The organism is Chitinophaga qingshengii (assembly GCF_014529935.1).
GTDB classification, from domain to species: Bacteria; Bacteroidota; Bacteroidia; order Chitinophagales; family Chitinophagaceae; genus Chitinophaga; species Chitinophaga qingshengii.
On the sequence record NZ_JACVFC010000001.1, the window covers coordinates 346028 to 461370 of the forward strand.

At 47.3% G+C, this 115343-nt stretch carries 100 protein-coding genes, 1 tRNA gene and 1 pseudogene (2 of these 102 running past the window's edge); 43 read left to right on the top strand and 59 right to left on the bottom strand.

The window, feature by feature from the left end:
• From ICL07_RS01265 to ICL07_RS01285, 5 genes are all read right to left on the bottom strand, one after another.
• Window positions 1-1873, bottom strand: partial view of a hybrid sensor histidine kinase/response regulator gene (locus ICL07_RS01265; RefSeq protein WP_188086136.1) — the start only. Its footprint begins 2198 nt before the window's first position; 1873 of the gene's 4071 nt are visible here — the first part of the coding sequence; the start codon lies at window positions 1871-1873; its stop codon lies beyond the left edge, outside the window.
• A 331-nt stretch (window positions 1874-2204) separates the two neighbouring features.
• Window positions 2205-2654 carry a T9SS type A sorting domain-containing protein gene (locus tag ICL07_RS01270; protein ID WP_188086137.1) on the bottom strand — a complete coding sequence of 150 codons (450 nt, stop codon included), beginning with the start codon at window positions 2652-2654 and terminating at the stop codon, window positions 2205-2207.
• 25 nt (window positions 2655-2679) lie between these two features.
• Entirely contained in the window at window positions 2680-3729 is a 1050-nt protein-coding gene (locus ICL07_RS01275) for a hypothetical protein (RefSeq protein ID WP_188086138.1), read from the bottom strand.
• A 21-nt stretch (window positions 3730-3750) separates the two neighbouring features.
• On the bottom strand, window positions 3751-4353 hold the full coding sequence (locus ICL07_RS01280) for a hypothetical protein (protein ID WP_188086139.1): 603 nt from the start codon (window positions 4351-4353) through the stop codon (window positions 3751-3753).
• A 9-nt stretch (window positions 4354-4362) separates the two neighbouring features.
• Window positions 4363-10617: an FG-GAP-like repeat-containing protein gene (locus ICL07_RS01285; protein WP_188086140.1), complete on the bottom strand. Its 6255-nt coding sequence runs from the start codon at window positions 10615-10617 to the stop codon at window positions 4363-4365.
• A gap of 466 nt (window positions 10618-11083) precedes the next feature.
• On the opposite strand from ICL07_RS01285, the gene ICL07_RS01290 reads away from it, so the two are divergent.
• The 4 genes from ICL07_RS01290 to ICL07_RS01305 are packed head-to-tail and all read left to right on the top strand — an operon-like array spanning window position 11084 to window position 16995.
• Window positions 11084-12598, top strand: a complete 1515-nt coding sequence (locus ICL07_RS01290; protein WP_188086141.1) for a DNA polymerase III — start codon at window positions 11084-11086, stop codon at window positions 12596-12598.
• Between the two features lie 11 nt (window positions 12599-12609).
• Window positions 12610-13800 carry an acetate/propionate family kinase gene (locus tag ICL07_RS01295; protein ID WP_188086142.1) on the top strand — a complete coding sequence of 397 codons (1191 nt, stop codon included), beginning with the start codon at window positions 12610-12612 and terminating at the stop codon, window positions 13798-13800.
• The gene (locus ICL07_RS01300; protein WP_188086143.1) at window positions 13793-16165 is read left to right on the top strand and encodes a phosphoketolase family protein; all 2373 of its coding nucleotides are present in this window, start codon (window positions 13793-13795) and stop codon (window positions 16163-16165) included. Before ICL07_RS01295 ends, ICL07_RS01300 begins: the two co-directional genes overlap by 8 nt.
• 26 nt (window positions 16166-16191) lie before the next feature.
• Window positions 16192-16995, top strand: a complete 804-nt coding sequence (locus ICL07_RS01305; protein ID WP_188086144.1) for a hypothetical protein — start codon at window positions 16192-16194, stop codon at window positions 16993-16995.
• A gap of 55 nt (window positions 16996-17050) precedes the next feature.
• On the opposite strand, the gene ICL07_RS01310 is transcribed toward ICL07_RS01305, so the two are convergent.
• The 7 genes from ICL07_RS01310 to ICL07_RS01340 form a co-directional block, all read right to left on the bottom strand.
• Window positions 17051-18235 carry a sialidase family protein gene (locus tag ICL07_RS01310; protein ID WP_188086145.1) on the bottom strand — a complete coding sequence of 395 codons (1185 nt, stop codon included), beginning with the start codon at window positions 18233-18235 and terminating at the stop codon, window positions 17051-17053.
• Between the two features lie 8 nt (window positions 18236-18243).
• On the bottom strand, window positions 18244-19497 hold the full coding sequence (locus ICL07_RS01315; RefSeq protein WP_188086146.1) for a sialidase family protein: 1254 nt from the start codon (window positions 19495-19497) through the stop codon (window positions 18244-18246).
• A gap of 31 nt (window positions 19498-19528) precedes the next feature.
• Complete coding sequence (locus ICL07_RS01320) at window positions 19529-20605, bottom strand: discoidin domain-containing protein (RefSeq protein ID WP_188086147.1); 1077 nt, start codon at window positions 20603-20605, stop codon at window positions 19529-19531.
• Between the two features lie 22 nt (window positions 20606-20627).
• Window positions 20628-22637 carry a RagB/SusD family nutrient uptake outer membrane protein gene (locus tag ICL07_RS01325; RefSeq protein ID WP_223151722.1) on the bottom strand — a complete coding sequence of 670 codons (2010 nt, stop codon included), beginning with the start codon at window positions 22635-22637 and terminating at the stop codon, window positions 20628-20630.
• Between the two features lie 13 nt (window positions 22638-22650).
• Window positions 22651-26127 (bottom strand): TonB-dependent receptor, encoded by a 3477-nt coding sequence (locus ICL07_RS01330; RefSeq protein ID WP_188086148.1) that lies wholly within the window; start codon window positions 26125-26127, stop codon window positions 22651-22653.
• 146 nt (window positions 26128-26273) lie between these two features.
• A complete protein-coding gene (locus ICL07_RS01335) occupies window positions 26274-27260 on the bottom strand; it encodes a FecR family protein (protein ID WP_188086149.1) in 987 nt (328 codons plus the stop codon).
• A 73-nt stretch (window positions 27261-27333) separates the two neighbouring features.
• On the bottom strand, window positions 27334-27906 hold the full coding sequence (locus tag ICL07_RS01340; RefSeq protein ID WP_188086150.1) for an RNA polymerase sigma factor: 573 nt from the start codon (window positions 27904-27906) through the stop codon (window positions 27334-27336).
• Window positions 27907-28098: 192 nt separating this feature from the next.
• Here ICL07_RS01340 and ICL07_RS01345 point away from each other — a divergent pair, with 192 nt between their 5' ends.
• The 4 genes from ICL07_RS01345 (at window position 28099) to ICL07_RS01360 (ending at window position 29990) form a co-directional block, all read left to right on the top strand.
• Window positions 28099-28689 carry a TetR/AcrR family transcriptional regulator gene (locus ICL07_RS01345; protein ID WP_188086151.1) on the top strand — a complete coding sequence of 197 codons (591 nt, stop codon included), beginning with the start codon at window positions 28099-28101 and terminating at the stop codon, window positions 28687-28689.
• Window positions 28690-28854: 165 nt separating this feature from the next.
• Window positions 28855-29313: a hypothetical protein gene (locus ICL07_RS01350; protein WP_188086152.1), complete on the top strand. Its 459-nt coding sequence runs from the start codon at window positions 28855-28857 to the stop codon at window positions 29311-29313.
• Between the two features lie 3 nt (window positions 29314-29316).
• Window positions 29317-29619, top strand: a complete 303-nt coding sequence (locus ICL07_RS01355) for a DUF3817 domain-containing protein (protein WP_188086153.1) — start codon at window positions 29317-29319, stop codon at window positions 29617-29619.
• Complete coding sequence (locus ICL07_RS01360) at window positions 29616-29990, top strand: rhodanese-like domain-containing protein (RefSeq protein WP_188086154.1); 375 nt, start codon at window positions 29616-29618, stop codon at window positions 29988-29990. The genes ICL07_RS01355 and ICL07_RS01360 overlap by 4 nt, the downstream gene beginning before the upstream one ends.
• A gap of 54 nt (window positions 29991-30044) precedes the next feature.
• On the opposite strand, the gene ICL07_RS01365 is transcribed toward ICL07_RS01360, so the two are convergent.
• From ICL07_RS01365 to ICL07_RS01375, 3 genes are read right to left on the bottom strand one after another with little or no spacing between them, the layout of a single operon-like run.
• The gene (locus tag ICL07_RS01365) at window positions 30045-33095 is read right to left on the bottom strand and encodes an efflux RND transporter permease subunit (protein ID WP_188086155.1); all 3051 of its coding nucleotides are present in this window, start codon (window positions 33093-33095) and stop codon (window positions 30045-30047) included.
• A 5-nt stretch (window positions 33096-33100) separates the two neighbouring features.
• Window positions 33101-34021: an efflux RND transporter periplasmic adaptor subunit gene (locus ICL07_RS01370; protein ID WP_188086156.1), complete on the bottom strand. Its 921-nt coding sequence runs from the start codon at window positions 34019-34021 to the stop codon at window positions 33101-33103.
• 8 nt (window positions 34022-34029) lie between these two features.
• Window positions 34030-35271, bottom strand: coding sequence for a TolC family protein (locus ICL07_RS01375; RefSeq protein WP_188086157.1), 1242 nt, complete (start codon window positions 35269-35271; stop codon window positions 34030-34032).
• Between the two features lie 194 nt (window positions 35272-35465).
• Between ICL07_RS01375 and ICL07_RS01380 the strand changes: the two genes are divergently transcribed.
• Genes ICL07_RS01380 through ICL07_RS01390 form a run of 3 tightly spaced genes read left to right on the top strand, consistent with a single transcriptional unit; the run spans window position 35466 to window position 39880 of the window.
• Window positions 35466-36140 (top strand): response regulator transcription factor, encoded by a 675-nt coding sequence (locus ICL07_RS01380; protein ID WP_188086158.1) that lies wholly within the window; start codon window positions 35466-35468, stop codon window positions 36138-36140.
• Window positions 36137-37420: a sensor histidine kinase gene (locus ICL07_RS01385; RefSeq protein WP_188086159.1), complete on the top strand. Its 1284-nt coding sequence runs from the start codon at window positions 36137-36139 to the stop codon at window positions 37418-37420. Before ICL07_RS01380 ends, ICL07_RS01385 begins: the two co-directional genes overlap by 4 nt.
• Before the next feature lie 57 nt (window positions 37421-37477).
• On the top strand, window positions 37478-39880 hold the full coding sequence (locus ICL07_RS01390) for a TonB-dependent receptor domain-containing protein (RefSeq protein WP_188086160.1): 2403 nt from the start codon (window positions 37478-37480) through the stop codon (window positions 39878-39880).
• Window positions 39881-39935: 55 nt separating this feature from the next.
• On the opposite strand, the gene ICL07_RS01395 is transcribed toward ICL07_RS01390, so the two are convergent.
• The 3 genes from ICL07_RS01395 to ICL07_RS01405 all read right to left on the bottom strand — a co-directional run bounded on the left by ICL07_RS01395 (window position 39936) and on the right by ICL07_RS01405 (window position 42284).
• Complete coding sequence (locus ICL07_RS01395; RefSeq protein WP_188086161.1) at window positions 39936-40565, bottom strand: carbonic anhydrase family protein; 630 nt, start codon at window positions 40563-40565, stop codon at window positions 39936-39938.
• A gap of 97 nt (window positions 40566-40662) precedes the next feature.
• Window positions 40663-41160 carry a 5-(carboxyamino)imidazole ribonucleotide mutase gene (gene purE / locus ICL07_RS01400; protein ID WP_188086162.1) on the bottom strand — a complete coding sequence of 166 codons (498 nt, stop codon included), beginning with the start codon at window positions 41158-41160 and terminating at the stop codon, window positions 40663-40665.
• 5 nt (window positions 41161-41165) lie between these two features.
• Entirely contained in the window at window positions 41166-42284 is a 1119-nt protein-coding gene (locus tag ICL07_RS01405) for a 5-(carboxyamino)imidazole ribonucleotide synthase (protein ID WP_188086163.1), read from the bottom strand.
• 130 nt (window positions 42285-42414) lie between these two features.
• Here ICL07_RS01405 and ICL07_RS01410 point away from each other — a divergent pair, with 130 nt between their 5' ends.
• The 6 genes from ICL07_RS01410 to ICL07_RS32345 all read left to right on the top strand — a co-directional run bounded on the left by ICL07_RS01410 (window position 42415) and on the right by ICL07_RS32345 (window position 46709).
• The gene (locus ICL07_RS01410; protein WP_188086164.1) at window positions 42415-43089 is read left to right on the top strand and encodes a TetR/AcrR family transcriptional regulator; all 675 of its coding nucleotides are present in this window, start codon (window positions 42415-42417) and stop codon (window positions 43087-43089) included.
• 95 nt (window positions 43090-43184) lie between these two features.
• The gene (locus tag ICL07_RS01415; protein ID WP_188086165.1) at window positions 43185-43730 is read left to right on the top strand and encodes an RNA polymerase sigma factor; all 546 of its coding nucleotides are present in this window, start codon (window positions 43185-43187) and stop codon (window positions 43728-43730) included.
• A 1-nt stretch (window position 43731) separates the two neighbouring features.
• On the top strand, window positions 43732-44520 hold the full coding sequence (locus tag ICL07_RS01420) for an anti-sigma factor domain-containing protein (RefSeq protein ID WP_188086166.1): 789 nt from the start codon (window positions 43732-43734) through the stop codon (window positions 44518-44520).
• 199 nt (window positions 44521-44719) lie between these two features.
• The gene (locus ICL07_RS01425; protein ID WP_188086167.1) at window positions 44720-45433 is read left to right on the top strand and encodes a ferritin-like domain-containing protein; all 714 of its coding nucleotides are present in this window, start codon (window positions 44720-44722) and stop codon (window positions 45431-45433) included.
• Window positions 45434-45464: 31 nt separating this feature from the next.
• Entirely contained in the window at window positions 45465-46274 is an 810-nt protein-coding gene (locus tag ICL07_RS01430; RefSeq protein ID WP_188086168.1) for a ferritin-like domain-containing protein, read from the top strand.
• 21 nt (window positions 46275-46295) lie between these two features.
• Window positions 46296-46709: a hypothetical protein gene (locus ICL07_RS32345; RefSeq protein ID WP_246484955.1), complete on the top strand. Its 414-nt coding sequence runs from the start codon at window positions 46296-46298 to the stop codon at window positions 46707-46709.
• A 61-nt stretch (window positions 46710-46770) separates the two neighbouring features.
• Here the strand turns inward: ICL07_RS32345 and ICL07_RS01440 are convergent, their stop codons facing one another.
• The 4 genes from ICL07_RS01440 to ICL07_RS01455 all read right to left on the bottom strand — a co-directional run bounded on the left by ICL07_RS01440 (window position 46771) and on the right by ICL07_RS01455 (window position 49935).
• Entirely contained in the window at window positions 46771-47163 is a 393-nt protein-coding gene (locus ICL07_RS01440) for a RidA family protein (RefSeq protein ID WP_188086169.1), read from the bottom strand.
• 80 nt (window positions 47164-47243) lie between these two features.
• On the bottom strand, window positions 47244-47936 hold the full coding sequence (locus ICL07_RS01445; RefSeq protein WP_188086170.1) for a helix-turn-helix transcriptional regulator: 693 nt from the start codon (window positions 47934-47936) through the stop codon (window positions 47244-47246).
• A 115-nt stretch (window positions 47937-48051) separates the two neighbouring features.
• Window positions 48052-49125 carry an NAD(P)H-dependent flavin oxidoreductase gene (locus tag ICL07_RS01450; RefSeq protein ID WP_188086171.1) on the bottom strand — a complete coding sequence of 358 codons (1074 nt, stop codon included), beginning with the start codon at window positions 49123-49125 and terminating at the stop codon, window positions 48052-48054.
• Between the two features lie 222 nt (window positions 49126-49347).
• On the bottom strand, window positions 49348-49935 hold the full coding sequence (locus ICL07_RS01455; RefSeq protein ID WP_188086172.1) for a Crp/Fnr family transcriptional regulator: 588 nt from the start codon (window positions 49933-49935) through the stop codon (window positions 49348-49350).
• Between the two features lie 296 nt (window positions 49936-50231).
• Between ICL07_RS01455 and ICL07_RS01460 the strand changes: the two genes are divergently transcribed.
• The 4 genes from ICL07_RS01460 to ICL07_RS01475 all read left to right on the top strand — a co-directional run bounded on the left by ICL07_RS01460 (window position 50232) and on the right by ICL07_RS01475 (window position 53286).
• Complete coding sequence (locus ICL07_RS01460) at window positions 50232-51173, top strand: toprim domain-containing protein (RefSeq protein ID WP_188086173.1); 942 nt, start codon at window positions 50232-50234, stop codon at window positions 51171-51173.
• A gap of 118 nt (window positions 51174-51291) precedes the next feature.
• Window positions 51292-51672, top strand: a complete 381-nt coding sequence (locus ICL07_RS01465) for a plasmid mobilization protein (RefSeq protein ID WP_188086174.1) — start codon at window positions 51292-51294, stop codon at window positions 51670-51672.
• A complete protein-coding gene (locus ICL07_RS01470; RefSeq protein ID WP_188086175.1) occupies window positions 51669-52709 on the top strand; it encodes a relaxase/mobilization nuclease domain-containing protein in 1041 nt (346 codons plus the stop codon). The genes ICL07_RS01465 and ICL07_RS01470 overlap by 4 nt, the downstream gene beginning before the upstream one ends.
• Window positions 52710-52734: 25 nt before the next feature.
• Window positions 52735-53286, top strand: coding sequence for a hypothetical protein (locus tag ICL07_RS01475; RefSeq protein ID WP_188086176.1), 552 nt, complete (start codon window positions 52735-52737; stop codon window positions 53284-53286).
• 167 nt (window positions 53287-53453) lie between these two features.
• Here the strand turns inward: ICL07_RS01475 and ICL07_RS01480 are convergent, their stop codons facing one another.
• The 8 genes from ICL07_RS01480 to ICL07_RS01515 all read right to left on the bottom strand — a co-directional run bounded on the left by ICL07_RS01480 (window position 53454) and on the right by ICL07_RS01515 (window position 60691).
• Complete coding sequence (locus ICL07_RS01480) at window positions 53454-54236, bottom strand: hypothetical protein (protein WP_188086177.1); 783 nt, start codon at window positions 54234-54236, stop codon at window positions 53454-53456.
• Window positions 54237-54488: 252 nt separating this feature from the next.
• The gene (locus ICL07_RS01485) at window positions 54489-54932 is read right to left on the bottom strand and encodes a nuclear transport factor 2 family protein (RefSeq protein ID WP_188086178.1); all 444 of its coding nucleotides are present in this window, start codon (window positions 54930-54932) and stop codon (window positions 54489-54491) included.
• A gap of 90 nt (window positions 54933-55022) precedes the next feature.
• Window positions 55023-57803: a multicopper oxidase domain-containing protein gene (locus ICL07_RS01490; RefSeq protein ID WP_188086179.1), complete on the bottom strand. Its 2781-nt coding sequence runs from the start codon at window positions 57801-57803 to the stop codon at window positions 55023-55025.
• 92 nt (window positions 57804-57895) lie between these two features.
• Window positions 57896-58363 carry a heme-binding domain-containing protein gene (locus tag ICL07_RS01495; protein WP_188086180.1) on the bottom strand — a complete coding sequence of 156 codons (468 nt, stop codon included), beginning with the start codon at window positions 58361-58363 and terminating at the stop codon, window positions 57896-57898.
• 10 nt (window positions 58364-58373) lie between these two features.
• A complete protein-coding gene (locus tag ICL07_RS01500; protein ID WP_188086181.1) occupies window positions 58374-58949 on the bottom strand; it encodes a DUF3347 domain-containing protein in 576 nt (191 codons plus the stop codon).
• 89 nt (window positions 58950-59038) lie between these two features.
• Window positions 59039-59542, bottom strand: a complete 504-nt coding sequence (locus tag ICL07_RS01505) for a DUF3347 domain-containing protein (RefSeq protein ID WP_188086182.1) — start codon at window positions 59540-59542, stop codon at window positions 59039-59041.
• 100 nt (window positions 59543-59642) lie between these two features.
• Window positions 59643-60098: a hypothetical protein gene (locus tag ICL07_RS01510; RefSeq protein WP_188086183.1), complete on the bottom strand. Its 456-nt coding sequence runs from the start codon at window positions 60096-60098 to the stop codon at window positions 59643-59645.
• 158 nt (window positions 60099-60256) lie between these two features.
• On the bottom strand, window positions 60257-60691 hold the full coding sequence (locus tag ICL07_RS01515; RefSeq protein ID WP_188086184.1) for a helix-turn-helix transcriptional regulator: 435 nt from the start codon (window positions 60689-60691) through the stop codon (window positions 60257-60259).
• A 166-nt stretch (window positions 60692-60857) separates the two neighbouring features.
• Here ICL07_RS01515 and ICL07_RS01520 point away from each other — a divergent pair, with 166 nt between their 5' ends.
• On the top strand, window positions 60858-61340 hold the full coding sequence (locus ICL07_RS01520; protein ID WP_188086185.1) for a hypothetical protein: 483 nt from the start codon (window positions 60858-60860) through the stop codon (window positions 61338-61340).
• Window positions 61341-61351: 11 nt separating this feature from the next.
• Window positions 61352-62032 (top strand): hypothetical protein, encoded by a 681-nt coding sequence (locus tag ICL07_RS01525; protein ID WP_188086186.1) that lies wholly within the window; start codon window positions 61352-61354, stop codon window positions 62030-62032.
• 110 nt (window positions 62033-62142) lie between these two features.
• Here ICL07_RS01525 and ICL07_RS01530 read toward each other — a convergent pair whose 3' ends face one another.
• Window positions 62143-62859 (bottom strand): hypothetical protein, encoded by a 717-nt coding sequence (locus ICL07_RS01530; protein WP_188086187.1) that lies wholly within the window; start codon window positions 62857-62859, stop codon window positions 62143-62145.
• 387 nt (window positions 62860-63246) lie between these two features.
• Between ICL07_RS01530 and ICL07_RS32765 the strand changes: the two are divergent.
• A pseudogene (locus tag ICL07_RS32765) lies at window positions 63247-64023 on the top strand (recombinase family protein); the annotation flags it as partial.
• 733 nt (window positions 64024-64756) lie between these two features.
• Here ICL07_RS32765 and ICL07_RS01540 read toward each other — a convergent pair.
• Window positions 64757-64840 (bottom strand) — tRNA-Leu (locus ICL07_RS01540).
• A 161-nt stretch (window positions 64841-65001) separates the two neighbouring features.
• Between ICL07_RS01540 and ICL07_RS01545 the strand changes: the two genes are divergently transcribed.
• Window positions 65002-66273 (top strand): hemolysin family protein, encoded by a 1272-nt coding sequence (locus tag ICL07_RS01545; RefSeq protein ID WP_188086188.1) that lies wholly within the window; start codon window positions 65002-65004, stop codon window positions 66271-66273.
• Here ICL07_RS01545 and ICL07_RS01550 read toward each other — a convergent pair.
• The 7 genes from ICL07_RS01550 to ICL07_RS01580 all read right to left on the bottom strand — a co-directional run bounded on the left by ICL07_RS01550 (window position 66260) and on the right by ICL07_RS01580 (window position 72852).
• Window positions 66260-67003: an ABC transporter permease gene (locus tag ICL07_RS01550; protein ID WP_188086189.1), complete on the bottom strand. Its 744-nt coding sequence runs from the start codon at window positions 67001-67003 to the stop codon at window positions 66260-66262. The two genes, ICL07_RS01545 and ICL07_RS01550, sit on opposite strands and share 14 nt — an antisense overlap.
• Window positions 67004-67017: 14 nt before the next feature.
• Window positions 67018-67797 carry an ABC transporter ATP-binding protein gene (locus ICL07_RS01555; RefSeq protein ID WP_188086190.1) on the bottom strand — a complete coding sequence of 260 codons (780 nt, stop codon included), beginning with the start codon at window positions 67795-67797 and terminating at the stop codon, window positions 67018-67020.
• Window positions 67798-67928: 131 nt separating this feature from the next.
• The gene (locus ICL07_RS01560) at window positions 67929-68564 is read right to left on the bottom strand and encodes a response regulator transcription factor (RefSeq protein ID WP_188086191.1); all 636 of its coding nucleotides are present in this window, start codon (window positions 68562-68564) and stop codon (window positions 67929-67931) included.
• A complete protein-coding gene (locus ICL07_RS01565) occupies window positions 68561-69352 on the bottom strand; it encodes a sensor histidine kinase (RefSeq protein ID WP_188086192.1) in 792 nt (263 codons plus the stop codon). The genes ICL07_RS01560 and ICL07_RS01565 overlap by 4 nt, the downstream gene beginning before the upstream one ends.
• Window positions 69322-69960, bottom strand: coding sequence for a hypothetical protein (locus ICL07_RS01570; protein ID WP_188086193.1), 639 nt, complete (start codon window positions 69958-69960; stop codon window positions 69322-69324). The genes ICL07_RS01565 and ICL07_RS01570 overlap by 31 nt, the downstream gene beginning before the upstream one ends.
• 18 nt (window positions 69961-69978) lie before the next feature.
• Window positions 69979-70527: a hypothetical protein gene (locus ICL07_RS01575; protein WP_188086194.1), complete on the bottom strand. Its 549-nt coding sequence runs from the start codon at window positions 70525-70527 to the stop codon at window positions 69979-69981.
• Window positions 70528-70650: 123 nt separating this feature from the next.
• Window positions 70651-72852 (bottom strand): B12-binding domain-containing radical SAM protein, encoded by a 2202-nt coding sequence (locus ICL07_RS01580; RefSeq protein WP_188086195.1) that lies wholly within the window; start codon window positions 72850-72852, stop codon window positions 70651-70653.
• Window positions 72853-73372: 520 nt separating this feature from the next.
• On the opposite strand from ICL07_RS01580, the gene ICL07_RS01585 reads away from it, so the two are divergent.
• The 5 genes from ICL07_RS01585 (at window position 73373) to ICL07_RS01605 (ending at window position 79930) form a co-directional block, all read left to right on the top strand.
• The gene (locus tag ICL07_RS01585; protein ID WP_188086196.1) at window positions 73373-74626 is read left to right on the top strand and encodes a peroxiredoxin family protein; all 1254 of its coding nucleotides are present in this window, start codon (window positions 73373-73375) and stop codon (window positions 74624-74626) included.
• Window positions 74627-74710: 84 nt separating this feature from the next.
• The gene (locus ICL07_RS01590; protein ID WP_188086197.1) at window positions 74711-75355 is read left to right on the top strand and encodes a YceI family protein; all 645 of its coding nucleotides are present in this window, start codon (window positions 74711-74713) and stop codon (window positions 75353-75355) included.
• A gap of 271 nt (window positions 75356-75626) precedes the next feature.
• The gene (locus ICL07_RS01595; RefSeq protein ID WP_188086198.1) at window positions 75627-76583 is read left to right on the top strand and encodes a cytochrome-c peroxidase; all 957 of its coding nucleotides are present in this window, start codon (window positions 75627-75629) and stop codon (window positions 76581-76583) included.
• 5 nt (window positions 76584-76588) lie between these two features.
• Window positions 76589-79138 carry a TonB-dependent receptor plug domain-containing protein gene (locus ICL07_RS01600; protein ID WP_188086199.1) on the top strand — a complete coding sequence of 850 codons (2550 nt, stop codon included), beginning with the start codon at window positions 76589-76591 and terminating at the stop codon, window positions 79136-79138.
• A gap of 24 nt (window positions 79139-79162) precedes the next feature.
• Complete coding sequence (locus ICL07_RS01605) at window positions 79163-79930, top strand: DUF4397 domain-containing protein (protein ID WP_188086200.1); 768 nt, start codon at window positions 79163-79165, stop codon at window positions 79928-79930.
• 76 nt (window positions 79931-80006) lie between these two features.
• Here the strand turns inward: ICL07_RS01605 and ICL07_RS01610 are convergent, their stop codons facing one another.
• Genes ICL07_RS01610 through ICL07_RS01620 form a run of 3 tightly spaced genes read right to left on the bottom strand, consistent with a single transcriptional unit; the run spans window position 80007 to window position 83641 of the window.
• Window positions 80007-81884, bottom strand: coding sequence for a TonB-dependent receptor plug domain-containing protein (locus ICL07_RS01610; protein ID WP_188086201.1), 1878 nt, complete (start codon window positions 81882-81884; stop codon window positions 80007-80009).
• Window positions 81885-81932: 48 nt separating this feature from the next.
• Complete coding sequence (locus ICL07_RS01615; protein WP_188086202.1) at window positions 81933-82631, bottom strand: LytR/AlgR family response regulator transcription factor; 699 nt, start codon at window positions 82629-82631, stop codon at window positions 81933-81935.
• A gap of 2 nt (window positions 82632-82633) precedes the next feature.
• Window positions 82634-83641: a sensor histidine kinase gene (locus ICL07_RS01620; RefSeq protein ID WP_188086203.1), complete on the bottom strand. Its 1008-nt coding sequence runs from the start codon at window positions 83639-83641 to the stop codon at window positions 82634-82636.
• 187 nt (window positions 83642-83828) lie between these two features.
• Here ICL07_RS01620 and ICL07_RS01625 point away from each other — a divergent pair, with 187 nt between their 5' ends.
• The 3 genes from ICL07_RS01625 (at window position 83829) to ICL07_RS01635 (ending at window position 87533) form a co-directional block, all read left to right on the top strand.
• Window positions 83829-86204 (top strand): alpha-L-rhamnosidase-related protein, encoded by a 2376-nt coding sequence (locus tag ICL07_RS01625; RefSeq protein ID WP_188086204.1) that lies wholly within the window; start codon window positions 83829-83831, stop codon window positions 86202-86204.
• A gap of 54 nt (window positions 86205-86258) precedes the next feature.
• A complete protein-coding gene (locus tag ICL07_RS01630) occupies window positions 86259-86801 on the top strand; it encodes a hypothetical protein (protein WP_188086205.1) in 543 nt (180 codons plus the stop codon).
• A gap of 114 nt (window positions 86802-86915) precedes the next feature.
• Entirely contained in the window at window positions 86916-87533 is a 618-nt protein-coding gene (locus ICL07_RS01635; protein ID WP_188086206.1) for a hypothetical protein, read from the top strand.
• Window positions 87534-87651: 118 nt separating this feature from the next.
• On the opposite strand, the gene ICL07_RS01640 is transcribed toward ICL07_RS01635, so the two are convergent.
• From ICL07_RS01640 to ICL07_RS01650, 3 genes are all read right to left on the bottom strand, one after another.
• Window positions 87652-88419: an isocitrate lyase/PEP mutase family protein gene (locus ICL07_RS01640; RefSeq protein WP_188086207.1), complete on the bottom strand. Its 768-nt coding sequence runs from the start codon at window positions 88417-88419 to the stop codon at window positions 87652-87654.
• A 10-nt stretch (window positions 88420-88429) separates the two neighbouring features.
• Entirely contained in the window at window positions 88430-89227 is a 798-nt protein-coding gene (locus ICL07_RS01645; RefSeq protein ID WP_188086208.1) for a PhzF family phenazine biosynthesis protein, read from the bottom strand.
• Between the two features lie 92 nt (window positions 89228-89319).
• A complete protein-coding gene (locus ICL07_RS01650; RefSeq protein WP_188086209.1) occupies window positions 89320-90399 on the bottom strand; it encodes a 3-oxoacyl-ACP synthase III family protein in 1080 nt (359 codons plus the stop codon).
• 247 nt (window positions 90400-90646) lie between these two features.
• Between ICL07_RS01650 and ICL07_RS01655 the strand changes: the two genes are divergently transcribed.
• Window positions 90647-91006 carry a SnoaL-like domain-containing protein gene (locus tag ICL07_RS01655; protein ID WP_188086210.1) on the top strand — a complete coding sequence of 120 codons (360 nt, stop codon included), beginning with the start codon at window positions 90647-90649 and terminating at the stop codon, window positions 91004-91006.
• 21 nt (window positions 91007-91027) lie between these two features.
• Here the strand turns inward: ICL07_RS01655 and ICL07_RS01660 are convergent, their stop codons facing one another.
• A complete protein-coding gene (locus tag ICL07_RS01660; protein WP_188086211.1) occupies window positions 91028-92026 on the bottom strand; it encodes a sterol desaturase family protein in 999 nt (332 codons plus the stop codon).
• Between the two features lie 91 nt (window positions 92027-92117).
• Between ICL07_RS01660 and ICL07_RS01665 the strand changes: the two genes are divergently transcribed.
• From ICL07_RS01665 to ICL07_RS01675, 3 genes are all read left to right on the top strand, one after another.
• A complete protein-coding gene (locus ICL07_RS01665) occupies window positions 92118-93026 on the top strand; it encodes an alpha/beta fold hydrolase (RefSeq protein ID WP_188086212.1) in 909 nt (302 codons plus the stop codon).
• A 229-nt stretch (window positions 93027-93255) separates the two neighbouring features.
• Window positions 93256-94365 carry a metallophosphoesterase gene (locus tag ICL07_RS01670; RefSeq protein ID WP_246484956.1) on the top strand — a complete coding sequence of 370 codons (1110 nt, stop codon included), beginning with the start codon at window positions 93256-93258 and terminating at the stop codon, window positions 94363-94365.
• A 127-nt stretch (window positions 94366-94492) separates the two neighbouring features.
• Complete coding sequence (locus ICL07_RS01675; RefSeq protein WP_188086213.1) at window positions 94493-95065, top strand: hypothetical protein; 573 nt, start codon at window positions 94493-94495, stop codon at window positions 95063-95065.
• Window positions 95066-95123: 58 nt separating this feature from the next.
• Here the strand turns inward: ICL07_RS01675 and ICL07_RS01680 are convergent, their stop codons facing one another.
• Window positions 95124-95507: a VOC family protein gene (locus ICL07_RS01680; protein WP_188086214.1), complete on the bottom strand. Its 384-nt coding sequence runs from the start codon at window positions 95505-95507 to the stop codon at window positions 95124-95126.
• A 94-nt stretch (window positions 95508-95601) separates the two neighbouring features.
• On the opposite strand from ICL07_RS01680, the gene ICL07_RS01685 reads away from it, so the two are divergent.
• Window positions 95602-96627 carry a serine hydrolase domain-containing protein gene (locus ICL07_RS01685; RefSeq protein WP_188086215.1) on the top strand — a complete coding sequence of 342 codons (1026 nt, stop codon included), beginning with the start codon at window positions 95602-95604 and terminating at the stop codon, window positions 96625-96627.
• A gap of 39 nt (window positions 96628-96666) precedes the next feature.
• Here ICL07_RS01685 and ICL07_RS01690 read toward each other — a convergent pair whose 3' ends face one another.
• From ICL07_RS01690 to ICL07_RS01710, 5 genes are read right to left on the bottom strand one after another with little or no spacing between them, the layout of a single operon-like run.
• The gene (locus tag ICL07_RS01690; RefSeq protein ID WP_188086216.1) at window positions 96667-97398 is read right to left on the bottom strand and encodes a glucosamine-6-phosphate deaminase; all 732 of its coding nucleotides are present in this window, start codon (window positions 97396-97398) and stop codon (window positions 96667-96669) included.
• Window positions 97399-97440: 42 nt separating this feature from the next.
• Window positions 97441-98877, bottom strand: a complete 1437-nt coding sequence (locus tag ICL07_RS01695) for a Gfo/Idh/MocA family protein (protein ID WP_188086217.1) — start codon at window positions 98875-98877, stop codon at window positions 97441-97443.
• A gap of 21 nt (window positions 98878-98898) precedes the next feature.
• The gene (locus ICL07_RS01700) at window positions 98899-100950 is read right to left on the bottom strand and encodes an alpha/beta hydrolase (protein WP_188086218.1); all 2052 of its coding nucleotides are present in this window, start codon (window positions 100948-100950) and stop codon (window positions 98899-98901) included.
• Between the two features lie 25 nt (window positions 100951-100975).
• Window positions 100976-102526 carry a SusD/RagB family nutrient-binding outer membrane lipoprotein gene (locus ICL07_RS01705; protein WP_188086219.1) on the bottom strand — a complete coding sequence of 517 codons (1551 nt, stop codon included), beginning with the start codon at window positions 102524-102526 and terminating at the stop codon, window positions 100976-100978.
• 19 nt (window positions 102527-102545) lie between these two features.
• Window positions 102546-105650 (bottom strand): SusC/RagA family TonB-linked outer membrane protein, encoded by a 3105-nt coding sequence (locus tag ICL07_RS01710; RefSeq protein ID WP_188086220.1) that lies wholly within the window; start codon window positions 105648-105650, stop codon window positions 102546-102548.
• A gap of 135 nt (window positions 105651-105785) precedes the next feature.
• On the opposite strand from ICL07_RS01710, the gene ICL07_RS01715 reads away from it, so the two are divergent.
• A complete protein-coding gene (locus ICL07_RS01715) occupies window positions 105786-106823 on the top strand; it encodes a LacI family DNA-binding transcriptional regulator (protein ID WP_188086221.1) in 1038 nt (345 codons plus the stop codon).
• 2 nt (window positions 106824-106825) lie between these two features.
• The gene (locus ICL07_RS01720; protein WP_188086222.1) at window positions 106826-107755 is read left to right on the top strand and encodes an alpha/beta fold hydrolase; all 930 of its coding nucleotides are present in this window, start codon (window positions 106826-106828) and stop codon (window positions 107753-107755) included.
• A 28-nt stretch (window positions 107756-107783) separates the two neighbouring features.
• Here the strand turns inward: ICL07_RS01720 and ICL07_RS01725 are convergent, their stop codons facing one another.
• Complete coding sequence (locus ICL07_RS01725) at window positions 107784-108134, bottom strand: iron chaperone (RefSeq protein ID WP_188086223.1); 351 nt, start codon at window positions 108132-108134, stop codon at window positions 107784-107786.
• Window positions 108135-108241: 107 nt separating this feature from the next.
• Between ICL07_RS01725 and ICL07_RS01730 the strand changes: the two genes are divergently transcribed.
• Complete coding sequence (locus tag ICL07_RS01730) at window positions 108242-108958, top strand: SDR family oxidoreductase (protein ID WP_188086224.1); 717 nt, start codon at window positions 108242-108244, stop codon at window positions 108956-108958.
• Here the strand turns inward: ICL07_RS01730 and ICL07_RS01735 are convergent.
• The 6 genes from ICL07_RS01735 to ICL07_RS01760 all read right to left on the bottom strand — a co-directional run bounded on the left by ICL07_RS01735 (window position 108949) and on the right by ICL07_RS01760 (window position 113953).
• Window positions 108949-109881: an NADP-dependent oxidoreductase gene (locus ICL07_RS01735; protein WP_188086225.1), complete on the bottom strand. Its 933-nt coding sequence runs from the start codon at window positions 109879-109881 to the stop codon at window positions 108949-108951. The two genes, ICL07_RS01730 and ICL07_RS01735, sit on opposite strands and share 10 nt — an antisense overlap.
• A gap of 144 nt (window positions 109882-110025) precedes the next feature.
• Window positions 110026-111345, bottom strand: a complete 1320-nt coding sequence (locus tag ICL07_RS01740) for an MBL fold metallo-hydrolase (protein ID WP_188086226.1) — start codon at window positions 111343-111345, stop codon at window positions 110026-110028.
• A gap of 12 nt (window positions 111346-111357) precedes the next feature.
• A complete protein-coding gene (locus ICL07_RS01745) occupies window positions 111358-111780 on the bottom strand; it encodes a DUF6691 family protein (RefSeq protein ID WP_188086227.1) in 423 nt (140 codons plus the stop codon).
• A 13-nt stretch (window positions 111781-111793) separates the two neighbouring features.
• A complete protein-coding gene (locus ICL07_RS01750; protein ID WP_223151724.1) occupies window positions 111794-112363 on the bottom strand; it encodes a YeeE/YedE family protein in 570 nt (189 codons plus the stop codon).
• 76 nt (window positions 112364-112439) lie between these two features.
• On the bottom strand, window positions 112440-113237 hold the full coding sequence (locus tag ICL07_RS01755) for a sulfite exporter TauE/SafE family protein (RefSeq protein WP_188086228.1): 798 nt from the start codon (window positions 113235-113237) through the stop codon (window positions 112440-112442).
• Between the two features lie 68 nt (window positions 113238-113305).
• Entirely contained in the window at window positions 113306-113953 is a 648-nt protein-coding gene (locus tag ICL07_RS01760) for a Crp/Fnr family transcriptional regulator (RefSeq protein WP_188086229.1), read from the bottom strand.
• Between the two features lie 136 nt (window positions 113954-114089).
• Here ICL07_RS01760 and ICL07_RS01765 point away from each other — a divergent pair, with 136 nt between their 5' ends.
• The gene (locus ICL07_RS01765) at window positions 114090-114491 is read left to right on the top strand and encodes an HYC_CC_PP family protein (protein ID WP_188086230.1); all 402 of its coding nucleotides are present in this window, start codon (window positions 114090-114092) and stop codon (window positions 114489-114491) included.
• 182 nt (window positions 114492-114673) lie between these two features.
• Window positions 114674-115343 carry the 5' portion of an efflux RND transporter permease subunit gene (locus ICL07_RS32570; RefSeq protein ID WP_188086231.1) on the top strand. The gene runs 620 nt beyond the window's last position, so only the first 670 of its 1290 coding nucleotides appear in the window; it begins with the start codon at window positions 114674-114676; its stop codon lies off the right edge, out of view.

Genomic DNA, 115343 nt, shown 5'->3' on the forward strand with positions numbered 1-115343 from the left:
CGGCTTCCTGGAAGTGTGATATCCCGGCCGTGGCAGGGTTGATGCGCGCCAATCCTTTATTGGTGCTTACCCAGATCATTCCGTTGTTGTCCTGCGTAATGGCGTGGATAGTGTTATTAGGCAGTCCGTTGCCGGTATTGTACCGGACAAATGCCGGTCTTGCCTGGCTGACGTCTGCTTCGGCAATGCAGTTCAATCCATAACTGGTACCTATCCATAGCCGTTGTTGGGTATCGCGGTATAGTGCCAGCACATCATTATGTGATAAGCCGCCGTCATAACTAAAGGCCTTAAACACCTGGAATGTCTGCCTGCGTTTGTCGAACAGGTTAAGCCCTCCGTAACGGCAGCCTACCCACAGTGAGTGTTGCGGACCAGGAGCCAGCGAATAAATGATATCATTTGCTGGCCCGCTGTCGCTGCCGTTGAAGGTATATTGCCGGAATGCCGTTACTGCTACAGCAGTGCCCTCGCGCCGGATGCGCAGCTGAATGAGCCCATACCCGCTGGTACCGAGCCACAGCGAACTATCGGCATCCGGCAGGATGGCATATACGGAGCCGAACACCGGCCATTTGCCGCTGCCGTTTACCTCCTGCCAATGAATGAACCGTTTATGCAGCTGGTCATAAATAGCGAGGCCCTTACCATCGGTACCAATAAATATCATGCTGTCCATTCCCTGGCAAAGCGCAAAAACGGAATTATTGTCCAGTTCTGCTGAGAACAGTCGCTGATGCGTACCAACGGCCTGCCGGCTGAAGTTGGGCAAACAGATAATACCATTGCCTTTGGTACCCACCCAGAGATCGTCGCCATTGGCGCAGAAAGCGCGTATAGGCTTGTTAAAAGCGGCGCCGCTGTTCCGGTTGACGGTGCCGAAATATTTTATTTGCGGGTATATTTTAATGATACCGTTGCCATCCGTTCCGCACCACAGCACCTCTTCATTACCGGTAGCCCAGGAAATGATTTTCATGTCCTGCAGTTCCCGCGCCGCTTCGGAAAACAGGTGGGCCGGGCGGAACTGTGCGTCATATTCCCCAAAGCCCTGGGTCGTCCAGGCCAGCAGGTAATGCTGATGATAGACGGTCATCGCATTGACCGGGTGCGGTAGTATCACCTGCAACTGGGCCTGGTGCGTGCCCGGCGATACCGCCATTAACTCACGGGCTGTTGTGGTGAAAAAGATCCTGCCGTTGACGGCAAACAGTGCCTGTACATCCCTGTAACGTTGCAGCAACGGCCATTGCGCCTGCCAGTCGGCGTATATTTCCAGGGTACCGTCACCACGGAGTACCCACAGGTGATTGGCGCCGTCGAATACGGCCTTGCTGATACGGTTATTACCACCCGGCAGCGGGCATGCCACAAATGAATCGGCAGCGGCATTGTAACGGGCGAGCCCTTCCTGCCGGCTCAGGCAGTACAGTTGCCCGGTGGTATCCGTCAGTAACCGGTACTCCTGTTCGCTGATACGGCTGCGTTGTTGCCGGCTGTAAAAATAATTATAGAATTTCCCACTTTGTTTATCATACCGGGATACCCCTTCAATCGTACTCATCCAGATACGCCGCTGGCCGTCTTCTGTCGCCTGCAGTACAACATTATTACCAATACTATGCTGCGGATTGTCTTTACTATAGTTAAACACATGGAAAGAGGAACCATCGTACATATTCAGCCCGTCCCAGGTAGCCGCCCACAGCAATTTGTCCGAATCCAGCAACAGTGCGTTAACGGCGCTGTTGGAAAGGCCATTGCGGTTATCCAGTTGTTGAATATAGTAAGAGGCTGTGTCACCTGCGAAAACAACCGGTGCACAGGTAAACATACCGATCAGCAGGGAACAGATCAGAGACAATCGTTTCATAACGGGCTGGTTTAAGTGGCGCTGCTGTTAGCACCCGGTAAGGTACCAAATTTTTCCACTTTTGATCGGTCCTTTTTGTATTAACGGTAATCCTTTCAGCATTCCTTACCATATGACCGAAATAGAAAAAGATGCCGGCAAGTCAAAACTCACCGGCATCTTTTTCTACTTTTATTTGCAGATATAAAGTGTCACCTTACTTTCTGTCAACACACCGCTACATATTGGTGTTTAACGAAGAACCTGCTTCCAGCGTTGTTACGCCTACGGTACGGTTACTATCATTTAACGTGTTTATACCGTTTTTTTTAATCCCTGATGCAGTTGCCTGTCAATAGGTATGATCCCCGGCAGTACCAGTCTTCACTATCTTCCTGGTATAAGGTTTACCGTCTTTGACAACATGGATAAAGTAAATACCATCAGGCTGATCACTCAGGTCTAATTGAAGCCGGGTAGATTCCTCCACCAGATAACGTATTGTTTTACCGGAAATATTTAACAGCGTGATGTTTGCTCCTTTGAGCGGCTCAGCGAAGATAACGGTAACAGGGCCTGTAGTTGGATTGGGGTACATCGCCTCTGTTTTAATGGTTGTTTCACTGGCGGGCAATGGCGCTGCGGCCATACGAGCGGTATTATTGCAGATATACTGTCTTTTTACGCGGTTACCGGCGCCGTCATAGTAGAACATAACCCCACAGCTACCGGGAGGGATGGTCTGTGCCTCTGCTACAGCAGCGGCAGTCAGGAGCATTATAAATAAAAGAAGCTGTTTCATACTGAATCAGGTTAATAGATGAAAGTTAAAAACCGGGCAGCCCATTGTCAGGGTCCAGCCGGGTGGCCAGTGCTGCACTACCGGGAACGTTGATACCTTTACGGTATACTTTATCAAAAATATCGTTGCGCAAGGTGTTGTTTTCCGGACCTGCTTTTTCAAGTATCCATCGCCAGAACCTGGCTCTGTTCTGTCTTTTATCGGGTGTTACCCAGGAGGAGAGCATAAAGGAATTATTGTTTTTCTCTATAGGGACCAGCATGTCCTGATAATAGATATACAGTTCGTTCTCAAAAGCGATACCCCAACAGGCAGGTACCATAGCGAGTGCACTGTCTTTGGTGAGCTCATACACATTAAACTTCCTGCTCAGGGGGTCCAGTTTAACCGTAATATTTTCCACGGAGGGCCTGTTATTAAGGAAGTCTTCATAACTGAGATAGGCGCCTGTTTTATATTCACGGGCCAGCATTACCGGGGTTCTTCCGTGTATGTTTACCGGTTCTGCAATCGCGAGGCGTGTAAAGGTTTTACGGCCTGCCTGTGGTGAGGCAGCAGGTTGCAATAGCAGATCTATGGCTTGTGCGATGATTGGGATACCGGAAGTTTTACTGACGGTAATAACGGTGTCGATGATATTGACCAACTGGTAGTGTTCTTCCCGTACCGGTGTGCTATAGGTAATTGCCTTCAGGCGCAGAAACCCATCGTTGCCGTCTTTTTGTTCCTGTATACGCAGGTCCTGTAATACACAAAGCAAGCGGGGTGCGGTAGGAGTATAAAGCGGCGCATATTGTGCTTTGATACAGGTTTGCAACCAGCGGTGCATATTGGTATCCGGTACCAGCCTGGCAGCCTGACTGATTTCGTCGGCAGTCACAAAACCGATAGCGGTAGAATCTTGTATAGCAGCGGTACTGATGTCTATTCCGGAGTAAGGCAATGCTGCCGGTGTTGGCATTTTTATGGAAGATAGTTTCACTTGCTGAACAGCCTGCGTTGCAGGATACTGCGCCTGTAAGGCTATACTGCAGTGTATCGTGATCAGCAGGCCACTTAAATATTTCCAGTGCATATTAATGAAAAGTTTAATGGTTTACAATGAGGCGGAATGATCCCATCTCGTGTCCAGGAATACTTGTAATGGATATACGGTATCGCCTTCCAGCTGATCACTGACCGTGATCCCTGTACCGGTAACCCTGAAAACATTAAATGATTTCAGGTTGATGATAGTACAAAGACAGGTAATACGCTCGTTTTTAATATCAGCGGCAAGCTTTTTTAATCCTTGCTGGAACTTACTGACAGTACTATTTATCCCGTAGACCTGATACCCCTGGGCATATCCGAACAATTCGCCGGTACTGTCTACCAGCAGCGCGTCCTGCTGCAGGTAGATGGTGCGCCTGCGGGGGATCTGCTGATAGGTATATTTCAGATTCGGAGGCAGCTGACCGGATGCAAAATCAGTTTTACTCAGACTGTCAGCAAATACTTTATAAATCGGAATAACGCGATAACCCGCCGGTACCTTAAACGCGTGTTGGACTTTCAGGCTCCGGGCAATCAGTTTAAGGGTATTCTCTTCACTGCTGGCGTGTATCGCTTCATTGCGGACAAAGTGGCATTGCGCGATCGCAAAAACCGGAAAGCTGATGACTGCAAGTATCCCAATAAGTATCCTGGTATATTTCATAAAAGTGTTTTATTTTAAAAAGAAGATATTACCAAATTTCCCCGCAGGCATGGTATGCCAACCTGTTGTTTTGATCAGGCTGAAACTACCTCCATGTCCGGGGTCCATGATCTTCAGGATAGATTGATATATCTGTTTACCACCTATTTTAGTGATGGTTTTAGAAATAACGCTTTTTATCACCACGGAGTGGCCAACTGTCTGTCCACCGGTTGGATTAATTCCTACTGCCACCCTATTACCTGCGTTCATTTTATCTGCGATTTCACAGAAGTTTACATTGGCAGCATTCTGACCCTGCACTTGCCTTCCTGCTTCGTTCGCGTATCCGCTCCACACATCCCTATCTCCCAATGGTACTGTTTTAGGATCTGTACCAGGTGCTACTACCTCCCTTATCCTTTCCTGTGTCATATTACCGCCCAACGATTTGTCTACTGACTCCGCAGAAGCAGGCAAGCAGTTATTGTCTCCTTTTTGACCAATCACCGGAATTGCCTGGTCAGCTTCCACAACTTTGGTAACCGTAGCGCCATCAAAGAATCTCCTTCCATGAATGGCAGCATCAATACCACCGGCAAGACCTCCGGTAACACCACCTATCAAACCGCCATAAAGCCCTCCTTTCAAACCACTGCCAAATGCCTGGCCCAGGTTCTGTCCATCTGCAAGCCCATTACCAAACCCTCCGACAAACCCTCCGGCAGCCCCTCCGGCAGCCCCGACTATTGCTCCGTTAATAAAACTGGAAGTAACTGACATCGCTGCAGACGTACCCATAAAACCGGCGCCGAAAGAACCACCTGCCAGCGCTGAACTAACGCCTGCGCCTACACCTGCTCCGATGGCCCCTGCTGCTGCACCAATACCAAAGTATTTTAATCCGTCCCAGAAATTATTGATCTTGTCCTTGTTGGCAAACAGGTTCATTGCCCCGCCAATCAAAGCGCCAATGATGAGATGCCAGAAGTTACCATCTTCATCACTATAAATCATCGGGTTATTATTCGCATAACCGTACCGGTTATATCCCTGAGTGCCATATGGCAAAGGTACGTAGTTGTCCGGGCTTAGCATACGGCCCAATACCGGGTCATAGACCCTGCCGTTCATATTTATCAGCGAGAACTTATCCAGGTGCTCATGACCGGTAAAACCTCTGCTCAGCCATTCCGGATTGGGTGTAACACCGCTGTAGGTCCAGGTAGACGGGTTACGGCTACGCCCCCAGGCATCAAAGTTCTGCTGTGCTACGATGGCTCCGTTTTCATCTGTGATGGAAAGAAGACTACCCAAATGATCTACATATACGTAATAGGTTTTTTCAACACCGTTGGTTTTCACGATCAGCGCACAAAGACCGTTGCCACCGGCTACATAGTGTACTTCCCTGACCGTACCGTTGGCGGCAACATATTTCTCGTAGGTACCCAGGTAGAATTTCCTTTCCAGGAAGGTACCATTCTGTGAAAGCTCGGATTTGATACGCTGGCCTGCTGGCGTATAGGTATATGCCAACTGGTAGTTGTTTTCTTTAATGGTAGCTGTTTTCAGAAAGGGTGTATAGGTGATGTCCTGCTGCGCGGAAGGAATCACCGGTGGCGGCGTAGTCGCCCCTGCCGGGTTGGTGATGTAGTTCACCGCGTGGATCAGCTGATCATTGTAAACATAATTACCCGCATCTGTTTTGGTAGTAATATTACCCAGGGAAACACCGCCGGTATTGTCGTAGGTAATATTCTGCGTAACCGTTCCGTCCAGTTTGGTGGAAGCCAGCCTGTTCAGGTTGTCATAAGTGAATACCTCTGTATGTCCCTGAATGGCATCATAACGGCTGGTCATGTTACCGCTGGTGCTTTCATAGGTAAAGTTCAGGTCCTGTATACCAGGAGTATAAAAACGTTTAGGCCTGCCCGTGGGAAGATCAAATGTGGCGATACTCGTTTTACCGTTGCCGGTAGTATAGCCGGTATAATAGCCCAAACTATTCATGGAAGTGGCCGTAAACAACCCCAGGCCGCTTCCGGTACTGATGGCGGTTACCGCACCATTCCTGTCGTATGTCTGATTAATAACGAGGCCGGAAGGATAAGTCGTTTTGCTCAGGTTGCCGTAGGTATCGTACTCGTATTGAAACACAAATTCCTGGCCATCAACCTTCTGCTTTACCTTGGATAGTTTTCGTTTGTTGTTGTATTCATATTCTTTTACGACACCGTTAGGTCCGGTTTCGCTGGCCAGGTTATCGTTGTTATATCCATTGGCAGGGTCACTGAAATAGGTATACGAAGTGATCCCGTCCGGTCCCTGGCGTTTGATAACACGGCCCAATCCATCGAGCGTAAGGGCGTAGGTATTGCCCAGATTGTCTTTCTGGCTGGTCAGCTGACCAAATGCATCGTAATCATAGATAGCTGTACCGGCGTCTTTATCGGTCATTTGTGTCTGGCGCCCGTATTCATCATACTGGTTTTTAATCAGCTCAAAACTGCCGTGGTTCACCTTTAACTGGTTACCCCAGCTGTCATAGCTAAAATCGAGTTGACCGCCATTATCAGTGGCAGCAACAATTTTTCCCGTCGGATCAGTCGTGCGGCTCGTCACCTGCCCGGCGGGATTGGTAATACTAGCTTTGAGCAAACCACCTGGCATAGCCTGATAACTGTAGTTGGAAATTCCATAGCCATCCGTCCGGGTAGACAGGCGGTTGTAGCTATCATAAGTATAGCTGGTAGTGGAGGGCATTTCGCTGGCATAGTAGGGAGCAGTCTTATTATTCACATTACCTTTGGCATCGTAGGTCGTTGTTTGTAGCATCGTTGCATTACCGAAGCCGCTGGTTTGTCTTTTCACCTCCCTTCCCAGTATATCGTACCATATTTTCACATCATTACCACCACCGGGCTGACTGGTAGAACCGGCGTACACTCCCCCGGATGACTCCCAGGAGAGCGACTGGGTGATGGAAAATCCGTCGGGTACCGTGGTTTTGACTATTCTGCCGAAAGCGTCATACTCATAGGTGATGTATTTACCATCAGCAGAAAGATAGCTGGCCATTTTACCCCACAGCGGATCATATGTATAGGTTTCGCTGCGGCTGATGCCTCCGCCGGCGCCAGTACGCTTCAGCATGAATCTGCCTGCAGGATCATATACCAATGTTTCAGAGCGGGATGTAAGCCCGGCTGAAGACAATACAGAGCTGGTCACGTTGCCAAATGCATCGTAGGTTAAGGTAGTGGTAACAGCTTTAGGCTTACCGTCAAACTCCGTTTTGGTAGCGGTGAGGCCATTGGGTTTGTAGGTATATGCTATCTTTTTGGTTACTGCAGGCACACCTTGCCTGATATTGGTAATGGTGATGGATTCCGGGCTGGAAGCCACAGGAGAACCATAGTTACCATAAGTAATATCCTGTGTATTGGTTTCGGTAGCGGTGATACTGCTCCCATTCCATCCCCCTTTGATGATTTCACTTTTAGTGATATTACCAACGTTATCATAGGTATTGATCGTTTGTACACCCGCATTGGTAAGGTAGTCAATATCCAATAGATTCGACAGCCGCTGTTCAAAACGTTTATCGAAATAGCCGAGTCCAACTTGTACGAAAGAATAGGTGGGACGTGTTTCTGAGACGTTGCCGCCAACGGACACCGTTTTTTTGGTGACATAGGGAGCCAGAAACTGCGTATTAATATCACTTAGCGTGGTGGTAGTAGAATAGTTACTGCCATTGTCTACCGTTACTTTCCGGAAACCCAGGAAGCCACGGCCTGTTTTATGGAACATCGCATCCTGGTAAGTATAGCGGTTATAAACAGTTCCACCGATGCCATCAGGAGAGCCGATGGAGCTCACTACATTTAAGCTGGGTTGAATTACCTGATAAGGGTAAGCATACAGATAGGATGGTCCGCCGTTTATTTCACTGGGATTACCATACTCATATTCTGTAGATCTGCTGTAGACATAAGTCCCGCTTTTGGAAAGTGGAGCATAAGTGATGGTATTTACCGCGCCAAAGCCATTTACCACCTTTGACAGCAGCCTCTCTTCCTTATCCGGTTTCAGGCTTACTATCAGGCCCGTTTGTCCTTTCAGGCTTACACAATCCATCTTTCCATCCCCATTCAGATCTCCGCTGATAGCGTTATCCCCATTGATACTGCCATTTTTGGCATATGTTTCCGCAACAAATCCGTTGCCGGTGCTATAATAAACATTGTATCTGGCCGAAGAGGAAGACAGGTCCAGGCAATGCAACAGATCCGATTTACCGTCCTGGTTAAAATCGCCCACCACCAGCTGATGCGCTACCGGATAAACATCGTCACCAGGCAGGATAATTCTGTTAACCAACAAGGGAATAGTAGCTGACACCAGACTATTGCCTTTACTGATCAACATCTTCCAGGTACCATTGGAATTATTTTTAGTATTGCGTACAAACAAATCCGTTTTGCCATCCCCGTTAAAGTCACCCGGAAATACGCGATAGCCGGACGTGATTTCATTGGTAGTAAATAATACTTTGGCAGCATAGCTGTAACCGGAGGTTACGGATACGGGAAAGATAGACACGACATAGGAAGTACTGCCTTTTATCACGAGTAGTTCCGTTTTACCGTCGCCATCCACGTCAAAAGGAATAATATCGTCAGCAGTAGCGATACTTGTAGCGTAAAAGTCGCCAAAAGTATTGGTACCTACCCCGAAATTGGCTATTTCCCGGTTCAGCACCTGTTTACCCGGGCTGGAGAGAAATGCCCCGAACGAGTTATCAGGATTGATACCCAGTATCAGCAGGTAATCCTGACTGCCATCCCCGTCGAAATCACCGGGAATAAAAAAGCGGCCTGACTGGCTGATATATTTACAGGGGTTTACATACAATGATTTCTGCGGCAGCTGGTTGTAAACCTTGGAGAGGTAGCCCCAACCGGCGGAAGGGGTATAGATCCGTGTATGATTGATAGTAATCTGTTGCAGGTATCGCCTGGCGCCGCTACCACTACCGGTTTGCCCCGTTTGCATGAATACTACGTCATCCTTACCATCACCGTCATAATCCTGTGCCAGAAAATTATAGTAGGAGTTTTCCTTCACCCCCATTACTTCCACATTGGAGGGTAAGGAAGGATAACTATACAAGGAAGACACCATCCCCACCGATCCGAAAGCATCAAAGTTTCTGAATATCTGGTATTTGGTGTGGTACTTAAAACCATTATTATCATAGTTATAGGAGGCCGTCAACACATCCGTTTGTCCATCACCATCAAAATCCCCTGCTATACAATCCTGCGAAGGCAAAAATGGATAGGGAGGCAGTATGCGGACATCTTCGGCGTTGGCATTGTTACCATAGGAAAAACGGAGGGGGTTTAATGCAACGCCGTTAGTACCTGTTTCGGTGATGGTTTGCAGAAAGGGTTGGCTTTGTACATTATTATACGCCAGCTGATAGGTTTTGAAGGTTTGTCCGGAAGTGGTGATCACGATAGAAGACAACAAAGCGCCTAATACGGACGAGAACCCGGCTTCATAGGTTGTGGTAACATCCGGACGGCTGTCGTAATTAAACTTTATTTTGTTGTACGGTAGCTGTCCTCCAGCGGCATTACCGGTGTAGTTGATTTCATTGATAACGACAGTCCGTGAATAGTTGACCGTTGTATAATTAAAGAGAATGTAATTACCATTGCGGTCGGTTAACTTATTCAGATACCATACCATGGTTGCCGGAGATCCGCCTGTAGTGGCAGTTTCAGTCATCAGCCGGGAATCGTTGCTATTCCCGAATTCCATGACAGTTCCATCCTTACTGGTTACCTTGAACCAGGTGGGTCCTGTATACTCGGTACCTCCGAATGATTCTATTTTAGCATAGTTTTCATTCTCAAATCCATACACTGTACCATTAGCGCCATTGCTGCCGGTGATGGCAAACATGCGCATACCATCCATTACAAAGGCATCCGTACTGTTTTCATAGGAGACAGGATAGGTAATACCGTTATAATAGTTATTCCTGCCAGCCCGGGCAATGGAGGGTAACCCACCGATATTCCATCCCACGCCGGCAATACCATTTCCCGCATGAGAGTTGTATGAAAGATTCAGTTGGGGCTCCACATTATTAGTTCCCGGCGGCAGCTGTATAGGCACTGTGTAGGCAGCCCCGCCAGTGGCAGTTTGATCGAGAAAAGCAGTTGTTCCTCCCACAGGCTTACTGACATCGATTTGCGCATGCGCCATCGCAGTAGTTAACAGTAAAAAAAGGAGGATACCATAGCTTCGCCACCTGGGCTTATGGCATAGTCTGGCCGTGACCAGCAAAGGTAATGAGGGATAATTCATGGTTAACTCAAATATAGGTTTACAATGAAAGGAATATTGCTAATTGGCTATTTTGACTTTGGTTATTTTATGTAATGATAGGGCAAGAAATATTATTTTCAAAATAGAAAAAGCACTAGAAAATAAACGGGGGGATTTTTCGTTCGGGAGAATGCAGTTCCACCACTATAAATCAGCCGTTTATATAGACCTCGAAAAGTTACACCTGTTTTTATTGACTTTCAGTTAACTTCCGCCGGTATCAAACAAACCCAGAAATTCCTGTACCTGACTATAATCAGCACTACGGATAACATCTGTCATATATTACCTCTTTCCGGCATCCTACTTTTGTACTGAAACCCAAATTTAAACCGGACTGATTATGAAAACATTTCTCAAAAATAGTTCCGCTATCTCCGCTTCATTAGCCGATCTTGGGAACATCCGGGGTATTACATCCAGAGAAGTAGATGCTATACAAAAGCAACTGGGAGTCAATAGTATTCGTGAATTAATTCCATTCATCTCCAACGGTCAACTGGAAACTGTAACGGCACTTACCCCGCTGCAGATTAAAAACATCAAACGGGGCCTTAAACTTTATAAAACGGCGGAGAGCCGTTTCCCTCTTTGGGATGCCTATCTCATGGGAGAAGAACTGTCAAAAGCCATCCGGCAGTGCCCGGAGGTAGAAAAAGTAATGCTGGCCGGCAGTTTACGGAGAGGCAAGGATACCATCGGCGATATTGACATACTGGTACAATTGAATGACGCAGACAGGCGGAAGCTACTCTATAAAATAGCCCGCATGCCGCAAGTGGAAAATATTATCGCCGCCGGGCCTCACCATTTCTGTGTGGTACTGCACAATCAGATGCAGGCAGATATCCGCCTGGCACCCAGCAGGTATTTTGGCGCCAGCCTGCTATATTATACGGGGTCTGTAAAATATAACGCCGAAATGGAAGAGCTGGCAGCTTCCAAAGGATTCAGAATCACTCCGGAAGGTCTGATGGACAGCCACACCGGGGAATATGTAGCCGGAGAACAGGAAGTGGATATCTATCGTAAACTACAACTGGATTTTGTAGCACCCGAGCTGAGAGAAGACCATGATATCCTGACGGCAGCCGCTGTCCATGAAATTCCTCTCCTTGTCACCTTCGACCAGTTGAAAGGCGATATGCAGATACACACCAACTGGAGTGATGGCGCCGAAAGTATTGCCGGCATCGCCAAATATATGTCTCATGCGTTCCCGCACTATCACTACATTGTCATCACAGATCACGTATCATCTACCCGGACTAACCATGTATTGCACCCTGAAGATGTCTTCAGACAGATAGCAGAAATAAATCGCGTCAATGCACTGATGGGCTATGATTACATAAAAAAAGGCGCAGAAATAGATATCCTGGAAAATGGCGAAGCTGCACTTTCAGATGATATACTGCAACAGTTCGATTGGGTGATCGCCTCCATCCATAGCGATTTCTCCAGGGACAATACCTCCCGGCTGATACAGATCTGTAAAAACCCCTATGTCAACTGTATAGGCCATCCCAGCGGAAGATTGATTGGTATTCGTAAACCCTATCCGGTTAATTGGGATGAAGTATTTACAGCAGCTGCTGCCAGCGGCACCGCGATGGAGATCAATTCCCGTCCCAACCGGCTGGACCTGCATGATGAACAGATCCGGCTTGCGGTATCCAAAGGGGTAAAAATGGTCATTAACAGCGATGCACGGACACTGACGCACCTCGATTTCGTGAAACTGGGCATCTCTACCGCAAGACGCGGATCCTGCCGTAAAACAGATATTCTCAATACCGGCAGCTGGAATGAAATCGAAAAATTTAAAGCGGAGAAACAACAACTGCTCAAAAAATAAACGGGTGATATATGCTGCTGATGATTAATTGCGGGTCCTCCAGTATAAAATACAGCCTCTATACAGCTGACGGCAGAAAAAAGCTGGTATTGTCCGGTGAAGTCCGCCACATTGGTACCCAAAACATTATTTACAGCGAATATCCTGCTTTCGGACAGTTATCCATGCTGGCCGTTCCTGTTATGGACTACCCCGACACTATCCGGTATGTGATATCCAGGTTGAATGAGCAGGGATATCTGAAACAAGCGAAAGCTGTCGGCCACCGGGTAGTACACGGTATGCAATACATCACCCCTTGCCTGGTAACGGCTGAACTGCTCAGCGGATTAAAACAGCTGATATCATTCGACCCGGACCATCTACCCCAGGCTATAGGCATGATGGAAGCTATTAGTCATTTATACCCTGCTATCCCGCAGGTGGCTTGTTTTGATACGGCATTTCATCAAACGATGCCGGCAGTGGCTTCCAGATTACCCATTCCTCAACGGTTTGAGTCCTATGGCTTACGCCGGTATGGATTTCATGGCCTTTCCTATCAATACCTGACAAAAGCGCTGGCGAAAACCGCCGGCAAAAAAATAGCGAACGGGCGCGTAGTGATGGCCCATCTTGGCAACGGCGCCAGCCTGGCGGCCATCCGGAAAGGTAAAAGCATAGATACCACGATGGGATTCACCCCTGCCTCAGGTATCCCGATGAGCAGCCGTGCCGGCGATATCGACCCTGGTACCGCCTGGCTGATGATGAAAAAAGAACAACTATCGCCTGACAAATTCAACTATATCATGAACCACGAAGCAGGGCTATCCGCTATCTCCGGTACCAGTGGCGATATGCAGTCCCTGTTGGACAAAGAAGCTACCGACGAACGGGCTGCCGCTGCTATCGCCCTGTTTTGTTACGAAGTCAAAAAGAGAATCGGAGGTTATGCCGCCGCATTAGGCGGGATTGATGCGCTGGTATTCTCGGGTGGTATTGGCGAGCATTCACCCCTCATACGTCAACGGATATGTGAAGACTTAGGTTTCCTGGGTATCCGCCTTCATGCCCAAAAGAATAAAATAAACAATACCATCATCTCAAATACTAAAAATCGTGTACTCGTTTACGTTATCAAAACAGATGAAACCAGGATGATGGCAGACATCGTACACAACATGATTACATCGTCATTTAAAATAGCATACCATGGGTAATACAACAACAGTCGCACCAGGTAAACATCAGGCATTGACAGCGGAAGAGCTCTCCCTGACCGATGCTTACTGGCGGGCCGCCAATTACTTGTCTGTAGGCCAGCTTTACCTCCGCGACAATCCACTCTTAAAGGAGCCATTAAAAATGGAGCATATCAAAAAAATGCAGCTGGGCCATTGGGGAACTACACCCGGACAGAATTTTATTTATACGCACCTCAACAGGGTCATCAACAAGTACGATCTGAATATGATATATGTTTCCGGCCCGGGGCATGGTGGTCCGGCGGTTGTCGCCAATACATACCTGGAAGGCACCTACAGTGAGGTGTATCCGGCTATTACCCAGGATGAAGAAGGGCTCAAAAAATTGTTTACCCAATTCTCCTACCCCGGCGGTGTATCCAGTCACGCTTCTCCACAAGTGCCCGGCTCTATTCACGAAGGCGGTGAACTGGGTTATTCCCTGAGTCACTCATTTGGAGCAGCACTGGACAATCCCTCCCTGATAGTGGCTTGTGTGGTAGGTGATGGCGAGGCGGAAACAGGCCCGCTGGCTACCGCCTGGCATTCCAACAAATTCCTGCATCCGCATAACGATGGAGCGGTATTACCGATCCTTCATCTGAATGGCTATAAAATCTCCAACCCTACCGTATTAGCCCGTATCACGCATGAAGAACTGGAACAGCTCTTCCTGGGTTATGGCTGGCATCCCCTGTTTGTGGAAGGCGATGACCCTGCCCCGATGCATCAGGCTATGGCTGCGGCACTCGACAAAGCCGTTACACAAATACTGCAAATCAAAAAAAACAAGGATATTACAAGACCACGCTGGCCCATGATTATTCTACGGTCACCCAAAGGCTGGACAGGACCACAGGTAGTCAATGGATATCAAATTGAAGGCAACTTTCGTTCCCATCAGATACCGCTCGACGTGACTGCCACCAATGGAGAAAATCATTTGCTCCTGCTGGAGCAATGGATGAAAAGTTACAACCCCGCAGCGCTGTTTGATGAACAAGGGAAACTGAAACCCGCTATTGCCGCACTGGCGCCTAAGGGACCTCGGCGCATGGGGGCCAATCCGCACGCCAACGGAGGTATGCTGATGAAAAGACTGCGTTTGCCCGATTATACGCAGTATGCTGTTGATGTCCGGCAGCCGGGCGTTACCGGAGAAGGTGATGTACATGTAGCAGGCCGTTTTCTCCGTGATGCGATTAGGGACAACCAGCATTTCAGGATATTCGGACCAGATGAAACGGTGTCTAATAAGCTGGAAGCCGTGTTCGAAGTCACTAATCGCCAATGGGAAGCTGCTATCGCACCACACGATGAATTTCTCGCACCCGGCGGCCGCGTCATGGAAATGCTCAGCGAACACCAATGTGAAGGCTGGCTGGAAGGCTACCTGCTCACCGGCAGACATGGTCTCTTTAATTGTTATGAAGCATTTATTCATATCGTTGATTCCATGTTCAACCAACACGCCAAATGGCTTAAAATCTCATCGGAAGTGCCCTGGCGCAGAGAGATCCCTTCTCTCAATATACTACTCACCTCTACCGTCTGGCGCCAGGACCATAACGGGTTTACCCACCAGGACCCCGGTTTTCTCGACCTGGTCGTTAATAAAAAAGCAGCTATCGTCAGGGTATACCTTCCCCCCGATGCCAACTGCCTGCTTTCTGTGATGAACCACTGTCTGGGCAGCATGCATTATGTCAACGTGATGGTTGCCGGGAAACATCCTTCCCCACAATGGCTAACAATGCAGGAAGCCATCGGGCATTGCGCCCGTGGTATCAGCATCTGGAGCTGGGCCAGTAATGACCAGGAAAGTGATCCTGATATTGTAATGGCCTGTTGTGGCGATGTTCCTACACAGGAAACACTCGCGGCTGTGTCTATCCTGCGTGAGCAGCTCCCTGATCTTAAAATCAGGGTTATTAATGTAGTAGACCTCTTAAAACTGGAAAAGCCATCTGCACATCCACATGGGCTTCCGGATAAAGATTTCGACGCGTTGTTCACCACCGATAAACCCATCATTTTCGCTTTCCATGGGTATCCGTGGTTAATACATCGCCTTACCTACAATCGCGCCAACAACAATAACATCCATGTACGCGGTTATAAGGAAGAAGGCACTGTTACCACTGCCTTTGACATGACCGTTCTCAATGAAATGGACCGATTCCACCTGGTGATGGATGCCATAGACAGACTTCCGCAAACCGGCAGTAAAGGCATTTATCTCAAACAACAAATGCAATACAAACTGGTGGAACATAAACAATATATCTGTCGTTATGGCGAGGATATGCCGGAAATAAGAAACTGGAAATGGAAATATTAAGAAATTTTATACCTAAATAAACTGCTATGAAAAAGATATTATTAGCTGTTGATGACGGGAATTTCCCCGAAGGCGCTTTTGAATTTGCCCGGCAGATGAATGAGCAGGAGCCGATTGTCTTATGCGGTGTATTTCTGCCGGAGCTGAACTTTACCGCAGACATCAGTTACACTTCCATATTTGTGCCCTTAGTAGAAAACTATGCCGCTGCTTCCATTCAGCGAAGCATCGATACTTTTAAGGAGCATTGCACCCGTTACAACATCAACTATCTCATACACCGTAACGTGGAAGAATTTGCGCTTACAACACTGCATAGGGAATCGCGGTTCGCCGACCTCCTGCTCCTGAGTTCGGAAAAGTTTTACGCCGATATGCTGACCGGTCCGGACAGTTATCTTAACAGTGCGCTGCATCAGGCAGAATGCCCCTTGATCATATCGCCGGAAAAACCGGATTTCCCCGAAAGCATTATCCTGACTTATGATGGCAGCGCCTCGTCGGTATTTGCCATTAAGAGTTTCGCCACGCTTTTTCCCTGGCTGTGCCGCCGTAAAACACTGCTGTTATATGCCACCAATAAGGATACCGACGTCCCTTATTCCAGTGATATAATGGAGTTGATACAGCATCATTTCGCCAATCCGGACGTACAGGCTGTGAACACGGTACCGGAGAAATATTTTGACACCTGGCTCAGCGAAATCGGCAAACCGATGGTGGTTACCGGTGCATACGGACGGTCGCAGCTGTCGAGATTCTTCCGGCACAGCTTCATTACGGACCTGCTGAAGACACACCGGATACCCGTATTTGTAGCCCATCGCTGAAGATTTGGAAACAGGGATTTTCAAACCTGCTGCATGAGCAACAGACGGTTGTTGGTTACGGCATCAACTGCCGCCACTTCCGTGGTGTTTTATAATGCCTGAAGTTACTGATCCGGTGAAAAGTAAGGTAATTCGCATTATGTTGATTATCCGCGCCACCATCTGCATCATCAAAGGCAGTTCTTGATACGGCGATCATATCTTTACCCTCAAACTGAAAATCGAGATATTGGAAGCCATGCTTCTCTACATCGGGGTGGTGTAGTACTATCCCTTGTACCTGCCACGTCTTTAGATCGGCCGATGACAGGAGCGCTACCGTGTTCCTCGTTCTCTCGGGATTTCCTCCCCTGAAGCGTCCGGGCACATAATTACTGAGGGTCCAATAGCGATGGCTGACGGAATCATACCGAACAGAGAATTTCTTACAGGCGCCGGGAAAGTCTATAAATCCTGTGGCCGGGTCGAATGTTGTTTGTTTACCATCATCACTAACCTGGATGATAGCGGCTTTCTCATCTCCGTTTACCCGGTAGTCTGTCCGTAACATTGTAACCACTTTTCCGCCCGGAGCCGCTACGGCATTCCCTTCTAACCAACCGCCCATATTCCCGTTCAGGTAACCGGAATCATAACCAAGCGTATTGGACATCGTCCAGTTTCCTGCCTGAAGAAGATCTGCATCTACCGGTGCAGAGAGCATAAAAGAGCGAAAAGCCCTACCCCATTTGCCACCCGGACCATTCAGGTCTTCCATCGCTTTCCATATACGATTTTTATAAATGAGGACCGGGGTTGGCGCGCTGTGGAACCTCCCCTTAAAAAGCCTTCCCTGCGCTGCAGTGGTAGGTTGGCTCCAGGAATAACCGCCGTCTGTTGATCTTCGTATAACGATATCGCCGCCGGCCATTTCCGGTCCGAGGATAAAGGCATCGTTGTGATAGGTAAATAAGGCAGACCACTCCTGGCCATCAATTTCAGCTATTTTCTCCCAGGACATCCCCTTGTTGACAGACCTGAAGATCTGAACTTTGCTCTTTCCTGTGCGCTCCGGCCCGAAATATTCATGACTGGCCAGGTAGTTGCCATCCGGCAGTATACAGATACCGGGAGAACCAATATATAACTTCTCCCGGGCAGAAACATGGTTGATGACGACACCCGGTACCTGGGAATGTTGTTGTTGAGCAAAGGATGAACTACCAAGGAGAAGACATGCGATGAATACTATATTTTTCATAGGTTGCTTTAGTGTGGCATCAGGGATTCCCAGATAGAAGGTGTTACATAGTGCTGATAGTCCTGAATCCGGTGAAAAGTGATAAAATTAGCGTTATGCTGGCTGTTGGCGCCAGTTGCTTCATCATCAAATGCAGTGCGTGACACGAAGATAATATCCTGTCCGTCAAATTTAAAATCAACATACTGAAAGCCATGCTTCAATATATCATGATGTGTCAGCACAATTCCTTTCACGGTCCAGTGAAGCAGGTCGGGGGAAGATAGGAGCGCCAGGGTATTTCTGGTCCGTTCAGCATTTCCTCCTTTGTAGATATCAGGAACATAGTTGCTGATCGACCAGTATTGACTACTTAGTGAGTCGTATAGAATGGTGAATTTTTTGCACCCGCCCGGAAATAGCACAAAGCCGGTTGAAGGATCAAAGGAGGCTGTGGCGCCATCAGCAGAGATCCTGATCATTGATGCCAGCTCATCGCCATTAACCTGGTAATTGGTCCTTAAAATATCCACCACATCTCCTGAAGGCGTAACCACCGCATTTCCCTCCAGCCAACCACCAAAGTCACCGCCGAGATAAGCCGCATTAAAGGGCATCCGGTTAGTTTGTTTCCAGCTGGATGCTTTTAACAAATCACTGGTATCGGAAGCAGAAATCACAAAGGCCCTGAATGATTGTCCCCAAACGCTGCCGCCTCCCATCAGGTCTTCCATTCCCCGCCACAGCCGGCCGTTATGACTGATCACTGGTGTAGGCGCGCAATGATATCTGCCGTCCTGGCGGATTCTCCCCGACTCCCCGTCCACCGGGTTGGTCCAGGTCTGCCCCTTGTTGTCCGATCTCCTGATCAGAATATCGCCCCCGGATTTTGAGGTCCCCATGATATACAAAGCGCCCTTGTGATAAAATAGCTGTGACCAGAACTGCCCCTGCAATGTGGCCGTTTTATTCCATGTTTTTCCTTTATCTGTTGACAGGTACACCCAGGTATCCGGTGTTTCCACATACGGCGCCAGGGTGCTGTTGAGATCGCAGGAAGCTACATAACTGCCATCCGGCAGGATACACACAGAGGGGGACCCCAGGTAGATCTGGGTAGACTGGAGGGAATGCTCCACTACCACGCCGGGAACTGTATTCGCCCTACAAAGGCTATCACATTCCATCGTCAGCCTATTGCTTTCCTTTGAGCATGCCATTACCAGTAATGTAGCCAGGATCAAAATAGACCCGGTTGTTTGTTTTATGATAGGATAAGACATTGGTTTGTTGTTTTTTGGGTAGATGGAAAAATCAGTAATCAAACACTCCCAGCTCGGCGAAGGTCATGGTAATATTGGCAGCAGTATTCCATTGGTCTACCGAACTGAACTTCAGATAACGGGCTGATGTACGGCCGGTAGGAATGGTATGGTACTGGTTGTCGTAATACTTTTCTTTTTCAAGAAAGGTCCCGGCTTTTGTCCACGTGACGTTATCGTTACTGATGTACATATCGAAATTTTTACAACCGGCGCCGTTCCAGCTGGCCGGGGATTCCACCATAACAAACCCCGAGAAGGTTGTTTGCCTGCCCATGTCAATCGTAATAATGTGGGGGTTGGTGGGCCGTGGAACGGCTGTCCAGCTGCTGTTCCACCAGGTATTGTTTTTATTGTCGATCAGGTTGGATGCCGGGTAATTTGCCTGGAAGCTGGAAGCATAGATAACAGACCAGCCTGTTTTCGGCTGAATAACAGGGATCGTATTAACAGACAAAGCCCATTGACTGGTTTGCCCCGCGGTAACATTTCCTTCCATAAACTGATCGGCGAAGCCGGTGTTTACTTTGTATTTTCCTGGCGCCAGGTTATAATATTTCACGATCCCCTGGTAGTCTGATTTACTTTTTACGATCTCAGTTTCCGTGCTTCCCTGCACCAGGTACAGCGTAAGGTTAAGCCCCGGCGCTACAGCTCCGTTTTTATCTGTCACATGAAGTACTACATTCCCATTTTCAGCCGGTTGCGGACGCATGAGCAACTGGAGCGACCACTGGTAGATCTTACCGCTTTCCACTGTTTGAAACAGGGTATCCGGGAGTATCCCCAATGTTTGGGAAACATGATAAAATGCATAATCGGCAGCTCCCAGTTCTTTAAAACAAACTTTCCCGTTTTCATCGGAAACAATTTCCTTATAAGGGAAACTGGTATCGTTGACCAGTGCCGTTGCCCCGATGGCTGCACCTTTGACCGGACGGCCCTTATAATCGACAATCAGCAGTTCGACAGTCGATTTGGTCAGATTGGGTGCATATAGGTTATCCGGTTTACAGGCGGCTACCTGGAAAAAAAGGATGACAAGCAGGCAATACAATACGTACTTCATAGCATCTTTTTATTTTAATGTATTAAAAACCGATTGGTGGAAGATTGGCTCCTACCGGCCATCCGGGATTCTGGTAAATGGGAGACGCCGAAACATCTGCGCCCACAGCCGTGATCAGAAAATGCTGATAGGCAATAGGTTCAAGATAATGAGCCATCGTCCAGCCGTAACCGTTATAAACAAATTCTTTCCCGGTTTTTTGATAAGGGCGCAGATACTTGCCAAGCGCGGGACTTGATACAGTGGCATTAGGAGTACCATAGGTGATGGTAAGACTTCCCCCCGCATCTTTATACCACTCCTGCATGGGCCCCCAAAGTTTAAATCCTTCTATCTGGTATTTGGATGTAATCATTTGATCCAGTGCCCTCCAGCGTCTCAGGTCCATATTACGCAAACCTTCACCGATAAATTCACAGCGCCGTTCCCGCCGTATGTTGTATAAGGCTGGACTGATCAGTTGCCCGCCGGAATAAGCCGCCCAATCGTTCTTTGCCTCTTCAGTCATTTTAGTAGCAGTGATGGTGCGGCTGTAATCCGTATTCACTTTTGCCCTTGCCCGGATGGCTTTCCAGTATTGATCTGCTTTTCCGTCAAGCGCTCCTGTTCTTTCAGAACAGGCTTCCATGTAGTTCAGATAAGCCTCAGCAGCTCTGAAAACAACACTGCCTACATCGAAAGCGTGTAGTGCATCATTATTTAATCCTTTACGGATTGTGTATCCGGTAAAATAGGCCAGCGCCTCGGAGGAGCTGGTTAATATCGGGTAGGTTTCCGTAATACCCAGTTGCACCAGGTTGGATTCCTTCAAAACGTTTACCTGCCCAGGTTCTTTAAGAAACAGCCATAGCCGGTTATCCCGCTGTTTACGGACATCAGCGATATAATCGTCTCCCTTGTACCCGGAGGCATTGTCGTATATCGGAAGACCATTTTCCATCAGAAAATTATCAACATAACCTCTTGTCAGTCCGATTCTGTAATTACCTGCCGACGCATATTGGCTCACATTATTCCGGATATTGGCGCCGTAAGCGTCGAATTGCCGCCATAACAGTACTTCCTGGAACTTGCTCATATCATAGGCACTGAACATATCATAATAGTCGTTGGGCAGGTCCTGCAGCGATTGCTGTAGTTTACCGGTGTTGTTTACCAGCGGAACATTATCTGCTACCATAGCCGCTGACACCATCGCCTGCGACAACAGCCAGTCGATTTCGCCATTGATATCGCCAGCCTGATACCGGTAGTTGGCATTATAGGCTTTCTCTGCTCCCGGCCATCCGGGACCGTTTGGCACAAAGGCCGTATTTCTGAAATATTTGAGGAAAGTAGCCTCATATAAGGCGACCCTGGACTTAACCAGGTAAGCGCAATTTTTGGACAACCTGTTCTTTCTGCCGTCCGGTGCATTCTCCTGCAACAGTTGAATGGCTTTGTCCAGGTCGGAAAGGATAAAACGTACCACTTCCGGGTGAGGTTTGCGTTTACTTGCTTCTGTAAGCACCTCCGCATTGTCGCTCATAATATCTGTAATGATGGGGAAATCGCCCAGCGCCTGTACTTTCAGGAAATAATCCCAGGCCCGGAAGAAATATATTTCACCAATGCAATGATCAATGGCGGCGCTGTTGCCCTTTAATTTACCAGTCTCTTTCCGGGGTAGGACTGTTTTAAGAAAGTAGTTGTATTTATAAATATTCGTGAACTCCCAGCTGCCACCTTTCTGCGGTACCCTGTATTCACCGGGAACATACTTCAGGGAATATTCCAGGGAAGCCATATTGTCCGTATGTTCATCTACCCCCATCATACCGAAGCCTCTTGTACCCGGGCCGTAATGACTGGGAAGTGTATTGTTGTTATACATGTTAAGACTATAGGATTCTATGTCGGCCTGCGACCACAGGAAATCCTCGGGAGTGATATTTGACAAGGGTTCCCTGTCCAGGAATGTTTTGGTACAGGCTCCTGTCAGCATCCCCGCAGCCAACAATGTGTATAGTGTAATGCGTTGAATTGACTTCATAAGAATAACGTTTTTAAAAAGTAACGCTGCAACCTGCAGACATCACCCTGAATAAAGGGTATACAACGGCTCCGTCAGTTTGTCCGTCAATGGTTTCCGGATCAAAAATTTTACTAAGCCGCGTGCCGGTCCAGAGGTTCTCGCAGGATATGTACAGGCGCAGGTTACTGAGCTGTATTTTCTGCAACATGGAAGCCGGCAGCGTATAGCCCAACTGTAGGTTTTTAAGCCTGATATAGGAGGCATCCTGCAGGTACCTGGTCTGGGGCAGCTGATTTTTTGCACCACCGCTGAAAAGCGGTCTGGGATAATAGGAGTCCAGGTTCTGTCCCAACGGATGATTAGGGTTTTCCCGGAAATAGTTCATATGTTCATCAAACGCCGTAGACCACCAAATTCCTTTCTGACCGATTCCCCAAAAGAAGTAACTGTCGGTATATACTTCTCTTTTCATTACTCCCTGGAAAAAAGCATCAATAGAAATACCTTTCCACTCCGCCCCGATATTGAAAGCGTAGTTCATTCTCGGCAGACTGTTGCCGATAATGCGCATATCTCCCGGATTGAATACCGTACCCGCTCCACCATCAATTTTCCCGTCGTTGTTAAGATCTCTGTACATGATATCCCCTGCCTCCCACCGGGAGCCGATGGCATTTTGTCCGCCTTTGGGAAGTGTGGCCAGGTGGTCGTTCATTTGTTGCTGGCTTCTGGCGATGCCAATGGTCTCATATCCCCAGATCTCTCCCAACTGCTGCCCTGTCCTGTAAGTCCCCAGTACCCCTGTAACATTGGGATAGTTAGTGATAACCGTGGTGGAGTTAGCGATAGAGAATTTCAGGTTATATCTTAGTTTCCCTATTTCATCTCTCCAGGCTGCAGAAGCCTCCCAGCCTTTCGTACGCAGATCGGTGTTATTAACCAGTGGAACAGCTGTTCCGAGGGTTACCGGTAGCTCCGGCGCGGGGCCTATCATATTGCGCGTGTTGCGGATGTAATAATCAACGGAGGCTGACAGGCGATCCCGGAACAGGCTGATATCGGCGCCGGCATTCCAACTTTCCACCTGCTCCCAGGAAAGGCTACTGCTGATCAGCGCCGGTGCGCTGCTGGTATTGGGACGGAGATTGTTGATCAGCCAGGCGCCGCCACTGGTGGTATAGGGTATGGTCTGATAAGTGGGATAAAGGCTGTTGGTATTCTGGTTGCCCAGTTTTCCATAGGAAGCCCTTAATTTCAATACGTCCAGGGAGGCATGGAAACGGTCCATAAACGGCTCGGAAGCCAGGTTCCATCCAAGGGAAACAGACGGAAACCAGTTCCATCTTTTATCTTCCCTGAACCTGGAAGTACCATCATAACGCATATTGAACTCCAACAGGTACTTATTTTTGTAGTTGTAATTGATCCTTTCAAAGATACCGGCTGTGGCCCAGTGATCATACACGCCGTTGATTTTCGGTACCACGGGCTTTCCATTGGCATCCACACCGGAAGTAAGGTCCAGCACAGGCGAAGAAGGAAGAATAATCCCATTCCGGAGAGCGGTCAGGTCCCTGTTTTTACTGAGTTCATTCTGATACCCCAGCATAAATTTCAGGTTATGGACCCTGTTGATGCTGGTAGTATATTCCGAATAAATATTGGTGTTAAAGAAATTACTTCTGGCAACGTTTTCACTGACCAGGCTGACAGGTTGGAAAGTATACGGGTTGCCATCTACGTCATGGTTATAGGTGATCTGCTGATCGGAATGATTAAATAAAAAACGTTGCCGGTAATTCAACTCAGCAAAGGTTTTCCAGTTTTTAACCGGTTCCAGCACCACCTGAACCTGGTGATAATACCAGTCTGTTTGTTTGCTGATACGCCCGCCATCTCTCAGGTTAAGCGCAGGTGACGGGGCGGCAAAAAGATAGCCGTTAGGATCGTAAAGAGGCAGTACCGGCCAGCCTTGCCGGGCAAGGTCATAAAAGAAGCTGGCCGTAAGGTAGTAAGGCTTGGCATTGGTTTCGTGCACATATCTTAAAGCATAATTGAGCTGGGCCCATTTTTTCAACTGGCTGTTGAGCTTCGCAGTAGCGGTATAACGTTCATAACCGTCTTTATTGAGTTTTATCAGCCCTTTCTGGTCCAGGTAGTTGCCTGATACATAGTATCGCAGTTTATCGGTTCCCCCGCTGACACTCAGATTGTGCTCATGGGCGAGTGTATTATCATCATAGAGCGCCTTGTACCAGTCTATGTTATCATTTCCTTCATTATAGCCGCCGGCCCATTCTTTTGGATTGGCTGCAGATACAGGAATATTTGTTTTTAAACTGCCTGCCTGGAAGTCGCGGATGCGCTGAATGCGTTCATCCGAGAAAAGCGGCGTAGTACCGCTGTTATAGGCAGCATCGTTGAAGTAAAGGGCAAACTGGTAGGAATCTGCCATGTGCGGTGTATTAACCGGCTGGTTGAGCCGGAAATTGTTATTGTAAGAGATGACCGACTTTCCTGTTTTTCCTTTCTTAGTGGTGACCAGCACCACGCCAAAAGCCGCCCTGGAACCATATATGGAAGCGGTGGAGGCATCCTTTAAAACGGAAATGTTGTCTATATCGTTTGGATTAACCGAGTTAATATCTGCTTCCATCCCATCTATCAGGATAAGCGGAGAGCCGGAAGAGCCGATACCGATGGTGGTAACACCGCGAATATTGATCGTTGGATTGTTATCAAGCCCGCCGCCCGTACTCTGGGAGATATTCAGTCCGGGCACCAGTCCCTGCAGCATTTGCGTAGCGTTCCTGACCGGGCGTGACGCCATCTCTTTCATATCCACTGTTCCCACTGCCCCGGTAAGATTTACTTTTTTCTGTGTCGCAAATCCAACTACTACCACGTCTTCCAGATTTTTAGCGTAACGCTGCAACATGATCTCGACGTTGTTTTTTCCGCTCGTACTAACGGAAGCAGGTATATATCCGATGCAGGATGCTTCCAATGTACTGCCCTCCGGGACGTTCAGGGAAAATCTCCCATCATCACCGGTTACCGCTCCGCCTCTGACAGATTTTGCCGAGATGGAAACACCCTTTACCGGGTTGGCAGTTTCATCGCGGACGATGCCGCTTACCAGCACCAGGCCGCGAGACGGAGCATGGACCTGTGTGATGGCAAATGTATTCCCATTCCGGTTAAAGGTTAACCCTGCAGGACGCAGTACCCTGTTCAGCAGAGAATCAATAGGAATATTGGAGACAGACAACGTAATGTTCTGCTCAGGGGGAATTATCTGGTCGCGGTAAGTAAAACGGTATTCCGTTTTTTTCTCAATAATGTTCAGAAATGTTTTTAAACTTTCGTTGCGAACGGCAACGGTTATACGGTCATTTTGCTGCCCATAACCGGTGGCCGTCAGCAATAACAATAGCCCTATGTACAGGGACAACAACCTTTTCCCCGGAGGAGACAGGTAGATGATGGAAATTTTTTTTTCTTTCATAACGATGTGGATTGCAACCAGAGATTAATGTAACACCTGCAAAAAAAGGCAAAGGCCTTCCTGTGCTCCCTGCTGTGGAGCATATATAATGGCATCATGACAATTTGTTTCAGCTAAGGTTAGCGGGATGTTGGTTAATCCGGTTGTTATTTGACCTGAATTGTTATCATACTGCCGGACCGGCGGTAGGAAAAATGATAGTGCAGCTGCAGCGCTGATAAAACTACCTCTATATTTTCACCCTCCAGCGTTCCGGTAAATGTATCGTTGTTGTACCTGTTCCCCTCAATCTTTATCACTGTATTGTATTTTTGCCCAAGTTTTTTTATTACATCGGAGAATTTGGTTGACTTAAATAACAGGGTATCCTGCATCCAGGCGATTTCACTTTCCATGTCTGCTTTTGAAATGGATAGTTTTCCGTTGGTTTTGTTATATACTGCTTTTTCGTTTGGTTGTAAAACAATTGTTTCGGGCTTCCTACCCTTGGTAGTGATCCGTACAGCGCCTTCCACCAGGGCGGTTTCTACGGAATCCGACCGGTCATAGGCTTTCACATTGAATGTTGTTCCCAGCACTTCAATAGTGAGCCAGTCGGTCGTGACCAGAAACGGCGCCTGCTGATTTTTAGTGATCTCAAAATAGGCTTCTCCCCTGTTTAACTTCACCTCTCTTTTGCCCGCGCTGAAACTGGCGGGATAGTCGAAGGTGGCCCCAGAACGGAGTATCACCAGGGAACTGTCGGGCAACTTAACATTAGTGGCGCCTCCGTTCCTGGATTCGATGGTGATGGTGGATGCGGCCACTAGCCCCCATTTTTTACTGCCTGCATAGTAATAAAAGAGGCCCGCGCCCAACGCCAATAGCAGTAATATGGAAGCAGCTATTTTAGCTGCCCTGCCGAAAATGGCGGTAACACGTCCGTTCCGGCGGATGGGCAATCCGCTGATCAGTTCATCTATATCCGTTTTCGCCGGTATACTACCCTCATATTCCATCCAGATACCAGACAAAACATTTTCCAGCACCTCGTTGTCGGTCTGTTGCAGTAAATCCCTTAGCATTTGCCGGTCAGCCGCCGGCAAGGCGCCATTGAAACTCTGCCTGATTAAATCTTCCAGATGGGTACTCATTACCTTAAAAACAGTTCGTTACAGGTTAATACGAAAATGGGAATCGTATCTACTATAAAAAAGTTATTTTTTTTTAATCAAAGAAAAGCAGGAACAACATCAGGCCGCCAGGGCCGATTTCTTTCCGGAGAATTTGCATAGCAGCGGACAAGATATTATAGGTAGTTTGTTCATTGATACCCAGCCGTTGTGAAATTTGGGCGGGGGACAGACCCTGTTCCTTCCTTAATTCAAATATTTCGCGTTGGCGGGGGGTTAGCTTGTCTTTTGCTGTCTGCAATCTTCTAAGGAAATAGTCAAAATCAAGTTTTTGCGTGATGTCTTCACCATTGGTATACATGGCGTCGCAATGTTCCAGGTAGTCTTCAAACACGGGGTTCCTCCATTGTTTTCTCATGGCGTCGATCACGCCGTTCCTGGCAATTTTAAAAAGAAACGATTTAAATGATTGGTCGGGATCAGCTTTTTCCCTGTGGAGCCAGATCTTGATAAAAGTCTCCTGCGTAATATCTTTGGCCATCTCTTCAGACCTGGTAAGTCTGAAGACGAATCCATATAAATTATCCGAAAACAGGTCGTATAAAGCTTTAAAGTCTTTATAGGAGCCACTGCGTAACCCGGTAACATGTATTTTATAATCGTCCAAGGATTGTCTTTTTCTGCGTACGTGGAAAGTGTTAGGTGTGGCCTAAATTAACAAAAAATTACAGTACAGGGAATTTTGTTGGGGGATTACCGGGCTAAAAGCAAGGGGGCACTAAAATAAAAAAGGGCAAACCAGGATGAATGCCGATTTGCCCTTTTTTCGTTTCTTTGCATGACCAGGCAGCATTATTTTATGAAAAAGGCAGCGGCAACAAGACTTAACATTTTACAAAAAGCATTTGAACTGATCTATGTAAAAGGGTATCAAACCACCAGCATAGATGAAATACTTGCCACCACGCAAGTCACCAAAGGCGCTTTTTATTACCATTTCAAAAACAAGGATGAAATGGGCCTCGCCATTATTAACGAGCTGCTGAAACCATCTTTCGATGCCGCTTTTATCAACCCGCTGAAAGAAGAAAAGGACGCCCTCAAAGCCCTGTACGATATGATGTACCAGCTGCTGATGAAAAATGATTTTCTGAAAGTGGAATATGGATGCCCCGCTTCCAACTTCACGCAGGAAATGGCGCCCTGGAACAAAACATTTACCAAAGCGCTGAACGATCTGTCGGAACAGTGGAAACAAGCGATCATCCATGCGCTGGAAACCGGAAAAAAAAGCGGCATGGTCAACTTCCAAACAGACGGCGAACAAGTGGCCGTCTTCATCATGTCGGGGTACTGGGGTATCAGGAACCTGGGAAAACTGAAGAACAGTAAGTCTGTTTATCAAGTCTATCTGAAACAATTGAAAATCTACCTGGAAACATTGCGATAATTTTTTTGACCAAAAACATACTATTTAGTATGTTTTTTTCCATACCTTTACCGCAACAAAAAAAATTCACCGATATATGAATCATTTTACGCGAGCCGGCGCCGAAGGCGCCGCAGGGGCTTTTATTGCCGGTAGCCTGCCGGCGGGGACAAAGATTTTTGCAACATGTACCAGTCACTAACATTCCTTCATTCCGCTATCCGCTGGCTGGTATTAATAAGTTTACTGATCGCCATTTACAGAGCGGCTAAAGGCTATTTCACACAGGCAGTCTTTACCAAAAGCGACAACGCTATACGACATTGGACGGCCACCATTGCACATATTCAGCTGCTGGCAGGCATGGCGCTTTATGTTCAAAGCCCGGTGATCAGCTACTTCTGGAAACATTTCAGTACTGCAAAAACAACGTTTGATCTGCTGTTCTTTGGGTTGATCCATAGCCTGCTGATGCTCTCCGCCATTGTTATTATTACCATTGGTTCCGCGATGACTAAACGGAAATCAACAGACCAGGAACGGTTTAAAACCATGCTTATCTGTTATGCCATTGCCTTACTGATTATTTTCCTGGCTATACCATGGCCGTTTTCACCTTTTGCTAACAGACCTTATTTCAGATAAATTATGAAATCGTTATTCTCCACGCCGGTCGGACGACTGCGTATCATCAGCTACCTGGAAGGTATTTCCCTGCTTATACTTTTATTCATCGCTGTGCCTTTAAAATACCTATCCGGCTCTCCGGGACTGACAAAGCTGATGGGACCTGTCCATGGCCTGTTATTCCTCCTTTTTATATTCAACGCCGTCAGCGTTGGCGTGGAGTATAAATGGAAGTTTAAAGACACTACCTGGAAGGTGATCCTGGCCTGTTTTATTCCTTTTGGCACATTTTATATAGACAAAAAAATTCTAAGTAAAATATGAAAACATGGTTGATCATTGCCGGTGCACTGTTGCTCATATATATGGGGTACCGTGTGTACAGGTTTTATACATTGGATAAAGGACTGGACAAGTTGGTGGCTGCCGGGGCTGTCATTCTGGATGTAAGAACGCCATCAGAATTTAACATGGGACATATAGCGGGGGCCATCAATATTTCACTGGGAGAGATCCGCCAGCGATACACAGAACTGGATACCGCAAAGACCTATATTACCGTTTGTTCTCACGGCCTTCGCAGTGTAAAGGCAGAAAAGCTGCTAAAAGAAAGAGGGTTTAAGAGGGTCTATAATGGCGGAGCATGGAGTGATTTCCAGGAATACCTGCATAAGCATAAAAAAATAAGACATTGACTAACGGACGATAAGGAAGGTAGCTTTAAGCCTTCCGGAAGATATTCAGCATCATTATTTGCGGATATGACTGCCTTTTCGATTGTACCTCCAGTGCATCAAACAAGGTAACACAATCAACAGCAACGGTAGCGCAAGTAAGAACCCTCCAATTACAGCGATTGCCAGTGGCTGATGCAACTGCGCTCCCGTTCCAATCCCGAGGGCAATAGGTGTTAGCGCAATGATAGCCCCCAGTGCCGTCATCAATTTGGGCCTCAGGCGTGTGGAGATGGCATATACAACCGCCTCGTCCGCGTTTTGGGTATGCATCATCGATTCTTTAAACTGTAAGAATGTAAAAATTGCGTTCTCGCCAATAATTCCCACTATCATGATCAGCCCGGTATAGCTGCCAACATTCAGTGGTGTATGCGTAAGATAAAGCGCGATATAACTTCCGCTTATACCCAGTACTGCCACCAACAGGATAATCACCGCATCTATAAAATCCTTATACAGGAAAAGAATAACACCGAATACGAGCAAGTTGGCAGTGATCAGAATTAACAATAGTTCGTCAAAGGATTGCTGCTGATCAGCATAGGCGCCCCCGTAGGCAATGCTATAACCCTGTGGTAGCGATACCTTTGTTCCTACTTCCCGGCTGACCTCCCTCATAACAGTGCCCAAATCACGGTTATCCAGCCGGGCGGTGACAATCCCCATGGATTGTAAGTTCTCCCGCGTAATTTCGGCCTCTCCACTATTGAAATGAAGGGTTGCCAGATCCGTCAACGGACGTAATTTCCCATCCGGCAAAAATATTTGTAGCTTATCAAGCGCTGATACGTTCAGCGTTCGGCTACCAGGATATACCAGCCGTATGGGCGACAACTGTTCTTTTTCAAATACGGCGCCGGCTACATTTCCTTCCAGCGCAGCCTGCAACTGAAACTGTAAACTCGCAGGGGTAATTCCGTACTGGGCCAGCAAGCGGCTATTGGCTTCCATACTAATAGAGGGGCCGGCTATCACAATACCATCAAATACATCCGCGGTGCCGGGTACTTTACCAACAATTGCAGCTACCTGCCTGCATAACGTTTTCAGCTGTTCCTGGTCGTTCCCGAAGATTTTTATCTCCACTGGCTGAACAGAGGTCATTAAATCGCCCAGCATATCACCGATCACCTGTCCAAAGTCAATACGCAATGCGGGTTGCGTGGCCTCCACTTGTTTACGGATAGCATCTATGACCTCGTTGGTGGTTCGGCTATGGTCCTTTTTTAACTGTATCAGATAATCTCCCTTATTGGGTTCTGTAATAAAGAACCCCATCTGTGTGCCGGTACGCCTGGAATATGCTGCCACCTCAGGAATACCGGTGATGATCTTTTCTACCTGCTGCAGCATTCTGTCTGTTTCTTCTAAAGATGTGCCCGGCGGAGAACTATAATCCAACACGATGCTGCCTTCATCCATCTCCGGTAAAAATCCGGTTTCCAGTCGCGGTACAATTAATATAATCGTCACTATTAACCCTGCTATGAATAATCCGCTGATCCATGGCCGGGCAAGGAACCAGGTCACCCAGCGCTGTTTTTTCACATCATGCCCGGTATGCCTTCTTTCTGCTGCCTTTCGTTCCTTTCCCTGATTAGTCAGTAACAGGTAAATGACCGGCAGGCCTATCCAGGTGACCAGGAAAGAACATACCAGCGTAACGATCATCGTATTGGTCATTACTTTGAAATATGCCCCTGCAACACCCGTCATCAGCTGAAAAGGCAGAAAAATCACAATTGTGCTGAGGGAAGAGCCCACCATAGCGGGGAACAGGTAATTTATCGCCTTGGGTATCAGTACAGTGGTTGGTTGATCGGGATGTTCTTCATGTGTACGATGTATTTGTTCCACCACTACAATGGCATCATCAATAATCAGTCCTATAGCCGCGGCAATAGCGCCCAGCGTCATAATATTGAAGGTTTGCCCGGTAGCATATAATACAATCAACGTAAGCAGAAGGGTTACGGGGATGGTGATAAGAATGGTAGTACTGGCTTTCAGAGAACGAAGAAACACTACCGCCACGATGATGGCCAGCAGCAATCCAATCCATAAACTATCAGTTACACTTTTAATGGCATCCTTTACAAACTCAGCCTGGATGTAGTAAGGAGAAATTTTCACATCCGCAGGCAGTATCTTTTTCAGGGCCTCGATCTTCGATGTCATGCGGTCAGACAGATCGACCAGGTTGGCATTGGGCTGCTTGATCACCGCCACCAGTATACCTTCTTTGCCATTCGCATTTACCTTGATGTATTCTTTGGCTTCCCGTATTTCCACCGCCGAGATATCTTCCATCGTCACCACTCGTCTTCCATTGTTACTGATTACCAGTTTGCTGAGCTTCTCTTTAGTGTCTATCACAGCGTCCGTAACAGTGAGGTATAATAAACGGTAATCTGACAGATAGCCATTGGACTTAATAAAATTGGTTTGAGCCAGTGCGGTATTAACTATATCCGGTGTGATACCAAATGTGTTCATCTTTTGCATATCCAGCTGTACCCAGTATTCCTTGCTCTTTCCACCGATGATGCGGATTTCGGAAACACCTTCTACCTGTGACAGGAAGGGCTTGATGGTAAAGGTGGCGAGGTATTTCAGGTCAATAGGCGACCGGTTATGACTTTCTATGGTATAGCCGCTGACCGGCAATATGGAAGGATTCATCCTCTCCACATTGATCTGCACATCAGGCGGCAGTACATTTTTAATTTCTGAGATCTTTGATTCAATACGTTGCTGGCTGATATTGATATCGGCCTGCCAATCCATGAAGGCCGATATTTCGCAGCTGCCTCTGCTGGTGATACTGCGGATCATCTTCAGGTCAGGTACCTGCTTTATTGCCAGCTCCAACGGCCTGGTGACGGTGATCATCATTTTATTGACCGGCTGCTGGCCAGCATCTGCAATGATCTTTATTTTGGGGAAAGTAATTTCGGGGAAAAGAGCCGATTGTATTTTTCCGTAGGCAAACAATCCTCCTGCGATGATAATCGCAAGCAGTACCGTTATCGGATTTTTGTATGTAAACAGAAAGTTCTTCATACCGGCTACTTGTTTGTTACAGTGACAGTGGCAGTGTCCGAAAGGCCATAGTTACCGCCAGTGAGTATTTTGTCCTGTATAGTGAGCACAGGAGACAATATTTCTATTTTACCACCGGTTTCCAGTCCTTTTTGGACAGGCACTTTTACCGCGGTAGTGCTGTCTTTCATTTTCATGATCCAGTACTCGCTTTGCGACTCGTTGGAAAGTACTGCCGCTTTTGGAACAAGTATCGTATTTGCTTTCATTGATTTAATGAGCCGCACTTTTGCAATCAGATTTTCGGGAATGAGTTTGCCCGGAGCAACCCTAATAACATAATTCTGCGTTTGCGCGACAGAATCCACAGTGGGCAATGGCGCTTCCATTACACCAGGCAATTGCCGGCCATCCGGTAAAGCCACCGTAACGCGACGATTGGCAGGTATCAACGGAGTTAGTTCATACGGCAGGCTCAAAATAAAGGCGAAACTGTTATCGTTTGAAATAGTCGCCAATTGTTCTCCATCCTGAACATAGGTACCGGCCTGGATAGCCAGCTGCGTAATATAGCCGTTACCGGTAGCTTTAACCGGAATAATACCCGTAAAGCGGAAAGAGGAATCCAGTTTATTGATCGTGTTCCCCAGGTTTTCGGCTTCTTTTGTTTTCAGTAAAAATAATACCTCTCCCTGGTTTACATGCTGCCCTATTTTTATGTTCGATGTTTGCAGGTAACCATTGGCAGTGGCTTTTACATTTGTTTTCAACAGGAAAGCAGCTGTAGCATTTAACTCCACAATGTCTTCTACTGTACCTCTTTCAGGAGAAGATACGGTGACAGGGGTACCTATTGGCGTTACCTGTTCTCCGGAAGCCGGAGCCGTATGAGAACAGGCGGTTGTCAGCAGGAAGCATGCGGTGCAGAGCAAAGCTGATAATCTCATAATTAATATCAATTAGCGCTGTTCCAGTAATTAATCTGGTTAATTAACTGGTATTTATTGACAATATTCTGTGTAATAATATTTTTTGCATTCAGGTAGTTATTGATAGCAATCACATAATCTGCTATTCTGACATCACCATGCACCAATAATACTCTGTTGGCCTGCATCAGACCATTGGCATAGTCAATTTGTTTGTTTGCCTGGTCAATGAGCTCCAATGTGGATGCCAGTTGTTGCATCAGCTGTTGTATTTGCTGATAATACTGGCGGGAAAAAAAATCCTGATAATTTTTCCTCGTTTCCTCAGAAATAGCCACCTTATTATGTTGCATTTTCCGCTGCCGGCCGTCATATATGGGCACTGTTAAACTTACGCCGGCGCTGATGCCAAAATTTTTGTAGGGATCAAGCGCCAGGGTGGAGTTAAAACCACCATCCGTATATAGGTTTATTTTGGGCCGGTAAGACAAATCGATAGCGGCGTCTGTATTTCGCAGCTTCAGGCTGTCTATCTCAAACTGGTGATAAAACACCGTGTTCTCCAGGGAAGGCAGATGATCCAGGTTCAATGCCGGATCTGCCAGCGGGGTAAAAGCGGTATCTGTAATACCGCAAAGATAGTTCAGTTGCCCGAAGTTGACCTGGTATTGTGCCCGCAGTTGTTTTAACAATAACTCCTGTTGTTGCAGGGTTACCAGGAAGGTAAGGTAATCCGTCTGCCGGTAAGTACCGGTTTCCGTAAGTTTTTTCAGGATGACCTCTTCCTGTTTTAGCAGTTGCAGCACGCTATTGTTAAAATTGTATTGCTCCCAGTCGCCATAGGCGACGATATATTGCGACGCAATACTTTTTTTCAGGTCCTGTTCCGAAATCCTGGCTGTGTTACGAATACCCTGGTTCTGTAAGTCAATCCCATACAATTGATTATTCAGGTTCTTTTTTCCATTCAACTCTTTGGTAGCAGTTACCAGGGCGCTTATCTGGCCTCCGTTGGTAATGGCGTTATCGTATCCGTAGCCACGAATGAGCGGAGCATAAGTGCTATTGCTCACACCATTTACCTGTGGCCCATAGGCGGCGCGCAAGCGCAGACTATCGGCCTGTGACAATCTCACCTGATTCTGATAATCCTTCAGCAGCGGACTATTTTGTTTGCCTTTCTCCAGGTAATAATGCAATTCTTTCACCTGGGCATGTGCCGTTATAAAAAAGAAAATAAGCAGAAAAGAAATGCCCGGCTGCTTCATAGCGCTCTTTTTAACAAATCAACTATTGAAAGACCTGTTACACAGGCAGATTATCATGCGTCCTGATAAAATATAAGTTTTCATGGTATGTGAATTTAACTTAAAATTATAAGCAAATTCTGATTAATTTCTGTAGCAGACAGGAGATCCGCCTAATTCAGAAAAAATTCAAAATTGAAACTTACTTTTGCCGCATGAAGGTATTAATCATCGAAGATGAACTACAGCTGGCGCAGAGCGTTATTGGGTATTTATCCGGTGAGAGCTATGTATGTGAACATGCCGCTACCTATCAGCAGGCAATGGAGAAACTGAGTATATACGAATATCAGTGCATATTACTCGACCTCATGCTACCTGGTGGCAACGGGCTTCAACTACTGGAGGAAATCAAAAAAAGGCAGCAACAGGAAGGCGTCATCATCATCTCCGCTAAAGATTCCTACGACGATAAAATAAAGGGGCTTCAAATTGGAGCAGACGACTATCTGGCCAAACCTTTTCACCTGCCGGAACTGGCAGCCAGGGTATATTCGGTGATCAGACGGCGTTCATTCCAAAACAACAACATTCTTCAGCAGGAAGAACTTCAAATAGACCTCCTCGCCAAAACCGTGCATATTCACGATAAACCAGTACTGCTTACCCGGAAAGAATTTGACCTGCTTATCTATTTCCTGGGCAATAAAAACAGGGTCATCTCCAAAAATGCACTGGCAGAACACCTTTCAGGTGACATTGCAGATATGCTCGACAACCATAGTTTTGTTTACGCGCATATCAAAAACCTTAAGAGAAAGCTCCATGAAGCCGGTTGTGGCAATTACCTCAAAACCGTTTATGCCACGGGATATAAATGGGAAGTATGAGTAAACTGTTAAACAAATCGCTGAAAATATTTATCCTCTATGCAGGTATTGTACTGGCAGGCAGCATTCCTGCCTATTACGTAATTGTAGATCTGATATGGGAACATGAACTAAAGGAACATAACCTCATTGTAAGCGAAACTATTAAGCAAAATCTTCAGTCGTTATCACTCTCTGACGAGGAATTAGCAGCAAGCGTCGCCCTCTGGAATAAACTACGGCCCGAAACGCAGTTGCAGCCGGCAGCTTCCCTATTACCGGACTCTACCTATAATATATACAGAAAAAATAAATACATTCCCACCAAGGGAAAGGACCGTTTTCAAGGGCTGATTACCTATTTCTCCATCAACGGTAAGCCATTCCGGCTCACACTCGAAACCAATATGGAAGAAAGTCATGAAACGATCATGGCTATTGCGGTGGTAACAGTCATGTTCTTTCTTATTTTATTGGGAGGTTTTATATTCATCAACCGGCGCATTTCAGCACGATTGTGGCGCCCTTTTTATAACAGTTTAGAAAAGATCCAGTCATTTAACCTGCATAAACCGCAGGAAATTCATTTTGACCATACCGGCATAGCAGAATTTGAAACGCTCCATCATCACCTGCATAAACTGATCACTGGCAATATTGCCAGCTATCAACAACAAAAGGAGTTTATCCAACATGCCTCTCATGAATTGCAAACACCATTGTCTGTGATCAAATTCAAGCTGGACCTCCTGCACCAAAGCAAACCGATGACGGAGGAACAATCTGATATCATTGATCAGGCACATCAGGCATTAGCCAAAGTAACCAGGGTGAACAAAAACCTGTTGCTACTCGCTAAAATTGAGAATAGCCAGTTTCCGGAAAAAGAACGCATAGATCTGCCTGTTCTGATAGAACATTACGTGCCGTTTCTGCAAGACTTCCTGGACGATAAGCAGCTACAGGTGCAGCTTAATATTACGGGGTCATTCCAATTGTCTGTCAATAAAACCCTGCTGGAAATATTGCTAACCAATCTGTTTATGAATGCTATCCGGTATAGTGAGCCAGGAGGCATTATTCAGGTGTCCCTGGATGAGCGCCGTCTTGTGATGGCTAATACCGGTAACGAAGCCCTGGATACAGATCACCTGTTCCGGAGATTTGGATTGTCGGCCCGCCATCCTACGGGTACCGGACTGGGACTGGCGATTATCCACGAGATATGTCAACTATACGGCTGGCAGGAACACTACCGCTTTGAAAATGGGTTTCATTTATTCAGCATTCAATGGGCCTGATTCTAAATTTCTTCTAAATCGTTGTTCAATTTTGCCTATATCATAAAAATTGAACGGATGAAACGATTTATTAGCGGGATATTACTGGTCTTTGCAGCCCTGTGCAGTCAGGCACAGCAAAACACCATCACCTTATCGGGGATTGTAAAAGATACCAGCGGCCAGGCTGTATTGGCATTTGTAAATGTAACACTTCATAAGGCGTCCGATAGCTCGTTTATAACCGGTACTATTACCGGCGAAGAAGGCCGCTTTAGTATAGCAGGCATAGACCCTGGAAACTATCTGCTTAAATTCTCCTATCTTGGATATCACACCAAATGGCAACCTTTACTGGCAGGGCAATTGAGCAACTTCCTATCTGTGGGTCATATATCCTTACAACGTTCACAGGTAAGCATGAACGAAGTTGTTGTCACCGGCAAGGCAGAAGAGGTAAGCGGGAAAATGGATAAGAAAACATTCTCACCAGCTGCCAACATTAGTCAGGCTGGCGGATCAGCACTAGATGCCATGAAAAATCTGCCGGGCGTTACCGCCGGCCAGGATGGGAAAGTATTGCTACGGGGCAGTGATAAGGTGATGATTCTGATAGATGGTAAACAAACCGCGCTTACCGGCATGGGTGGTCAGTCAGGGCTTGATAATATTCCGGCTTCTGCCATTGATAAAATTGAGATCATCAATAACCCCTCGGCAAAATATGACGCCAACGGAAACGCAGGTATCATTAACATCATCTACAAAAAGGAAAAAAAAGAAGGCTTCAATGGCAAAGTGGGTCTCACCACCGGGTTAGGAGCACTATGGGAAAAGAAAGGCAACTTACCGGATATCCGCCCGCAGTATACGGCTACTCCTAAACTCAACCCTTCCCTATCCCTCAATTACCGGAAAAACAAAGTCAATTTCTTCTTTCAGGGCGATAACCTGTACACCAAAACCCTCAATAAAAATGAATTTACCGAAAAATGGTACGATCATGGAGAGGCAGTCATTCAACAGGTGAAACGCAACAGAACTACCAATATCATTACCGGTAAGACTGGTATAGACTGGCAACCAGACGATAAAAACCTGTTTACTGTCTCGGGTTTGTTCAGCAGTGAAAAAATCCTCGACCGGGGCGACCAACCATTTTTTAATACCGACCTATCCGAAAGACAGCGCCTGTGGCAGTTTCTGGAGGATGAACTGAAAACTACGGCTACCTTCTCCGCAGGCTGGCAACATCAGTTTAAACAGCCAGGACGCGTATTACAAATGAATCTGAACTATACCTTTCACCGGGAAGATGAAAAGTATTTTTTCACCAATATCATGCCCACCTATACCGGGTTAGATTCGTTTAAATTACTTTCAGATGAACACGTTGCCGATTTGACAGCGGATTATATACATCCCTTGCGGTTTGGGCGCTTTGAAGGAGGCGTTAAATTCCGTCGCCGGTACATTCCTACCAACATGCAATTTAAACCCGGTCTGCATTCCCCGCTGGATACTACCGCCGGAGGCTGGGCCAACTACGGAGAAATTATTCCTGCGGTATATGGTATGTTCATATTTGAAAACAAAGACTTTGAAGTTGAAGCCGGAATGCGGGTAGAATATGTAGACCTGAAGTATGACGTAAATCCGCAGCATAATACCTATCGCAGTAACGGGTACCACTATATACAGCCATTCCCCAATATCCGGTTAGCCTATCGCCTGGACGAACATAACAAATTAACCCTGTTCTATAATCGCCGGGTGGACCGGCCTAACGAAGTAGATATCCGTATCTTCCCTAAATATGATGATGCGGAAATCATCAAGGTAGGGAACCCGGAGCTGCGGCCCCAATTTACCAATACCTTTGAATTGGGCTACAAAACCAACTGGCGCAGTGGCTACCTATACCCTGCGTTGTATCATAAACGAATGGATGCGACTATTTCCCGTATAGGCACTACCGTTGGTAACAGCCATCTTATCTACAATGTATTCCAGAATGCCGGGAAAAGCTACCAATCCGGCCTGGAGGTAACCCTGTCTCAAAAAGTCAATAGATGGGTCAGCCTTCAGCTAAACATGAATGGCTATAAAAACATCATTGATGGCTTTACCGTGCTCAACAAATATCCGGAGCCAACCGTCTATACGGCTCCCCGCGAGGAGGCGTTGTCCGGTAATGTAAAGCTCAACAGTATGTTTCAATTGCCCTCAAAAATAGAATTGCAGCTTACCGCCATTTACCTGGCGCCTGACATTGTTCCACAGGGAAAAATCTATTCCCGTTTTTCAATAGATATGGGCGCAAAAAAAATACTGGGTAAAAATGAGTTCTTTGTAAATGCCACCGATATAGCCAACACCCTGCGCATTAAACGTGATGTAAAGGGCGCCGGATTTAGCTATACAAGTACAGATTACTTCGAAACACAAGTATTCAGAATAGGATACAATTATAAGTTTTAACCTGTATCATGAAACACCTGACCAAATGGAAAAAGGGACCGGAGCGGATTGAACGTTACTCCTCAAAGAACGTCACCGCTCCGGTTTCCAGGTGATAGATACCACCCACTATCTTTATCGCCCCGCTATCTGCCAGTGCTGCTATAACAGGACTTTCAGCTTTTAACTGTTCTATTACATGATGCACATTGTTTTCCGTAACATTCTTTACAAATCCGGCATTCTTTCCGGTCCTGTTTTCTGCAGGAGTAGATGTCTCCCTGTCGATAGCAGGCCTTATCTTGTCCAATAATTGCGTAAGACTACCAAGGTGTACACCATCGCAGGCGCCTTTTATAGCTCCGCATTGCGTATGTCCCAACACCACGATTATTTTTGACCCTGCCAGTTGCGTACCGAACTCCATGCTGCCCAATATATCCTGGTTGAGGACATTGCCAGCGATGCGTATACTGAATATATCCCCTAATCCCTGATCAAAGATAAGTTCCACAGAAGTGCGTGAATCCATACAGCTAAGTACTGTGGCAAATGGATACTGCCCGTCTCTGGTGGCATTCACCTGGCTCAGCAAATCCCTGTTGGCTCTCAGGTTATTGACAAACCGTGAGTTGCCTTCTTTCAGATATTGAAGCGCCATTTCAGGCGTAAGGGTACTTTGTGATTCCTTGGAGTGCTTGTACATGTTTTAATGTTTGGGAATTGTTGATGTAAAGTTCAACAGGCATTGGATAAACAAACCCAATACCTGCGGGGCATTATAAATTTATAACGTACACTATCTACACGATTCGATCCAATGTTTCATTCTGCTTGTCAACCTTATCATTATTTTCTTTCTTTAATGCTGCCAGCATCTGCCTGATTGTACTGTTATGGGTACCTAAAATCTGTACCGCCAGCAATCCTGCATTGCGTGCGCCATTAACGCCTACGGTGGCTACAGGTATATCCCCCGGCATCTGCACGATAGATAAAAGGGAGTCCCAGCCATCGAGAGAGTTGGAAGATTTAATAGGTACGCCAATTACCGGCAGAGTAGTGATAGCGGCCACCATACCCGGAAGGTGCGCTGCGCCGCCAGCGCCGGCGATGATGATCTTCAAACCACGTTCTTCAGCAGTAGCAGCATATTCAAACATTTTTTGAGGGCTGCGATGTGCCGACACAACGTTAAACTCATAACCTATCTCAAACTTCTTCAACACCTCTATTGCCTGACGCATAATTGGCGCATCGGAGCTGCTGCCCATGATAATGCCTACCTCTACCTGTTTCATATTTTTTAATTTAAAATTTTTCGTATTGATTCCGCTTTCGCAATAACGTTTTCGATGGTATTATCGGTGACAGTTACATGCCCGATTTTCCGGCCAGGTCTGCTGCCTTCTTTTCCATACCAGTGAAGGTGGGCGCCAGGTATGTCTAATAAACGCTTTAGTTTTCCCGGTTTATCGGTACTTAAGGTAGCGCTTTCCAGTATATTCATCATTAAAGATGGGAAACGAAGTCCGGGAGCGCCCAGTGGCAGTCCAAGTACGGCACGGAGTAACTGTTCATATTGCGATGTGATGCTGGCTTCTATCGTGTGATGCCCACTGTTGTGCGGCCTTGGAGCCAGTTCATTCACTAAAAGCCGGTTATCTTTTGTGACAAACATTTCCACAGCAAGAATACCTACCAGTTTGAGTGCATCTGCAATTTTCCTGGCAAGGGCGGTAGCTTTTTCTGACATCTCCTCTCCTATCTGAGCGGGCGCTATCTGGTAATCAAGTATGAACTTCTCTTCAGAAAACACCATCATCACCGGGTCGTAGCATGCTACTGCGCCGTGCTCATTTCTTGCTACAATGACGGAAATTTCGTGTTTAATGTCAACCAGTTCTTCCACCACACATGGCGCGTCAAACGCAGCTGCCATATCTTCCTTTGTTTTTAACACCATCACCCCATAGCCATCGTATCCGTCACGACGTTTTTTCAGGCAGACGGGCAACTTATTTTCATACCGGTACAAGTCATTTTTGCCCTGGATGGCTTCGCCAGGCACTACCGGTATATGATGTGACAGCAGGAACTGTTTTTGTGTAAATTTATCCTGTATTACTTCGATGGTATCAGGCGCAGGGAAGATCTTTACTCCTTGCTTTTCGAGCTGTCGTAATGCGTTGATATTTACAGCTTCCTTTTCTATTGTAATAACGTCCAGGTCCTTACCAAACTCCATAACGGCTTCAAAAGAAGCCGGATCGCCACAAAAGAAATCGGCCGTATAATGTGAACAGGGCGCATGCGCGTCCTTATCCATAATTGAAACACGGAGACCGAGATCTATGGCCTGCCGCATTATCATTGCCCCCAGCTGGCCGCCCCCTAAAATTCCTACTTTCAAATTTTCAAGCATAATCTACAATTGGCGCAAAGATATAAAAACTATTTAAAATGATAGTATTACTATTACAAAACATAGTAAATTAATGAAATACGAGCGATCTACTATTAAATCGTATTTTAGCCCAACTAATTCATAAAGTATGGAGTTGCAGTTGCAGATAAAAATGAATCCCAACCTTTACCTGAGAGATCCGGACAGTACCGGGCTTGGCCGTAACATCATCAAGCACAGTATAAAGCTGATTCATGATATAGGCTTTGAGGACTTTACTTTTAAAAAGCTGGCTGTTGAAGTAGGAAGTACAGAGGCCAGCATCTATCGGTATTTTGAAAACAAGCACCGGCTACTCACCTATATTACCACCTGGTTCTGGACTTGGCTGGAATACCAGCTGATATTTCATACCAACAACCTTCGTCATCCGAAAGAAAAGATAGATATCGTTATAAAGCTGCTGACTTTTGAAGTGCAGGACAAATTTATTGTAGAGCATATTGACAAGAGCCTTTTACACGGCATAGTCATCTGCGAGGGCGACAAAGCATACCTGACAAAGAATGTGACGGAAGACAATAAGTCTATGTTATTTAAGCCATATAAAGATCTTTGTCATCGTATTGCAGAGATCTTCCTGGAGTTAAACCCTGAATTTGTGTTCCCCCATTCCCTGGCGAGTACTTTAATAGAAACCGCTCACCGGCAGATGTACTTTAAAGAACACTTGCCGCGCCTGACTGATTTTGGTAAATCCAAAGCAGTAAGGCCATTAGTCGGATTTCTACAGCATCTGGTATTCAAGTCGCTGGAAAATTAACCGAAACAATATAGCGATGGGAGGAAATTTTTTTTCCAGGCAAACTTTTCAAAAATGTATTTCGTAAATAAATGCGCATTTGAATACATCTGGCTTTGAAGGAACCACAAACATATAATACCGAACAGCAACTGATAAACGGATTAAAGCAACGCGAGCAGGCTGCTTTCAGCTACCTGTACGATCACTATTCGTCAGCGCTGAATGGTGTCATTTACAATATAATTCCTGATACCAATATCGCGACAGATATTTTGCAGGAAGTGTTTGTAAAAATCTGGCGCTTGATAGACAGCTATGATCCTGACAGAGGAAAGCTGTTTACCTGGATGTTCAACATTGCCCGCAATACCGCTATTGATCTTGCCCGCAGCAAAGAATGGCGAAACAGTAAACTAAACAATAGTCTGACTGAAGACTATGCACAGTTGCCCGACCAATCGCCGCCATCATCCGACCTTCCGGAGTTACGAAAAATAGTATATTCCCTCAAAGAAGAATATAAGACCGTCATCGAATTATCTTACTTTGAGGGATATACGCAAAAAGAAATCGCAACGATAGAACAAATACCACTGGGAACGGTTAAAACACGGTTAAGGGCGGCATTATTACAACTTAAAAAAAAGATCAATCTTTAACGTGGACATCAAGGCATACATAGAAAGTGGCGTGATTGAAAGCTATGTGTTAGGCATGGCGGACGCAGAAGAAGCTGCTGAACTTCAGCGCCTGAGTCTCGAATATCCTGCAATTGCTGCTGCAATAAAGGAACGGGAACAATGGCTCCGGGAGTTTTCAGAAGCTACCGGCCGTCCGGCGCCCGCCGGTGTTAAGGACCAGTTACTACAATCTCTTGGTAATGAATTTGCCGTAAAGCCCGGACCTGTTCATGTCATCAACCGCCGTTTTAAATATATTGCTGCCGCCTCGCTGCTTGCATTGTTCGTCAGTACCGCAGGGAATGTTTATCTCTACAGGAAATACACAAAAGCCACGGGAGACTATATCGCACTTCAAAAAGAGCAGGTACAGGTACTGGCAGTCAATCAGACTTATCAGGCACGATTAACCGCTTTCGATCACGACCTGAAGGTCATGTCCGGGCCCGGTGTAATTAAAGTACCACTGGCCGGCGTTGCTGGAAAGGAAGGCAGTCTCGCCACCGTGTACTGGGATACGCACAGCAGGGATGTTTACCTGATGAGCAATAACCTTCCCCCGGCGCCATCCGGCAAACAATATCAACTGTGGGCGCTGATAGATGGAAAACCCGTGGACGCAGGTATGATAGCAGACTGCAGCTCTTCGCTCTGCCACCTGAAAAAGGTGACCGGCGCACAGGCATTCGCCATCACCCTTGAAAAAGCCGGCGGAAGCGCCACCCCTACACTGGACCAGATGTTCGTGATCGGAAATGTGAAATCATAAATAACTGACAGCTGTTCACGTCAGCAGATTCAAATGCAGAAGCCGCCTTATGAAGGCGGCTTTATTTTTTTGAAAAAAAATAACCGGACCAAACTTTTAGAGAAAATATCTCGTATCTCACAGCAACGAACGAAAACGAGTCAGCTGTAAACATGCTGCTACGCAACCTTAAATGATTATGTAACCTAACATCTGATTTATGGACAACAAAAACACTCTTTTGCCAGCGAATGGCAATAACAGCCTTCCATTGCCCGGAATGTTGGGGCGGAGAAAATTCCTCTCTTATATGGGATTGGCCGCTACTTCCGCTACTGTATTGGCAGCATGCAGGAAAGACAAAGACGATAATAATAACATGCCTCCCGGTAGTATCGACCTTGGAACAGGTGATATCGGGATACTCAATTATGCTTACGCACTGGAACAGCTGGAAGCGGCCTTCTACACCCAGGTAATAAACAGCCCTTTCAGCGGAATGACAGCTAATGAGCAGTCGTTGCTGACAGACATACGTGATCATGAAATAGCGCACCGTGAGTTTTTCAAGGCTGCTTTAGGGGCAATGGCGATCAAAAGCCTGGAGGTTAACTTCTCATCCGTAAATTTCGGAAGCCGCGATAGTGTGCTTGCTACCTCAAAGGCGTTTGAAGATCTTGGCGTTTCAGCGTATAACGGGGCAGGACAACTTATCAAAGACAGCAACTACCTGCTGCTGGCAGGTAAGATTGTATCGGTTGAAGCCCGCCATGCTGCGTTAATACGCGATCTTATCAGCAATGGTTCCTTCGCCGATAACACCGTTATTGATATGAATGGCCTCGACCTTGCCAGTAAGCCCGCGGATGTACTAACGACAGCCAGCGTGTTCCTTAAATCGAAACTCTACGCAGGAAATCTCCCAACTTCCTGAAGCCCGATTATTCATCCTAAAAACGTTGTTTATGAATCTTCTGAATGTTATATCCGCTATCGAAAAAATAGACCCGGAAGTGCATGACCGTCTTGATACCAGGCGGGGCGCTATGCAGCAGTTCGCAAAACTAGGCGGCAAAATTGCTATGGCCGCTGTGCCTTTCGCATTGGGCAGTATGTTTAAAACGGCCTATGGACAATCCACCAGCGATATTTCTTCCGTTCTTAATTATGCACTTACACTTGAATACCTGGAAGCGGAGTTTTATACCAAAGGCGCTGCGTCAGGCGTTGTTCCTTCGGGTACTCCTGCTGTGGGTGCTATCAATACCATCAGGGACCATGAAAACGCTCACGTTACATTTTTGAAAAATACGCTTAACTCGCTCGGCGCAACGCCCGTATCGAAACCTACATTTGACTTTACGGCAGGAGGAACCTTTCCCAATGTATTCACCAACTATGACACTTTCCTGGCGGTAGCACAGGCTTTTGAAGACACCGGAGTCAGGGCCTATAAAGGCAGAGCGGGGGATTTAATTTCCAGTCACGCGGTGCTGACGGCAGCATTGCAAATCCACTCGGTTGAAGCAAGGCACGCATCTCACATACGCCAGATGCGTAAGGCCAGAGGCGCTAACGTGAAACCCTGGATAACCGGAAATGACACCGGCGGCATTGGCAGCGCTGTCCAGGCAAACTATAACGGCGAGGAACTCACCACACAGGCGGGGGTAAACATACTGAACTTCGTGAATGCAAACGCCGCCAGCGAAAGTTTCGACGAACCGCTTACAGCCAACCAGGTGCTGGCTATCGTAAAACCTTTTATCGTATAATCAAAATTCAAATAACAATTTATGAAAAAGACATTCAGATTCGTTAGTGCTGTTCTCGTAAGCCTGCTCATCATCAGTAAAGCAGACATTTCAATGGCCGGGAGCAACCTCCTCCCCGGTTTATATACACCCGCGGTTTCATGGGTAAAATCGACCGCCGGTACATGGCCCGGTATGAAGCATGGAAAAACATACTGGTACAAACTGGGCAAAAAGGCAGACCTGTGGTGGAGTGCAGACGGAAAGCAATGGGCGGCGGTAAAAGATGGCCTGTGGGCAGATAAAGAGGGTAAGTGGCTTAAAATCCATCAGGGCAAACTTGTGTGGAGTGCCGATGGTAAACAATGGAGCGAAGTACCAGATTGGAAATGGGAAGGCTCAGACGGCAAATGGTACAAATTTGATGCGCAATGGAGCCTTTGGGTGAATGAATAATGCGTAAAAATAAAGGCCGGAGATGATCTCCGGCCTTTATTCCAGGATGTTAACCCAATACCTATCTAACCACTGTTGCTTCCAGTTCAACCGTCAGCGTAGCAAATAATTCTTTCACACCCAATAAAGTAGTGGCTTGCCGGATACCGTACTTTTCAATAAAAGGCACATACACATCCATGCAGGTTGTAAAAAATTCCTGTGTAGAGGTAGTATACACGTTCAGTTTTACAATGTTCCTGCATTCATAACCTGATTCGCTGATCAGTTGTTCCAGGTTCTGAATAGTTTGAATAAGCTGCAAACGCATGTCCGCACTGCTTGGTATCCCATTGGCATCTATCGCTACCTGTCCGGAACAATAGAGCGTTCCTGCCACATTTTTAACTTCTACTGCCTGTACTGAATTAGTGTTTTTGCCCCATGCCCAAGGGTCGAAAGTCTGCTTTTCCATTTTTGTTGACTATTAATTTGTTATTGATAGTGCAAACCTAAAACGGGGTTGCGACAGCCTTATGTCAGGGGTATAAAAAATCAGTAATATTTATCAAAATACTCCTGCAGCGTCATTTTATGCGGTTTGAAATTTTCGGATAGAATTTCCAATCTGGCAATCCTATCCAGGCGGAAATACCTGAATGCTTTACGCAGGCGGCACCAGGCTATCAGCAACCAGTTTTCATTGGTGCTGATCAGGGCAAAAGGCTCAAGGACCCTGTCTGAGCTTTTATTTTGTTCGTTCTTGTATTTCACTTTTATTAAGCGAAAATTAGTCAGCGCATTTTGTAGCTGCGATATATTATTACTGTTTCTTTCCCTATTTATATTCTGCTCGAAACGGGTACGGTCAGCAAGTAAGTTGGCTTTGTCTTTTTCCGGCTGTCTTAGCACTGCTTTTATTTTATCGATAGCCTCGGTGTAATCTTTTACAAAAGAAGTGTCTTTATTTTTCAGCACCAGTTGCTCCGCCAGAATAAGCGCATTGGCCTGGCTTTCAGAAAACATCACGGGCGGAATTTTATAGCCTTCCATCAGCGTATACCCTTTTCCTTCTTCTGTAAGAATAGGCACCCCGGCCTGTTCCAATGCCCTGATATCTCTGTAGATGGTTCTTACATTGACACTAAATTTCTCAGCAAGACTGGTCGCTGTCAACAATCGCTTTGTCTGCAATTGTGTTAAGATAGCAGTTAGCCGTGAAAGCCGGTTGGTATCGTTTTCATTCATTTTAATGCTGTTGCCTGATTTTTGATTTCAATTCAAAGCTACCTGCCTGCATATAAGTACACCAAATTTATTTTTAGAAAACGTCCTTTTCTGCGGCTGAACTTTTGCCGGTGGATCATTTTGCGAATAAAGCAGTGGTCTCTTTTATCAGCGCGTGCATTAACGCGTCTGCCCTGTTATGCTTCAATATGGGAGCGATCTGTCCACCCCAAAATTGGATCATATCCCACTGTTCTCTGTCTAAAGCGGCTTTTCGCAGGGACGACATAAACTGCCCTTGCAACGGGAAAGGCAGGAATCCGGCTTCCTTTCCTTTCGTCTCTTCTCCGGGTCTGCTGGTTAGTCCGCGTCCGAGCCTGCCGGTAAATGCGCGTGTTAATGCGGTGTATTTCGCCTTTTCAGAGAACAACATTTTCCTATGAATAGGCAATACATTGGATTCTTCACAGGCCAGGAAAGCTGTTCCTATCTGCGCGGCGTCCGCCCCTAACGTCAGGGCTGCTTTGATACCGGCACCGGTTGCGATTCCTCCAGCCGCTACAACGGGAACTTTCACTTTCTCCCGGATCAGTTGTACCAGTACAAAAGTACCCATTATCGAAGCTTCCGCGGGGCGCAGAAACGAAGGGCGATGCCCGCCGGCTTCAAATCCAGAGGCGATGATCATGTCCGTACCGGTTGCTTCCAATGCTATGGCTTCATCCAAAGTGGTGGCCGCTCCCACTGTAATGATCCCTCTTTTGCGGCATTGCTCCAGTATATCCTCCGTCAGTGTACCAAACATGTAACTGAATACTTTGGGCCGGATGTCCATGACTACCTGCAACTGATTCTCAAACCTGGATTGAAAAGGTGCGGGCTTAGCAGGCACAGGTAAATCTAATTCATCAAAGTAAGGCTTAAACACCTGGGCCACCCGTTGATACTGTTCATCGGTAACTGCTCCGGTAACATCCGTATCTGATACCCATAGGTTGAGATTATACGGCTTATCGGTAGCGGCTCTTATCTGCTGATCTATCTCCACAATCTCCTGCGGGCTATTGGTATATGCGCCATAACCACCCAATCCGCCGGCATTTGAAACCATAGATACCAACCGCACTGACGAGAGATTACCCCCAAATGGCCCTTGCATGATAGGGTAATCAATACCCAATAACTCCGTTGCTTTTGTTTGATACCACATTGTGTTGAATATAAAAAATTTAGTTGAACTGTTTACTGCAGCCAGGAGAACAACATCGATCTTGTCATTCACAATTTTTCAGCATTTCCCGGCAGGACGATATGTAAATAGGCGTATCGCCGGGTTCCGGAAGAAGGATGTTAATTTTTTGCGTTTTTATTGCTTTGTATTTAAATGTTTATGATACAAAGTAACAATAGGATTTCCGGTTGATCAGGTGACTTACATCACATTCTTATGCGAGTTGTAAAGCCGGCTTAAAGTTTCCCTGGACACCCCCAGGTAAGCGGCAATTAAATGTTTGGGAACGAGGTTATACAACTGGGGGTATAATTTCATCAGTTCTTCATAGCGGGTTTTGGCATCATTGTTCATAAACGAAAGCAGCCGCTTATGTGCAGCCACATAGCCTCTGTTGGTACGCCAGCGGAAAAAATATTCTACCTGACGGATCTCCCTGCAGAGCTTTTCACGATCGGCATTGGATAAACTCAGCAGTTCCACGTCTGTAATACAATCCAGGTTGACAGTGGCTTTTGTCTGGGTATACAATGCATCATAGTCTGATGCCCACCAGGTAGGCATCGCAAATTGCAGGATGTGCATCTTTCCATCGCCGTTGATAAAAAATGTTTTCAGGCAACCCGAAACAACAAAATATTCATTGTCGACTTTATCGCCTTCCCGAATGATTACCTGCCCCTTTTTAAACGAAAGCGGCTTGAAATGACTAAAGAAATAGTCAAACTCCGCTGGAGTAAGCGATGCAAGTTTGGCAATATGTTCTTTCAATAATTCACCTGCATCCATAATAAACAAAAATATTCGATAAACCCTGGTGTAACAATCAAATATATAGAATTCTACAGGAACCGATAGATGGTATCGGGAATGATAGGAGAAAGCGGAAAAAACGGCATCCGGCTAAATGAAAAGAGGCTTGTAAGCCAATTACTTACAAGCCTCTTGTGTGCACCGGAGTGTACTTTTCTCGAACCACTTTTTAACTGATTTAGAACGGCTTACAAGCATTTTGGTCTAAAAACCAATGCTTGCAGGCCGTTTTTCTATTTGTACATAATTATTGTGAACCTGAAAACGTGTATATGAAAAATTTAATGTGTGCAGAAGCAAAACAAATTGATCTTGTGGATTATTTGGCCTCATTGGGTCATCAACCCCAAAAGGTAAGAAACCAAGACTATTGGTATCTATCCCCGTTGCGGGATGAAAAAACACCTTCCTTCAAAGTTAACAGGCAGTTAAACGTCTGGTACGATCACGGAACCGGGAAGGGTGGCAATCTGGTGGACTTTGGAACGCTTTATTTTAATTGTAGTGTAGCCGACCTCCTACAATGCTTATCGCAAAACCGCTCCGCCCCGGCTTTTTCTTTTCACCCGCCTACCTCTTTGGGCCGCCAGCATCCGGCCCCCGCTTCTTTTGCTGGTGAAAAGAAAGATACCTCCGACAGCAAAATTGTTATACTGGACACTCGCCCCCTTAAAGAACAATCCCTGCTGGACTACCTGCAAAAAAGATGTATCCCGGTAGAAATTGCCAGCCGTTTTTGCAAAGAGGTGGATTTTCTTTTGTATGGGAAGAAGCATACCGTTATCGGTTTTCAAAACAACGCCGGAGGATATGAACTGCGGAACGAAAATTTTAAGGGTAGCAGCGCCCCGAAGGAAATAACTTTTGTAGACAACCATACTGAACAAATAGCCGTTTTTGAGGGCTTCTTTAGCTTCCTTTCTTTTTGTACTATCAATAGAAACCAACAGGCCCCCTTGACAAATTGTCTTGTTTTAAACTCCCTTTCTTTCTTTGAAAAAAGCCGCTCACTGATGGAACAATACAAGCAGGTACACTTGATTTTAGACCGGGATAATGCCGGAATGAATCACACCCAGAAAGCTATGCAATGGGATGGTAACAAGTATATAGACCGAAGCGACTTTTACGATAGCCGGAAGGATTTAAACGACTGGCTTATTCACCATCACCACAGCCAAAGAGAGAGCCAGCGGATAAGCAAGCGGCTTTGACGTTCGGGTAGCCAGCTATGTTTTGGTAAAACCAAAACGGCTGGCTCACCTCATGCTATCGCATTCGGTGAGGATTTTTTTCATGCTATCGCATTCAAAAAATAAAGAGGAGGTTGATATGGAGCAGCAGAATGCACAGACCAAGAACAAGGGAGGCCGCCCCAAAAAAGCGGTGAAAAAAGATCAATTAATGGCCGTGAAATGCAGTCTTTATGAAAGACGTGTTATTGAAGCAAACGCCAAAAGTGCTAATCTTTCAGTTTCCGAATACCTGCGGGAAATAAGCATGACCGGAAAAATTGACAGGAGAGAAAAAGCATTACCCAAAGAAGTTTTGGAACTAACCGGCACGCTCAATCACATGGCAGCAAACCTTAATCAGATCGCCAGAAAGCGAAACGGGAAGGAAGAATTAAGCCCGCTTGAACGTGCCAACCTGAAAGTACAATCAGGGGAATTAAAAACATTGGCGGCAAAAATTAAAACTTATTTCCAATGATCGGCTATGTAGGTACTGGAAGTTCCTTTTTTGAATGTATCCGTTATTGTTTGCAGGATAAAAAGGAACTGTCTGAAGAAAAGAAACAGGAACTTTCCCTAAAGGATAATCTACAGCACCAGAATCGGGCAGAAGTTCTGAGCTACAACAAATGTTTTGGGAATTTAAAAGATCTGGCCGGGCAATTTATTGATGTTGCCAAACTTAGCAAACGGGTGGAAAAGCCGGTATTTCATTTTTCCTTACGGCTGGCTCCCGGAGAGACACTTACTAAAAACCAGCTTATAGAAGTTGGTAGTGAGTGCGCCAAAGAATTTGGCGTAGCAGATAACCAATATATCTGCGTACTGCATAAGGATACCAACGAGCAGCATATTCACATTGTTGCCAATCGTGTAGGTTATAACAGCAAAGTCGCCAGCGACAGTAACAGTTATAAAAGAATGGCCGCCCTTTGCCGAAAACTGGAAAAGCAATACAAGCTACAGGAAGTATTAAGCCCCCGCGCCTTTTTATCCCCTAAAGACAGGCTATTACCCCGGCAGGATCAACGAAAGGAAAAACTGAAAACAGATATTCGGCAGACCTTAGAGAAGGTGTATAGCTATGCTGAATTTGAGCAGAGGATGCAGGCGTTAGGGTACAAGTTGATTAAAGGCCGGGGGATTTCCTTTATTGATGATAAGAAGGTAAAAGTAAAAGGTAGTGAGGTAGGTTTTTCGCTGGCAAAAATAGAAAAAGTTTTAGCCCTGAAACAAGAGCTGGCAACTAAACAGGCTGAACAAAAAATATACGAAGTAGCTATCCGTTGCGATACTACAAAACAACAAACGTTATCCCCTGCTCAAAGGATGCTCCGCGAAACGCAGCGGGCGGCATATATTGAACATTCGCCCATTGTTCCGGTAATAAAGGAATTGAGCAGCCTTTTAGAACAGCTTCTACAGCCTGTAGACACATCAAACTATTTGCCTTATGAGTTGACAGAAGAGGGCATCAAGCGAAGAAAGAGGAAACAGAAATCCCACAGAATTTAATCATTAATCAGAAAATTACAATTTTATGGATACCACCAAAAAAGCAGGAGATATTGAAAGAGGAATCTTAGAACTGGTACTGGAGGAATTTACGGAGGAACAAAAGTTACACACAAAAACCGTTAATGACCTGGTTAAAGCAGTCAACAGTTTATCCGGGAAACTTACCGAGTTTGAAGGGAAACTGGACAAGCCGAAGGGAATCGACATTTCAACAGATACCAAGCCGATTGAGGACATTGTAAAAAAAGGCATTATAGACATGAAATTGACGGTTGCCGGACAGTCTAAAAACGTGATACGAAAATTCCAGCTATTGCTTTTCCCGGAACAGGATGCAAAATTGTTTTATAGGGTTGTTTTTGGCCGCTGGTTCCTTTGGCTGGTAATAATGCTACTCCTAACTAATTTGTACAAATTTAGTATCCATTGGAGCGATAATCAAAAGGAAATAACAATGCAACAGTTAGAAAATGACAGGATAAAAAAGGCGTGGAACTATCTATACTCCCAACAAGGAAAGGGCATAAAGAGGATAATGGATACTGCTTACATTAAGAGCAGGCAGGCTGAATAGCCCTGCCTGCTCTTAATGTAAGCCATTCGGCAGCGTCCTGGCGCATAAGACAGGTATATACTATTTTATGCCGGACAACCTCCTTAATTTGCTAAAGTTAAATTTGATTGCCCCGACAGTTACTAATACGCAAGAGGGGCTATGTGGAATAACCCTGAAATTATAATTTACTTTAGAATACCTATCCCTATAGAAAGCGTGCCGAATCTGTTCTCTATTAAATCAGTAATTTCGTGTTGCTGTTTATGTGTTGCTTTTCCTTTATGAGCTGTTTCATGCAACTTATCGGCGTATTGTTTTAAACCGGATGCCAGCATTTTTATATTTCCTTTTTGTTCATCTTTGAGCAGTAAGGTAAGATCTTCGATTTTTGATGCCAGGTTAGCTATGTCCTTAGCGCAAATTGCTACTTTACTGCTTTGTTCCTTTTTTAAGGCCCAATGCAAGCTGTCGATAAATCTGGCTATATCATTTTGTGCTTTTCGTATGCTATTTAATACCTGCGGATCAGTTTCATTTGAAGGAGAATCAAGCTGCCCCGGCGATGACTTTACTGAATTCTGTGTTAGCGATATAGTATCAGGTAATACAGCTTTCCCCTTTTCCGTGGTTGTTAAAATGCCGGAATAAGTTGTTCGTAGGAAATCGTGCAAAGCTGTTTGACTGATATTCAATTGTTTACAGGCAGCATCCAGCGGTTTATCTTTATCAAATAAGCTGCCTTTCCTGACCAACCTTTTAACCGTTTCCAGACGATTTTTAAACTCCCGGATGATGGTTAAAAGGCTCTCGGAATTCTCTAAAGGCAACACATTAGCCTCTTTTTCAATAGAATACAAAGAGGTTTCAATGTCCTTAGTTTCCAGCAAAATTTCCTTATGCCGATCTTTTTTCAAACTCATGTTCATTTGCGCCAGCACTACATCGATTGCTATTGCCTGTTTGTTCATAGCCAGTAAAATTGACTTACTGTTTTCCTGGCCTCTTGCTACAAGCGCAGATAATAGTAAAATGAATATTAATTGTGTATTCCTTCGCATAAGAAAAAGATTGAACGGTCATTTTTACTTTCAATCATTGCCATCATACCAAACCAGGGCTGCTAACTTACAGGAAGTTTACAGCCCTGCATTCAGCAATACGTTATATCAATATGCTTTTATCGCAATAAATATGATGATAAGGTGTATGTTCCATAATAATTATTTCCTTGATGAATTGTGATTAATCATAATTTTCCATGTACCATTTTCTTTCTTTAAAACCGAAGTTGCCACACCTTTTCGCTTGACTTCCGCGTTATCTTTAGCAAGTATGATAACATAATTATACGTTTCTGTTGTAAAGGCATAGTTACTATTCAACTGTACATCTATCTTATACTCGTTAAATTTAAACACCTTGAATGATTTCAGCTCCGGGCTTAAATGATGTTCTAAATAATGAGCGTAATTCCCCTCGCTGCCTCCAGATTCGTAAATTTTTGAATCGCTGGTAAATAGCTTTTCAGTTCCTGCAACATCCAATTTTTCGATTGCATTATTGTATTCCTTCAGCACAGCCTTTACTGCGTCTATATCCTTATTTTGCGCAAATGCTGCTGTGGCGAGGATGTTGATACATATTATTAGTGCTATTTTTTTCATGCCAAGTTAATTTGTAATTGATAAAATATTAAATTATGAGGTCAGACATTATCAGTCACCAATATTCATTTACATGATACAAGCAGTTCCTTAATAGCTAATAGTAACTCCTGCGCCCAATCCCATATCACTGTCAAAATGCGTGGAAAGGTTGAAATATTTAGTTACAATATATCTGAAGCCAAACATATACTCTCTATCAGTATTCGCCATGAAATTAAACCGCAAACGTTTTGTTATGCCTATGTCTTCTCTTTTCAATTGAAAACGCAATTTGCCCTCACTATCAATAGAGGCATCCGCTACTATTAACATAGGAAGCGTATATTCAACCCCAGCATGAACTACCTGCCTGAAATTTTTTGTATTGGTTTGACCAAATAAATTCTTCTTTGGTGCAAGTAATTGTCCGAACAGATTTTTTTCAAACGGGTCATCTAATATACGCTTACGGAAATCCCAGCCTATATATGGAAATAGCCATTGCATCCTTCCTAGATACCTACCAAAATGGCTTTCACTTTCATAGCCGTGATGCTGGTTATAACCAATCCGCCATTCAGTTTGCAAACGATACCTTGTATTGGCAAACATGATTTCACCATCACTTCCATTGCTTTCCAAACCAACCCTTGCCATTGGATGGACCATCCTGTCATCAGCAAACAACTTCCGTTGTGCCAGTTTAGGATTGGGTATATCAGGATTGGGTAGGTTGTTGTCGTACCTGAAAACTCGGCCCATGCCACTCATCATGTGGTATAGAATATGGCAATGAAAGAACCAGTCGCCTCCTGGTTCGTTGGCGGCAAATTCTATGGTATCTCTTTCCATCGGCATCATATCTATGATATTTTTCATAGGAGCATATTCGCCCTGTCCGTTCAGCACTCTGAAATCGTGGCCATGCAGGTGCATAGGATGTCGCATCATGCTGTTATTGTATAGGATAAGTCTTACATTTTCTCCTTTCTTAATTAGAATCCTGTCACTTTCCGAAACCACTTTATTATCCAGGCTCCAGACATAGCGATTCATATTCCCAGTAAGAGTGAAGTGCAGCTCTCTTAATGGTCCCGGAGGCAAGGTGGTTTTCTTAGGGTCGCGGAGCATCTCATAATTCAGCGTTACAATATCCGGCGTTTCCGCTGTCATATTCATTCCCTGCATATTATTGGTCGTATCCTTTTTCTTTCCCTTCCTGAGTTGTTCTTCCCCGGTTACTTCAGGATACATAACGGTATTCATATCCATTATCTGGTTACGCATTTCCATTCCCTCCATCGGTATTAAATCGCCTTTCATGTCCATCATGTCATTCATCATCTTCATGCCGGCGAAATATTTGAGCTTTGGCAGTTTTTTGGCAGGTATTTTTTCTCCGCTGCCTAACCATAAAGAAGCTGATTTGGTACGGTCTTCCGGTGTTACCAAAAACTCATAACTCTTACTCTCTGGAATGGTTACTACTACATCATAGGTTTCAGATACGGCTATAATTAACCTGTCTACCTCCACTGGTTCCACATCGTTACCATCGCTAGCTACCACCGTTATTTTACCTCCGGCGTAACTAAGCCAGAAATAGGAAGAAGCACCGCCATTGGCTATCCGTAATCTTACTTTGTCGCCAGCTTTAAACTGAGGCTGTTCATTTTGGTTCTTCCCGTTTATCAAAAATTTATCATAATACACATCACTTACATCCATTGCATTCATGCGCTTCCATTCATTGGTGACTTTGGTTTTAAAGTGGCCAGTTCGTATGGCTTCCGCGTAGCTTTGGGTAGTTCCCTTTTTTATCGCAAACCAGTCGGTCGCAGCGTGCAGGCTACGTTGGACTTCTCCCGGTCTCATATCAGTCCAGTCACTTAATACAACGGGGAGCGTAGGAATATCCCATTCCTTTCTTTTGTTCATAATAAAGGCGCCGTACATTCCTATTTGTTCCTGCAAGCCTGAATGACTATGATACCAGTGGGTGCCATGTTGAATGATGGGAAATTTATATAAATACGTTGTATGTGGCTTAATAGGCATCTGGGTAAGATTAGGCACCCCGTCCATTCTATTGGGCAAAAACAAACCATGCCAGTGCACGGCTGTTTCTTCGTTCAAATTATTATGAACATAAATTTCCGCTGTATCTCCTTCCGTAAAGGTAAGCGTGGGCATAGGGATCTGGCCGTTGACCGCAATAGCACGCTTGGATTTACCTGAAAAATTTACAACGGTATCGGCAATGTATAAATCGTACCGGACAGTACGAGGATGCATTGTGGCTGCAATAGTTTTCACTGGCCCTAAATTAGCTTTTGCCGTTTTTATATTTTCCATGAGCAGGCCATTATCCACCATATCCATTCCATTCATTTTTGCACTGTCCATATTGCCCATCTTTTCGGTACTGTCCTTCATTGGCATTTGCATATTATCATGGTGATAATTAACCGGAGGTAAACTTGTTGTTTTTTCCTTTACCAGTTTCATACCGCATTTAGGGCAATTCCCCGGTTTGGTAGCATGGATTTCGGGATGCATTACGCAAGTGTACGTGGTAGGCTGTACCGCATTGTTATTTCCCTGCACAGGCATTTGCATGGTGTCCTTATTACCCATATTCATGGGCATTGGCTTGACCGTATCTTTTGGCATTACTTTCTGCCTGGATTGAGAAACAGGTGCTTTTACTTTTTTTACAACCAGCTTCATACCACATTTTGGGCAGTTGCCAGGCTTATTCATTTGTACCTCCGGGTGCATGACGCAGGTGTATATGATCGATTGCCGCTGCTGTCTGCCCTTTTCCTGTTGTGCCCATGTAAATGATCCGGTCAAAAGCAATAGTGTTACTACTATTATATATTTCATTTCATTTTTTTTCTATTGGCAGCATTGTTTCTTCCTGATGAAAATAGCTTTCACGATCTTCACAATGCCTTTACCAATTAGTTTAAACATAATTATTCATTTTTCGATGAAAGGCTATCCCTTGTTTTTCGCGCCCAATCCATTGTCAGCTCCCTTTCCCCTTGCGACAGCCTTGCATTTTTGTGAATCAATGTGTAAGAAGACAACGGCATGGTACCGTCATGAATACTGTTCTCAATTGATTTTAGTTTGCTTCTCTGCCTTCTAGCCGTATAAGAACCAAAATCACTGAAATTAAGTTCTTCCTTTCCTTGTCTGATGTGCCTATCCAACATCCATCTAACCGGCTGTATGTATGAATACCAGGGATATTGTGTATTGTTGCTGTGGCAATCGTAACAGGCAGTTTTTAGAATAGCCTGTACATTTGTGGGAAGGCTATATTGCTTCGAAATATCGGTGGGTAAGACCTGCACGCTACTATTACGTGCAGGTTGTATGAACTGTATAGCAATAAATCCTATCAATAATCCCAACAGCATTTTTTTTATGCGGCTCATATTGTTGAGTTTATTTAAGCTCTTCTTTTACTGTGCCACAGGTGGGCATTTTCTTTCCTAAATACGGATTTCTTATTTCTTTTGATTCACTAAGCCAGGTAGCACCTTTTCCGTCATTGAACATTGGGCAATAGTCCTGGTATAAGTTTTGCCCGCCACCAAAGGTTTTTACCAGCTCATACATATCCTTGCTCAACATATCAAAATGTTCCCGTTGATGAGGCACATTGTCAGCATTCTTTCCAATATGCTCTGCATGTTCCCTGGCATCATCTTCAACATCTTCGTAGACCTTCTTTTGTGCTGCCGTTAATACTGATTTATTAAATTTCTGAAAAGCCCCTACCATAGTATTACCTGCTGCAGCGGCATCGCTTCCGTTATCATTGGCAAGTGCATTTTTCAATTGCAAATAACCGGCGAGAATGTCGTTTACCGGAGTTGTCGCTTTTGTTGCTGCCACTGTCGGAGCTTCCTGTTTGGCTTGTGTTTTGTCACTGCCCTTTTTTGATGAATTATTATTGCTATTGTTGCAGGCTGTGAAAATAGTGACGGCAATTGCTATTATTAAAAGAAGATATTTCATTATTTTAATGTTAATATTAATGATAATCAATTGATTAACAGCATCTATACAGATATATCTGTATAGATGCTGACTTTACTATCCACCTATTACTTTATTGTATCACTTACCTTACCACAGGTAAGCATCTGGTTGCCGAAATAAGGGTTTTTAATGGCTGCTTCACTACTCAACCAGTAAGCCTTTTTCATAGGACAATAGTCCTGGTAAACAGGTTTATCAGACAGCTTTACGGCTTTGGCCAGCTTATAAAAATTATTTGAAAATGACTGAAAATGCTCTCTTTGATGGCCGATTTCTTTAGTTTCTGAAATGTGTTTTGCGTCAAAGGTCAGTTTCTCCTGTAATGGCATAAAGGCATTCATATCTGTTGCTGAAAGTGCTTTCATGTCTATGCCGTTTATGGCTTTTACAAATTCACCGGCCTGACTTGCCGCAGTATTAGCATCACTACTTACTAAAGCATTTTTGATATTGTAATACAATGTGAGTAAATGGGAAAGTGGAGTTTCGTGAACAGCCCCAATATTATTGGCCATTGCTGAAACTGAAAGGGAAGCAAATAAGATTGCTGAAACAAAGAACGTTTTCATTGTAAATAGATTTAATTTTTGCAATAATAGAATTAGTACATAGCGCGATGCATCGGAGACATGGCGTATATAGCTTGAACCTTTCCGTTTATGGCAAAAATCAAATCTGAAAGGACTGAATAGATACACGTATCCCACGAGAGCTTGATATGTAAGGCCGAAGGACCGGCGCTTGCTCTCTGCTCTGAGTAAAATAAGGTAAGTAAGACTGGTAGAAAAAATGAAGATGCACCAGCACAACAGGCGTTTCAATACCTGAATCTACAGTGTGTGCGAGTAATTTATCTAACTGTGAAAATTCTATTACATTGTTGTTACAACAATTATCATCATCAGCTGCTTTACCTGCTTTTGCTATTTCTTTACCATGGTGATGAGTTGCCTCCCTATGATAATGTGTAGTAAGGACAGGAGTGATAGCTCCTTCATCATGATGATGCTTTGAAGGAAATCCCATATTTAAACCAACAGCACAGGCAAATCCCACCAGGGTGTTTAAACTAAACACTATCAACAAGAAAATTGCCTTTAACTGTATGGTTTTACTTTTTTTCATCTCAATTACTTACAAAGATAGAAATATTATCATAAGTTATAATGCATGGCTATCTGGTATAAAGGTATGCTTTTACCCCCTTTTCAATTTATATAATTAGTGAAAATATTTATAAAGTTATTAGATGCGATGCCGCCCGAATAGGGGTAAAAACTATATTATTTTTTCTTCTCGTTCAGCTGCTTTTCCAGCATTTCAACCTTTTCACGCTCTGTCTGCAACAGGCGCTCGTATAGCTTTTTATTCTCTTCCATAGCCTCTAGCCATTTGTCCATTGGATTGATCGTGCATTTATAGTTAACTGTAGGACCACCATGTATTACAGCACCTTCATAATTATTCTGAATATTTTGGATAGCTGTTTCTTCGTCAAAATTTTTTATGGCTTCAGCAGGCACTTTTAACACCTTTGCCACTTGATTAATAATTTCAGGTTCAACCTTCTCTTTTCCTTCAAGCAAGGAAATCTTTTTTTGCGTCCAATCATCACCTAAATCAGCCGCCATAGCTTCTTGGGTCATGTTCAACATTTCCCGGAACCGCTTGATATTCCGGCCCTCATGGATGCTTTTATTCATAGTAGTAATGCTCATGTAACAAATATAAGATTTTTCTACTGCTAAAATATGCTTTTATCCCGGATAATTTACCTGATAAAATACTTGATTATCCCCATAAACTATGCTAATAACGAATTGATTATGATTTTATTACATCTGATCTTGCATCCATGTTTAAGAATCCTCCAAAATTAAAGCTATGGAAGAAACAGAAAAGATTCACCTAAGCCCGCCATTTAATGAAGACGAGTGGCTAAGGCTGGTTTTCCTACTTAGCGACACGCAAAACTGGCTGAATGAACTGGTTAACGCTGCTATGTTCGGCGTACCCATGAAGGACAGGAAAAAATTGTTCCGCAAGTCTTATTATATCACGGTAGGGGCGCTGGCTCATATTATGGAAAGGCATCATTTTAAAATTCCCAGACATCCCAATGTCAGTAAATTTACTATTCCAGTAGTTGAAATCTTGGCCTTACTGCGGGATGCCAATACAGAGCCGGTTGAACAGATTACCGGCGCTACTTACCTTAAAAGGGTTGTTGATACCGGAAAAATAATAGGGCACGACTTTAACCAGCTCCCCACCAGCCTTTTAACCGTTTTGACGGATAGTGGGGGGCGCATCCTTACAGCCTTTCCCGGTTGCATGAAGTCACAAACCAGCATTTCTAACTTATAAATCCGCCAGTTATGTATTTTACTACTTCCCGCGCATGGGATAACCTTCCCTTGCGGCTAACAACCGAGGAAATACGCGATCCTCATGAAGTAATACACGAATATTACTCGGCACATGATATGCCACGGGCAAGGCAAATTTTGAATAAGTGGTTATGTTCAACCAGTAAGGAAAAGCCAAGCAAGCTATCGGCATCCGGGCTGCAATTCTTTTATGAAAGAACGGAATCATTGATTGAAGCCGCCTTTTTGGTTGAACAATTGGACAATCGGGGAAGAAAGGCGATCATCATACAAAGCGAAGATGAGGAAGAAATGGACTTGATGAACCCCCGTTTATTTTGCGCATGGATTAGGCAGAGCAAGGGCGAAACCATAGCCTACCGTGAAGTATGGGATAATTTCCCTAGAAGCCTTGCCTATAAAGAGTTTTTAAACCCCTATCAGGTGTTAGGAAAATTCTTTTCCTTTCTCACACTGGGGGAATGGCGGGAGTTACTCCGGGAATTGTTTTCTATGGGCATATCCCGCAGAACATTCTTTGATGAAACCTTAGATTTTGACATGCTAAGCATAAAAAAACACCTCGAAAAACTAATTGAAGCGGGCCACCTGATTGACGTTAGGGAACACCGGCAGGCATTTTATGATAAAGTAATGGATGAAGCCAACCAGAAGAAAAGCGGAGCATGAGGACTGTAGAGGGGGGATAGGCGAAATGGAGCGTTTGAAATTTCAAATGCTCCATTTATGTAAACTTGTAATGATAATAGATGAAATGATAAACTATTGCGAGTAAATTTCTATATCGTTTCCTTCTTTAAGTGATCAAGCCATTTATTCACCTGTTCCATTACCTCTTTTAAATCCATATTGGGATAATATTTCTGTACATAGTCCGCAAACTGGGCTTTTGTTTTTTCATCTTCCCATTCCAGTACAGTAAGGCTTAATATAGGCCATTTCTTTGTTTGCTGCATAAAGCCGTATAATGGCAGGTATGGCGGGGCATAATAAAACGAATTTTCTACCAATTCATCATACAAGGGCTTATTAAAAGCCCTTTTCATATCCCGTACTACATCATAGACAATACGAAATCTGCTACCTTGCTGTACCATGACAGCGAATGCCGGCATTCCCTTATCTTGAAAAAAGACGTACATATAATCAATAAAACCTTCTTCTGTTACGTCACATAGATCTTTGCTATAGTAGGCATATTCCTGTTTAAACAGGTCTAAAGAAAAGTCTGATAGGTTTTTGTCAATAATGAAATCAATTAACGCATTTTCTTTTTTAATAATATCTTCAATAGAAGGCCCACCTGTCAAACCCGCTACAGATAAAAAATACCGGGGTTTAGAAAATAGTTCAAAATAGTAGCTCTTAAAAAAGATCGTCTTTCTGTCAAATGTTATCTGTATATATAGCGGATAAGTAAGTTTTCCATGAAAGGACACTTGTTTAAGCCGTTCATTGAAATATGTTTTATAGCTAACCTTATAGGTTTTACTCATTTTTATTCGATTTTATGCTCGTTTGTATACAAAATATATAACAATCTTATCGCAATCATTGTTTTATAGTTTAAATTGTATCAAAACACACTAATTATTGTCAATACTAGTAAATATCGATAAAATTTAGTAAAATTTATAAAAAAGTTTAGGTAAAACATAAATTAACAAAACAAAATACTTATATTCGTTATGAAGAAATATTTCCCTCCATAGGGTTTTGTGAAACTGATTAATGTGATGGTGTAAAATGGAGACAATTACCCCCGAAAAAATAGTAGAAATACTAGGAAAACATGGTACACATGTAACAATAGAAGAAGCTAAGATTATTCTGGAATTTATGTATAAACTGGCTAATATAGCCATAAACACGTATTTAGGAAGATGAAGGCAGATTTATACATCCGTGTAAGCACTGATGAGCAGGCAGACAAAGGTTTTTCCCAAAGAGACCAAGAGGAAAGATTACGCAAATATTGCCATAATAACCAAATATCTATTCGCAAGGTGATTTTTGAAGATCATTCTGCCAAGACGTTTGATAGGCCGGAGTGGCGTAATGCGCTCTTAGATCTGAAAAAGCGGAAAGACCAGATAGATGTTATCCTATTCACCAAATGGGATAGATTTAGCCGTAATGCTGGTGATGCCTACCAAATGATTAACGTTCTGCGTAGGTTAGGAATAGAGCCACAGGCCATAGAACAACCGTTAGATATGGCTGTTCCGGAAAACAAAATAATGTTGGCAGTATATCTGGCAGCCCCTGAAGTGGAGAACGACCGGAGAGCATTAAATGTATTATATGGGATGCGTAGGGCTAAAAAAGAAGGCCGTTGGATGGGGCCTGCGCCGGTTGGATATGCTAATAAGATAACGGAGGATATGCGCAAGTACATAGCCCCCGTAGAACCATATGCCGGTATTATGAAATGGGTATTCAATATGATGGTAACCGGCCAGTACCAAGTGGAGCAACTTTATAGAGAAGCCCGCCTGAAAGGCATTAAGTGCTGTAAAACTAATTTCTGGAATCTACTTAGAAACCCAGTTTACTGCGGGAAGATTTATCTATCTGCTTACAAGGATGAACCAAGTACTCATGTACCCGGTTTGCATGAGCCAATTATATCAGAAGCATTATTTTACGAAGTACAAGACCTGCTGGATGGCAAGAAAAAGAATTACCGCACTAAAGTCGGTTCACAGGAAATCATGCAGCTACGCGGTCATCTGCTTTGCCCTAAATGTGGTCATTTATTAACGGGTAGTGCTTCACGGGGCAGAAACGGAATTTATTATTACTATCATTGTAAATCATCATGCGGTGCACGTTTCAAAGCAGAAGCGGCAAATGATCTTTTTTCAAAAGAGCTGCGCAAATTTGTTCCCCGCGCAGGCATGGCAGAATCTTACAAAGTGGTAGTTAATTCAGCATATAAAGCCCAAGCGAAAGGGCATCGTAGTGAGGCAAAGGAAATTACCGATCAATTAAATGAAGCTCAAAATGATATAGCAAAAGCAAGGAAATTGCTATTAAAAGAAGAAATCGATGCTTCCGACTATAAGGCAATCAAAGCCGAGAGCGAAAAAAGAATTATGCTACTGGAAGCCAAATTAATGGAGGCTGCAAAGAATACAAATAATATAGAATCCTTGTTGGATAAAGCTGTAAAATCCCTTGTAATCCTTGACCAGCTTTATAAAGATGGAGATGTAAAGAAGAAGCGGCAAATCATTGGTTCGATTTTCCCGGAAAAACTCACTTTTGACGGAATCAATTATCGAACCGCACGGCTCAACGAAGCTGTCAAGCTGATATACACACTGGACGCGGGTTTCCCCCCAAATAAAAATGGACAAACCGAAGTAAATCTCGATTTGTCCACTTTAGTGCCCAGAACTGGATTCGAACCAGCACACCCTTGCAGGCGCTGCGACCTGAACACAGTGCGTCTACCAATTTCGCCATCTGGGCAACTGATATTGTGATCAGGGAGCGCAAAGATAAGCACTCATTTCATTTCTCCAAATATTTTACTGAAATATTTTTTTCAGCCAACCGTCGCAAACACCCTGAAAACCAGCACCATAAACAATTACAGCAAACATTTGTTATTTCTGTAAACACCGTGAACTATGCTCTCCGTTATCATTATCATCGTACTGATCGCCTGTAACTTCTACTTCTCCCTGGCTGAAATAGGCCTGATATCGGTAGATAAAAACACATTGAAAATACAGGCGGACGGCGGTAGTCAACGCGCTGCCAGTGTCCTGAAACTGGTCAGCGAACCGGATGAATTCCTCAGCGCGGTACAGGTAGGCATCACACTGGTAGGTATACTGGAAGGCCTATACGGAGGGGATATGATGGCGGCATGGCTGGAACCGGTATTCCGCTCCTGGCACCTGGGCAACTATGGCGCTCACCTGCTGGCACTGATTATTGGCGTGGGGGCTATCACTTACCTCACTATCATCTTCGGGGAACTGATCCCTAAAACACTGGCCCTGCTGAATCCGGAGAAAATTTCTTTTATCATCACCCCTTCGATGATTATTTTTTCAAAACTCACCTACCCTTTTATTAAACTGCTGACATCGAGTACCAAGTATATCCTCGGACTGTTTCACATCAACACCATCCGGGAAGAAAAACTCACTGACAACGATCTGCGCAGTATGCTGTTTATGGCTTATAAACAGGGACTAATAGAGAAAGGAGAGTTTATGCTGCACCGTAATATCTCCACGGCCTATGACCTGTCGGCGGAAAATATCATGACACCTACCAGCATTGTGGATACGCTCAACGAGAACATGGACCGGTCTGCAATAACGGAAACGATCAAACGAAGTATCCACCGCACCTTTCCTATTATGAGCAATACCAACGAAATAATGGGGGCACTGATGATCAAGGACTTTTTCCTGCAACCGGAAAAACCACTGCAGGCAATGGTTAGCCCCGTCTCCTACCTGTCGCTTAACCAGGGCGTTTATGATATGTTCCAGCTGCTACGCCGTGAAAGCACGATCATGGGAATTGTACTGAATGAATATGGGGAGTTTGAAGGCATCGTCACCTTCCACGATATTGTATCCGGCCTGTTGGGCAACCTGCCGGGGTATAACACCAAAGAGCGGTTTCTGCAACAACAGACCGACAAGAGCTGGCTCACCAATGGCATCACCCGCCTGGGATTTATACGCGAAACATTGAACCTCGAATGGCTGCGGCCTTATGAAGAAGAGGACATCACTGTAGCCGGCCTGCTGATCGGTAAATTAAAACACATTCCTCAACCCGGCGAAAAGGTTACGCTCAATCAGCTCACCTTTGAAATCAAAAAAATGGACCGTCACCGGATTGAGGAAGTCGTTATCAGCATGGCTAGTTCCACTTAAAGAAACGGATACCCGCCGCCGCAAATACAATGGTATAACCGATAGTAGCCAGCATGGCGTAAGTAGCCTGCATATTCCAGGTAGCAGGCTGCAACGCGGTACCGATAACACGGTTCACCACACCATAGGGCGACCACTGCACGGCTTCTTTCACGGCCTCTCCCAGCACGCCGAAGTTGCCCAGCATCCCCACCATGATGAAAATAAAATATACCAACCGGGTGGTAGAATTCACGGTCTCCGGATTTTTGATCAATCCCACAATCAGCTGCCCAAGACTTAAATACAGCGCCCCGCCTAAGATAGCGGCCAGGAAACCCATGAGATAACCCATCGGCGACAACGTAATTTTATCTACGGCACTGCCCACGGCGAAAATAGCGATGGTCATAACCATAATAGTGGCAATTTGTACCAGGATGCGGCTGCACATGATCGTCCAGGCCGCTACAGGACCTACCCGCAGACGCTGGAACACGCCTTTATCACGGTCACGCGCAATGGAATTGGTGTAGCCCAGCAGGCCAATACTGATAAGGCCAATGGTAATACCACCGGCAATCACATAAGGACCGCCCATGGTTTTGACCAGCCCTTTCCAGGAGATAACGATCACCAGCGGCACCAATAACACCAACCGAAGGGAACGGCGGTTACGCCACAGGGTGGTAAAATCAGCCCGCAATAATGCGGTCATCACGGCAGAAGTCTGAGGTATGTTGGTTTGCATAATAACGAGTTGAGTTATGAACGGACAGCCCGGCCGGTGAGACCGATAAATACATCTTCCAGGGTTATTTTTCCTTTACGGGATACGCTGATCACATCAGGGTCGTTGCGATGAGCGGCGATGAGCGCTTCCGGCGTATCGATCGCTATCACGCGCCCATGGTCGATGATGGCTATACGGTCACATACCGCTTCGGCTTCTTCCATGGAATGAGTGGTGAGTAATACGGCATGCCCTTTTGCTTTGATGCCTTCGATACGGTCCCACAGCTGCCGCCTGGATTGGGGGTCCAGACCGGTAGTAGGTTCATCCAGCAGCACCAGCTGCGGATCATGGATCGTGGAGATAACAAGGGATACCCGCTGCTGCTGTCCGCCGGAAAGCTGACCATAACGTTTGGTAGCGGATTCCTGCAGATTGATTTCCACCAGCTTCTCCTCCACTTCCGCGGGACTTAATTCTTTTCCATAGATACCTGAAAACAACCGGATGATCTCTGATACATTCAGTTCAGCCTGAAAACTGGTAGATTGTAATTGTACGCCCATGTTGGCTTTGGCATAGAGAGGCTGTTCGAGGATACTGAAGCCGGCGACGGTGATCTGACCTCCGTTGGGCCGTACCAGTCCTTCAATAGCGCTTAGGGTACTGGTTTTACCGGCGCCGTTGGGCCCCAGCAGTCCGAAAATTTCTCCCGGCTGTACGGCAAAGGACACCCCTTTTACCGCCTGAAAAGAGCCATAGGACACACTCAGCTGGTCCACCTCCAGGATTGCCCTTTGTTGATTGCTCATGTGCAGATGTTGATTTTGGATGAATGAAACTGGATGCAATGATACTAAAACCAACAAAGGGACACATTAAAAATAAGGTCAATAACCGGCACTAGTCGGTAAAATACAGCTTTTAACCGGTAGAACTGGTATTACAACGATACCAGCTGCCGCCGCAAAGCTTCCAGCACCATACCTGTACGGCTTTGCACGTTCAGTTTGTGGAACAGGATCTCCCGGTAACCATCTACGGTACGCTCGGAGACATTCATTTTCTGCGCGATGGCTTTATAGGTAAGATCACTGCAGGCGAGGCTTAAAAACTCTTTCTCTCTTTCGGTGATGGTTTCCTGCTGTTCTGATTGCAGGATCAGCCGGCGATAGTTGACATTGGAGGCATCGTTGTGGTAGTAACCCGATTCATGGATCTCCCGCAGCGCCTTCTCCAGCTCCACCGGGTGAATGTCTTTCAGCAGGTAGGCACAGCAACCAGCTTTGAGCATGGTAATAATGGTGCCGTCATTTTCTTTCATGGACAATGCGGCGATACGGAGACCGGGATACAGCTTCTGCAACTGCGCAGTGGCTTTGGGACCATCCATCACCGGCATGTTCACATCCAGCAGCACAATATCCGGCGGCGATGGCAAAGCCGCTATTTTATCGAGCAGCTCTTTGCCGTTGACGGCTTCTGCTACGATGCTAAAACCGTTGAAGCCCGCTACGAGCAGGCTGAGTGATTTAAGGAACAATTGATGGTCGTCTGCAATGGCTATTCTGATGTTCATAACTGATTTGGTTCAACGGGTAATTTTATCAACACAGCAGTACCTCCTGCATCCGTCACCTCCCAGTTGATTGAACCGCCCAACAGCTGGGTACGGTGTTGCATATTCCGGATACCCAAACCACTGGCCGACATACCGGCTTTGTCAAATCCGGCGCCGTCATCTGCGATGATCAACAGTAAAATGCTGTCGGCTATACGCATACTGATGTCAATCACTTGGGGACGGGCATGTTTCAGGCAGTTTTGCATGGCTTCCTGGATAATACGAAACAAGATGATCTGCGGTTCGGACTGTAGCGGCAGCTCTGCCAGTTCATGCATGAACGTCACGTTAACGGTGCGACTGGCATTAATACGCGCTACTTCGCTCTTCAGGTTCTCCAGCAGACTGAACTGGTCGAGCCATTGACGGCTAAACGATTTGGACAACGCACGCAGGTTATGAATGGCTGTTCCAAGGGTGTCTTCCGCAATCCTCAATGTTTCCGGTGCTTCGGTCAGGTTACGCTGGGTTACATTGATTAATAATTTTGTACTGGTTAACAATTGGCCTATATCGTCGTGAAGCTCCTGCCCCAGGTGAGCAAAGGTTTCTTCCTGGATTTCGATCTGAGACCACATTAATTGTTTATCATACTCTTCTTTCATTAACTTAAGCTGATGCAGATAAGCCTGTTGCTTTTTCTTATAGTTGATGATCGCCACAATGACGATCAGTCCCATAATGATGAACAACAAGGTGAGTAATATAACCGCTACGAAGAAATCCTGTTTGACCGGAAGCATATGATGCTTTTTATCAGCATAATATACAACAGGTAATTGGATAATGAGTTTAAAATCGCAAAAAGATGTTTGGCAGACCGCGCATCACTGGCCAATAACAGGTTGTAAAAGCCGTTGACACACATAGAGGCGGCGAAATAAAAGAAAAAGGCCAGGGTCAGCCAAAAATCAGGGTGCCGGAATATAGACGCTTCACTATTAGGGGTAATCGAAAAAAAGGATAAAAGGCACCAGCAAATGACCAGGAAACTCTCAACGGTGATATTTATGCCGGGGAAATAACGCCAGCCACCATATACAAAGCTGTACACGAGAGAAACGATACAGAACACCCCTATAGAGATGCTCATCAGTAGCCGCCAACGCTTATCCGTAATGCCTGATCTTAAAATAATTGTTATCAGACTATATTCCAGCACCACAAAAAAATGATAGACAATGTAGAAATGGGACCCACGCTTCCCGATCAGCTCTACTGTCACCTCCGATAATATGGAGATACCCAGTAATACTGCCAGAAGCTTAACCTGCGCATATCGCAGGTTAAGCAGGCTAATGGCAAAACACGTTACCAGCATCGCATAATATCCGTAAATCCATCCGTTCATTCGGCGTAGTCAATTTTTTTAGCAATTCTCTAAATCCACAGGTGTAACAGCGCCAAACGGATGACCGCTGGCTTTCAGCGCTGCAAATAATTCGTCCAGGTCCAGTTGCTGCTTTTCGCCGCCGTTACCTCTTTCCTCAGCATTGGGATCTCCGGGACCATCATACAACTTACCGCTTTGGGCTTTTTCCAGCAAAACATCAAAACCAATGCTTTTATGGTTGGCGTCCAGCCCCTGCCCCATCAGACTGATCTTGTCATCAGCTTCCGGAATAACAAAATTAAAACGAACATACTCACAACCCGGCTGGCTCAGCAAACGGAAAAGGGAAGCCTTGCTGAACTCAACGGAATACACCTTCTGAAAAAAGGCCTTTACTTCGGGATGTGTATCCAGATACTTGTAAAAATGATACATCATTCCATAAAATGCACTCACGGTAACAGGCATCCCGTAGGTTTTGGGATCACCGGTAAAAGGCATGTGAGAGTCAATAGGGATAGTAGTATCCTGCAGATACCCCTGGTCATTAGCGGTATAACCGCTGACCATCATTTTGTCGCTCATGTTGTTGTGTTTAGTGAAAACAAATATTCAACATTTTTTTCATGCTTTATACCGGGGATTTTCCCGGGTACCCCCCGGGAGAATTCGGGTAACACATTACAATCCGCAACTGAAAACAGGGTTTTATAACTTCAGCAAACCAGATTTGTACAGGGTATTCACCGGCTTATTATCCCAGAACAACTCAAAATCTTCCAGGCCAGCCGCTTCATAGCTGTCTTTAACTTCCTGCAGCGTATAGGTTTTGGCGTTAGCAACGGCTACCTGCTCCAGTATACCAGCCAGCCACTGGCCCTGTTCCGGCGCCACACTAATACTCATCTTTTCTTTTTTATTCTGAAAGGTGAACGAGGCCACTTCCCAGGTACTACCCTTCTTGGACTTGGTAATCACCTCCATAGACGGCTTTTTGCCCAGAAACACCACCTTGCTCGTGGGTTTTACGGTGCCAGCTTCTTCTTCCAGCAAGGCATTGGCAATAAAGTCCGGCGCTACGCTCGTTTTCGGTACCTTAAACTCAAACCATTTGTTCAACGGGTAGTCCAGGCAAGCGCCGTGCATAAAGTTCAGCAGCGACTTCTTCAGACCATAGCTAAAGCTCTCATGATCGGCCCCGGTGGGATCGATATGCATGATATCATTGTTGGCAAAGGCGCCGATAGCTTCGGTTTCCTTTTGTACCTGGAACTTTGCCGGTTCCAGTCCAACAGGACTATGGGCAGTCATGGTAAACTGGTGCCAGAAGGCCGATTGCAAAATACCCGCCTGGAACATCTGCCGCACCATTTCCAGGGCGTCAATAGTTTCCTGTGCCGTTTGCGTAGGGAAACCATACATCAGGTAAGCATGTACCATGATGCCGGCTTCGGAAAAATGGCGGTTCACCCGCGCTACCTGCGCTACCGTGATGCCTTTATTAATAAGCCCCAGCAACCGGTCTGATGCTACTTCCAGGCCTCCGGACACGGCAATACAGCCGGAGGCTTTGAGCAACAGGCACAGGTCCCGCGTGAAACTTTTTTCAAAACGGATGTTGGTCCACCAGGTAACCGTGAGCTTACGCCGAATGATTTCCAGCGCTAAAGCCCGCATCAGCGCCGGCGGCGCCGCTTCGTCCACAAAGTGGAAACCGTTCTGGCCGGTCTGCGCAATGATGGTCTCCATGCGGTCGCATAACATGGAAGCCGCTATAGGCTCATAAATACGGATATAATCCAGTGAAATATCACAGAAAGTACATTTGCCCCAGTAACAGCCGTGGGCCATGGTGAGTTTGTTCCAACGCCCGTCGCTCCAAAGGCTGTGCATGGGATTCACCACCTCAATGGCGGATATGTATTGATCCAGCAGCAGATCGCTGTAGTCCGGCGTACCGACTTCACTTTGTTTGTAATCGCGGCAGGACGAGTTGTTGAGATAAGTTACCTGTCCATCCTGCAACAGGAAGGTGCGTTTCAGGTCTTCGGTAGTTTTTTGTCCGTTGAGGAACTGAAACAGGTTTTCCATGGGCGCTTCGCCGTCGTCAAGCGTGATGAAGTCGATGAATTCAAACACGCGCGCATCGCTGAGGGAACGCAGCTCCGTATTTGGGAAACCGCCCCCCATCGCTATTTTCACCTGCGGATAATGTTCCTTGATCCATTGTCCGCAGCGAAAAGCAGCGTACAGGTTCCCCGGAAAAGGCACCGAAATAGCCACCAGAGAGGGTTGTATGCTTTCCATCCGGGCAGCCAGCAGGTCTGTCAGGATATGATCGATATAGGTATACCCTTCGTGAAGGGCATCATACAGTTCATCAAAACTATTGGCAGAGCGGCTCAGGCGCTCGGCATAACGGCTGAAACCAAAGTGCGGGTCCACACATTCCATGATCAGGTCTGACAGGTCCTCCAGATACATGGTAGCGAGGTGTTTGGCCCTGTCCTGCGTGCCCATGGAGCCAAAGGCCCAGTGGAGATCGTCCAGCTGCGCAAAACGGGAGGCTTCCGGCAGGAAGTCACGTTTACTGATCTGGTGTGCCAGTGTAGGATTCCGGCCCTGTAAAAACAAAATAACCGCGTCAATCGTGTTGATATAGTCCTCCTGCAAAGCGATGATCCTGGCGACGTTTTCAGAAAGTTCCGCCGGCGGTTCTGCCGCAATGCTGTCAAACAACTGCTGTAAACCCTGTTTTGAAAATAAAGCCAGCGTGACTTCTATACCCAGGTCAGCCTGGAAAGCGCTGATTCCTTTGGTATTCAGGAACCCTTTCAGGTAGGCTGTGGCCGGGTACGGCGTGTTCAGCTGGGTAAATGGCGGCGTTATTAAAAAAACAGAATGACTCAAAACCGGTTATTTTAAACCGCAAAGGTAGGTGATTCTAACGAAAGATAGCAGGGCTGCGGATATCCGCCTTAAAATTGAAATAGTCTACAAAAATTATAGACTTTTATTTGGAAATATAAATAACCGCTCCTACCTTTGTTTTATCACACCTAATTAAGCCCACCGTTAATTAGTTTATACCACCACCATCTTTTTGCGGAGCTATAAAATAATTAGCATGAAACCAACAGTTTTTATCTTTCGATGTTGTTCTCCCTGTCATATTTAGGGATTTCGCTATTTACCAATTTTGATATTTTGGGTATTCCTCTTTGTAGCGTCCCTAAATAATTTTCCTATTTCTCTTTTATTTTTTTTCCCTTCGGGCGATGCCTGCCGGATTTCCGTATCGTATATGCTTTACCGTGATCTGCGCCTGATCATCGTACGCAGCTTTGCAGAAACTCTTTGCGCCTTTGCTGCTTCGCGCCTTTGCGTGCGCCCTTTGCGAACCATATTTCTTCAACCAAACAATAAAACCATGAAAACACATAAGTCACTTTTACTCACCGGTTTGCTGTCTGTTTCCCTTTTAAGCGGCGCCAGTGCTACGCCTGATAAACCATTTGTACGGGAAGGCATCTGGAGAGGGGTGTTCACCCTCAACGAATCCAAAGTGCCTTTTAACTTTGAGCTAAAAGGCAAAGATCCTGAACACGCGGTGTTCACGCTGCTCAATGGTACCCGCCGGGATGATTTCCATGTGCAGCGCATCGGCTCCGACTCGCTCTTCATTAAAATGAATACTTACGACGCCGCCCTGGTAGCCAAAATAGAAGATGATGGCAAAATCACCGGCGAATACCGCAGCCTGGTACCCAACTTCCGGGGCAACGCCCTCCCTTTCTCGGCTGAATACGGCCAGGACTATCGTTTTGCGCCGGCAGGCAGCGAAACGGCGCCACAATACGATATCAGCGGCAAATGGGACCTCACCATCTACAGCAAGGAACCTACGCCCAACCGCGTTGGCCTGCTTAAACAGGAAGGCAACAAATTGACCGGTGTGGTCATGTCTGTTGTAGGTGACAGCCGCGAACTGGAAGGCACCGTTCACGGCGATGAATTTGAACTGTCCGGCTTCACAGGCCCCAGTCCAATCTACATCAAAGGAAAAATTAATGACGACAAATCCCTTACCGGGGAATTGAGCCTGGGTATCTATAACAATATCAAATTCGATGGCAGTAAAAACGCCGCCGCCGCACTACCAGACCCTTATGCGCTCACTTACCTCAAAGAAGGCTACAAAAAACTGGACTTCACCCTGCCCGACCTCAATGGTAAACCGGTTTCTCTCAGCGACGAAAAATACAAAGGCAAAGTAGTGATCGTGGAAATCATCGGTACCTGGTGTCCCAACTGCACCGACCAGACTTCCTTCCTCTCTCCCTGGTTCAACAAAAACAAAGACAGGGGCGTAGAAGCAGTCGCTATTGGTTTTGAACAGAAAGACGACCTGGAATATGCCCGCTATACGCTGGGGAAACTCAAAGAAAAATACAACATACAATATGATATTCTTTTTGGTGGCATTGCTGATAAGAAAGTGGCGTCAGAGAAATTACCGGCGCTCAACCGCATGATGGCATTTCCTACTACCATCCTGATAGACCGTAAAGGGGAAGTAAGACAGATACATACCGGCTACACCGGCGAAATCACCGGCCAGTATTACAAAGACTACGTGGCCAAATGGAACAGGGACCTGGAAGAGCTGATTGCGGAAAAATAACTTTAACAGATCTTTTTCCGCATTGCGCAAATGCTTCTCCCCGATTCCATCTACTTTGCAGCAACATTTAAAACACACCTTTATATGCAACGATTAGTATCCCTGGTATTCGCAGGTAGCGCCATCGTCCTGATGTCATTCAACAACCCGGCTACTGCCGGCAACGGAAAACCAGCCAAAGCTGTCACCAGCACTAAAAAAGCGACGACTTTCCAGGTAGACAAAACCCAAAGTAAACTGAACTGGGTAGGTAAAAAAGTAACCGGTCAGCACAGCGGCACCATCGACGTATCCGACGGTAAACTGGACCTGGAAAACAACGTACTGAAAGGCGGTAGTTTTTCGCTGGATACCCGCAGCATTACGGTAACCGATATCAAAGACGCCAGCGGTAACGCCAAACTGTTAGGCCACCTGAAAAGTGAAGACTTCTTCGGCGTGGAAAAATTTCCGGCAGCCAATTTCGTGATCACCAAAGTAACACCTAAAAGCAACGGTAGCTACGATGTTACCGGCAACCTCACTATCAAAGGCATTACCAACGCGATCACCTTCCCGGCTACCGTAGTTATCAGCGGCGCCAAACTGACTGCCAAAGCGGATATTAAAGTAGACCGTACCAAATACAACATCCGCTACGGTTCCAAAAGTTTCTTCGAAGGCATTGGCGACAAGGCTATCTACGACGATTTTGATCTCGCCGTAGAACTGGTCGCCAACGCGCAATAATCACCCTCCATCCATTACTACTTACCCCATTATAATTCCTGGGGAGAACAGGCACTATCGCCCGTTCTCCCGGGAATGCCAAAACATTTGGTTATTTGGTCATTTGGTTATTTGATTATTGTTTTAAGGATGAAAACCTTTTTCTTGTTTTAGCAGTATCATTATTGGATAAATCAACCAACAACACAACCATCTCCACCATCCAAGACTTCGTTTACTGCAGAACAGACTAAACAGTCTCTAAAAAACATCTAAATAAGTAAATATATAAATGAAAAAATGGATCTTCATTTTGTTGGGGGTGCTATGCCTTTGCGCAGCCCTGGCAGGTGTCCGCACGGGCGTACGTGCTGCCGATCCTCCTACCAAAGCTCAACTGGGAGAACGGCTGTTTTTTGAAACGCTGTTATCAAAAGATAACAGTATCAGCTGCGCTTCCTGTCACCAGCCACAGCATGGCTTTGCAGATACTGCGGCGCTGAGCCTGGGTATTCACCGCACGCCTACCAAAAGAAATACACCCGGCATCACCAACCTCTCCGGAAGGCCCAGCTATTTCTGGGATGGCCGTGCGCCTACACTGGAAGCACAAGCGCTGCAGCCCATCATTAATCCGGATGAAATGGGATTACCGATTGAAGAAGCGGTACAACGGCTCAACGCACAGGAACGTTACCGGCAGCTGTTCCTGCAGGTGTTTGGCGGTCCCGCTACAGCGGCCAACCTCACCCAGGCGCTGGCGGCCTATGAAAAAACGCTCGAAACGGCCAACAGTCCCTACGATCGTTTTATTGCCGGCGATGACAACGCCCTCACGGAACCGGCTAAACGCGGCAGAATTTTATTCATCGGCAAAGCCAACTGCAACAACTGCCACTCGGGGGAAGACTTTACGGCAGACCGTTTCAAAAACATCGGCCTGTACAACGGTACCACCCTCAACGATGCCGGCCGGTACGACATCACGAAAGACGAGCATTACAAAGGCTTTTTTAAAGTACCCGGCCTGCGTAATGTGGCGGTCACCGCTCCGTATATGCATAACGGTATGTTCCGCACCTTACGCGAAGTTATTACCTACTATAATAATCCCGCTGCCATCGTGCCCGACGGCATTGGCCGGGACCTGTCGCTCAGCAAACCGCTGAATCTGAACGAACAGGAGATGCAGGACCTGGAAGCCTTCCTGGTAGCGCTGACAGACGATCGTTTTACTCATCAACCTTGAATCACATGAAAAAAATTATACTTACTGTCACCGCCCCGTTGTTATTCCATCAACTACCGGCACAGGACAAACACCTCACCGACACAACCCGTCAACTGGGAGAAATACAGATCGTCGGCTCCCGCAGCGCGGACCGTACCAAACTGAATTCACCGGTACCCGTAGATATCATCGATATCAAATCCTTACAGGAAACCGCTCCGCAAAGCAGTATCACACAGCTGTTGCAATACATCTCCCCTTCCTTTCACTCCGTGAACGGCAGCAATGCCGGCGATGCCGGTTCTGCGCTCAATCTCGCCCAGCTCCGCGGATTGGGCGTAGATCAGCTGCTGGTACTGGTCAACGGCAAACGCCGCCATAAAAGCGCTAACGTAAACTGGGGCGGCCTCGGCAACGGAGCCACCGGCTACGACCTCAACACCATCCCCGTAAGCGCGATCGAGCGTATTGAAATACTGCGCGACGGTGCCGCCGCTCAATACGGCTCCGATGCCATTGCCGGCGTAATTAATATCGTACTCAAAAAACAAACGGACCAGCTCCTGGTCAGTACCACTACCAGCACCAGGCGACGGGGCGACGGCGTGACCACCCGCACCGGTATCAACTACGGTACCCGGGTAGGCCACGACGGCAGCTATTTTAACATCACCACCGAATTTGCCACCCAGGCCATTGCCCTGCAACCCGGCCGGGATGATGCCGGGCTGTATAACGGCCCCATCTATGGCGGCGGCGCCAATACCAGGGGCTACGACCCAATCTATACCAAAGAGATAGACGACGCCATCCTGCAAAGCCGTGGCATAGACCGGCATTTTTTCGACCAGCGTGGCGGCGGTTCCAACAAAGCGAAAGATGCACTGCTGTTTTTTAATACAGCCATTCCCGTGAGAGAACAAACGGAACTATATGCCTTCGGCGGTATCAGTCGCCGCAACTCACAATTCACCGCGGTATACCGTTTGCCGGGATGGACGGAGCGCAACAACACCACGCTTTACCCTGACGGTTTTCTCCCGGCCATGGACAATGGCATCACCGATAAATCCCTTGCTATCGGTATCAAAACAACTTTTCACCAATGGAAAATAGACTTATCCAATGTATATGGCCGTAATGATTTCAGCAATGTGATCAGCAATACACTCAATGCCAGTTTGGGTACTAAAAGTCCCGCTACCTTCGACGCCGGCAAATACAACGGTTCCCAGAACACGGCCAGCCTGGATATCAGCCGTTATTTCCCGCAGGCGCTGCATGGCCTCAACATCGCTTTCGGGGCGCAATACCGTACCGAGACCTACCAGATCATTGCCGGCGAAGAGGCATCCTATATCAAAGGAGACCTGCGGCCTATCTATCGCGTAGATACCAGCGCCGCCGGGGTGCCCTACCTCTCTGATGCCGGCTGGCTGGCGCTCAACGGCCTCTCTCCCGGATCGCAGATACACGCCGGTTTCCGGCCGGGCAACGAGGTGAATGTGAGTCGTGCTATTGTAGCCGCCTACGCCGATGTGGAAGCTAAAATCACTGCGCACTGGCTGCTCTCCGCTGCCGTGCGGGCGGAGAACTTTTCCGATTTTGGCAACGTGACTACCGGGAAAGTGGCCACCCGCTATAGTTTTGCACCCTGGTTAAGCTTGCGGGCCTCTGCCAACACCGGTTTCCGGGCGCCGGACCTCGCCCAGTTCTACTATACGGAAACCTCTACCACTTTTCAGCAGGGCCGGGCTATCGACCTCGTAACGGCTTCCAACAAAAGCGCCGCTACCCGGGCGCTGGGCATCCCCTCGCTTACACCCGAACGGTCTACCGGATATACCGCCGGTATTACTTCTCAACCGGCGCCCCGCGCAGAAATCACCGCCGACGCCTATTACGTGGAAATTAAAAATCGTGTAGGCAATACCGGTAACTTCTCAGCCAACGATCCCCATCTGCCGGCTGATGTACGCGGTCTGCTGCTGCAAACGGGTACCACCCAGGCAAAGTTCTTTTACAACGCCTTTAATACCCGTACCCAGGGCGTAGAGGTAACGGCCAGCTACCGCATCCCGCTGGGGCATAGCCAGCTGCAGCTGCTGGCAGGCGGCAACTTCGTCAACAATGAGGTAACACATATCAATACACCGAAAGGACTGGAACAATACCAATACGTGATCTTCAGTGAGGCGGAGAGAGCCAGGGTTACAACAAACATTCCCGGCAGTAAAATCACGCTGCAAGGCGCCTGGAGCACGCCCCGCTGGTCTTTGTTGCTGCGTACGGTGTATTTCGGCCCGGTGACGACCGCCACGGCACAAAATGCCACTTTTCCCAAACCGGATTACTATTTCCAGCAACTGAAACCCATCTGGATCACCGACCTGTCCGTGGGTTACCATATCAGCAAAAACATACAGGCTACACTAGGCATCAACAATGTATTTGATGTACTGGGCGATTACACCGACCCTGCTATTTCCGGTCTGCGTAACCCCACCGTGGTAGGTATCCAGAATGGCAGCGCCGGTATCCAGCCATTCGTCAGACTGTTTGGCAAATTCTGATCATCGCCCTAAAAAAATAATGACATGAAACGATATTTCCCCTTCATATTACTGGCCTTCAGCGCCTGCACCAAAAGTGATTACCTTGATGTGAATGCCGGCGAGCGGCCGCCGCTGCAAGCTTACATCAGCTTCGTGAATGCCCGCCCGGTGGCTACCGGTATCCAGTTCTGGACATTCACCCAACAGGTAACCACTACTGCTGTCGGTGCTAACCAGTCCTCTCCCTATCTGCCTGCTACCTATGGCAATGTGCAAATCAATTTTACAGAAGGGAATGGCAGCAGTTACAAGGCTTCGCGCCAGTTTGGTAACAGTGCCGCCTATACGGAAAACGGCGGTCCCAATGGCCCCATTCCCGGATATTATCATACCGTGGTGGCCGCCGCCAAAAAGGACGACCGCAGCAAAGATACACTGGTGCTCTTCTACGACGATCTGAGCAAAGCGCCTGATGGCAAAGCTAAACTGCGTTTCCTTCATTTCGCCGCTGGTATCGGCGATGTGCAGGTAACACTACAACAGCAGGGCAGCGGCAAAGTCTGGTTTGAAAAGGTGAGTTATGGCAGCGCCGGCGGGGGCAACCTGTCAGGCGCTGCTTATGACTTAGGACCGTTCACTAACGTAAACGCGGGTACGATTTCATTGACTGTCAGTGTCAACGGAAAACCATTGGATATACCGGCACTGGCATCACTGAAGCTGGAAGCGGGGAAAGCGTATACGGTTCTGTTGAATAGCAGCGTGAATGAAAAAGGTGTTCCCGGGGCGAGTTTGTTGGTACATGAATAGGGGACGCGGCGGTTCTGAAAGGGGGGATACCGTCGAAGAACCCAGGGCTAAAACCCTGGGTTTCCGCGTTTTTTATTTAAAACCTCACGCTGCCTCCCAACGTCACCCATCGGCCGGGCATGGGAACTGCACCGGCTTCTACATAGGTCACGTCCAGCAGGTTATTAGCATCGGCATATACCAGGAAACGGCGCTGCTGGTAAGCAATACGGGCATCCACTACGGTATAGTCCTTATAGTTGATACGCATGTTATAACGCGCGGTAGCAGACACCATCCAATGCTGCAGCAGGGAAGCACGCACACCGGCGGTTAACTGATGCCGCAGGCTCTCGATCACATAACGGGATATCTTGTTGCTGTTATCATCTCCCTTAAAAGAAGGAGAAAGGTAATTATACCCGGCATTAGCAGCAAAGCTGCTGAATACGCCGCCGGCAAAAGTAGTAGCATAACCTGTTTGCAGGGAGAACCCTTTTGTATCTGCCCGCTGGAAGTTCTGCGGCTGCCAGGGTTGCGGGAGGCTATCTTTCACGTAGTCAATAAAATCGGATATCTGACGATAGAATACGCTGCCGGAATAGGAAAACTTACCGCTGTACCTGCGGATGCCCGCTTCCATATAAGTCGCTTTTTCCACGCCCAGGTTGGCATTGCCGAGAATGGCCGGGCTCTTGTAATACAGGTCGGTGTACGTAGGCAGGCGTTGTGCTGTGCCGATATTGGCATACAGCTTCAGGTCGGAAGTGATGTTAAAACCAGCGTCTGCACCGGGGAAGAACTGCCAGCCATAAGCGGAATTGTAGTTCAGATAACCGCCTACAGAGAAGTTAAAACGTTTATCGGCTTTACTTTTGTATTCTCCATAGATACCCAGGTTGGTCCTTTCATGAATACCCAGGTTATTGCTGTTGATAGCCTCATAGCGGGCTTCCGCGCCGGCGCCGAAGGAGCCTATAGCGGTTTCAAAGCGGTTGTTGAGTTCTAGGTCTACAATATTGTTGTCGTGCAGGTTAGCACCGGCTTTATTTTGTTTGACGTAGAGATAGTTGTCTTCCGTATAGCGGTAACTCATGCGGGGGGTCATCTCCCACCCTTTGCGAACCTGGATTTTATCGCTCACCGCCGCCAGGAAGGTTTTTACGGATTCTTCCGATTCCTTATCACCGGGCGCTGCATAGAAGCCATTGGCGCCATAACTGTTTTTCACAAAACCGGCCAGCGCTCTGACATCATGGTTAGCCGACGGCTGAAAAGCACCCTGGTAAAAGGCTCTGTAGTTATCATAGGCGGTATTGTAACGATAACCGTTGCCACTGTTGGCGTTGAGTGACAGCGATTGTCCGCTGTTACCGCTCATCAGCGTACCGGTGGCGCCCACGCCGTAACCGCTGTACAATTTATCTTTTTCATTCTTTTTGAAGCTGCTGCCTGCGTTAGCACGCACAACAGCGCCGGTTTCTTTCGGCTGCCGTGTGATGATATTGATCGCCCCGTTGAGCGCATTGATACCGTATACCCGGGCAGCGGCGCCACGGAGGACTTCAATATGATCCACATCGTCCAGGGAAACCGGCAGGTTCATCATATTATGGCCTGTCTGCGGATCAGTGATTTTGATGCCGTTCAATAATACCAGTGTCTGGTCAAAGGTACCGCCATCAATACCGATATCAGCCTGTACACCGCCGGGACCGCGCTGACGCACATCCAGTCCGGGTACAAACGCCAATACCTCGTTGATAGAGGTAACAGCCAATGCGTCTATCTGTTTACGGCTGATGATGGTAATATTACGATTGGCTGCCTTTAAAGGCGCTGCCAGCCTGTTTTCCTGCACAATCACCTCATCGAGGCTGTGCCGGGCCATCACAGTATCAGCAGGGTGTTGCTGGGCGGTGGCTCGGCCACACAGGCCCGTTAAAAGGAATATCAGGAGGGTACGGTTGTGCATTTTTATTTAAAAATTGGTCAAAGCGGCGCAAAAGTACAGAGAATTTATTTATAACAGGTTTTTACGGGCTATCAGATCCATAAAAGCCGCTTTGTAATGCTCCCCGATCGGAATATAATGCGACCCGATGCGGATGCGGTTCCTTTCAATACCTTCCATCCCGGAAAGGGCGATGATAAACGATTTATGCACCCGCACAAACTGCTCTGCCGGCAATACTTCCTCCAGCCGGCGTATACTTTGCAGGGTCATTATTTTACCCCGGACGGTATGCAGGGCCACATATTCCTTCAAACTTTCTGCAAAGAGCAAGTCATGCAGGTTGACTTTCTGCGTCCAGCCATCTGTTTTCACCAGGAGGAAAGGAGCTGTTTTTTCAGGAACCGGTGCTATACGCTCCCGTGCTTTAGCCACTGCTTTAAGGAAACGTTCCAGGGAGATAGGTTTAAGCAGATAGTCCACCACATCCAGCTCATACCCTTCCAGGGCATACTGCGGATAAGCGGTGGTGAAAATCACTTTACAATGGTTGCCCAGCAACTGTTTGAGTTGAAGCCCATTCAGCTCCGGCATCTGTATATCCAGGAATACCAGGTCGGCCGGTTGTTGCTGCAAGGCAGCCAACGCTTCCAGCGGATTACTGAAAACACCGGTCAGCTGTAAAAACGGCGTTTGCAGGATATAATCCTGCAACAACGCCTTGGGCAATGGTTCATCATCAATGATCACACAGGACAATACAGCCATTTTCAGGAGAGTTGAATCGTTAAAGCGATGGTATATTGCCGGCCGCTAATAGATGTTTCATACCGGTATTTACCGGGATACAATAGTTCCAGCCTTCGTTGCACATTAACCAGACCAATACCTTTGCCGGGATCTTTCTGCCCTTCGTTAATGAGGTTCGCCGCCTGAAAACACAACTGATCGTTGCACAGCACCAGACTTATTTCCACCGGATGCGCCGCGTCGTTCAGTACAGCATGTTTGAAAATATTCTCTACAAATGGTACCAGCAACAAGGGAGCAATGCGGTATTGATCCAGGTCTCCGTTAACAGTGAGATGACAGGCCATTTCACCGTGTACCCGTAACCGTTGTAAGGCGATGAGTTGCTCTATATAGGCCAGCTCCTTCCTTAGTGGTACGCGATCCTGGTTGCTGTCGTCCATCATGTAATGCATCATCTCAGACAGCTTCATCACCGCATCGGCAGTATCCGGCGACTGCTGATAAGCCAGTACATAAATACTGTTGAGGGTATTAAACAGGAAATGCGGATTGAGCTGGGATTTCAGGAAAGCCAGTTCTGTTGTCAATTGTTGGGTTTCCATCCGGCGTTTTATCCGGTCATGGTAAAACCAGTCTTCTGCAAAACGCCAGGCGATACCCAGCGGCATCAGGTAACAAAACAGGTAGCCTGTGTGCAGGAACCAACGCAGGATTTTAAAATCAATGGTACCTTCCTGGTACCGGCCGAAAAAAGCGTTCAAGCCTAACACGACTACTGTATCCAATAACATCAGTCCCAGCCAGCCTAATAATAACGGCGCCCATTGACGGTCCCGCTGCCAGCGTGGAAACAGCCAGCTGTAGTTGGCGTAGAAAGAAGAAAGATAAAGTGCGAAATAAATCAGCCACTCCATCATACCCTGGGTGTCCCGTGCCCGTATTATTGGTTCGGTGATGATCACCACCATCAGTAACCAGAAACCGGCATGTAGCAAACGTTGTTGTTTCATAGTTTGAATTTTCATAACCTGAAATTACCACCGGCGCGGGAAGCGCTTTTTTCATTTCAACAAACAGGCTCATATAGGGTATCAACGCCGGAAAGAACACTTATTTTTCTGCCAGCCACTCATCAAATTACTCATTTTTTGCTTCCGGATATAAATATTAGATACTATCTTGACAGCACTGCGTACCTGTAAAAGCTACATCATGAAATTCCACGTATACTCCCTGGCGTTATTGCTCGGCTGTGCCAGTCCCGCGATTTCCTATAGCCAGCAACTGCCTGTCAACCCGGCGCTGTTGCAAAACCACTGGACCGCCTCCTGGATCAGCTGTCCCGGTATTGCCCAAAGAGCCTATGGCATTTATCATTTCCGTAAAACCGTCACCCTGACCGGTAAACCGGCGAAGTTTATCGTTCACCTGAGCGCCGACAACCGTTATCGCTTTTTTGTGAATGGTCAGGCGGTATGCAGTGGTCCCGCCCGTGGCGACCTTTACAACTGGAACTTTGAAACCGTAGATATAGCGCCTTACCTGCGTGCCGGTGACAATACCCTGGCCGCCCTGGTCTGGAATATGGGGGAACATGCGCCCGTAGCGCAGGTCTCCAACCAAACCGGCTGGCTGCTGCAGGGAGATACGGAAGCGGAAAAGATCGTCAATACCGGCAAGGACTGGAAGGTATATCACGATACCGCCTATACGCCTTGTTCACTTGACAATGGCGCCCGGTTACGCAGTTATATGGTCATCGGTCCGGGTGACCATATAAACGGCCAGGCCTACCCCTGGGGCTGGGAACAGCCAGGTTATGATGACAGCCACTGGAGCGCTGCACAGGGCGTTACCCGGCCGGCCGCCGCAGGCTATGGTACCGATAACCTCTGGACACTGGTACCCCGCAGCATACCGCTGATGGAGGAAGTGCCCGAACGGATGGGACAGGTACGCCGCAGCAATGGCATTACTCCCGCTGCAGGCTGGCCTAACCGGCAGGCGACGCTGGAAATACCCGCCCGCCAAACCGTAAGCATCCTGGTAGACCAGACCTATAACACTACCGCCTATCCGCAGTTGACCGTATCCGGCGGCAAAGCTGCCAGTATTAAAATAACCTACGCAGAAGCTTTGTTCCGCAACCATAAAAAGGCCAACCGCAACGAGGTAGAGGGCATGGAGATGATCGGCAACTACGACATCTTTGAACCCGACGGCGGCAACCACCGTACCTTCCGGCCACTGTGGTTCCGTACTTACCGTTATCTCCAGCTGGACATCACCACCGGCGATGAACCGCTGCGGATAGAAGACCTTTACGGGATGCGTACCGGGTACCCGTTTGAAGAAAAAGCCAGCTTCAGCTGCAACGATACTACGCTTACGGACATATGGAAAACAGGCTGGCGCACCGCCCGCCTCTGTGCCGGAGAAACGTATTTCGACTGTCCCTACTACGAACAGCTGCAATATGAAGGTGATACCCGCATCCAGTCGCTCATCTCCCTCTATGTAGCCGGCGACGACCGGCTGATGCGTAAAGCCATCCACGATTTTTATTGCTCCCGCGTGCCGGAAGGACTTACGCAAGGCCGTTATCCGAGCAATCGCCTGCAGGTGATACCACCCTTTTCCCTCTACTGGGTGTCTATGTTGTACGATTATTGGATGCACCGGAAAGATGACGCTTTCCTGCAACAATATCTCATGGCCGCACAGGGCGTGCTGGATTGGTACGAAAAACACATCGACAGCAGCCGCCAGTTATTAGGTCCCATGAAGTGGTGGGGCTTCACCGACTGGAACACATCTTTCCCTAACGGCGTACCGGATGGCGCTACCGATGGTCATTCCGCCGTGGTGACCTTACAATATGCATATACGTTACAACAAGCCCAGGCCTTGTTTGCCGGCTTCGGGAAACAGGCGCTGGCACAGCATTATAAAGCGTTGGCCCAAAGCCTCACCCAAAGCGTGTACCGTCAGTGTTTCGATCCTGTACGCAATGCCATGGCCAATACACCGGAGAAAAAAAGTTTCAGTCAGCATGCCGGTATTATGGCGGTATTGGCGGGGGCTATCCCGGTCAACCAGCAACAGGCCGTCCTCCGCCGGCTGATGACGGATACCACGATGAGTCAGGCTACCTTCTACTATCGTTTTTATCTCAACCAGGCATTGAAAAAAGCCGACATGGGCAACCAATACTACGGCCAACTACAACCCTGGCGGGATATGCTCTCCATAGGACTGACCACCTTCGCAGAAAACCCGGAGCCTACCCGCTCCGATTGCCATGCCTGGAGTGCCAGCCCTAATTATGATTTTCTGGCTACTATCTGCGGTATTATGCCCGCACAACCCGGCTTTGCCCGGGTGAAGATAGCGCCGGCCCCCGGGGAACTGCAGCAGATCAAAGGAAGTATGCCGCATCCGTTGGGGAATATAACGGTGTCACTTACACGTAAAGGCGCACATGGCATAACGGCCGATATAACCTTACCTGCCGGGCTGGATGGCGTGTTTGTATGGGAAGGGAAAGAGAAGGTATTACATGCTGGAAGGCAGACGGTTCAGTTTTAGGTGGGGAATGACTTATCTTTAGTACGAGATATTAATCAACCGCCTGTACTGCACATGATAAAAAAGCTGTCTTTTAGCATATTAGCGATAGCAATCACCAGTTGCCAAACGCAGAAAGAACATCCTGTAACAGAATTATACAATGACCATGCAGGGTTTTGTATAAAAGCACAGATCCCCGAAGGTTGGTCGGATGATAAAGAGATTCGTAGTTTTTTAGATGAAAATTTCATCTTCCAAAATGTAAAATCGACCCAAGACCATGCTTCGTGGATGGTGCTGCAGGTCTATGAATATAAGTCGGGAAAACCTGATCAGTTTACCGTTGACTCTCTGCTAACCTGGCACATAAAGGAGGCACAGGTAGAAAATAAGACAATGAATGTCTTAAGCAGACATACACAAAAACAGTCCTCCGGGAAAACCACGGGTTACTTCGACTCCATTGTAGAATGGGACACCAATACAGTGGCCTATTCAAGGGTACTTATCTTTAACCAGGGAAAGAAAATAGCTGTTTTATCATTACACAGTAAAGGGAATCAACCTTCTTTTCAGAAAATAGCTAACATGATCACAGCATCATTAGATTATTGATTCCTGCTCTTGAAGTAAAACTTTAAATAACATCTTTATCTTGCCGGCAAATGAAAGTATTCGCCCACATTAATTAAATGACATCTTTAGCAGCCAGCAATTCCCCTGACATCTATGAAAATATCACTTTTTTTCACGCTCTTCCTGATAGGTACCCTCCCTGCTTTAGCCCAGTTATTGCAAAGAGTACCCTTGATAGATGCGGAAAGAGAACACAACGTTATACTGAAATTCAAGGATAGCACGCTCGACGAGTTTGCCGGGATTAGCATCACCTTATATAGAAACGGTACTTATGATTATTTGCAATATACATGCGCCTCAAAACTCCGCAGCGAAGGGAAGTGGAAAATAAAAAAGAAGTTACTGATATTGGAAAGTACCCTGCAGCAGCACAATATTCCGGTTAAAATAAATAACGACAGTAACAACCGTTTTGTCGACAGCTGCCGGATTGCAATAGTGAAGAACCTGAAAGATGAATTGATAAGACCCATTGTACATGTGAATAATGACGCCATCAGATGTTTGCCGGATTTGGGATTATGCGGACCGGTTGTTGAGCATATCAAACGTGTGAAAGTAGTCTTTCAAAACGGGCTTTCGTCAAAATGGATTCCTGTTAAGAAAGGAACAGAAAGAATAGCGCTGACGGTTCAGTTGACAGACACCTTCATAGAAACCTACCTGGTAATGCATCGACGGAAGTTCAGATTGGCCGAAAAGTATTAAATGTGCTGTTAAAGAAGATGTTTAAACAGGTCTCCTATAACAATAGTAAATAAAGCGAACAGTCTTTTCATTTAAACGACTTCTTTAACAACACAAAAACTGCCTTAAGCCGCTGGCATCAAAAAATCGATTCAAAATTTTTATCCGTCAGCACCTGCTCCAGGCGTTGCCCCAGCGCTCTTTTCTGTGCCCAATAGATGCTGCCGCCCATGCTCACCCGTTTCACGCCAAGGGTGGTCAGTTCGTCAAAGCCGGGTAGTCCTTTCATCGACAGTACATTAAGCGGCAGTTTTATTGCAGACACCACCGCCTGTATATCGGCTGGTTCCTTGATGAACGGCACGAAGAGACTATCAGCACCGGCTTGTGCGTATAGCCTTGCCCGTACAAAGGTTTCTTCCAGCTTACCGGGTATATCCAGCAGGAAAGTATCGGTGCGGGCGTTGATAAAAAGCTGCTGTTTCTTTTCCGCCAGGTGTGCTTTGATAGCGCTGATTTTGTTCACAAAATCGGCAGCGGGTAGCAGGGACCTGGTATCGCCGGGGGCAGAATCTTCCAGGTTGATACCGGCTACTCCGGCTTCTACCAGCAGGTCTATGTTAGCCAGCAATCCTTCTATGGAGTGGCTATAACCTGCTTCGATATCTGCGGACACGGGTACCTTCACACATTGTACAATACGCCGTATAATATGCAGCAGTTCGGGGAAGGAGATATTTTCGCCGTCGGCGTATCCCAGTGTATCTGCAATAGCCGAACTGGAGGTAGCGATGGCTTTGATACCTTTTTCCTGCATCACGAGGGCGCTGGCTACATTCCATGCATTGCCCAGTATGAGGGGTGTTTCCTGATGGTGCAGTTGTTTGAATTGTTCGAAAACTGACATGGTTCCTTTATTAATGGTTTATAGTGAATATACCGGAGATGACGGTCACGGCTTCGCCGCGCAGCAGTACGCGGTCGTCCTGCAATTCCACCTGCATAGCGCCGCTCCTGGCGGATGCCTGATAGGCGTTCAGCGACGTTTTACCCAGCTTACCCGCCCAATACGGCGCCAGGCAACAGTGTGCGGAGCCGGTCACCGGATCTTCGTTAACACCCAGTGGTACGGCAAAATAACGGGATACGATATCGTATGGGCTGCCCTCCCTGTCATCACGGGCGGTGATGACCACCTGATAAGGCGCCAGCAGTTGGAAATCTGGTTTAAAATCTATGACAGCAGCGGCAGAGGGTAGTTCAATGATATAACGGTCATGGCTATACACGGCGCTGCTCTCTCTATCCTGGAACAGCTGCCGCAACAAGGTGGGTAATACCACCGGCTCATAGGGACGGGCGGGGAAATTGAGCTCGATATGTTGTCCATTGCCGGCGGCTGTCAACAAACCGCTACGTACCGTATGAAAGCGCAATACCGCCTCACGCGGCTCCAGACCGTTACTCCAGAGCACATGGGCACTGGCCAGGGTAGCATGCCCGCAAAGGGGCACCTCCACTTCAGGCGTAAACCAGCGGAGGCTGTAGCCGTCCGCCTGTTTTAACAGGAAAGCGGTTTCAGAGAGATTGTTTTCTGCGGCAATCGCCCGCAGCGTTTCATCGGGAAGCGGTGTTTCCAGCAGACATACACCCGCCGGATTACCGGAGAAAGGAGTATGGGTGAAAGCATCTACCTGGAAAAAACGAATATCCATTTTCGCGGAATTAATGAGTTACAAATGTGCAACAAATCCCACCACGAAAACAGATACAGTTTTTTCTTTTTAGACCATATCAGATGAACAGGTTACATCCGGTAACAAACGGCGTTGATGTTCATACCGGCGCCGACAGAGGCAAATACAATCACATCGCCGGCATGCAGCGTATGTTCCGGCAGATCGCCTTTCGACACCATATCAAACAAGGTGGGAATAGTAGCCACCGAACTGTTACCCAGTTCGTGTATGTTCATCGGCATCACGTGCGATAAATCCGGCGTGAGATCGTATAATTTATACAAAGCCTTAATAATGGCTTCATCCAGTTTTTCATTAGCCTGATGAATAAATATTTTCCTGATATCGGAGATAGGCACGCCGGTAGCGTCGATACAGGCTTTAATAGCTTCCGGTACATGTTTGAGGGCAAACTCGTATACCCGGCGGCCCTGCATTTTAACGTATTTGATACCGCTGTGGTCTTCCGGTGCATTGGAAACCCCGGTGTTGATATAATTGAGTTCCTGGATAGCGAAAGTTTGTGCGGCGGTAGCCAGAATACCGGGACCGTCAGGCGTACCCGGGGCAGCCTCCAGCACCATAGCGCCGGCGCCGTCACTGAAAATCATGCTGTCACGGTCGTGGCAATCCAATACACGGCTTAACACTTCTGCCCCTATTACGAGGCAACGTTTGGCTACGCCGGCACGTATAAAGGCATCGGCCTGGATAACGCCCTGCAACCAACCCGGACACCCAAAGAGGATATCATAGGCCACGCAGTTGGGATTTTGGATGCCCAGTATATGTTTTACACGGGCCGCCAGGGAAGGCACTGCGCCCGACTGTACGGAACCTTGCTGTACATCGCCAAAATTATGCGCTACAATAAGCTGGTCTATCGTTTCAGGGTCTATCCGGGCATCCTCCAGGGCTTTTTGTCCGGCCCAGGCCGCAATTTCAGACGTATGCTGCTCATTGGTCACATAACGGCGCTCACAGATACCGGTAATTTGCTGGAATTTGTCTACGATCTCTTCGCCGGGGGTATTAATGGGCGCCTGGTGGGCATCATAAAAACGATTGGAAACAAAATCCCGGTTCAGTTTAGCTACTGTGGGGATGAAACTGCCTGATCCCTTAATAATAGTGTTCGTCTGGTTCAATGTCCGAATTTAAATGTTTGATAAAAGGCAAATAGGTATTATAGCGTTTGACCAGCACCATCCATCCGGTTGTAGCGCGGATGACATGTGTCCTTCACGGTATGTAATAAAAAACCCTGCCGGTTTAACGGCTCATCAGACTGAAGGTACTTTTTTTACATGATAAAAACTAATATTATCAGGGTAGGTAGGGCTTCCGGGTCCGAAATTTGTTGTCTTTTAAAACTCATTTAAAACCATATCATTTATGACAATCCAGGAAATTGCGCAGCGGCTTGTCGCTCACTGCGAAAAAGAAAACTATGAGGCCGCCCAGAAAGAGCTATATGCGGAAGATGCTATCAGCATAGAACCCGAAGCCATGGGTGGTTATGAAAAAGAAACCAAAGGGCTTCAAAATATCCTCCGCAAGGGACAACAGTTTACCGATTCTATAGAAGCCTCCTATGGCACTACCATCTCTGCTCCCCTCATCGCTGGTAACGCTATCGCCTTTACGCTGAAAATGGATGCAAAATTTAAAGGCAGGGACCGTAGTACGTTTGAAGAAATCTGCGTATACGTGGTAAAGGATGGTAAAATCATTTCAGAACAGTTCTTTGCCTGAAAGAGCTTTACCCAGGGCTTCTCAGCCCTGGGTAACTGTTATTTCCATGTCATAGGCTTTTTTGACGGCCTTAGCAGTTTTATGGTCTCCGGTATGGCTCCATCCCGGAGGCATCACGATATATAGCAGTTTGTTGACAATTCCCGGCGCCTTGCGGATATCTTTCCACAGGCAATAGAGTTCCCCGAAATAAACATCCCACAGGTTATCCGGATTCATCTCCCGGGTAATGCCATACACTATTTTCACTTCCTTTTTTTCCGGTTGAAAAGTGCCGAATACCTTATCCCATATATTAAGCAGGTTACAGAAGTTCGTGTCCATGTACTCTACGTTTTTGGCGTGGTGTACCCGGTGATAGGACGGCGTCAGGATCAACCGGTGGAGGAAACCCATTCTGCCATCGGGCAGTATATTCTCTCCCACATGGATAAAGGCGCCCCAGGTGCCATCTATAAACATGATCAGGAACAACATCGGCGGGTTCACTCCCGCCAGTATACAAATAGAAGTACGGATCACGTCCGCATAAGGCGCCTCCAGGAAAAAATGCGCATAGGTGACAGACAGGTTCATGGCCACCGGCGCATGATGCGTGGAATGCAGACACCAGAAAATACGCACCTTATGTCCCAGGTAATGATAAATAAAATGAGCGAACTCCCATACGATATAACCATAGATAAACCAGTACCAGGTAAACGAAGTCTGAAAAGGCGCTATCTTCTCAAACAACCCGATACAAAAAGCAATCGCCGCAATGGAAATAAAACGGGAGATAAATCGATTGAGCACAAAAATCAGAAAAGGAATTTTATAGTCTTCTATCTTAAAGCGTTTGTATATCAGGGCACGGGTTACTTCTATCAGCAACAAAAAAGGTATCACCGGCGATATAACAGAGAGAATACCCTTGAGCGTGAGCAACGAGGAATAATTGCCGGTACGGTACAGTTCCAGGAGGTTTCCGATGCCCAGAAAAGAGACCAGTTCCTGGTACAAGGTGTGGAGAATAGCCATAGCAGAATAATTAATAAGATCAGTAACGCGGAAAAAACTTTCTCCCGGAAAATAATATAAATTCGGGAAGATTTTACCCGAAATTGTTCTTATGAGAAATTTTTCTATCCTGCTGACTTTACTCCTGTCTGCTACCCAGCTATGCCCCGCACAGTCTACCGATTCCATCCGTACGCCCTGGGGGCATCTGTACTACCACCGCTATGGTAAAGGCGAACCCATTATCGTTTTATCCGGCGGCCCCGGCAACTCCTGCCTGCAACAGGCTGAAGTCGCTACCGAACTGGGCAAAACACACCAGGCCATATTGCTGGAACAAAGAGGTACCGGCTTGTCCATCCCCGTTCCCATGGACTCTACTACCATCAACCTCAAAGCTGCCGTGGATGACATCCGCCTGCTGATGGAGCATCTCCATCTTCAGCAAGTCGTGATCTACGGCCACTCCTGGGGCGCCATGCTGGCCATGAACTTCGCTGTCACCTATCCGCAGCGGGTTAAAAAACTGGTGCTGGCCTGCCCGGGTTATTACAAATTTGACCCGGTTTTCTTTACTACCCACATCAATAACCTGCGGGTAAGGATGGGGGTCCACGAAATTGGCCGCTACGACTCGCTGGAGAAAAAAATCACCGCTAAACTAGGTACCGCAGCGGATTCGGCGGAGTACAACCGCATCATACGCATGTCGTATATCTATGACAAAACCATGATCGACAGTATCCTGAAAAAGATAGACGTGGCGCCCTCCAATACCAAAATGCAGGGCCTCATGATCCAGGACCTGAACCGCATCCACTACGATCTGAGTAAAACGTTGCCCCGCTATAAAGGTCCTATGTATGTGATCAGCGGCGCCCAGGACGCGCTGTCATTTTATACCTACGAGCTGCAACAGGTGCACCCGTCAGCAAAATTATCCTGGATACAAGGCTCCGGCCACTTTCCGATGTTTGAACAACAACAGGCGTTTTTTGATGCGTTGAAAAAAGTGCTTTGATACCTGGTTACCGGTGCCAGGGGGTGTAGGGTGTTTGCTCCTCCAGGGAACCAGGGGCTGAAGCCCTGGGTTTCGCGGGTTTCATGCATTTCACGGATGCCATGGTTTCATCCATTTCACGAACACCTGTATTACCAGATTTCCTGGCATAGCTGAAATCCCCGCCTCTTCAAACCATCGGATCACAAAAAATTTCCATTATCTTGTTTCCTGAGCTAATCTAAACCCGTTGCCAAATCCATTCAAAAAAATACTGGCCCGGCTCATCGTCCGGATGTCTGACCGGCTGTCGTCGCGCCCGGATAAAAAAGCCGTATTTAAATCGCTGACGCAGCTGTACAACCGCATCCTGAAGGGGAAAAAGGATACCGGCCTGGTAGTTCCTTTTGACCTTCAGCAAGGCCGTTTCATTATTTTCTCCGATCAGCATAAAGGTTGCCGCGACGCGGCCGACGATTTCCGGGATGCGGCAGATACCTACGCCGGGGCGCTGCAGTACTATTACGATCACGGTTATACGTTGATTAACCTGGGCGACTGTGAAGAGCTATGGGAAAATACGCCTGCCCGTGTGATGCAGTATAATGCAGATCCTTTGCAGGCCGAAGCCCGTTTCCTGCAACGCAAACGTTACTTCCGCATCTTTGGTAATCATGACCTGGAATGGCATTACCTGGTACCCCGGCGGCAGTTCCTGCGACCGCTGTTCGGTAAAAAACTACGGGTATACGAAGGGCTCGCACTACAAACACAATATAACGGCAACGCCTATCGTATTTTCCTGGCGCATGGGCACCAGGGCGATAAACGCAGTGATGGCAATACTTTCAGCAAATGGTTCGTAGCGGCGATATGGACACCGGTACAACGATGGCTGGACATACACCCGGATACCCTCTCCGAATCCTTCGATCTGATTGATGCCCATAATATCATCATGTACGAATGGAGTGTACAAAATCCCCGTACCCTGTTTATTTCCGGACATACGCATAAACCAGTGTTTGCTTCCCTGGACCATATTGACCGCCTTACCAAACAACTGGAACGGGCTACGGCAGAAAATGATACCACGGCCATAACTGCACTGCAAAAGGAACTACAACAGCGACAGGAGGAATATGCCGGTAAACAACTCGTTAAAACCATGGCGTACCCTACCTATTTTAATACCGGCTGCTGCTGCTTCAGCGATGGGGACATTACCGGCATTGAAGTGGCCGACGGCTTTGTCCGGCTCATCAAATGGAGCCGTAAAAGCGGTACAGTGGCCCACCGGAAGGTATTGGAAGAAGCCCCTCTTTATTACCTGTTTGACCAGCTCCCGGCTGCTCCATAATTAAGTTTTCTTTAGCATACCGGCAAGAACAATCATCAAAAGCCATTGTTAGCATTATGGTAATACGTCGCTTTGGGCAACCTATTACCGGTCATGAAACTATTGTTGATCCTACAAACCATACAACATGAAACGATTAGTTGTTCTCATGGCATTGCCCATGCTCATCGCGATCTCCGCAGTGTATGCCCAGGACCCGCTGATGGCGCGTGCTGACAAAAGAGAAATCCGAAAGGAAAAACACGCTGAAAAAAAATCCCTGCGTGCCCTGAAAGGTAAAGATGTCAGCTATGAGTCTACCTTGCACTTTGTACGCGACTTTGGCAATATCCCGGATGTAACATGGCAACGGACTGCCTATTTTGACCAGGCATCCTTTATCGACAAAGATGGTAAACCTACTACCGCTTTTTACGACGATCAGGCCAATCTCGTCGGTACCACCACTCCGGCTAAGTTCAGCGATCTGCCCCCTGCAGCACAACGGAACATAGAAAAACACTATAACAATTATGGCGATGCTGCCGTTATCTTTTTTGACGATAACGAGTTTAACCAAACCAACATGATTATCTATGGTGAAGAGTTTGAAGATGAAGACAATTACTTCGTGGAATTAAGGGACAATCAAAATAAACCCATCGTACTAAGGGTAACACCGGAAGGAGAAGTGACTTACTTTGCAGAAATCCGCAGATAAATTGTTATTTAGCTATTTGGTTATTTTGAAAATTGAAAATAACCAAATAGCTAAATGATTATTTTTTTTCCTGTAAGACAGACAGAATATTACCAGCCGGATCAGCAAACCAGGCAATGGACATCCCCCGCTCCTGATCCCTGAAAATTCCCTTCTCATCGGTAGCAATTTCACCCGTGTAATGCTGAAACCGGACACCCTTCCGGGTAAGCTGCTCCACAGCTTCGTCCACATTGTCTACAATAAAATTAAGCACGGTAAACGTGGCGGGCGTATGGTTCGGTTTACCATATAAAAAAACGCTGGGTCCGCCGTCGACCTTTAGTTCCAGCCCCTCCGGCGTTTCATTGACTTTCAATCCTACACTGTCCTCATAAAACGTTTTGGCCTGCTGTATATCATTGACGGAAAAGCTGCTAAAGGCCCCTGCATGTTTAAGCATAATATGATGTTTAAAGGATGAAGAATACCCCTGTTCCTCAATTTTGTTACCAGAAAAGTAAATTACTGTACATTCATGGCACTAACTATTTGTTATGCGTTGGAAAATCTTGCTGCTCCTGCCAGCTTTCATCATTACGCTGTCCTGTACCGGACAGTCGCTCCCGGACACCGCAGCGGTACTTACACAAAACCCCTGGCTGCATCAACTGGTAGTGTCTGTGGATGGCCGCACCATCCTGAACCACACCTATAACGGCCAGCGTGCCGACACGCTGCAAAACAGCCAGTCTCTCACCAAAAGTATCCTGTCTGTCCTGATAGGCATAGCTATCGACAAGGGCTATATCAAATCGGTGGACCAGGAGCTGGTTACCTGGTTCCCTCAACTGGCACAGGACCCTGATCCCCGCAAACAGCATATTACCCTGCACCAGATCATGGACCAGGCGTCGGGCTTATGGCACGAGAACCTGGAAGGTGGGCTGGGCACGTATTTGTCTCTCCCAAACCCTTCACAATATGTGGTGGAACAACCCCTGCTAAGCAAGCCGGGCGAAGTGTTCCACTATAATAACGCCGCCACTCACCTGCTGTCCGTTATTCTTACCAAAGCCTCGGGCATGCCCACGGCGGCATTTGCCCGGCTCTTCCTGTTCGGTCCGCTGGACATCCAACAATGGGACTGGAAAAAGATGAACGATGGATATGATGATGGCGCAGGACTGCGCAGCGTTTACCTGTCCACCACGGCGATGAATAAAATCGGCACCCTGCTGTTGCAACAGGGATGGTACCAGGGGAAAACAATCGTATCAGAAAAATGGGTACGCAGCATATTGCAACCCTCGCTGACGCGGGCCACCAACTGGGGTTTTACCGGCTCCCGATACGCCCTGTGCTGGTATCATGTACAGTACCAGGGGCAACCGGTTACCTACGGCATGGGATGGGGCGGCCAATACCTCGTCATTCTCCCGCGGCAAAAAACAGTAGTAGCGGTGCATCAGGCGGTAAATGACGCCACGGCGATCCGCCAGGAACAATATTTTGAAACGAGGATTTTCCCGCTGTTATGGGAGTATATTCAACAGCAGGAAAAAAAGGCAGCAGGCCATTAACCATACGTTGCCCGCTGCCATTAACCACTAAAACCTGCCTTATGCCAATAATGCCGCTGCTGCTGTATCGAGATAAAAAGTACAATGTGCGTGTTGTTGCAAAATGCTGGCCGGGAACAGGTTGCTGACCGGTTGCTCCAGACTGTTTTTTACGGCGGTAGCCTTTCTTTCCCCCGGTACAGAACAGATGATGTATTTAGACAACATAATCTGGTGTACCGACATGCTGATAGCCTGCGCCGGCACGTCATCCGCAGTAGCAAACCATCCTTCGTTGGCCTGCTGCTGCCGGCAGGCAAGGTCCAGGTTGACCACCAGGTAAGGGGCTGTTGTGGTGAAATCTGCCGGAGGATCGTTGAATGCCAGATGGCCATTTTCGCCGACACCCACCAACGCTACATCTATCGGATGTGTTTGTATCAATCCGGAGAGGCGGGCAATTTCTGCGGTGGGGTCTGTTTCCCCGTCAATCAGGTAGGCGGCTTTCAGCGGGCCTACCTTTTCCAGGAAACGCTCTTTCAGGTATTTCCGGAAACTGGCCGGATGAGTTACCGGCAACCCGATATATTCATCGAGGTGAAACATCACTACTTTGCTCCAGTCGATATTGGCGGTTATCAATTCCTGAAGGGTTTCAAACTGACTGGTACCGGTAGCCAGAATAACGTTGGCCTGTCCTTTCTCACGGATAGCCTGATTGATCAGCGCGGCTGCATCCTGGCCGGCTGTTGCCCCTAATTCCTGTGGGTTGTTTGATCGGATGATTTTCATTATTTGCTTATTTTTTTATTTGTTTATTTATTGGGGAGATGATCACCTTTTATTGACGACCCCGGTGGTACCGCCCTTTTCCAGGGAGATGTCTACCGGTTGGTTCTTTTTCCAGGAACCACCCGTAAAATCGGGGACATCGATGGAATTGGAACGATGGGCGACAGACCAGCCACTGAGCGGGAAAATGGAGCTCCAGCTGGCAGCGTCGTATACGTCCATGTCCATTGGCAAACCGTTACGCAGACAATCAATCAGGCGCCAATCCATCATAAAGTCCATACCACCGTGGCCGCCTACCTGTTTAGCCATCTCTCCCACTTTGCGCACAATAGGCGGCATGTACTGCTCTTCCAGTTTTTTGAATTCCTCATCGCTCAGCCATCCTTCGTGACTGGTGGCGATACGCGGTGGCAACGGATATTTCTGGGCAGTAGCTTTAGTGCCGCTCACCAGGTGGATGCGGGAGTACGGCCGCGGCGAGGTGACATCATGCTGTACCATAATCGTTTTGCCTTTCCTCGTGCGAATCGTAGATACGTTCATGTTACCCCGGAAATGTGCGCCGGAAAATTGTTTGTAGAAATTATCCTTTTCCGCCAGTGATACGGCATAGGGATGCATCATAAAATCGTTGGAGGAAACGGACACCAGGTATTCCATGCTGTCGCCGCGGTTGATATTGAGCACCTGGCATACCGGCCCCAGTCCATGCGTGGGATAGAGGTTACCGTTATACCGGGCATTTTCGCGCAGCCGCCAGTTGTCGTATCGTTTTGTGCGGTCGAACATACTTTCGAAAATATCGTGCAGGTAAGCGCCCTCACAATGTACAATCTCCCCGAAGAAGCCCTGCCGGGCCATGTTCAGCGTCAGCAGTTCAAAGAAATCGTAACAGCAGTTTTCCAGCATCACACAGTGCTTGCGGGTGCGTTCGGATGTTTCCACCAGCCGCCAGCAGTCTTCCAGCGAAGTGGCAGCCGGTATTTCCGTGGCTACATGTTTACCATGTTCCATTGCATATACTGCAATAGGTGTATGCAACTCCCAGGGCGTAGCGATATAGATCAGGTCGATATCATCCCGTTCGCACATCTTTTTCCAGGCGTCGGCAGAACCCGTGTATTCGTGGGGGTGATAACCGCTGTTGGCGATCCGTTTTTTGGCAGCTTCGATTTGTTGCGGGCGGATGTCACAGAGGGCTTTTATTTCAATGCCCTGCAACCAGGTGATACGTTCTACCGCCGCTCCTCCCCTGTTACCGAGACCTACATAACCAATGCGAACCGTATCTATTTTGGGTGCAGCGTAGCCACACATGTTAAACCGTTGTTTCCTGACTTGTTGCGCCTGTTGCAGCAGGTTGTCCGGCAATCCGGCGGCATGCGCCTGCCCGATACCCGGTATAACAGCACTGCCGGTGAGACCGATGCCGGCGAGGCCAGCCAGTTTGAGAAAATCCCTGCGGTTATTTTTCATATGCATATTGTTTTTCTTCGTTTAGGGGATATCGTTCGTATTCCCGGTGCGCACGATCAGCTGGCCGCGTTGACGGCAACGTTTGCGCATTTCCTGGAATTCATCTCTGTAAAATTTCAGCGGCAGACCGGCAATCGGGTTCCCCGACATGTCTACCGGTGCGATCAGCTCCACTTCCCGCCCCGTGAGGCCCGCCACCAGGGACACATCTCCCCAGGGCAAAAACCCCGGCACATGAATGGCCATGTTGAAGTAGTCCACGCCGGTACGGCCGGCAAACTGGTAACTAATGGGACTATTGTGCAACACCACTTTACTGATACCATTATCAATAGCAGCCAGGAAAAGGCCCGCCATACCGGTTTCGCGGTACCCTTCCAGGGTCACCCGCTTTACGCCGTAATGGCTCCGGAGGAATCCCGCCAGCAAACGCAGGTCATTTACCCACTTACCCTGTATAGTATGCCCCAGCCAAAGAGCGCTGCGGGCCAGTGTATGGAAGCGGGGCAGACTCCCGTCGGTTTTATTGGCAGTTTCGGAGCTTTGTTCCCCCGTTCCCCAAAGGTCCGCCAGCACTACGCCATAGCCTTGTGCCAGCAACTCATCTACCCGGTCAGTGGGGATACTGTCTTTGCCGCCGCTATGGGTAAGAATAACATACCCGTTTTCCCGTTTACGGGGTTTACGGTGCAACAGGGGCAGCATTTCGCCGTCGGTGGTTTCCAGCGCCAGGCGGTCCCAACCCTGTTCCGGTGTAAACGGATAGATCTTTTTCAGTTGCAGCGGCTGTTCTGCTTTCAGGATGGATTTTAAAGCAGCCTTTTTTTCTTTGGTATCCAGTCGCTCGTGGGCCAGCAGACTGGCACGCCATTCACTGCCCGCCTGCCGGCACCAGGCAGCCGTACTGAGTACGTTGCTATCGCGCTGCAGCGTGGGAAATGTCAGCAGCTGCCGTGCCGGCAAAAGCGTTGTAGCAGGCAGTGGCACCGCGGCGCCGTTACCGGTACCTTTCAGGTGCAGGTCAAACCATCCCAGCAAGGCGCTGCGCATCTCAGGCCAGTAGCCGTGTGTGGTATCAAAAAGTTGGTATTGCAGTTTATTCCCCGCTTTCAGCTGCTGAAACAACGGCATGGCGGCCCGGTAGCTGCGTAACATTTCAGAGGGGAAAAATGATTTACTCGCATCCTTTTCCGCGCTGCATATTTTCAATGCCCGGGGCGCCGCCATAGCGAGGATACCCGCTTCTTCGGTGAAGGTAAGGCCGGAAGGCAACAGCTCACATACACAGTTACTGTTGAGGATATACGCTTCAAAGGTGCCTACGCTCACCACCGGCATCGCGGCTTTAATGCGTTCATCCATGGCCGTTAGCCACATGGTTTGGTTACCGCCGCCGCTGGCGCCGGTAGCGCCTATACGTTTTTTATCGGTCTGCGGCAGACTGCAAAGCAGGTCCACACCACGGATATTATCCGTCAGTTGCATACCCATCAGGGTAGTACCGGCATTCATGAGGGAGGCCCCCAGGTTGGCGCCGTGGTATTCCGCTACGCCGGGGGTGGTGGTTCTTTCCCCGGCGCCCCAGGCATCAATATTCAGGCAGATGTAGCCGTGGCTGGCCAGTTCCTGAGCGGTGGCCTGTACCATATCGCCCATACGGCCGCCGGGCCAGTGACCGTGCATATTGATCACTGCCGGGAAAGGGCCCGGACCATCCGGCATATACAGATTGGCGGTAGCGTATACGCCGGGACGGGTCTGGAATGAGATATTACGGATGCTGTATCCTTGTTGTTGGGTGCGCCCGGTTTCCTTTATATCCAGCGGTAAAGCATGATCTTCCTGGAGGCCTGTTTCCCTGGCAATCCGGTCGCGCAGCTCCTGGCGCCAGGCGCTCCATCCTTCCGATGTTTGCGGAAGCTGGTGCCGCTGGAAAGCAGCTGCAGCCTCCAGCTTCAGCTGCCGGCTGGCAATGTCTTCCCGGTCAGCAGGAAGTACTTTAGGCAAAGGTTGCCCTAAGGCCAGGAAAAGCGAAGACATGATCATGAAAAATGGCGCTATCGTGTTCAACATCCAATGCGTTTATCTAATCAATAAGTTATTCAACATCCCACCACAAACGGGTAGCCGCATTGTCGGGCCCTCCCAGCAGCTGTACGCCTTTTTTCAGTTCAGCTGCATTGGTAGTAGCTTCTGAAGAGGGGTACGGTAAACGTTTGATAAAAGTGCCGGCAGGCAGGTCCGCGTTTTCGGATTGCAGCACCGGGTACATTTTCGGATAACCGCTGCGGCGGAACTCCGCCCAGCCTTCCAGCCCATCGGGGTAAATGGCCAGCCATTTCTGGGTACCGATCTGTTGCCTTTGTACGTTGGCAGCAGTCCCGAATTTCACGGGAATATCCGCTACCGCAGGTGAATTGGCTACGTCGCCGGGCGCCACCGGCACGGCGGCAGATTGCGTGTAGGCATTGATGACAGCCGCATCTGTCACGCCCCATTGTTGCATGCTGACCTCAATACCTTTTTCATACAAAGCCTGTGCGGTGCCGCCCATGTTCCAGCCATTGAGAGCGCCTTCCGCCCGCAGGAAGTAAGCTTCCGCGGCGTTAAACACTGTCTGCGAAGCCTTCAGCTCCGGCTGCCAGGAGGTGCCGTTCCAGGTAACCCAGTAGGTGCCTACATTGGAAGTTTGCACTCCCTGATTCAGCGGGTTGTTGAGCGCCACGGCCGGTGAACCATTACGCAGACCCCGGAAGGTACCATTACCCACTGCCGGCTGATACATTTTTTTCATCCGGGGATCATCGTATCCTTTCAGATAAGAGAGCATGGTGGAGCTCATGCTAAACTCGTTATAGGAAGCAATCCTGGCCAGTCCGTTACCATCGGTACCATCGAGGGAACGGGCTATTTTAGCGGTATGGGTTACATCCGTCATCACACCGGCAGCCACTGCGGCTTCAGCCTCCTGCTTAGCCCGGTCGGGCGTGATACGGGAAACCCGCAACGCCAGCCTTAAACGCAGGGTATTGGCGAAACGGACCCATTGCTGCACATCGCCGCCATACATCAGGTCATAGGTACCAAATACATTGGTAACACCCGCCTGCTGCAAGGCTTTCACGGCATGGTCCAGCCGCTTGAAAAAGTCGTCATAGATCTTATCCTGGGCATCATAAGGGATTACATCCTGTGCTTTACCGGCGTTGAAATAAGGTACAGGGCCAAAGTAATCGGTCATATGATGAAACGCATATACCCACATAATCTCTGCCAGCGCATATTCGCCGGAAGCAGGCTGCGTGTTTTCAAAAATGGTATACAGCTGCGGGACCGTCTGCACATACGTCACGATACCCGGACGCGGCAGCCAGGCGTCGTTGATCTGGTAACGGTCGGTCTGAAAACTGGTCGTATTCAGGGCAAAGTATTGCGCATAGAGATCGGCGTATAAATTTTGTGTAGTCTGGTAATATCCCTGGTTAATGGTGGCAGCTGACTGGGCTTTGGAAAACATAAACGGCATTTCCCGCAGGCCGGCGTCAGTAATAGCGCCGGGATTGGTGTTCAGGTCATCAAAGTTTTTGGTGCAGCCATTCAGTGCAGCAGCCATTACCAGCGGAAGTATATATCTGAATTGTTTTTTCATGGCAGTTGGTTTTTAGCGGCTAAAAAGATAGGTTCACATTCAGTCCAAAGCTGCGTACGGCGGGCAACAGACCAGCTTCTATCCCCTGGAAATTGCTGGCGCCATTCGCCATTTCCGGATCGACCGGCAGTTTGCGTTTGCCTATGCCGGGAATATCCAGCAGGGATTTACCCCTGTACAGGAAAAAGAGGTTACGGCCAGTAAGCGCTACCCTGGCTGATTTCAGCACTTTATTACTCAGTTTGAAATCGTAAGCCAGTGATAATTCCCGCAACCTGAAGTTGGTGGCGCTATAGGTAAAAAACTCCCCGTAAGCATTGCGGCCACCCTGTGATACCGTTGTCCAGAGATCTTCGGCTTTAATGGCGACATTGTTTTGCGAACCATCCGGCAGGATACCCGGCAGCACCAGTCCCCCATCCCGGAAACGGGTGGTATAATCTGCTACGCCATAGGCAGCGAGAATGGCGTCGGTACCGGATACCAGGACCCCGCCTACCCTGCCGTCTATCAGGAAAGAAAGCGTCAGGTCCTTGTACTGCAACTGGTTGCTCCATCCCAGCGTGAAGTCGGGGTTAAAATTACCCAGCTTCTGTATGGGCGTTACTACGGGCAAACCATTGGCGTTAATCATATGCTGGCCGGTCTTTTCATCCCGACTCCAGGTAAATCCGTAGATATCGCCGTAAGACCCGCCGGGCCTGATCAACAGGCTGCCGAAAACGGTGGAAGGCGACAGATCGGCCTGGTCTACTCCCGGCGCGAGCGAGAGCACCTTGTTTTTATTGGTCGCATAGTTCAACGTCGTATTCCAGGTGAAGTTATTTTTACGTATAGGCGTTCCAGTTAACATCACCTCCACGCCCTTGTTTTCGATATTACCGGCGTTGATATACTGGTTGGTGAAACCACTGGCCTGCGGCAGACCGATATAAATCAACTGATTGATGGTATTGTTTTTATAAACCGTTGCATCTACCCCGAGACGGCCATCGAAGAAGCGGGCTTCCAAGCCAGCTTCATAGGACTTAGTCTGTTCCGGTTTCAGGTTCCGGATGGATTTGGTTGCATTCCTGGATACAAAACCGTGGCCGGCTCCCATCATGTAGTCGTAGGTTTGCAGCAACAGGTAGGGATCAGCATCGTTACCCACCTGTGTATAGGAGGCGCGCACCTTTCCGAAAGATACCCAGGAAGGCATTTTGATCATATCAGATATCACCGCCGACAGTCCCACAGAAGGATAAAAATAGCTGTAAGGACTGGGCAAAGTGGAAGACCAGTCATTACGCGCACTTACGTCCAGGTACAGGTATTGTTTAAAGTCCAGCTGGGCATTACCGTAAACAGACTGTATTTCCTTTCTGACAGTAGTATTGGACAAAGCGGGCGCCGCAGCGAAGTTGAGATTAAACTGGTTGGGGATACTCAGGCCATTGGCCAGTGACTGGGAGTTGTATCCCCTACTGGTCAGCACGCTTCCGCCCACATTATAACTGAGGTGGAAATTATTGGAGAGCGCATTGTTACCAGACAACAGCAGGTCCATGTTACGTTCCCAGTGGTTCACATATCCCTCCAGGTAACGGCCGCCCGGCTGTACCGGGAAAGCCACCGTACCATCATAATAGGAAGTCGTGATTTTATCATCATAACGGTCAAGGCTATATCTTCCCTGTACACTGAGCCAGTTACGCAACTGGTATTTCACGAGTCCCATGAGCATAATGCGGTTACGGGATTCATTGACACTATTACGGTATACGTCCCAGTAAGGGTTTTGAAATACGGAGGAGTTGGTCCAATAAATAGGATACGGTTTACCCTTCGCATCGATGCCCTCGTATTTTTTCAGCGAATCGGGGCTGAGGTCACGCGGCATGATATAAGCTTCGTTGGCAACGCCCTGGTCGCCAACGCGGGGTTTATTTTTAATATCCTGGCTAACATAGGTCAGCTTCACATCCGTCGTGAGGCGTGGCAGCACTTCCGCATTCACACGCAGGTTGAGCGTATTACGTTGCAGCGTGTTTTTAGGATAGATACCGCTGATAGCGTTGTTGGCGTAGGAGGCATATCCTTTTATTTTATCTGTTCCCCCGGAAACGTCCACCGCGTTGTTAACAGCGGCACCGGTGTTAAAGAACCCGCGCACGTTCCCCGCGAAAGTTTCTGCCGGCGCGCCCCAGCTGGCGCCGGAGCGGGCGCCGAACTGGCCGCCGTTACCACGGCCGTAGGTATTCTGGAATTTCATGAGCAGGTTGGGCTGGTCCACCGAAACACCGCCATTGTAATGGATAACGGGTTTTCCGCTTTTACCGCTTTTGGTGGTGATGATAAGGGCGCCATTGGCGGCGCGGCTGCCATAGAGTGCCGCAGCAGCAGGGCCTTTCAGCACGTTGATGGATTCTACATCCTGCGGATTGATGCTGGCCGCACCGTCGCTGCCGGAGTAACCGCTGACAGGGCTTTTTATCTGTGTAGACACCGCGTTGGCCGAGCCTTTGCCACCCGTTTCGGTGCTCATGGTATTATCTATTGGTACGCCGTCTACCACGATGAGGGCGTTGTTGTTACCGCTGATAGAGCGGTTGCCACGCAGGACAACCCTTACAGCGCCACCGGGACCGGAAGCCGCGGGTGTGACCACCGCACCGGCCACTTTACCGTTGAGCGTATTCATGATATTGGCACTGGGATCTTTCACCGCGTTGATACTTTCGGTACCCAGTTGTTGGGTAGCATAGCCGAGGGAACGTGTTTTACGTTCAATCCCTAATGCCGTTACCACCACTTCATTGAGACTGGAGGAGCTTTCACTCAGTCCTACATCGATCGTGGAGCGGCCGCTGACAGGTATTTCCTGCCGGGCATATCCCACAAAAGAAAAAACGAGGGTAGCACCCGCAGGTACAGACAGCGAATAAGTTCCGTTGGCAGCGGAGGTAACACCTTGTGTGGTACCTTTTACAGTGATAGTAACACCCGGTAGCGGGGTTTTAGAGACCGCATCCCTGACCGTACCTTTAACAGGAGAAGTTTGCGCCATCAGTTGACCAGGTAGCGCAATCAGGAGGTATAACAACAGGTACGGAAACAGGTGGTGGTAATTACAGCTCTTCATACGCGAATTTTAATGAGTGATTTCCGATTGTTTCATTGCTGAAACATGGCCTAAAATACACCGCATTAAAACGTTTTGCCGGAAATTCACCGGTAACGTTACCGAAAACACCGGCGTTTTCTTATATTCGGGCATATGCGCCGACACTATGCTACGATAAAAGATATTGCCCGGGCGTTGAACATCTCTGTATCAACGGTTTCCAGGGCTATGCGGGATACTTATGATGTGAATGCCGAAACCCGGCAAATGGTACTGGCCAAAGCAGCAGAGCTCAACTACCGGCCAAACTTTAATGCTATGGGACTGGTGAAAAACAGTTCCCATAACCTGGCCGTTTTGTTGCCGGGCATTACCAATTATTATTTCTCCACGGTATTTACCGGTATACAGGAGGTAGCCTATCGCCATGGCTACAACCTGATATTACATGTCACCAATGACGATGCAGAGCGGGAACTGAGTATTATCCGTAATCTGTCTTTCAGCAGCCTGGACGGCATGCTCGTATCCGTATCCTCCCAGGCCGATGCCTGCGACCATTTCCAGGAAATTATCAACGACGGTGTACCGGTGGTGTTTTTTGACCGTGTAGCCGAGCACGTTAGCACGAGTAAAGTGATGCAGGATGATTATAACGGTGCATTTGAAGCCACCGAACACCTGGTTGCCAAAGGGTACCGGCGTATTGCGCATATCGCCGGGCCACAGGGACTTACCTTCACCGGCAACCGCCTGCAAGGTTACCTGGATGCACTTCGCAAACATAAACTACCCGTACAGGATTCCTGGATTATTCACTCCGGCTTCTCGCAGGATAGCGGCTACCAGGACTTTCGGCAGTTGTGGCAACTGTCATCCAAACCAGACGCCATTTTTGCGGTGAACGATCGTAAGGCGGTTGGCGCCATGCTGGCCATGAAGGAAATGAATGTCATCCCGGGCAAAGAAGTGGGCGTGATTGGTTTTACCAACGATCCGGTATCGGCTATTATCTCCCCTTCCCTGAGCACCATTGCTGAACCGGCATTTGAGATCGGCAAGGTCAGTTGCCAGTTGTTACTGAATCATATCCGGAAGAAAAATTTTATCGCCGAGGAAGTGGTGTTGCCGGGCAAACTGATTGAACGGGAATCCACCCAAAAGGTTACCTTTACCACCAAACGAAAATAGCCATGCGCCTTACTACGGTAGTATTACTACTGCTTTCCATTGTTTTCTGCCATCCGGCTGCTGCACAAACCATTTATTCCAAAGCCTATGGAAAGCCCGGCAACCCGGCGCTCATCTACATCCATGGCGGCCCCCGGGGTAATGCTACGCTTTTTGAGGGCACCACTGCCGAAACCCTCGCGGAAAAAGGTTTTTATGTGATTGTGTACGATCGCAGAGGCGAAGGACGTTCTATCGATACCACAGCCACCTTTACTTTCCAGGAGGCCTTTAATGACCTCAACAACCTGATCAGCACCTACAACCTTCAACAGGTAAGCCTTATCGGACATAGCTTTGGGGGAATTGTTTCCACGTTGTATACGGCGGCATATCCGGAAAAAGTAAAACGACTTATATTAACAGACGCCCTGTTTTCACAACAGGAAACCTACGACCATATTTTGTTAACTACCGGTAAACTGGCGATGGAACGAAATGACAGCGCCACCCTGCAAAAGATTGCGCTGATAAAGCAGTTGAATAAAAACAGCGCCGGCTACCGGAAAAAATGTTATGAAGTGGCCAGTGCGTATGGCTATTTTGATATGCCATCGCCCACAACGGAATCCAGAGCGGTACATCAACAATATGAGGATGGTCCTTTCCGTGCCGCCAATATCAGGAATGATACGGCGCCTGTGAAATTCTATCAAAATGAAAAACAGGTCAACATCGATACCCGGAAAACCCTGAAAAAAATACAGCAAAAGGGTGTACAACTCTTTGCCGTCTATGGCCGGCAGGACCGTATTTTCTCCGAAAAACAATTCAGCGATATGCGGAACCTGGTAGGTAAAAACAATTTCTACAGTATTGAGAACTGCTCCCACTACCCATTTGCCGATCAACGGACCGAATTCCTGGAAGATATCAAAAAAATCATGCAATAGCAGCCTGCGCAGGCATCGGCCGAAGGCCTTATTCTGCTACTTCTTTGATTCTATATTTCACGATTTTATTGATCAGCGCTACAGGCAAGGGTTTGTCCAGTGGAAACTGGATAGCGCCTTTAGAAGTTTTATAAGCGGACAGCTCGTCCTTGAAAACGCTAATTGTCGTTCCACCGGGATAAAAACCGATATGCCCCTTGTAAGCTGCAAACCAAACCAGCACCTTATTGAGCTTAAAGGCCGGTATATTATAACTGATAACCTCTGTAGCTTTAGGCGCTGCTTTGCGGATGATTTCACGGATCTCCACAGCTTTCTCCAGGCTTTCTTCCGGCACGGTGGCCATGTACTCGTCGGTAGTGGTGAATTTCGTTCCCATGTTGTAATGATTGACGATACAAACCTACAAAGGATGCTGCAAAAAAGTACGGTGCCAATGCGACAATTGCAGGGGTATATGCCGTCACAATTGTTTATTTTGTCTTTATGAAAAACGATCAATCTTCTAAAATATGCCTGGTAACCGGCGCCAGCAGTGGCATTGGTTATGCCATTGCCCGGGCGCTGGCAGCAGAAGGTCATACTGTTATTGTAACCGCCCGCCGGCAGGAACGTTTACAGGAGCTGGATGCTCCCAATACACTGTTGATACCCGGCGATCTTACAGATCCGCATTTTCAGCAGCAGGTTGTACAGACCATGTTTGACACTTATGGCCGCTGCGATTATCTTTTTAATTGCGCCGGTACCATTGAAGCGGGTTCCATTAACGATATTGATATCGACAAAATGGCGGATATGATAAGACTGAATGTGGAAGCGACTTTCCGCCTGACTTACCTCGTCCTGAAACGTTTTATCACACAGGGCTTCGGTCATGTCATCAACCTGTCGAGCGTAATGGGCACCAAAGTACGTCCTACCGCCGGCGCCTACGCTGCCACCAAATTTGCTATGGAGGCCCTGTCCGAAGCGTTGCGCATGGAACTGGCCGGTACCCCGGTGAAAATTTCGTGTATAGAACCCGGTCTGGTAATGACGGAACTGCATAAAGACTGGGACGTACATCCCAAAGAAAGCATGGGTATCCATCACCCACTTACGGTAGATAATATCGTGGATACGGTGAAGTTTATCATGCAGCAGCCGGAACACGTGCGCATTCCGAAGCTGATGATATTACCGGGGGATCATCAGATCTGAACCACTACTTTACCACGGGTACTGTTGCTTTCAATCTGCAGATGCGCTTTGGCCATTTCTTCAAACGGGAACACGGCAGACACATGGGATTTGAGTCTTCCGCGTTCCAGGAGGCCGGCCAGTTGCTCCATGTCTTTACCGCTGGAAGCGACGGTAATAAAGTATCCGTTTTTACCCTCAGCAGCGGCCTGTTCTCCCACTGTTTCCCGCAGTCCGCTTGGCAGGCTGATGATAGTCCCCTGTGGACGCAGTACTTTCAGGGAACGGGCGATGTAATCGCCGCCCATGGAATCGAGCACCAGGTCCAGGTCGTGATAATGAGATTCAAAAGGAGCCGCTTTGTAATCGAAGTGCTCGTCGGCGCCGAGTCCCAGCACAAAATCGCGGTTGGCAGCAGATGCCGTACCAATCACATAAGCGCCCAGCTCTTTGGCTAACTGTATTGCATAATGCCCTACTCCACCGGCGGCTGCGTGTATGAGCACTTTATCAAGGGGATTGATTTGGGTGCTGTTAAATGCCTGCAAGGCCGTTAACGCCGCCAGCGTAGCCGCGGCCGCTTCTTCATGGGATATACCCGCAGGCTTATGCGCCAGGTGGTCTGCCGGAGCAGCTACATACTCCGCATAGGCTTTACCGTGACCCGGGAAATTGACCATACCAAACACGGCATCCCCTTCCTTAAAACGCGGAGAACGGGAGCCGGTCACTATTCCGGAAATATCCCACCCCAATATCACCGGGGGATTGGCCTGCAGTTTATTGAATTGTCCTTTACCGGCGCGGGTTTTCACATCTACCGGGTTGATGCTGATCGCTTTCACCTGCACCAATACTTCTCCCATAGCGATCTCCGGTACCGGCAGATCGGTTAGTTCGAGCTGGTCAACACCGCCAGCAGCTTTTACTATAATCGCTTTCATATTGTTTAGATTGATTGTCAGCAAATGTAACGTTCCTTTATCCCACTTCTTTTGTACAATGTTGACATAAATCTGTACAATTTCCGGATCGCATAAAAAAGCGGACCGGAGAACCGGCCCGCTGGTGGATTTATATTCGTTCACTTAAAACGCTTTGATGTCTTCTCCCAGGTCATACACCGGCGTATCCAACACCGCTGCGACAATACTGCTGCCTGCGGCGCTGCGATACCCTCCTGCGCAATGCACCACTACCGGTTTAGCGGTTGGGATTTCGTTTAACCGTTCCCGTAACTGGTCCAGCGGAATGGTAATAGCGCCGGGTATGAGCAATCCGGTCTGTGTTTCATTATCCATCCGTACATCTACGATAGTGAACTGCTCCGGATGCGCTTTAAAGGTATCCAGCGGCAACGGGTCCATGGTGGCGGTGCCACCGGCATATACCATCGCGCCGCGCACCATACTTTCATAACCGATGCTGGCGGATTTCAGCAGTGCTTCTTCCAGCTGTGCATCATCTGCAGCCACCAGGTAAAAGGCTTCGCCAGGCGCTATCACGCTACCTAACCAGGTTTCAAACTTACCTTTCAGCTGCAGGTTGATAGCCTTCGGCAGGTGGCCTTGTTTGAACAACGCAGCAGGACGGGTATCTACGATCGTTATCCCCTCTTCCGCTTTAGTAACGGCAGGCACTTTTTCCAATGCCGGTACCATGGCGGTGGCACCTTTCCGGTTGATGTCCACGTCATACGGGAAATATTTCGGAATGTAGGGCTGTTGTGATAACAGTTCCGCTACAAAGGCATCTTCGGTGTAATCCTGTAAACTCCAATTGGTAAGTTTTTCCGCGCCGATGGTGCTGCTATTGGCTGCGCTCAGGGATTTACCACATAATGTACCGGCGCCATGGGCGGGGTATACCAGGGTTTGGTCCGGCAGTGTCATCAGCTTCTCCCGGAGGGAATGGTACATCTGCCGCGCCAGGTCGGACCGGGTAGCGGTAAGGTTACCTGCTTTCTCCCGCAGGTCGGGGCGGCCACAGTCGCCGATAAACAAAGTGTCTCCGGTAAAGACGGCTTTCACCACGCCTTTTTCTTCCAATACAATACTGATACTATCCGGCGAGTGACCGGGCGTATTCAGGGCTTTAAAGGTCAGTTCGCCTGTCGTTATTGTTTGTCCATCGTCGAAAGTAGTATGCGGGTACGCGGCGCCTACCAGGGCGGAACAATAGATGGTAGCCCCGGTGGTATCATGCAGCTCGAGGTGGCTGCTGACGAAATCCGCGTGCGGATGTGTTTCGATCACCCCGGTGATAGTAGCTCTTTTCTCCGCTGCAAACGCCAGGTAAGGCGTCACATCACGGGAAGGATCTACGAGGATGATTTCATTTGCCTGTTCACTGTATACCGCATAGGAATAATGCGCCAGTCCCTTATCTTCAAATTGTCTGATCTCCATAGCTATTATATTTTAATGAGGTAATTGATCTCTGAAACGGCCGTACACCCAGGTACCGGCAATGGCACTCAGTAAGGTGACCGCGACTACGGTAGCGCCTACACCGATTTGTGCAAACAGCGGGCCCGGACATGCGCCGGTGATAGCCCAGCCTAACCCGAATATCAGTCCGCCGTAGATCTGTCCTTTATTGAATTTTTTGGGATGGATCACGACTGTTTCTCCATCCATTGTTTTGATATTGAATTTTTTGATCAACCACACCGATAACATGCCCACTATCACGGCCGTACCGATCACACCATACATGTGAAACGATTGCAGGCGGAACATTTCCTGTATACGGAACCAGCTGATCACTTCTGCCTTTACCAGCAGGATGCCGAAAATGGTGCCGGCCAGCAGGTATTTTAATTGACTAAACCATGTATTCATAAAAATGTTTGCATTACAGTGAAAGAATAAAAGGCAGTACCAGGTTGGCCATGAAAAAACCGCCGATCATAAAACAGATGGTCGCTACCAGTGAAGGCCATTGCAGGGTAGATAATCCCATGATAGCATGACCACTGGTACAACCGCCTGCGTAACGGGTACCGAAGCCCACCAGGAAACCGCCACCGATCATCATCACCAGTCCGCGTACAGATAACAAAGCGGGCCAGTTGAACAGCTGTCCGGGTACCAGCGAGTGAAAATCGGTGATACCATATTGCGCCAGCGTTGTGACCAGTTTAGGGTTCACCGCCACCGGTTCCGGACTGGATAATAAGTTACCGGCAATAATACCACCTAACAGTATCCCCCCTACGAAAAAGAGGTTCCAGGCTTCCTTTTTCCAGTCGTAGTGGAAAAAGGGCACCTTAGCCGGTACACAGGCTGCACAGATATGCCGCAGGGAAGAACTGATGCCAAAGGATTTGTTGCCCAACAGCAGCAGTGCCGGTACGGTGAGACCAATCAGCGGACCCGCCACATACCAGGGCCAGGGTTGTTGTAAAAATTCGAGGATCGTCATTTATTGATATGTTTATGTTACAAAGGTGCAGCCATTTGTTCACCAGGGCGGTGACAATTGTTACACAACTATTTTCTTATTTCAGCCATGTTTCCAGCAGGATGATGTAAACGCCCATGGCCAGTACAAACCAGCCGAAAGCGTGTTTTAACCGGGCTCCCGGTATCCTCCGGGAAAGCAGTCCGCCTGCCAGTACACCCGCTACTGCAATAGCACTTAACACCAGCAGCAGTGTCCAGTTGATATCCGCGTGGCCGGTATCTCCCATAAAACCAATCAGGGTACTCATGGCCATGATCATCAGGGAGGTACCCACCGCTGTTTTCATCGGCAGGCCTGCTATCATGATCAGCGCCGGGATGATGAGAAAACCGCCACCAGCGCCCAGCAGGCCAGTCACCCCTCCAATCAGCGCACCATAGAGCACCAGGCGGATTTTTCCGGTGGTATCCATCGGCTTTCCCGTTTCCGGTTCCCTGCTTTTACCCAGGATCATGGAAAAGGACGCCAGCAGCATCAATCCAGCGAATAGCAACATCAGCGCCAGTTCCCGGCCGACCATAAAACCGCCTATCTTAAACAATTCTACCGGAATAACCGGCATCAGGAAGTGGCGCGTAAGCCATACGGCCGCGATGGATGGTATACCAAACAGCATCGCTATCGGTATATTCACCCGTTTCTTACGATAGTTGCCTATCGCGCCTACCAGGCTGGTGGAGCCTACAATAAAAAGTGAGTACGAAGTAGCGGCCGCCGGCGTAATACCAAAGAGATATACCAGTACCGGCAAGGTCAGTACAGACCCGCCGCCACCGATCAGTCCCAGTGACATACCTATCAGCGCTGCCGCGATATAACCTAATATTTCCATCTGTTACACATTTGCTTTACTTTCCATACAAAAGTACGGACCGCTTTAAGCAAACTCAGTGACTTAGGTTACACAGGCAGTACTTCTATCGAGTTTCTATTCAGTTTAACGATGCCTTTCTGCTCCATTTTCTTGAGCAAACGGGAAACCACTTCCCTGGACGAATGGAGGTCTGTAGCAATCTCCTGGTGGGTTAATTTCAATTCCCGGGTACCCAGTTTGGTGGCCTGGGACCGGATATAGGATAAAAGTCGTTCGTCCATGTTTTTAAATACAGTACTATCGAGCACATTCAGTACCTCTTCGAAGCGGCGACGATAGGATTCGATCACAAACTGATACCAGCTTTTATAGTCTTTCATCAGCGCTTCCATATGGTATACGGGTATCATCAATACCACGGAATCCTCTACTGCTTTGGCCATTACTTCACTGGCCTTACCGGAAGCCACACATACCATAGAAATAGCGCAGGCATCGCCCGGCTCCAGGTAGTACATAAAAAATTCACCGAGATCTTCTCCTTCGCGGTATAGCTTGATCCTGCCTTCCAGCACCAGCACCGTGTATTTGATGTATTGCCCCTGTTGCAGCAATACCGTGCCTGCCGGCACCTCCTGTAAAGTACCGATCTCTGATAAGTGGTCTTTCAGTGCCTTGTCCAGCACGGGGAAATGCGTATTGAGGTAAGACAGAATATCCAGTTTAGCATCCATTGTACACACGATAAGTGTTACAAGTTACAAAAAAGCACCCGATCACGAACAGATCAGCTATCATCACAAAAAAATATAAAAAAACCTAAAATTATGTAACAACCATTCCGGACCTTACGGCTACTTTTGCCTACATATGAAGAAAGTCCTCACACTGCTGTTCCTGCTGCTGTACGTTGGCACCTCCACCGGCGCCACGTTCCACATGCACTATTGCATGGGCAAGCTGGTAGATGTAGCGTTGTGGCACGGGGATAAACAACCCTGCAGTCATTGTAAGACAGATCTGAGTAAAAAAGGATGTCCAAAAAAATGCTGCAAGGACGAACATAAAACCGTTAAGCTGGAAAAAGACCATAAGGTAACCGCCCATGCCCTGCCTTTCCTGCAGCTGCCGGCCGCCGATGTTCCTGTCAGCTATGCGGTATTACCGCCGGCACGTATCGTGTCGCTGGCTACCAGCCATCCGGTGAGCCACGCACCGCCTTATTATAGTAAAGTACAGCCCTATATCCTGCATTGTATTTTCCGCGTTTGATATCCCTTCCTGTAGCACGGTGATCCTGCCGTTGCTTTCTTACCTTCTTTTATTACTTTTTTCGGGAGATAACCTGGCACCTTGTATACGTATAACCCTTTCCGTTATACCCTGTGCACCTGCGTCTGCCCTATGTCTGCAGTAGTTTTTGTTATCTTCTGGTACCCATTGAAAATATATATATGGTACATCGAATCATTGAATGGTCGCTGCGCAACCGCTTTATTGTGCTGGTGCTGGCTGCCGCCCTGTTCGCCTGGGGTATCTATGCCGTCAAAAAAAATCCAATTGACGCCATCCCCGACCTGTCTGAAAACCAGGTCATCGTTTTTACGGAATGGATGGGCCGGGGCCCGCAGCTGATAGAAGACCAGATCACCTATCCACTGGTGACCAACCTCCAGGGACTGCCCAAAATCAAATATGTACGCGGCTCTTCCATGTTTGGTATGAGTTTTATCTATGTCATTTTTAATGATGATGTAGACATTTACTGGGCGCGGGAAAGAGTACTGGAACGGCTTAGCACCGTATCCCGCTCCCTGCCCACCGGCGTTTCTCCTCAACTCGGGCCGGACGGCACCGGTGTAGGCCACATCCTCTGGTATACGCTGGATGCACCGCAAATGGACCTGGGAGAACAACGCGCCCTGCAGGACTGGTACATTAAATTCGCCCTGCAAAACGTGGAAGGCGTCAGTGAAATCGCTTCTTTCGGCGGTTTCCAGAAACAATACCAGGTCACTGTAGACCCCAACAAACTGCTGTATTACCGCCTCTCCGTGCCGGAAGTGATCAATGCTATCCGCACCAACAACAACGAGTCCGGCGGCCGTAAGTTTGAAATCAGCG

Excerpts from the sequence above, each read along its gene's own strand:
- ICL07_RS01270 (WP_188086137.1), bottom strand. The coding sequence starts at position 2,654 with ATGAAACAGCTTCTTTTATTTATAATGCTCCTGACTGCCGCTGCTGTA.
- ICL07_RS01275 (WP_188086138.1), bottom strand. The coding sequence starts at position 3,729 with ATGCACTGGAAATATTTAAGTGGCCTGCTGATCACGATACACTGCAGT.
- ICL07_RS01280 (WP_188086139.1), bottom strand. The coding sequence starts at position 4,353 with ATGAAATATACCAGGATACTTATTGGGATACTTGCAGTCATCAGCTTT.
- ICL07_RS01285 (WP_188086140.1), bottom strand. The coding sequence starts at position 10,617 with ATGGCGCATGCGCAAATCGATGTCAGTAAGCCTGTGGGAGGAACAACT.
- ICL07_RS01290 (WP_188086141.1), top strand. The coding sequence starts at position 11,084 with ATGAAAACATTTCTCAAAAATAGTTCCGCTATCTCCGCTTCATTAGCC.
- ICL07_RS01295 (WP_188086142.1), top strand. The coding sequence starts at position 12,610 with ATGCTGCTGATGATTAATTGCGGGTCCTCCAGTATAAAATACAGCCTC.
- ICL07_RS01300 (WP_188086143.1), top strand. The coding sequence starts at position 13,793 with ATGGGTAATACAACAACAGTCGCACCAGGTAAACATCAGGCATTGACA.
- ICL07_RS01305 (WP_188086144.1), top strand. The coding sequence starts at position 16,192 with ATGAAAAAGATATTATTAGCTGTTGATGACGGGAATTTCCCCGAAGGC.
- ICL07_RS01310 (WP_188086145.1), bottom strand. The coding sequence starts at position 18,235 with ATGAAAAATATAGTATTCATCGCATGTCTTCTCCTTGGTAGTTCATCC.
- ICL07_RS01315 (WP_188086146.1), bottom strand. The coding sequence starts at position 19,497 with ATGTCTTATCCTATCATAAAACAAACAACCGGGTCTATTTTGATCCTG.
- ICL07_RS01320 (WP_188086147.1), bottom strand. The coding sequence starts at position 20,605 with ATGAAGTACGTATTGTATTGCCTGCTTGTCATCCTTTTTTTCCAGGTA.
- ICL07_RS01325 (WP_223151722.1), bottom strand. The coding sequence starts at position 22,637 with ATGAAGTCAATTCAACGCATTACACTATACACATTGTTGGCTGCGGGG.
- ICL07_RS01330 (WP_188086148.1), bottom strand. The coding sequence starts at position 26,127 with ATGAAAGAAAAAAAAATTTCCATCATCTACCTGTCTCCTCCGGGGAAA.
- ICL07_RS01335 (WP_188086149.1), bottom strand. The coding sequence starts at position 27,260 with ATGAGTACCCATCTGGAAGATTTAATCAGGCAGAGTTTCAATGGCGCC.
- ICL07_RS01345 (WP_188086151.1), top strand. The coding sequence starts at position 28,099 with ATGAAAAAGGCAGCGGCAACAAGACTTAACATTTTACAAAAAGCATTT.
- ICL07_RS01350 (WP_188086152.1), top strand. The coding sequence starts at position 28,855 with ATGTACCAGTCACTAACATTCCTTCATTCCGCTATCCGCTGGCTGGTA.
- ICL07_RS01355 (WP_188086153.1), top strand. The coding sequence starts at position 29,317 with ATGAAATCGTTATTCTCCACGCCGGTCGGACGACTGCGTATCATCAGC.
- ICL07_RS01360 (WP_188086154.1), top strand. The coding sequence starts at position 29,616 with ATGAAAACATGGTTGATCATTGCCGGTGCACTGTTGCTCATATATATG.
- ICL07_RS01365 (WP_188086155.1), bottom strand. The coding sequence starts at position 33,095 with ATGAAGAACTTTCTGTTTACATACAAAAATCCGATAACGGTACTGCTT.
- ICL07_RS01370 (WP_188086156.1), bottom strand. The coding sequence starts at position 34,021 with ATGAGATTATCAGCTTTGCTCTGCACCGCATGCTTCCTGCTGACAACC.
- ICL07_RS01375 (WP_188086157.1), bottom strand. The coding sequence starts at position 35,271 with ATGAAGCAGCCGGGCATTTCTTTTCTGCTTATTTTCTTTTTTATAACG.
- ICL07_RS01380 (WP_188086158.1), top strand. The coding sequence starts at position 35,466 with ATGAAGGTATTAATCATCGAAGATGAACTACAGCTGGCGCAGAGCGTT.
- ICL07_RS01385 (WP_188086159.1), top strand. The coding sequence starts at position 36,137 with ATGAGTAAACTGTTAAACAAATCGCTGAAAATATTTATCCTCTATGCA.
- ICL07_RS01390 (WP_188086160.1), top strand. The coding sequence starts at position 37,478 with ATGAAACGATTTATTAGCGGGATATTACTGGTCTTTGCAGCCCTGTGC.
- ICL07_RS01395 (WP_188086161.1), bottom strand. The coding sequence starts at position 40,565 with ATGTACAAGCACTCCAAGGAATCACAAAGTACCCTTACGCCTGAAATG.
- purE (WP_188086162.1), bottom strand. The coding sequence starts at position 41,160 with ATGAAACAGGTAGAGGTAGGCATTATCATGGGCAGCAGCTCCGATGCG.
- ICL07_RS01405 (WP_188086163.1), bottom strand. The coding sequence starts at position 42,284 with ATGCTTGAAAATTTGAAAGTAGGAATTTTAGGGGGCGGCCAGCTGGGG.
- ICL07_RS01410 (WP_188086164.1), top strand. The coding sequence starts at position 42,415 with ATGGAGTTGCAGTTGCAGATAAAAATGAATCCCAACCTTTACCTGAGA.
- ICL07_RS01425 (WP_188086167.1), top strand. The coding sequence starts at position 44,720 with ATGGACAACAAAAACACTCTTTTGCCAGCGAATGGCAATAACAGCCTT.
- ICL07_RS01430 (WP_188086168.1), top strand. The coding sequence starts at position 45,465 with ATGAATCTTCTGAATGTTATATCCGCTATCGAAAAAATAGACCCGGAA.
- ICL07_RS32345 (WP_246484955.1), top strand. The coding sequence starts at position 46,296 with ATGAAAAAGACATTCAGATTCGTTAGTGCTGTTCTCGTAAGCCTGCTC.
- ICL07_RS01440 (WP_188086169.1), bottom strand. The coding sequence starts at position 47,163 with ATGGAAAAGCAGACTTTCGACCCTTGGGCATGGGGCAAAAACACTAAT.
- ICL07_RS01445 (WP_188086170.1), bottom strand. The coding sequence starts at position 47,936 with ATGAATGAAAACGATACCAACCGGCTTTCACGGCTAACTGCTATCTTA.
- ICL07_RS01450 (WP_188086171.1), bottom strand. The coding sequence starts at position 49,125 with ATGTGGTATCAAACAAAAGCAACGGAGTTATTGGGTATTGATTACCCT.
- ICL07_RS01455 (WP_188086172.1), bottom strand. The coding sequence starts at position 49,935 with ATGGATGCAGGTGAATTATTGAAAGAACATATTGCCAAACTTGCATCG.
- ICL07_RS01460 (WP_188086173.1), top strand. The coding sequence starts at position 50,232 with ATGAAAAATTTAATGTGTGCAGAAGCAAAACAAATTGATCTTGTGGAT.
- ICL07_RS01465 (WP_188086174.1), top strand. The coding sequence starts at position 51,292 with ATGGAGCAGCAGAATGCACAGACCAAGAACAAGGGAGGCCGCCCCAAA.
- ICL07_RS01470 (WP_188086175.1), top strand. The coding sequence starts at position 51,669 with ATGATCGGCTATGTAGGTACTGGAAGTTCCTTTTTTGAATGTATCCGT.
- ICL07_RS01475 (WP_188086176.1), top strand. The coding sequence starts at position 52,735 with ATGGATACCACCAAAAAAGCAGGAGATATTGAAAGAGGAATCTTAGAA.
- ICL07_RS01480 (WP_188086177.1), bottom strand. The coding sequence starts at position 54,236 with ATGAACAAACAGGCAATAGCAATCGATGTAGTGCTGGCGCAAATGAAC.
- ICL07_RS01485 (WP_188086178.1), bottom strand. The coding sequence starts at position 54,932 with ATGAAAAAAATAGCACTAATAATATGTATCAACATCCTCGCCACAGCA.
- ICL07_RS01490 (WP_188086179.1), bottom strand. The coding sequence starts at position 57,803 with ATGAAATATATAATAGTAGTAACACTATTGCTTTTGACCGGATCATTT.
- ICL07_RS01495 (WP_188086180.1), bottom strand. The coding sequence starts at position 58,363 with ATGAGCCGCATAAAAAAAATGCTGTTGGGATTATTGATAGGATTTATT.
- ICL07_RS01500 (WP_188086181.1), bottom strand. The coding sequence starts at position 58,949 with ATGAAATATCTTCTTTTAATAATAGCAATTGCCGTCACTATTTTCACA.
- ICL07_RS01505 (WP_188086182.1), bottom strand. The coding sequence starts at position 59,542 with ATGAAAACGTTCTTTGTTTCAGCAATCTTATTTGCTTCCCTTTCAGTT.
- ICL07_RS01510 (WP_188086183.1), bottom strand. The coding sequence starts at position 60,098 with ATGAAAAAAAGTAAAACCATACAGTTAAAGGCAATTTTCTTGTTGATA.
- ICL07_RS01515 (WP_188086184.1), bottom strand. The coding sequence starts at position 60,691 with ATGAGCATTACTACTATGAATAAAAGCATCCATGAGGGCCGGAATATC.
- ICL07_RS01520 (WP_188086185.1), top strand. The coding sequence starts at position 60,858 with ATGGAAGAAACAGAAAAGATTCACCTAAGCCCGCCATTTAATGAAGAC.
- ICL07_RS01525 (WP_188086186.1), top strand. The coding sequence starts at position 61,352 with ATGTATTTTACTACTTCCCGCGCATGGGATAACCTTCCCTTGCGGCTA.
- ICL07_RS01530 (WP_188086187.1), bottom strand. The coding sequence starts at position 62,859 with ATGAGTAAAACCTATAAGGTTAGCTATAAAACATATTTCAATGAACGG.
- ICL07_RS01545 (WP_188086188.1), top strand. The coding sequence starts at position 65,002 with ATGCTCTCCGTTATCATTATCATCGTACTGATCGCCTGTAACTTCTAC.
- ICL07_RS01550 (WP_188086189.1), bottom strand. The coding sequence starts at position 67,003 with ATGCAAACCAACATACCTCAGACTTCTGCCGTGATGACCGCATTATTG.
- ICL07_RS01555 (WP_188086190.1), bottom strand. The coding sequence starts at position 67,797 with ATGAGCAATCAACAAAGGGCAATCCTGGAGGTGGACCAGCTGAGTGTG.
- ICL07_RS01560 (WP_188086191.1), bottom strand. The coding sequence starts at position 68,564 with ATGAACATCAGAATAGCCATTGCAGACGACCATCAATTGTTCCTTAAA.
- ICL07_RS01565 (WP_188086192.1), bottom strand. The coding sequence starts at position 69,352 with ATGCTTCCGGTCAAACAGGATTTCTTCGTAGCGGTTATATTACTCACC.
- ICL07_RS01570 (WP_188086193.1), bottom strand. The coding sequence starts at position 69,960 with ATGAACGGATGGATTTACGGATATTATGCGATGCTGGTAACGTGTTTT.
- ICL07_RS01575 (WP_188086194.1), bottom strand. The coding sequence starts at position 70,527 with ATGAGCGACAAAATGATGGTCAGCGGTTATACCGCTAATGACCAGGGG.
- ICL07_RS01585 (WP_188086196.1), top strand. The coding sequence starts at position 73,373 with ATGAAAACACATAAGTCACTTTTACTCACCGGTTTGCTGTCTGTTTCC.
- ICL07_RS01590 (WP_188086197.1), top strand. The coding sequence starts at position 74,711 with ATGCAACGATTAGTATCCCTGGTATTCGCAGGTAGCGCCATCGTCCTG.
- ICL07_RS01595 (WP_188086198.1), top strand. The coding sequence starts at position 75,627 with ATGAAAAAATGGATCTTCATTTTGTTGGGGGTGCTATGCCTTTGCGCA.
- ICL07_RS01600 (WP_188086199.1), top strand. The coding sequence starts at position 76,589 with ATGAAAAAAATTATACTTACTGTCACCGCCCCGTTGTTATTCCATCAA.
- ICL07_RS01605 (WP_188086200.1), top strand. The coding sequence starts at position 79,163 with ATGAAACGATATTTCCCCTTCATATTACTGGCCTTCAGCGCCTGCACC.
- ICL07_RS01610 (WP_188086201.1), bottom strand. The coding sequence starts at position 81,884 with ATGCACAACCGTACCCTCCTGATATTCCTTTTAACGGGCCTGTGTGGC.
- ICL07_RS01615 (WP_188086202.1), bottom strand. The coding sequence starts at position 82,631 with ATGGCTGTATTGTCCTGTGTGATCATTGATGATGAACCATTGCCCAAG.
- ICL07_RS01620 (WP_188086203.1), bottom strand. The coding sequence starts at position 83,641 with ATGAAAATTCAAACTATGAAACAACAACGTTTGCTACATGCCGGTTTC.
- ICL07_RS01625 (WP_188086204.1), top strand. The coding sequence starts at position 83,829 with ATGAAATTCCACGTATACTCCCTGGCGTTATTGCTCGGCTGTGCCAGT.
- ICL07_RS01630 (WP_188086205.1), top strand. The coding sequence starts at position 86,259 with ATGATAAAAAAGCTGTCTTTTAGCATATTAGCGATAGCAATCACCAGT.
- ICL07_RS01635 (WP_188086206.1), top strand. The coding sequence starts at position 86,916 with ATGAAAATATCACTTTTTTTCACGCTCTTCCTGATAGGTACCCTCCCT.
- ICL07_RS01640 (WP_188086207.1), bottom strand. The coding sequence starts at position 88,419 with ATGTCAGTTTTCGAACAATTCAAACAACTGCACCATCAGGAAACACCC.
- ICL07_RS01645 (WP_188086208.1), bottom strand. The coding sequence starts at position 89,227 with ATGGATATTCGTTTTTTCCAGGTAGATGCTTTCACCCATACTCCTTTC.
- ICL07_RS01655 (WP_188086210.1), top strand. The coding sequence starts at position 90,647 with ATGACAATCCAGGAAATTGCGCAGCGGCTTGTCGCTCACTGCGAAAAA.
- ICL07_RS01660 (WP_188086211.1), bottom strand. The coding sequence starts at position 92,026 with ATGGCTATTCTCCACACCTTGTACCAGGAACTGGTCTCTTTTCTGGGC.
- ICL07_RS01665 (WP_188086212.1), top strand. The coding sequence starts at position 92,118 with ATGAGAAATTTTTCTATCCTGCTGACTTTACTCCTGTCTGCTACCCAG.
- ICL07_RS01675 (WP_188086213.1), top strand. The coding sequence starts at position 94,493 with ATGAAACGATTAGTTGTTCTCATGGCATTGCCCATGCTCATCGCGATC.
- ICL07_RS01680 (WP_188086214.1), bottom strand. The coding sequence starts at position 95,507 with ATGCTTAAACATGCAGGGGCCTTTAGCAGCTTTTCCGTCAATGATATA.
- ICL07_RS01685 (WP_188086215.1), top strand. The coding sequence starts at position 95,602 with ATGCGTTGGAAAATCTTGCTGCTCCTGCCAGCTTTCATCATTACGCTG.
- ICL07_RS01690 (WP_188086216.1), bottom strand. The coding sequence starts at position 97,398 with ATGAAAATCATCCGATCAAACAACCCACAGGAATTAGGGGCAACAGCC.
- ICL07_RS01695 (WP_188086217.1), bottom strand. The coding sequence starts at position 98,877 with ATGAAAAATAACCGCAGGGATTTTCTCAAACTGGCTGGCCTCGCCGGC.
- ICL07_RS01700 (WP_188086218.1), bottom strand. The coding sequence starts at position 100,950 with ATGTTGAACACGATAGCGCCATTTTTCATGATCATGTCTTCGCTTTTC.
- ICL07_RS01705 (WP_188086219.1), bottom strand. The coding sequence starts at position 102,526 with ATGAAAAAACAATTCAGATATATACTTCCGCTGGTAATGGCTGCTGCA.
- ICL07_RS01710 (WP_188086220.1), bottom strand. The coding sequence starts at position 105,650 with ATGAAGAGCTGTAATTACCACCACCTGTTTCCGTACCTGTTGTTATAC.
- ICL07_RS01715 (WP_188086221.1), top strand. The coding sequence starts at position 105,786 with ATGCGCCGACACTATGCTACGATAAAAGATATTGCCCGGGCGTTGAAC.
- ICL07_RS01720 (WP_188086222.1), top strand. The coding sequence starts at position 106,826 with ATGCGCCTTACTACGGTAGTATTACTACTGCTTTCCATTGTTTTCTGC.
- ICL07_RS01725 (WP_188086223.1), bottom strand. The coding sequence starts at position 108,134 with ATGGGAACGAAATTCACCACTACCGACGAGTACATGGCCACCGTGCCG.
- ICL07_RS01730 (WP_188086224.1), top strand. The coding sequence starts at position 108,242 with ATGAAAAACGATCAATCTTCTAAAATATGCCTGGTAACCGGCGCCAGC.
- ICL07_RS01735 (WP_188086225.1), bottom strand. The coding sequence starts at position 109,881 with ATGAAAGCGATTATAGTAAAAGCTGCTGGCGGTGTTGACCAGCTCGAA.
- ICL07_RS01740 (WP_188086226.1), bottom strand. The coding sequence starts at position 111,345 with ATGGAGATCAGACAATTTGAAGATAAGGGACTGGCGCATTATTCCTAT.
- ICL07_RS01745 (WP_188086227.1), bottom strand. The coding sequence starts at position 111,780 with ATGAATACATGGTTTAGTCAATTAAAATACCTGCTGGCCGGCACCATT.
- ICL07_RS01750 (WP_223151724.1), bottom strand. The coding sequence starts at position 112,363 with ATGACGATCCTCGAATTTTTACAACAACCCTGGCCCTGGTATGTGGCG.
- ICL07_RS01755 (WP_188086228.1), bottom strand. The coding sequence starts at position 113,237 with ATGGAAATATTAGGTTATATCGCGGCAGCGCTGATAGGTATGTCACTG.
- ICL07_RS01760 (WP_188086229.1), bottom strand. The coding sequence starts at position 113,953 with ATGGATGCTAAACTGGATATTCTGTCTTACCTCAATACGCATTTCCCC.
- ICL07_RS01765 (WP_188086230.1), top strand. The coding sequence starts at position 114,090 with ATGAAGAAAGTCCTCACACTGCTGTTCCTGCTGCTGTACGTTGGCACC.